Source organism: Stutzerimonas stutzeri, from assembly GCF_038561965.1.
Classification (GTDB): domain Bacteria; phylum Pseudomonadota; class Gammaproteobacteria; order Pseudomonadales; family Pseudomonadaceae; genus Stutzerimonas; species Stutzerimonas stutzeri_AA.
The window spans coordinates 4,509,881-4,622,069 of record NZ_CP139348.1 but is presented as its reverse complement, the minus strand read 5'-3'; the positions used below and the strand labels follow the sequence as shown (position 1 = coordinate 4,622,069).

General features: G+C 63.8%; 107 protein-coding genes, 1 tRNA gene and 1 pseudogene (2 of these 109 cut by a window edge). 63 read left to right on the top strand and 46 right to left on the bottom strand.

All coding sequences use genetic code 11. From position 1 onward, the window contains the following. Both SM130_RS21385 and SM130_RS21380 read right to left on the bottom strand, forming a co-directional pair. Positions 1-139: the 5' portion of a DUF1127 domain-containing protein gene (locus SM130_RS21385; protein ID WP_102826558.1), read on the bottom strand. 62 nt of this gene lie to the left of the window's left edge; the window shows 139 of its 201 coding nt (coding positions 1-139); its start codon is at positions 137-139; the stop codon falls past the left edge of the window. A gap of 163 nt (positions 140-302) precedes the next feature. After that, on the bottom strand, positions 303-1,103 hold the full coding sequence (locus SM130_RS21380; protein ID WP_181019295.1) for an AraC family transcriptional regulator: 801 nt from the start codon (positions 1,101-1,103) through the stop codon (positions 303-305). An 87-nt stretch (positions 1,104-1,190) separates the two neighbouring features. Here SM130_RS21380 and SM130_RS21375 point away from each other — a divergent pair, with 87 nt between their 5' ends. Both SM130_RS21375 and SM130_RS21370 read left to right on the top strand, forming a co-directional pair. Then, positions 1,191-2,180, top strand: coding sequence for a bile acid:sodium symporter family protein (locus SM130_RS21375; protein WP_102826560.1), 990 nt, complete (start codon positions 1,191-1,193; stop codon positions 2,178-2,180). A 119-nt stretch (positions 2,181-2,299) separates the two neighbouring features. Beyond that, entirely contained in the window at positions 2,300-2,890 is a 591-nt protein-coding gene (locus SM130_RS21370) for an NAD(P)H-dependent oxidoreductase (protein WP_102826561.1), read from the top strand. 151 nt (positions 2,891-3,041) lie between these two features. Here SM130_RS21370 and SM130_RS21365 read toward each other — a convergent pair whose 3' ends face one another. From SM130_RS21365 to SM130_RS21355, 3 genes are read right to left on the bottom strand one after another with little or no spacing between them, the layout of a single operon-like run. Further along, positions 3,042-4,478 (bottom strand): NAD(P)(+) transhydrogenase (Re/Si-specific) subunit beta, encoded by a 1,437-nt coding sequence (locus SM130_RS21365; protein ID WP_102826562.1) that lies wholly within the window; start codon positions 4,476-4,478, stop codon positions 3,042-3,044. A 3-nt stretch (positions 4,479-4,481) separates the two neighbouring features. Then, positions 4,482-4,799 (bottom strand): NAD(P) transhydrogenase subunit alpha, encoded by a 318-nt coding sequence (locus SM130_RS21360; protein ID WP_003284152.1) that lies wholly within the window; start codon positions 4,797-4,799, stop codon positions 4,482-4,484. 13 nt (positions 4,800-4,812) lie between these two features. Then, a complete protein-coding gene (locus SM130_RS21355; RefSeq protein ID WP_102826563.1) occupies positions 4,813-5,934 on the bottom strand; it encodes a Re/Si-specific NAD(P)(+) transhydrogenase subunit alpha in 1,122 nt (373 codons plus the stop codon). 522 nt (positions 5,935-6,456) lie between these two features. On the opposite strand from SM130_RS21355, the gene gspE reads away from it, so the two are divergent. From gspE to SM130_RS21310, 9 genes are all read left to right on the top strand, one after another. Further along, positions 6,457-7,971, top strand: a complete 1,515-nt coding sequence (gspE, locus tag SM130_RS21350) for a type II secretion system ATPase GspE (RefSeq protein ID WP_102826564.1) — start codon at positions 6,457-6,459, stop codon at positions 7,969-7,971. 168 nt (positions 7,972-8,139) lie between these two features. Then, positions 8,140-9,354 (top strand): GspF family T2SS innner membrane protein variant XcpS, encoded by a 1,215-nt coding sequence (xcpS, locus tag SM130_RS21345; protein WP_102826565.1) that lies wholly within the window; start codon positions 8,140-8,142, stop codon positions 9,352-9,354. Positions 9,355-9,359: 5 nt separating this feature from the next. Then, positions 9,360-9,794: a type II secretion system major pseudopilin GspG gene (gspG, locus tag SM130_RS21340; protein ID WP_038664842.1), complete on the top strand. Its 435-nt coding sequence runs from the start codon at positions 9,360-9,362 to the stop codon at positions 9,792-9,794. Between the two features lie 3 nt (positions 9,795-9,797). After that, positions 9,798-10,367 carry a type II secretion system minor pseudopilin GspH gene (gene gspH / locus SM130_RS21335; protein WP_102826566.1) on the top strand — a complete coding sequence of 190 codons (570 nt, stop codon included), beginning with the start codon at positions 9,798-9,800 and terminating at the stop codon, positions 10,365-10,367. Next, complete coding sequence (gene gspI, locus SM130_RS21330) at positions 10,364-10,780, top strand: type II secretion system minor pseudopilin GspI (protein WP_102826567.1); 417 nt, start codon at positions 10,364-10,366, stop codon at positions 10,778-10,780. The genes gspH and gspI overlap by 4 nt, the downstream gene beginning before the upstream one ends. After that, positions 10,780-11,493: a type II secretion system minor pseudopilin GspJ gene (gspJ, locus tag SM130_RS21325; protein ID WP_102826568.1), complete on the top strand. Its 714-nt coding sequence runs from the start codon at positions 10,780-10,782 to the stop codon at positions 11,491-11,493. The genes gspI and gspJ overlap by 1 nt, the downstream gene beginning before the upstream one ends. Next, entirely contained in the window at positions 11,490-12,482 is a 993-nt protein-coding gene (gene gspK / locus SM130_RS21320; RefSeq protein ID WP_102826569.1) for a type II secretion system minor pseudopilin GspK, read from the top strand. The genes gspJ and gspK overlap by 4 nt, the downstream gene beginning before the upstream one ends. A gap of 3 nt (positions 12,483-12,485) precedes the next feature. Then, the gene (gspL, locus tag SM130_RS21315) at positions 12,486-13,619 is read left to right on the top strand and encodes a type II secretion system protein GspL (RefSeq protein WP_102826570.1); all 1,134 of its coding nucleotides are present in this window, start codon (positions 12,486-12,488) and stop codon (positions 13,617-13,619) included. Next, positions 13,619-14,134 carry a type II secretion system protein M gene (locus tag SM130_RS21310; protein WP_102826571.1) on the top strand — a complete coding sequence of 172 codons (516 nt, stop codon included), beginning with the start codon at positions 13,619-13,621 and terminating at the stop codon, positions 14,132-14,134. The genes gspL and SM130_RS21310 overlap by 1 nt, the downstream gene beginning before the upstream one ends. 67 nt (positions 14,135-14,201) lie before the next feature. On the opposite strand, the gene SM130_RS21305 is transcribed toward SM130_RS21310, so the two are convergent. The 3 genes from SM130_RS21305 to SM130_RS21295 form a co-directional block, all read right to left on the bottom strand. Next, positions 14,202-15,605 carry an aminoacyl-tRNA deacylase and HDOD domain-containing protein gene (locus SM130_RS21305; RefSeq protein ID WP_102826572.1) on the bottom strand — a complete coding sequence of 468 codons (1,404 nt, stop codon included), beginning with the start codon at positions 15,603-15,605 and terminating at the stop codon, positions 14,202-14,204. Between the two features lie 74 nt (positions 15,606-15,679). After that, complete coding sequence (gene recG / locus SM130_RS21300) at positions 15,680-17,752, bottom strand: ATP-dependent DNA helicase RecG (RefSeq protein ID WP_102826573.1); 2,073 nt, start codon at positions 17,750-17,752, stop codon at positions 15,680-15,682. A gap of 4 nt (positions 17,753-17,756) precedes the next feature. Further along, positions 17,757-18,677 (bottom strand): hydrogen peroxide-inducible genes activator, encoded by a 921-nt coding sequence (locus tag SM130_RS21295; RefSeq protein WP_102826574.1) that lies wholly within the window; start codon positions 18,675-18,677, stop codon positions 17,757-17,759. Between the two features lie 134 nt (positions 18,678-18,811). Between SM130_RS21295 and SM130_RS21290 the strand changes: the two genes are divergently transcribed. The 4 genes from SM130_RS21290 to SM130_RS21275 all read left to right on the top strand — a co-directional run bounded on the left by SM130_RS21290 (position 18,812) and on the right by SM130_RS21275 (position 22,798). Continuing rightward, positions 18,812-19,672 carry an NAD(P)-dependent oxidoreductase gene (locus tag SM130_RS21290; RefSeq protein ID WP_102826575.1) on the top strand — a complete coding sequence of 287 codons (861 nt, stop codon included), beginning with the start codon at positions 18,812-18,814 and terminating at the stop codon, positions 19,670-19,672. A 311-nt stretch (positions 19,673-19,983) separates the two neighbouring features. After that, positions 19,984-21,156 carry a zinc-dependent alcohol dehydrogenase gene (locus SM130_RS21285; RefSeq protein WP_102826576.1) on the top strand — a complete coding sequence of 391 codons (1,173 nt, stop codon included), beginning with the start codon at positions 19,984-19,986 and terminating at the stop codon, positions 21,154-21,156. Positions 21,157-21,217: 61 nt separating this feature from the next. Continuing rightward, positions 21,218-21,736 (top strand): transcriptional regulator, encoded by a 519-nt coding sequence (locus tag SM130_RS21280; protein WP_102826577.1) that lies wholly within the window; start codon positions 21,218-21,220, stop codon positions 21,734-21,736. 129 nt (positions 21,737-21,865) lie between these two features. Then, positions 21,866-22,798 carry an AEC family transporter gene (locus SM130_RS21275; protein WP_102826578.1) on the top strand — a complete coding sequence of 311 codons (933 nt, stop codon included), beginning with the start codon at positions 21,866-21,868 and terminating at the stop codon, positions 22,796-22,798. 100 nt (positions 22,799-22,898) lie between these two features. Here SM130_RS21275 and SM130_RS21270 read toward each other — a convergent pair whose 3' ends face one another. Both SM130_RS21270 and SM130_RS21265 read right to left on the bottom strand, forming a co-directional pair. Continuing rightward, a complete protein-coding gene (locus SM130_RS21270) occupies positions 22,899-23,846 on the bottom strand; it encodes a methyltransferase (RefSeq protein ID WP_102826579.1) in 948 nt (315 codons plus the stop codon). 23 nt (positions 23,847-23,869) lie between these two features. Then, the gene (locus tag SM130_RS21265; protein ID WP_102826580.1) at positions 23,870-25,291 is read right to left on the bottom strand and encodes an iron-containing redox enzyme family protein; all 1,422 of its coding nucleotides are present in this window, start codon (positions 25,289-25,291) and stop codon (positions 23,870-23,872) included. Between the two features lie 186 nt (positions 25,292-25,477). On the opposite strand from SM130_RS21265, the gene SM130_RS21260 reads away from it, so the two are divergent. Further along, positions 25,478-25,684 (top strand): hypothetical protein, encoded by a 207-nt coding sequence (locus tag SM130_RS21260; protein ID WP_102826581.1) that lies wholly within the window; start codon positions 25,478-25,480, stop codon positions 25,682-25,684. Positions 25,685-25,850: 166 nt separating this feature from the next. Next, positions 25,851-26,192, top strand: a complete 342-nt coding sequence (locus SM130_RS21255; protein WP_102826582.1) for a PilZ domain-containing protein — start codon at positions 25,851-25,853, stop codon at positions 26,190-26,192. A gap of 25 nt (positions 26,193-26,217) precedes the next feature. On the opposite strand, the gene flhA is transcribed toward SM130_RS21255, so the two are convergent. From flhA to SM130_RS21220, 7 genes are all read right to left on the bottom strand, one after another. Further along, the gene (gene flhA / locus SM130_RS21250; protein ID WP_102826583.1) at positions 26,218-28,314 is read right to left on the bottom strand and encodes a flagellar biosynthesis protein FlhA; all 2,097 of its coding nucleotides are present in this window, start codon (positions 28,312-28,314) and stop codon (positions 26,218-26,220) included. Continuing rightward, positions 28,311-29,453 carry a flagellar type III secretion system protein FlhB gene (gene flhB / locus SM130_RS21245; RefSeq protein WP_102826584.1) on the bottom strand — a complete coding sequence of 381 codons (1,143 nt, stop codon included), beginning with the start codon at positions 29,451-29,453 and terminating at the stop codon, positions 28,311-28,313. Before flhB ends, flhA begins: the two co-directional genes overlap by 4 nt. After that, the gene (gene fliR / locus SM130_RS21240) at positions 29,446-30,225 is read right to left on the bottom strand and encodes a flagellar biosynthetic protein FliR (protein ID WP_038664790.1); all 780 of its coding nucleotides are present in this window, start codon (positions 30,223-30,225) and stop codon (positions 29,446-29,448) included. Before fliR ends, flhB begins: the two co-directional genes overlap by 8 nt. A 21-nt stretch (positions 30,226-30,246) precedes the next feature. After that, positions 30,247-30,519 carry a flagellar biosynthetic protein FliQ gene (locus tag SM130_RS21235; protein WP_014595416.1) on the bottom strand — a complete coding sequence of 91 codons (273 nt, stop codon included), beginning with the start codon at positions 30,517-30,519 and terminating at the stop codon, positions 30,247-30,249. Positions 30,520-31,451: 932 nt separating this feature from the next. Beyond that, entirely contained in the window at positions 31,452-32,207 is a 756-nt protein-coding gene (gene fliP, locus SM130_RS21230; RefSeq protein WP_102826585.1) for a flagellar type III secretion system pore protein FliP, read from the bottom strand. Next, entirely contained in the window at positions 32,204-32,575 is a 372-nt protein-coding gene (gene fliN, locus SM130_RS21225) for a flagellar motor switch protein FliN (RefSeq protein WP_102826586.1), read from the bottom strand. Before fliN ends, fliP begins: the two co-directional genes overlap by 4 nt. Beyond that, positions 32,572-33,411 carry a FliM/FliN family flagellar motor C-terminal domain-containing protein gene (locus SM130_RS21220; RefSeq protein ID WP_102826587.1) on the bottom strand — a complete coding sequence of 280 codons (840 nt, stop codon included), beginning with the start codon at positions 33,409-33,411 and terminating at the stop codon, positions 32,572-32,574. The genes fliN and SM130_RS21220 overlap by 4 nt, the downstream gene beginning before the upstream one ends. 436 nt (positions 33,412-33,847) lie before the next feature. On the opposite strand from SM130_RS21220, the gene SM130_RS21215 reads away from it, so the two are divergent. The 17 genes from SM130_RS21215 to SM130_RS21135 all read left to right on the top strand — a co-directional run bounded on the left by SM130_RS21215 (position 33,848) and on the right by SM130_RS21135 (position 48,258). After that, positions 33,848-35,230, top strand: coding sequence for a sigma-54-dependent transcriptional regulator (locus SM130_RS21215; RefSeq protein WP_102826723.1), 1,383 nt, complete (start codon positions 33,848-33,850; stop codon positions 35,228-35,230). A 20-nt stretch (positions 35,231-35,250) separates the two neighbouring features. Then, on the top strand, positions 35,251-35,571 hold the full coding sequence (locus SM130_RS21210; RefSeq protein ID WP_102826588.1) for a flagellar hook-basal body complex protein FliE: 321 nt from the start codon (positions 35,251-35,253) through the stop codon (positions 35,569-35,571). A 20-nt stretch (positions 35,572-35,591) separates the two neighbouring features. Further along, on the top strand, positions 35,592-37,268 hold the full coding sequence (fliF, locus tag SM130_RS21205; protein ID WP_102826589.1) for a flagellar basal-body MS-ring/collar protein FliF: 1,677 nt from the start codon (positions 35,592-35,594) through the stop codon (positions 37,266-37,268). Then, the gene (locus tag SM130_RS21200) at positions 37,240-38,307 is read left to right on the top strand and encodes a FliG C-terminal domain-containing protein (RefSeq protein WP_102826590.1); all 1,068 of its coding nucleotides are present in this window, start codon (positions 37,240-37,242) and stop codon (positions 38,305-38,307) included. The genes fliF and SM130_RS21200 overlap by 29 nt, the downstream gene beginning before the upstream one ends. A 1-nt stretch (position 38,308) precedes the next feature. Next, positions 38,309-39,007, top strand: a complete 699-nt coding sequence (fliH, locus tag SM130_RS21195) for a flagellar assembly protein FliH (protein ID WP_102826591.1) — start codon at positions 38,309-38,311, stop codon at positions 39,005-39,007. 3 nt (positions 39,008-39,010) lie between these two features. Beyond that, the gene (fliI, locus tag SM130_RS21190; protein ID WP_102826592.1) at positions 39,011-40,345 is read left to right on the top strand and encodes a flagellar protein export ATPase FliI; all 1,335 of its coding nucleotides are present in this window, start codon (positions 39,011-39,013) and stop codon (positions 40,343-40,345) included. Next, positions 40,342-40,767, top strand: coding sequence for a flagellar FliJ family protein (locus tag SM130_RS21185; protein ID WP_058063377.1), 426 nt, complete (start codon positions 40,342-40,344; stop codon positions 40,765-40,767). Before fliI ends, SM130_RS21185 begins: the two co-directional genes overlap by 4 nt. A gap of 147 nt (positions 40,768-40,914) precedes the next feature. Continuing rightward, a complete protein-coding gene (gene flgM / locus SM130_RS21180) occupies positions 40,915-41,190 on the top strand; it encodes a flagellar biosynthesis anti-sigma factor FlgM (RefSeq protein WP_015278798.1) in 276 nt (91 codons plus the stop codon). Continuing rightward, complete coding sequence (gene flgN / locus SM130_RS21175; protein ID WP_102826593.1) at positions 41,187-41,627, top strand: flagellar protein FlgN; 441 nt, start codon at positions 41,187-41,189, stop codon at positions 41,625-41,627. The genes flgM and flgN overlap by 4 nt, the downstream gene beginning before the upstream one ends. A 465-nt stretch (positions 41,628-42,092) precedes the next feature. Continuing rightward, positions 42,093-43,367: a flagellar filament capping protein FliD gene (gene fliD, locus SM130_RS21170; RefSeq protein ID WP_102826594.1), complete on the top strand. Its 1,275-nt coding sequence runs from the start codon at positions 42,093-42,095 to the stop codon at positions 43,365-43,367. Continuing rightward, positions 43,367-43,762: a flagellar export chaperone FliS gene (fliS, locus tag SM130_RS21165; protein ID WP_102826595.1), complete on the top strand. Its 396-nt coding sequence runs from the start codon at positions 43,367-43,369 to the stop codon at positions 43,760-43,762. The genes fliD and fliS overlap by 1 nt, the downstream gene beginning before the upstream one ends. Then, positions 43,746-44,066: a hypothetical protein gene (locus SM130_RS21160; RefSeq protein WP_102826596.1), complete on the top strand. Its 321-nt coding sequence runs from the start codon at positions 43,746-43,748 to the stop codon at positions 44,064-44,066. The genes fliS and SM130_RS21160 overlap by 17 nt, the downstream gene beginning before the upstream one ends. Next, the gene (locus SM130_RS21155) at positions 44,066-45,208 is read left to right on the top strand and encodes a flagellar hook-length control protein FliK (RefSeq protein ID WP_102826597.1); all 1,143 of its coding nucleotides are present in this window, start codon (positions 44,066-44,068) and stop codon (positions 45,206-45,208) included. Before SM130_RS21160 ends, SM130_RS21155 begins: the two co-directional genes overlap by 1 nt. A gap of 36 nt (positions 45,209-45,244) precedes the next feature. Next, entirely contained in the window at positions 45,245-45,694 is a 450-nt protein-coding gene (locus SM130_RS21150) for a flagellar basal body-associated FliL family protein (protein WP_102826598.1), read from the top strand. Positions 45,695-45,705: 11 nt separating this feature from the next. Continuing rightward, entirely contained in the window at positions 45,706-46,440 is a 735-nt protein-coding gene (locus tag SM130_RS21145; protein WP_102826599.1) for a FliA/WhiG family RNA polymerase sigma factor, read from the top strand. Between the two features lie 4 nt (positions 46,441-46,444). Beyond that, on the top strand, positions 46,445-47,317 hold the full coding sequence (gene motA, locus SM130_RS21140) for a flagellar motor stator protein MotA (RefSeq protein WP_102826600.1): 873 nt from the start codon (positions 46,445-46,447) through the stop codon (positions 47,315-47,317). Continuing rightward, positions 47,314-48,258 carry an OmpA family protein gene (locus SM130_RS21135; RefSeq protein ID WP_102826601.1) on the top strand — a complete coding sequence of 315 codons (945 nt, stop codon included), beginning with the start codon at positions 47,314-47,316 and terminating at the stop codon, positions 48,256-48,258. The genes motA and SM130_RS21135 overlap by 4 nt, the downstream gene beginning before the upstream one ends. Positions 48,259-48,299: 41 nt before the next feature. Here the strand turns inward: SM130_RS21135 and SM130_RS21130 are convergent, their stop codons facing one another. The 4 genes from SM130_RS21130 to flgA form a co-directional block, all read right to left on the bottom strand. After that, the gene (locus tag SM130_RS21130; protein ID WP_102826602.1) at positions 48,300-48,782 is read right to left on the bottom strand and encodes a hypothetical protein; all 483 of its coding nucleotides are present in this window, start codon (positions 48,780-48,782) and stop codon (positions 48,300-48,302) included. Then, positions 48,779-49,606 (bottom strand): transcriptional regulator, encoded by an 828-nt coding sequence (locus SM130_RS21125; protein WP_102826603.1) that lies wholly within the window; start codon positions 49,604-49,606, stop codon positions 48,779-48,781. The genes SM130_RS21130 and SM130_RS21125 overlap by 4 nt, the downstream gene beginning before the upstream one ends. A 372-nt stretch (positions 49,607-49,978) precedes the next feature. Beyond that, on the bottom strand, positions 49,979-50,818 hold the full coding sequence (gene lafA / locus SM130_RS21120) for a lateral flagellin LafA (RefSeq protein ID WP_102826604.1): 840 nt from the start codon (positions 50,816-50,818) through the stop codon (positions 49,979-49,981). Positions 50,819-51,028: 210 nt separating this feature from the next. Beyond that, positions 51,029-51,802, bottom strand: coding sequence for a flagellar basal body P-ring formation chaperone FlgA (flgA, locus tag SM130_RS21115; protein WP_102826605.1), 774 nt, complete (start codon positions 51,800-51,802; stop codon positions 51,029-51,031). Positions 51,803-51,915: 113 nt separating this feature from the next. Here flgA and flgB point away from each other — a divergent pair, with 113 nt between their 5' ends. Genes flgB through SM130_RS21055 form a run of 12 tightly spaced genes read left to right on the top strand, consistent with a single transcriptional unit; the run spans position 51,916 to position 62,435 of the window. After that, positions 51,916-52,281, top strand: coding sequence for a flagellar basal body rod protein FlgB (gene flgB, locus SM130_RS21110; RefSeq protein WP_102826606.1), 366 nt, complete (start codon positions 51,916-51,918; stop codon positions 52,279-52,281). Beyond that, positions 52,281-52,709: a flagellar basal body rod protein FlgC gene (gene flgC, locus SM130_RS21105; RefSeq protein WP_015278783.1), complete on the top strand. Its 429-nt coding sequence runs from the start codon at positions 52,281-52,283 to the stop codon at positions 52,707-52,709. The genes flgB and flgC overlap by 1 nt, the downstream gene beginning before the upstream one ends. Beyond that, positions 52,709-53,374 (top strand): flagellar hook capping FlgD N-terminal domain-containing protein, encoded by a 666-nt coding sequence (locus tag SM130_RS21100; RefSeq protein ID WP_102826607.1) that lies wholly within the window; start codon positions 52,709-52,711, stop codon positions 53,372-53,374. Before flgC ends, SM130_RS21100 begins: the two co-directional genes overlap by 1 nt. Before the next feature lie 50 nt (positions 53,375-53,424). Further along, on the top strand, positions 53,425-54,615 hold the full coding sequence (gene flgE / locus SM130_RS21095; protein WP_102826608.1) for a flagellar hook protein FlgE: 1,191 nt from the start codon (positions 53,425-53,427) through the stop codon (positions 54,613-54,615). 9 nt (positions 54,616-54,624) lie between these two features. Then, positions 54,625-55,353, top strand: a complete 729-nt coding sequence (gene flgF, locus SM130_RS21090) for a flagellar basal-body rod protein FlgF (RefSeq protein WP_102826609.1) — start codon at positions 54,625-54,627, stop codon at positions 55,351-55,353. Between the two features lie 14 nt (positions 55,354-55,367). Further along, complete coding sequence (flgG, locus tag SM130_RS21085) at positions 55,368-56,153, top strand: flagellar basal-body rod protein FlgG (protein ID WP_058063393.1); 786 nt, start codon at positions 55,368-55,370, stop codon at positions 56,151-56,153. After that, positions 56,153-56,821, top strand: a complete 669-nt coding sequence (flgH, locus tag SM130_RS21080; protein ID WP_102826610.1) for a flagellar basal body L-ring protein FlgH — start codon at positions 56,153-56,155, stop codon at positions 56,819-56,821. Before flgG ends, flgH begins: the two co-directional genes overlap by 1 nt. A gap of 12 nt (positions 56,822-56,833) precedes the next feature. Continuing rightward, positions 56,834-57,934, top strand: coding sequence for a flagellar basal body P-ring protein FlgI (locus SM130_RS21075; protein ID WP_102826611.1), 1,101 nt, complete (start codon positions 56,834-56,836; stop codon positions 57,932-57,934). A gap of 8 nt (positions 57,935-57,942) precedes the next feature. Then, positions 57,943-59,061, top strand: a complete 1,119-nt coding sequence (locus SM130_RS21070) for a transglycosylase SLT domain-containing protein (RefSeq protein ID WP_102826612.1) — start codon at positions 57,943-57,945, stop codon at positions 59,059-59,061. Beyond that, on the top strand, positions 59,058-60,437 hold the full coding sequence (flgK, locus tag SM130_RS21065) for a flagellar hook-associated protein FlgK (RefSeq protein ID WP_102826613.1): 1,380 nt from the start codon (positions 59,058-59,060) through the stop codon (positions 60,435-60,437). The genes SM130_RS21070 and flgK overlap by 4 nt, the downstream gene beginning before the upstream one ends. A gap of 36 nt (positions 60,438-60,473) precedes the next feature. Then, positions 60,474-61,382: a flagellar hook-associated protein FlgL gene (flgL, locus tag SM130_RS21060; RefSeq protein WP_102826614.1), complete on the top strand. Its 909-nt coding sequence runs from the start codon at positions 60,474-60,476 to the stop codon at positions 61,380-61,382. A gap of 15 nt (positions 61,383-61,397) precedes the next feature. Continuing rightward, positions 61,398-62,435: a hypothetical protein gene (locus SM130_RS21055; RefSeq protein WP_102826615.1), complete on the top strand. Its 1,038-nt coding sequence runs from the start codon at positions 61,398-61,400 to the stop codon at positions 62,433-62,435. Here SM130_RS21055 and SM130_RS21050 read toward each other — a convergent pair. After that, positions 62,424-63,639, bottom strand: a pseudogene (locus tag SM130_RS21050) (lactonase family protein). The gene SM130_RS21055 and the pseudogene SM130_RS21050 sit on opposite strands and share 12 nt — an antisense overlap. Before the next feature lie 122 nt (positions 63,640-63,761). Between SM130_RS21050 and SM130_RS21045 the strand changes: the two are divergent. Both SM130_RS21045 and SM130_RS21040 read left to right on the top strand, forming a co-directional pair. Further along, complete coding sequence (locus tag SM130_RS21045; RefSeq protein WP_102826616.1) at positions 63,762-64,919, top strand: acyl-CoA dehydrogenase family protein; 1,158 nt, start codon at positions 63,762-63,764, stop codon at positions 64,917-64,919. Further along, the gene (locus SM130_RS21040) at positions 64,916-67,705 is read left to right on the top strand and encodes a response regulator (protein WP_102826617.1); all 2,790 of its coding nucleotides are present in this window, start codon (positions 64,916-64,918) and stop codon (positions 67,703-67,705) included. Before SM130_RS21045 ends, SM130_RS21040 begins: the two co-directional genes overlap by 4 nt. Here the strand turns inward: SM130_RS21040 and SM130_RS21035 are convergent. Genes SM130_RS21035 through SM130_RS21025 form a run of 3 tightly spaced genes read right to left on the bottom strand, consistent with a single transcriptional unit; the run spans position 67,668 to position 71,214 of the window. Then, the gene (locus SM130_RS21035) at positions 67,668-67,886 is read right to left on the bottom strand and encodes a hypothetical protein (RefSeq protein ID WP_102826618.1); all 219 of its coding nucleotides are present in this window, start codon (positions 67,884-67,886) and stop codon (positions 67,668-67,670) included. The genes SM130_RS21040 and SM130_RS21035 overlap by 38 nt on opposite strands. Then, a complete protein-coding gene (locus SM130_RS21030) occupies positions 67,883-69,010 on the bottom strand; it encodes a PepSY-associated TM helix domain-containing protein (protein WP_102826619.1) in 1,128 nt (375 codons plus the stop codon). The genes SM130_RS21035 and SM130_RS21030 overlap by 4 nt, the downstream gene beginning before the upstream one ends. Beyond that, on the bottom strand, positions 69,010-71,214 hold the full coding sequence (locus tag SM130_RS21025) for a TonB-dependent receptor (RefSeq protein ID WP_102826620.1): 2,205 nt from the start codon (positions 71,212-71,214) through the stop codon (positions 69,010-69,012). Before SM130_RS21025 ends, SM130_RS21030 begins: the two co-directional genes overlap by 1 nt. 288 nt (positions 71,215-71,502) lie before the next feature. Between SM130_RS21025 and SM130_RS21020 the strand changes: the two genes are divergently transcribed. The 3 genes from SM130_RS21020 (at position 71,503) to SM130_RS21010 (ending at position 73,656) form a co-directional block, all read left to right on the top strand. Next, the gene (locus tag SM130_RS21020; RefSeq protein ID WP_102826621.1) at positions 71,503-71,967 is read left to right on the top strand and encodes a YybH family protein; all 465 of its coding nucleotides are present in this window, start codon (positions 71,503-71,505) and stop codon (positions 71,965-71,967) included. 88 nt (positions 71,968-72,055) lie between these two features. Continuing rightward, a complete protein-coding gene (locus tag SM130_RS21015; RefSeq protein WP_102826622.1) occupies positions 72,056-72,412 on the top strand; it encodes a YciI family protein in 357 nt (118 codons plus the stop codon). A 2-nt stretch (positions 72,413-72,414) separates the two neighbouring features. Further along, entirely contained in the window at positions 72,415-73,656 is a 1,242-nt protein-coding gene (locus SM130_RS21010; protein ID WP_102826623.1) for an RNA polymerase sigma factor, read from the top strand. Between the two features lie 205 nt (positions 73,657-73,861). On the opposite strand, the gene SM130_RS21005 is transcribed toward SM130_RS21010, so the two are convergent. Together SM130_RS21005 and SM130_RS21000 are read right to left on the bottom strand one after the other, a co-directional pair. Continuing rightward, on the bottom strand, positions 73,862-75,214 hold the full coding sequence (locus SM130_RS21005; RefSeq protein ID WP_102826624.1) for a sigma-54-dependent transcriptional regulator: 1,353 nt from the start codon (positions 75,212-75,214) through the stop codon (positions 73,862-73,864). Between the two features lie 271 nt (positions 75,215-75,485). Then, positions 75,486-77,243 (bottom strand): sensor histidine kinase, encoded by a 1,758-nt coding sequence (locus SM130_RS21000; RefSeq protein ID WP_102826625.1) that lies wholly within the window; start codon positions 77,241-77,243, stop codon positions 75,486-75,488. 200 nt (positions 77,244-77,443) lie between these two features. Between SM130_RS21000 and SM130_RS20995 the strand changes: the two genes are divergently transcribed. The 4 genes from SM130_RS20995 (at position 77,444) to SM130_RS20980 (ending at position 81,599) form a co-directional block, all read left to right on the top strand. After that, a complete protein-coding gene (locus SM130_RS20995) occupies positions 77,444-78,664 on the top strand; it encodes an HD-GYP domain-containing protein (RefSeq protein ID WP_102826626.1) in 1,221 nt (406 codons plus the stop codon). 291 nt (positions 78,665-78,955) lie between these two features. Continuing rightward, the gene (locus SM130_RS20990) at positions 78,956-80,443 is read left to right on the top strand and encodes a SulP family inorganic anion transporter (protein WP_102826627.1); all 1,488 of its coding nucleotides are present in this window, start codon (positions 78,956-78,958) and stop codon (positions 80,441-80,443) included. A gap of 14 nt (positions 80,444-80,457) precedes the next feature. Then, entirely contained in the window at positions 80,458-81,309 is an 852-nt protein-coding gene (locus tag SM130_RS20985; protein WP_102826628.1) for a universal stress protein, read from the top strand. Positions 81,310-81,410: 101 nt separating this feature from the next. Further along, positions 81,411-81,599 (top strand): TraR/DksA family transcriptional regulator, encoded by a 189-nt coding sequence (locus SM130_RS20980; RefSeq protein WP_425473494.1) that lies wholly within the window; start codon positions 81,411-81,413, stop codon positions 81,597-81,599. A 36-nt stretch (positions 81,600-81,635) separates the two neighbouring features. On the opposite strand, the gene cfaB is transcribed toward SM130_RS20980, so the two are convergent. Next, a complete protein-coding gene (cfaB, locus tag SM130_RS20975) occupies positions 81,636-82,817 on the bottom strand; it encodes a C17 cyclopropane fatty acid synthase CfaB (RefSeq protein ID WP_102826629.1) in 1,182 nt (393 codons plus the stop codon). 150 nt (positions 82,818-82,967) lie between these two features. Here cfaB and SM130_RS20970 point away from each other — a divergent pair, with 150 nt between their 5' ends. Continuing rightward, on the top strand, positions 82,968-83,342 hold the full coding sequence (locus tag SM130_RS20970; protein WP_102826630.1) for a DsrE family protein: 375 nt from the start codon (positions 82,968-82,970) through the stop codon (positions 83,340-83,342). Beyond that, positions 83,339-83,803, top strand: a complete 465-nt coding sequence (locus tag SM130_RS20965; protein ID WP_102826631.1) for a glycine cleavage system protein H — start codon at positions 83,339-83,341, stop codon at positions 83,801-83,803. The genes SM130_RS20970 and SM130_RS20965 overlap by 4 nt, the downstream gene beginning before the upstream one ends. A 237-nt stretch (positions 83,804-84,040) precedes the next feature. Here SM130_RS20965 and SM130_RS20960 read toward each other — a convergent pair whose 3' ends face one another. Then, positions 84,041-84,358: a hypothetical protein gene (locus SM130_RS20960; RefSeq protein WP_102826632.1), complete on the bottom strand. Its 318-nt coding sequence runs from the start codon at positions 84,356-84,358 to the stop codon at positions 84,041-84,043. 571 nt (positions 84,359-84,929) lie between these two features. Here SM130_RS20960 and SM130_RS20955 point away from each other — a divergent pair. The 3 genes from SM130_RS20955 (at position 84,930) to SM130_RS20945 (ending at position 86,405) form a co-directional block, all read left to right on the top strand. Next, entirely contained in the window at positions 84,930-85,730 is an 801-nt protein-coding gene (locus SM130_RS20955) for a hypothetical protein (RefSeq protein WP_146029756.1), read from the top strand. Positions 85,731-85,825: 95 nt separating this feature from the next. Next, positions 85,826-86,134, top strand: coding sequence for a hypothetical protein (locus SM130_RS20950; protein WP_146029757.1), 309 nt, complete (start codon positions 85,826-85,828; stop codon positions 86,132-86,134). Further along, positions 86,121-86,405, top strand: coding sequence for a hypothetical protein (locus tag SM130_RS20945; protein WP_146029758.1), 285 nt, complete (start codon positions 86,121-86,123; stop codon positions 86,403-86,405). The genes SM130_RS20950 and SM130_RS20945 overlap by 14 nt, the downstream gene beginning before the upstream one ends. A 262-nt stretch (positions 86,406-86,667) precedes the next feature. On the opposite strand, the gene SM130_RS20940 is transcribed toward SM130_RS20945, so the two are convergent. The 8 genes from SM130_RS20940 to SM130_RS20905 all read right to left on the bottom strand — a co-directional run bounded on the left by SM130_RS20940 (position 86,668) and on the right by SM130_RS20905 (position 96,861). Then, positions 86,668-86,763, bottom strand: a tRNA-Sec gene (locus tag SM130_RS20940). A 39-nt stretch (positions 86,764-86,802) separates the two neighbouring features. After that, entirely contained in the window at positions 86,803-88,719 is a 1,917-nt protein-coding gene (gene selB, locus SM130_RS20935) for a selenocysteine-specific translation elongation factor (protein WP_102826634.1), read from the bottom strand. Further along, positions 88,716-90,125, bottom strand: a complete 1,410-nt coding sequence (gene selA, locus SM130_RS20930; RefSeq protein ID WP_102826635.1) for an L-seryl-tRNA(Sec) selenium transferase — start codon at positions 90,123-90,125, stop codon at positions 88,716-88,718. Before selA ends, selB begins: the two co-directional genes overlap by 4 nt. After that, entirely contained in the window at positions 90,122-91,039 is a 918-nt protein-coding gene (fdhE, locus tag SM130_RS20925; protein WP_102826636.1) for a formate dehydrogenase accessory protein FdhE, read from the bottom strand. The genes selA and fdhE overlap by 4 nt, the downstream gene beginning before the upstream one ends. Positions 91,040-91,171: 132 nt before the next feature. Then, the gene (locus SM130_RS20920; RefSeq protein WP_102826637.1) at positions 91,172-91,795 is read right to left on the bottom strand and encodes a formate dehydrogenase subunit gamma; all 624 of its coding nucleotides are present in this window, start codon (positions 91,793-91,795) and stop codon (positions 91,172-91,174) included. A 57-nt stretch (positions 91,796-91,852) separates the two neighbouring features. Then, complete coding sequence (fdxH, locus tag SM130_RS20915) at positions 91,853-92,791, bottom strand: formate dehydrogenase subunit beta (protein WP_102826638.1); 939 nt, start codon at positions 92,789-92,791, stop codon at positions 91,853-91,855. Then, complete coding sequence (gene fdnG / locus SM130_RS20910) at positions 92,791-95,865, bottom strand: formate dehydrogenase-N subunit alpha (protein ID WP_102826639.1); 3,075 nt, start codon at positions 95,863-95,865, stop codon at positions 92,791-92,793. The genes fdxH and fdnG overlap by 1 nt, the downstream gene beginning before the upstream one ends. 159 nt (positions 95,866-96,024) lie before the next feature. Continuing rightward, the gene (locus tag SM130_RS20905; RefSeq protein ID WP_102826640.1) at positions 96,025-96,861 is read right to left on the bottom strand and encodes an AraC family transcriptional regulator; all 837 of its coding nucleotides are present in this window, start codon (positions 96,859-96,861) and stop codon (positions 96,025-96,027) included. 119 nt (positions 96,862-96,980) lie between these two features. Here SM130_RS20905 and SM130_RS20900 point away from each other — a divergent pair, with 119 nt between their 5' ends. Next, positions 96,981-97,409 (top strand): organic hydroperoxide resistance protein, encoded by a 429-nt coding sequence (locus tag SM130_RS20900; RefSeq protein ID WP_102826641.1) that lies wholly within the window; start codon positions 96,981-96,983, stop codon positions 97,407-97,409. A 39-nt stretch (positions 97,410-97,448) separates the two neighbouring features. Then, on the top strand, positions 97,449-98,399 hold the full coding sequence (locus tag SM130_RS20895) for an alpha/beta fold hydrolase (protein WP_102826642.1): 951 nt from the start codon (positions 97,449-97,451) through the stop codon (positions 98,397-98,399). A 158-nt stretch (positions 98,400-98,557) separates the two neighbouring features. Here SM130_RS20895 and SM130_RS20890 read toward each other — a convergent pair whose 3' ends face one another. The 3 genes from SM130_RS20890 to uvrD form a co-directional block, all read right to left on the bottom strand. Beyond that, the gene (locus SM130_RS20890) at positions 98,558-99,400 is read right to left on the bottom strand and encodes a Tim44 domain-containing protein (RefSeq protein WP_102826643.1); all 843 of its coding nucleotides are present in this window, start codon (positions 99,398-99,400) and stop codon (positions 98,558-98,560) included. A gap of 186 nt (positions 99,401-99,586) precedes the next feature. Continuing rightward, the gene (locus tag SM130_RS20885) at positions 99,587-100,690 is read right to left on the bottom strand and encodes a TRAP transporter substrate-binding protein (protein ID WP_102826644.1); all 1,104 of its coding nucleotides are present in this window, start codon (positions 100,688-100,690) and stop codon (positions 99,587-99,589) included. 56 nt (positions 100,691-100,746) lie between these two features. After that, positions 100,747-102,936 (bottom strand): DNA helicase II, encoded by a 2,190-nt coding sequence (uvrD, locus tag SM130_RS20880; protein WP_102826645.1) that lies wholly within the window; start codon positions 102,934-102,936, stop codon positions 100,747-100,749. A 254-nt stretch (positions 102,937-103,190) separates the two neighbouring features. On the opposite strand from uvrD, the gene SM130_RS20875 reads away from it, so the two are divergent. Continuing rightward, positions 103,191-106,043, top strand: a complete 2,853-nt coding sequence (locus tag SM130_RS20875) for a putative bifunctional diguanylate cyclase/phosphodiesterase (protein WP_102826646.1) — start codon at positions 103,191-103,193, stop codon at positions 106,041-106,043. Positions 106,044-106,077: 34 nt separating this feature from the next. On the opposite strand, the gene yegQ is transcribed toward SM130_RS20875, so the two are convergent. The 6 genes from yegQ to ectB form a co-directional block, all read right to left on the bottom strand. Beyond that, positions 106,078-107,451: a tRNA 5-hydroxyuridine modification protein YegQ gene (gene yegQ, locus SM130_RS20870; protein WP_102826647.1), complete on the bottom strand. Its 1,374-nt coding sequence runs from the start codon at positions 107,449-107,451 to the stop codon at positions 106,078-106,080. A gap of 127 nt (positions 107,452-107,578) precedes the next feature. Then, positions 107,579-107,797 (bottom strand): YdcH family protein, encoded by a 219-nt coding sequence (locus SM130_RS20865; protein ID WP_102826648.1) that lies wholly within the window; start codon positions 107,795-107,797, stop codon positions 107,579-107,581. Between the two features lie 171 nt (positions 107,798-107,968). Continuing rightward, positions 107,969-109,399, bottom strand: coding sequence for an aspartate kinase (locus SM130_RS20860; RefSeq protein WP_102826649.1), 1,431 nt, complete (start codon positions 109,397-109,399; stop codon positions 107,969-107,971). Between the two features lie 154 nt (positions 109,400-109,553). After that, a complete protein-coding gene (gene thpD, locus SM130_RS20855; protein ID WP_102826650.1) occupies positions 109,554-110,462 on the bottom strand; it encodes an ectoine hydroxylase in 909 nt (302 codons plus the stop codon). 69 nt (positions 110,463-110,531) lie between these two features. Continuing rightward, the gene (locus SM130_RS20850; protein ID WP_102826651.1) at positions 110,532-110,933 is read right to left on the bottom strand and encodes an ectoine synthase; all 402 of its coding nucleotides are present in this window, start codon (positions 110,931-110,933) and stop codon (positions 110,532-110,534) included. Between the two features lie 10 nt (positions 110,934-110,943). Further along, positions 110,944-112,189: the 3' portion of a diaminobutyrate--2-oxoglutarate transaminase gene (ectB, locus tag SM130_RS20845; RefSeq protein WP_102826652.1), read on the bottom strand. 32 nt of this gene lie beyond the right edge of the window; only the last 1,246 of its 1,278 coding nucleotides appear in the window; its start codon lies off the right edge, out of view — the gene reads right to left on this strand; its stop codon occupies positions 110,944-110,946.

Genomic DNA, 112,189 nt, shown 5'->3' with positions numbered 1-112,189 from the left:
CCAGCTGACGCTCGTCGAGCTGCGCCAACTGCTGGCGGGTACGGCTGTTGCGATGCCAGCGGAGCAGCGTTTGCAGTATCTGCTGCCAATTGCGCCTGGCGCGGTCGACTACATAGAGACGGGGCAGTGTGCGGTCCATGGCGCGTTCCTTCCCGGCGTGGCCGGGTGCGGGTGATGGGTACACAGGATCGCGCGCGCCGCCAGAGCTCAACAGCCACAGGGGTTCTCGATTGTGCCGGTGCAGTTTTGCGCTGCGTGCAACTGTGTCGGTCGCAGGTGCGCCAACTGTTTCGGCCCTGCGTCTACTGGCGCGGTAGGCGCGAAAGAGCACCCGGGGTGGACCCGAACTGCTGGCTGAAGGCGGCGATAAATGCCGAGGTGGATTCGTAGCCACAGGCCAGCGCGACATCGGTGACCGGCTGGCCCTGTTCCAGCAGGGGAAGAGCGCTGAGCAGGCGCAAACGCTGGCGCCAGGCGCGGAAGCTGAGACCGGTGTCGCGCTGGAACTGGCGCGTCAGTGTTTTCTCCGACACCTGCAGGCGTTCGCTCCATTGCTTCAGGCTGAGCGACAGGTCGGGTTGCTCGTAGAGCGCTTCACAGACTTTGCGCAGCCGATCATCGCTGGGCCAGGGCAAGGAATAGCCGATTGCCGGCGCCGCACGCAGCTGGTCCAGCAGCACCGCAGCCAGACGGCCGTCGGCACCTTGCTCGTCGTACTCTGCCGGCAGGACGCCAAAGGCGCGGATCAGCTCTCGCAGCAATGGGCTGACCGCGAGCACCTGGCAATGCGCGGACGCCCAGGCCACGACGCGGTAATCGACGTATAGGCTGCGCATCTCGGTGTGCGGCGAGCTTATGACTTCGTGCAGCAGACCCGGCGGAATCAGGATGGCGCGCTGCGGTGGCGCAAGGAAACGGCCGCGGTCGGTGTGCACCCGCAGCACGCCGCTGATGGCGTACGACAGCTGCGCCCAGGGATGGCTGTGCCGCGGCGTGGTGGTGCGCTCGGCCAGAGACTCGCTGCGTGCAAACAGCGGCCGCGGCAGCGCGTCCATGGTTGGAATGCTGCGCTGCAGGAGGTTGCCTTGTCCTTTTCTCGACATTTGTCTTGCCAGTGGCGTTAGTCGGATATTCCAGGCGACAGTAGACTCGCTGGCAACTCGCTGCAAGCCACGCAATCAGGAGCGCACATGGCCAGACCTCGCCTGTTACCGGACAACTTCACCCTCGCTCTGCTTGGTGCAGTGGCCATTGCCACGCTGCTGCCAGCACGTGGGCAAGGCGTGGTGGTGTTCGAGTGGATCACCAACCTGGCCATCGCCCTGCTGTTCTTCATGCACGGTGCCAAGCTTTCTGGCAGCGCGATCCTCGCCGGGATGGGCCACTGGCGCCTGCACCTGTTGGTGTTCAGCTGCACCTTCGTGTTGTTCCCGCTGCTCGGCCTGGCCTTGCGCCCGGTATTGACGCCGATGATAGGACCCGAGCTGTACCTCGGCATGCTCTACCTCTGCGCCTTGCCGGCCACCGTACAGTCAGCCATCGCCTTCACCTCGCTGGCGCGCGGCAATATCCCGGCGGCGGTCTGCAGCGCGGCGGCGTCCAGCCTGATCGGCATCTTCCTCACGCCACTGCTGGTGCTGCTGCTGATGGGCGCGCAGGGCGAAGGCGGCTCGACGTTGGATGCCATCGGCAAGATCGTCGTGCAGCTGCTGCTGCCGTTCATTGCCGGGCAGATCGCGCGACGCTGGATCGGTGACTGGGTAGCGCGCAACAAAGGCTGGCTGAAGAACGTCGATCAGAGCTCGATCCTGCTGGTGGTCTACACCGCATTCAGCCACGCGGTGGTCGAGGGCATCTGGCATGAGGTGCCACTGCCGCAATTGCTCGGCCTGGTGCTGGCCTGCTGCCTGCTGCTGGCACTGGCATTAATCATCACCTGGTTGATCGCGCGCTGGCTGGGCTTCGATCTGGAGGATCGAATCACTATTCTCTTCGCCGGCTCGAAGAAGAGCCTGGCCACCGGCATTCCCATGGCGCAGGTGCTGTTCGCCGGTGGGGCGCTGGGCACGCTGATCCTGCCGCTGATGTTGTTTCACCAGATCCAGTTGATGGTCTGCGCGGTGCTGGCGCAGCGTTATGCGTCGAGGCCGGAATCGGCACCGGCGGTGAAAGCGGGCTGATAGAACGCCAGTTGGCGACGGATTCGTGACCGCAGCGCAAAGATGATTTGCCCGCCCCGGCCTGGGTACTTCGCCCGGTCGTGGGTAAGCTGCGCGCCATTCTGTCTCTGAGGCATTCCATGAAGAAGATTCTGCTACTCAACGGCGGCAAGGCGTTCGCGCATTCGGCCGGCCAGTACAACGCCACGCTGCATCAGGCGGCAATTGAAACCCTCGCCGCAGCGGGCTTTGAGATCAAGACCACCGAGATCGATGCTGGCTACGATGCGCAGGAAGAAGTCGAGAAAATCCTCTGGGCTGACGCACTGATCTACCAGATGCCCGGCTGGTGGATGGGCGCGCCCTGGACCGTGAAGAAATACCTCGACGAAGTGTTCACCGTTGGCCACGGCAGCCTCTACGCCAACGACGGACGTACCCGTTCCGATGCATCGCAGAAGTACGGCAGCGGCGGCCTGCTGCACGGCAAACGCTACATGATTTCCGCCACCTGGAATGCCCCGCAGCAGGCCTTCGACGACCCCGGCGACTTCTTCGGCGGCAAGGGCGTGGACGCCGTGTATCTGCCATTTCACAAGGCCCACGAGTTTCTCGGCATGCAGGGTCTGCCTACCTTTCTCAGCGTCGACGTGATGAAGCGCCCGCAAGTCGAAGCGGATGTCGCGCGTTACCGACGGCACCTGGGCGAGGTGTTTGGTTTCAGCGCTTGAGCCAGCCGAACTGGCGTGAGCCGGTGTTGATTGGTTTGGGTCAGCGTTGGTGAGCTGAAGCCCTCGGCAGGATGACCGACGGCGCCGGCGAGCAAAGAAAAACCCCTCGCGGCGAAGGCCGGGAGGGGTTTTTCGGTTCAACGGTTGCGGCTTAGTCGACAGCCTTGACCATGTCCTCGACCACCTTCTTGGCGTCGCCGAAGACCATCATGGTCTTGTCCATGTAGAACAGCTCATTATCCAGGCCCGCATAACCGCTGGCCATGGAGCGCTTGTTGACGATGACCGTCTTGGCCTTGTAGGCCTCAAGGATCGGCATGCCGGCGATCGCCGATTTCGGATCGGTCTTCGCCGCTGGGTTGACCACGTCATTGGCACCGAGCACCAGCACCACGTCGGCCTGGCCGAACTCGGAGTTGATGTCATCCATCTCGAACACCTGCTCGTAAGGCACTTCGGCCTCGGCCAGCAGCACGTTCATGTGACCGGGCATACGCCCGGCGACCGGGTGGATCGCGTACTTCACGGTCACGCCCATGTGCGTCAGCTTCTCGGCCAGCTCCATCAGCGCGTGCTGGGCGCGGGCCACCGCCAAGCCGTAGCCCGGGACGATAATCACGGTGTCGGCGTTGCTCAGCAGGAAGGCGGCATCGTCGGCCGAGCCGGACTTCACGTTGCGCTCCAGCTGGGCGCCCGCCGGGCCACCCGCATCGACGTCGGCACCGAAGCCGCCGAGGATCACGTTGAAGAACGAACGGTTCATCGCCTTGCACATGATGTACGAGAGGATCGCGCCGGAAGAGCCGACCAGGGAACCGGCGATGATCAGCATCGAGTTGTTCAGCGAGAAACCGATACCGGCCGCCGCCCAGCCCGAGTAGCTGTTGAGCATCGACACCACCACCGGCATGTCGGCGCCGCCGATGGGGATGATGATCAGCACGCCGATGACGAAGGCCAGCGCCACCAGAAGGGCGAAGGCGGTCAGGTTGCCGGTGAAGGTATAGACCAGGCCGAGCGCGAGGATCGCCAGGCCCACGGCCAGGTTGACCATGTGCTGGCCCTTGAACACCACCGGCGCGCCCTGGAACAGGCGGAACTTGTACTTGCCCGATAGCTTGCCGAAGGCGATCACCGAACCGGAGAAGGTGATGGCACCGATGGCTGCACCGAGGAACAGCTCCAGACGGTTGCCCACCGGAATCGCGTAACCGATCTGCTCGACGATGCCCAGCGACTGCGGCTCGACCACTGCGGCGATGGCGATGAACACCGCGGCCAGGCCGATCATGCTGTGCATGAAGGCGACCAGTTCGGGCATCTTGGTCATCTCGACGCGCTTGGCCATGATGGTGCCGACACTGCCACCGATCAGCAGGCCGACGATCACGTAGCCGATGCCGGCCGTAGCCAGCTCGCTGCCGAGTTTGAAGATCAGGCCGACCGTGGTGAGCATGGCCAGACCCATGCCGAGCATGCCGAACAGGTTGCCGCGGCGCGACGTGGTGGGGTGGGAAAGGCCCTTCAGTGCCTGGATGAAGCACACCGAGGCGACCAGATAGAGCAGGGTGATCAGGTTCATGCTCATGGCTTACTTGCCCTCTGCCTTGGCCGCGCTGCGGTCCTTCTTCTTGAACATTTCCAGCATGCGCCGGGTGACCAGGAAGCCACCGAACACATTGACCGCCGCCAGCGCCACGGCCAGGGTGCCCATGGCCTTGCCCAGCGGGGTGACGGTGAGCGCGGCGGCCAACATGGCGCCGACGATGACGATTGCCGAAATCGCGTTGGTAACCGCCATCAGTGGGGTATGCAGAGCCGGGGTGACGTTCCAGACCACGTGGTAGCCGACGTAGATCGCCAGCACGAAGATGATCAGGTTGTAGATGCCGTCTGAAATCAGATCCATGTTCGCGTCTCCCTTAACCGTTGGTCCGCACGACCTGGCCGTCGCGGCACATCAGGCACGCGGCGACGATGTCGTCTTCGAGGTTGAGCTGGAACTGGCTGTCCTTGTCGATGACCAGCTTGAGGAAATCCAGCAGGTTGCGGGCGTACAGCGCCGAGGCGTCCGCCGCGACCAGCGTGGCCAGGTTGGCGTGGCCGACGATGGTCACGCCGTGGCGCACGACCACTTGGTCGATCTCGGTGAGCGGGCAGTTGCCGCCGTGGCCGGCCGCCAGATCGACGATCACCGAGCCGGGCTTCATCTGCTCGACAGTGGCTTCCTGCAGCAGCGTTGGCGCGTTGCGGCCAGGGATCAGCGCGGTGGTGATGACGATGTCCGACTGCAGCGCACGCTCGTGCACCGCCTGGGCCTGGCGTGCCATCCACGAAGCGGGCATCGGCCGCGCATAGCCTCCGACGCCTTCGGCGCATTCGCGCTCTTCGTCGGTCTCCAGCGGCACATCGACGAACTTCGCGCCGAGCGACTCGATCTGTTCCTTCACCGCTGGACGCACGTCCGACGCCTCGACCACCGCGCCGAGGCGCTTGGCTGTGGCGATGGCCTGCAGACCGGCAACACCGGCACCGAGGATCAGCACGCGGGCGGCCTTCACCGTGCCGGCGGCAGTCATCAGCATCGGCATGAAGCGCGGGTAGTGGTGGGCGCCGACCAGCACCGCCTTGTAGCCGGCGATGTTGGCTTGCGACGACAGCACGTCCAGGCTCTGCGCACGGGAAGTACGCGGTGCGGCCTCCAGCGCGAACGCAGTGATGCCGCGGGCGGCCATGCGCGCGATACAGGCATTGTCGAACGGGTTGAGCATGCCCAGCAGCACGCTGCCGGACTGCATCTGCGCCAGTTCGGCATCGTCCGGCGCATTGACCTTCAGCACCAGCTCGGCGGCGAACGCCGCGGCCGCGTCGCCGATGGCTGCGCCGGCCGCTTCATAGGCGCTGTCCGGCACGCTGGAAAGCAACCCGGCGCCGCTTTGCAGCGTCACCCGGTGCCCTTGGCCGATCAGTTTCTTGACGGTTTCCGGGGTGGCGGCGACGCGCGTCTCCCCGGAGTGGGTTTCGAGAGGAACACCGATGTGCATTGTTGTTGTTCTCCTGCGTGATCATGACCAGTGCTGCGGCAAGCCGCGCACCGACGTGCTTTTCACCCGCCCGCTGCTCTGGCGGACGGGGTTTGGAACAGGTGAAACCTACCGGGCGACGCGTAAAAACGGATCGCCCGGCGGGGCATTCTGCAAGCCCTGAAAAAATCAAACAACTGTTTCAATCAAACGATTGTATTTGACGCATCGGTCGCAGGATGACTGCCTGTTTTCCGCGCTTCGCTGCAGATTGCGTCCTGTTTGGCTCCGCGTACGACCAAATCGTCCGCGCCAGGCACACGACGCGGCCGCATCATGAATGACGCGCCATTGATGGGATATTCGTCAGCGGTGCCAAGCGTCTCCGACCTTGGTGCCGGGTTAAGTCGGGCGTGCAGGAAAAACGCGTGCACGTTGAAATGTCATCCAATCCTTGTAGTCCAACTAGATTGGTTAGACCCGTCTGGAGTGTTTCGAACGTGGTGACGTCGGGTCGCTGCGTATCGCTGGTGGAGCTGCACGATGCCCGAACTCGATGTAAACGAAGTCACCGCGCTGCTCGAGCAGCCGGCCCAACGCCGTCTGCCATTCGCCTTTGCGCGGCGGCATGGGGTGATCCTGCTGGAGCGTGGCGGCGAGTTGCGCCTGGGCCTGCGCGAGGGCGCCGCGCTGACCGCGGTGCAGGAGGCGCAGCGGGTGGTCGGCATGCGTTTGCCGATGCAGTGGTTGCCGCAGGCCGATTTCGATCAGGCGCTCGGCGTGGCCTATCAGCACGATTCTTCCGCGGCGATGCTGATGGTCGAGGGGCTGGGCAATGATCTCGATCTGGCCAGCTTGGCCGATCAGATTCAGGAAACCGAAGATCTGCTGGAGCAGGAGGACGACGCGCCGATCATCCGCCTGATCAACGCCATTCTCGGCGAAGCGATCAACGAGAATGCCTCGGATATCCATATCGAAACCTTCGAGAAGCGCCTGGTGATCCGCTTTCGCGTCGACGGCATCCTGCGCGAGGTGGTGCAGCCCAAGCGTGAGCTGGCGGCCCTGCTGGTATCGCGGATCAAGGTCATGGCCAAGCTGGACATCGCCGAGAAGCGCATCCCTCAGGACGGGCGCATCTCACTGCGGGTCGGTGGGCGCGAGGTCGATATTCGTGTTTCCACGCTGCCCTCGGCCAACGGCGAGCGGGTGGTGCTGCGTCTGCTCGACAAGCAGGCAGGGCGGCTGACTCTGAAGCATCTGGGCATGAACGAGCATGACCGCGAGCAGCTGGAGCAGGCGGTAAGGAAGCCCCACGGCATCATCCTGGTCACCGGCCCCACCGGCTCGGGCAAGACCACCACGCTCTACGCCGCCCTGACCACGCTCAATGACCGCACGCGCAACATCCTCACCGTCGAGGACCCCATCGAATACCACCTCGAGGGCATCGGCCAGACGCAGGTCAACACCAAGGTCGACATGACCTTCGCTCGCGGCTTGCGCGCGATCCTGCGCCAGGACCCGGACGTGGTGATGGTTGGCGAGATCCGCGACCAGGAGACCGCGGACATGGCGGTACAGGCCTCGCTGACCGGCCACCTGGTGCTTTCGACGTTGCACACCAACAGCGCTATCGGTGCGGTCACGCGCCTGGTGGACATGGGCGTCGAGCCGTTCCTGATTTCTTCTTCGCTACTCGGCGTACTGGCCCAGCGCCTCGTGCGGGTGTTGTGCAATGACTGCAAGCGCGCCTATGTCGCCGATACCGCCGAGTGTGCGCTGCTGGGTGTGAGTCCCGACGATGCGCCGACGCTGTATCACGCCGAAGGCTGCGAGCAGTGCCGCGGGCTGGGGTACCGCGGGCGTACCGGCATCTACGAACTGGTGCTGTTCGACGATGCCCTGCGCACCATGGTGCACACCCGCGCCAGTGAACAGGACATGCTGCGCCACGCGCGGGTATTGGGCCCGAGCATCCGTGACGACGGCCTGCGCAAGGTGCGCGAGGGCGTGACCACCATCGAGGAAGTGCTGCGGGTGACGCGTGAGGAATAAGGGGATGAGCGGCTTGCAGCGATCAGTCGGGAAGTTACTGGTTAGCAGTTCGATATATGGGTTTGACCGTTTCGCGGGTTTGTTCGCGGTCAAGACCACTCCCATCGCCGTGCGCTGCCTTTGCAGGAGCGGTATTGACCGCGAAGCGTCAGCGCTGGAGCTAGCCTGATGGCCGCTTTCGAATACCTTGCCCTCGACCCGCGCGGCCGCGAGCAGAAAGGGCTGATAGAAGCCGACAGCCCGCGCCAGGCGCGCCAGCTGCTGCGCGAGAAGCAGTGGGCGCCACTGGAAGTAAAGCAGGCCAAGTCCAAGGAAGATGTCAGTCGCGGCGGCCTGAGTTTCGGTCGTGGCCTGTCGGCACGCGATCTGGCGCTGGTCACGCGGCAACTGGCGACGCTGGTGCAGGCCGCGCTGCCCATCGAGGAAGCCCTGCGCGCCGCGGCGGCGCAATCAACCTCGGCGAAGATCAAGTCGATGCTGCTGGCGGTGCGCGCGCGGGTGATGGAAGGCCACAGCCTGGCTGCTGCGCTGCGCGAATATCCGTCGGCCTTTCCCGAGCTGTACCGCGCCACGGTGGCGGCGGGGGAGCATGCCGGGCATCTCGGCCTGGTGCTCGACCAGCTCGCCGACTACACCGACCAGCGCCAGCAGTCGCGGCAGAAAATCCAGCTGGCGCTGCTCTACCCGGTGATCCTGATGGTCGCCTCGCTGGCCATCGTCGTGCTGCTGCTCGGCTACGTGGTGCCGGACGTGGTGAAGGTGTTCGTCAACACCGGGCAGGAGTTGCCGGCGCTGACTCGCGGGCTGATCGCTACCAGCGACGTGGTGAAGAACTGGGGCTGGCTGATCGTGCTCGGCATCATCGGCGCCTTGCTGGCCATGCGTGCGGCATTGCGCGATCCGGCTGTGCGCCTGCGTTGGCACGCGTTCATCCTGCGAGTGCCGCTGATCGGACGCCTGAGCCGGGCGACCAACACCGCGCGCTTCGCCTCGACCCTGGCGATTCTCACCAAGAGCGGCGTGCCGCTGGTGGAGGCGCTGTCCATTGCCGCCGCGGTGATCGCCAACCTGCGCATTCGCGAACGGGTGGTCGAGGCGGCGCAGAAGGTGCGCGAAGGCAGCAGCCTGACCCGCGCGCTGGATGCCACCGGCGAATTTCCGCCGATGATGCTGCACATGATCGCCAGCGGCGAGAAATCCGGTGAACTGGATCAGATGCTGGCGCGAACCGCGCGCAATCAGGAGAACGACCTCGCTGCCCAGGTGTCTTTGCTGGTCGGTCTGTTCGAACCGTTCATGCTGGTGTTCATGGGGGCTGTGGTGCTGGTCATCGTGCTGGCGATCCTGATGCCGATCCTCTCTCTCAACCAACTGGTGGGGTAACAACAATGAAGTTGCAACGACGCACGCAAGGGGGCTTCACCCTCATCGAAATCATGGTGGTGGTGGTCATCCTCGGCATCCTTGCCGCGCTGGTGGTGCCGCAGGTGATGAGTCGCCCGGATCAGGCCAAGGTCACCGTGGCCAAAGGCGACATCAAAGCCATTGGCGCTGCGCTGGATATGTACAAGCTGGACAACTTCACCTACCCCAGCACCCAGCAGGGCCTGGATGCGCTGGTGAAAAAGCCTTCCGGCAATCCGCAACCGAAGAACTGGAACCGCGACGGCTACCTCAAGCGCCTGCCCAAGGACCCATGGGGCAACGACTACCAGTACCTGTCGCCGGGTACCCAGGGCCAGTTCGACCTGTACTCCTTCGGCGCCGACGGCAAGCCCGGCGGCAGCGACCTCAATGCCGACATCGGCAACTGGGACCTGTAAACGATGCGGCGCCATGCCCGCGCCTTCACGCTGATCGAGCTGCTGGTGGTCATCGTCCTGCTGGGCATTCTGGTCAGCGTGGCGGTACTCAGTGTCGGTGGCTCCAGCACCTCGCGCGAGTTGCGTGACGAGGCGCGGCGCCTGGCTGCGCTGATTGGCGTGCTCAGCGATGAGGCGGTGCTCGACAGTCGCGAATACGGCCTGCTGGTAACCAGCGAAGGCTACCGGGTGCTGCGCTACGACGAGGCGGCGACGCGCTGGCTGGAGGTCGAGCGGCGCAAGGTGCACAAGGTGCCGGAGTGGATGCGCCTGGACCTGGAGCTGGACGGCACGCCGCTGGAGCTGCTGGCACCGCAGAAGCGTGAGGACGACCGCGCCGGGCTGTCCCGCGACGACGAGCGCACGGCGCGGGGGGCACCGCGGCTGGAACCGCAGCTGCTGATCCTTTCCAGCGGCGAGCTATCGCCGTTCAGCCTGCGCCTGTCCGAACGCAAACCGCGCGGCGGTGCCTGGCTGGTCGCCAGCGACGGCTTTCGTCTGCCAGAGGCGCAAGTCATCGAGGACAGGCGATGAGCAGACGCTTGGCCAGGGTCGGCCGTGGCTTCACCCTGCTCGAAGTGCTGGTGGCACTGGCCATCTTCGCCAGCGTGTCGGCGGTGGTGCTCACCGCGGCCGGACGCAGCCTGACCAACGCCGGGCGCCTGGAAGAACTGACCCTGGCTGGCTGGATCGCCGACAACCGCATCAGCGAACTGCAACTGCAGCAGATTTCCCCGGCGATCGGCCGCGAAACCCAGGAGCTGGATTACGGCGGCCGCCAGTGGCAGGCCCTCAGCGAGATCGAGGCCAGCGCCGACCCCGGCCTGCTGCGCGTCACGGTCTGGGTCGCGCTGAAAACGCCACGCGCAACCAGCGGCACACTGCCTGAGCGTGCGGTGACCAGTCTCACCGGCTTCATTGCGGTCGGTCGGGGAGCAGCGCGCTAATGGACGCACGCATGCGCGCCTGCGCTGGTTTCACCCTGCTCGAACTGCTTATCGCGATCGCCCTGTTCGCGCTGCTGGGGCTGGGCACCTATCGCATGCTCGAAGCGGTGCTGCAGAGCGACGAAGCCGTGCGTGCCCAGGAACTGCAACTGCGCGAGCTGAGCCGTGCCGTATGGGCCTTCGAACGCGACCTGCAGCAGGTGATCGGCCGACCTATCCGTGATGGCTTCGGCGACGAGCGCAACGCCTTTATCGGGCAGCTTGGTGGCGAGGATGGCGCGCCTGTGCTGGAGCTGACCCGCGCTGGCTGGCGCAACCCCACGGGGCTGCGCCGTTCGAACCTGCAACGGGTGCGCTGGCGGCTGGCCGGACAGAACCTCGAGCGCGTCTACTGGGTGGTGTTGGACCGCGACCTCGACAGCGAGCCGCGCGTGCAGCGGGTGCTGGAAAAGGTGCAGGGGCTACAGTTGCGTTATCTGGACGAAGAGGCCGTGTGGCACGAGGAGTGGCCACCATTCGATTTCGGCCGCGGCAGCCCGGAAGACGCCGCCGAACGCTTGCCGGTCGGGCTGGAGCTGAGCATCGAGCACGCGCGCTACGGCCGGGTGACGCGCCTGTTGCGGCTACCGGATGCCGCCGAGCAGGCGATGCAGCAGGCCTTGCCCGGCGCTGAAGGCGTGCCCGAGCCATTCGAAGGGGAGCTGACCCAATGAGGCGCCAGCAAGGGGTGGCGCTGATCACCGTGCTGCTGGTGGTGGCCATCGTTACCGTCGTCAGCGCGGCGATGGTGGCGCGTCAGCAGCTCAGCATTCGCGCCAGCAGCAACCAGCTGCAGGCGCGCCAGGCCTGGCACTACGCGCTCGGCGGCGAGGCGTTGGCGCAGGCCATGCTCGCACGGGACCTGCAGGCTGGCGCCAATGGCGAGCCGGGTGCGAATGGCGAGGCAGCGGCCGCTGTCGATCATCTGCTCGAACCTTGGGCCCAACCGCTACCGGCCTTCGAGATCGATCAGGGCGAAATCGTGGTGCGTATCGAGGATCTGGCCGGGCGCTTCAACCTCAACGACCTGCTGCGTGATCAGCAGCCCAACACCGCCGCAGTCGGGCAGTTCCGCCGTCTGCTACTGCGCCTGCAGATCAGCGCGCCGTACGCCGAGCGCCTGCTGGACTGGCTCGATCCGGACCAGCAACCGAGCGGCGAATATGGCGCCGAAGACAACGCCTATCTCGGCCTTGATCCGCCGTATCGCAACGCCGGGCGCCGGTTGCATGACCTGTCCGAACTGCGTCTGCTGCTGGACATGCGCGAGGAAGACTTTCAACGTCTGGCGCCCTATGTCGCCGCGCTGCCGCCCAACGTGCCACTCAACGTCAACACGGCAAGCCCGCTGGTGCTCTCCAGCCTCAGCGACAACCTCAGCCTTGGCGCTGCCGAATCGCTGGTGGAATTGCGCCGCGTCGCACCGTTTCGCAACAGCGCGGCCTTCCTCGCGCAGCCGGCCATGGCCGGGACTACGCTGCAGGGCACTGCGCTGGCGGTTGGCAGTCAATTCTTCCAGGCCACCAGCGAAGTGCGCCTGGGCGATCGCCGTCTGGCGCTGGTCAGCCTGTTGCAACGCGAGCAGGACGGCAGTGTGCGCGTGCTCGCGCGAAATCTTGGTCAGCCTGCTCGGCTGGCACGCTCATCCGATGGAGAACGCTAGATCATGGATTGCCTGTTTCTGCCCGCCGACAGTCCTGCCAGGCTCGATGGCGATACGCACGTCTATTGGCTGCCCAAGGACGGCCCAGGGCGCTGGCAGCCATTGGCCGATTGCAGCGGTAGCGGCGGCGCGGTCAGCCTGATCCTGCCGGCCGAAGTCTGCAGCTTCTTCGCCGTCACTCTGCCGACGCGCAAGGCGCGCTGGATGCAGCAGGCGCTGGCGTACGCCGCCGAGGAGCTGCTCGCCGAGAATGTTGATGATTTGCACCTGGCACTTGGCGAGACGCTGCTCGATGGCCGTCAGCGCGTCGTGGCGATCCGCCGCCAGCTGCTGTCCGGTTGGCTCGGACAACTGCGCGAGAAGGGTCTGCTGATCGTGGCGATTCACGTCGATGCTGACCTGCTGCCCCGTGAGGAGACGCAGCTTTTGTTCATCGGCGAGCGGGGCCTGCTCGGTGGCGTCGGCGAAACGCGGTTGGCCTTCGCCAGCCAAGATTGGCCACAGTTATCTACCCTCTGTCCGGCACCCTGGCATGCGCAGGGTGATGTCGCCGACCCGCCGGTAGCGCTGGATGACTATCGGAAGGTCGACGATCCCTACGCCTTTCTCGTCGCTCAGCGTGCGGCGGCGATCAATCTCGCCCAAGGCGACTTCGCCGTGGAGGTCGGCAATACCGGCCTCGGCTACTGGAAGCCGCTGTTTGCGGTCGTCGGGCTGATTCTGCTGGTGCAGCTGGGCTTCAACCTGAGCCAGGCCTGGTATTTCCAGCGTCAGGGCGATGCCTATGCCGATGCCAGCCTGGCCCTGTATCGCGAGCTGTTCCCTGAGGACGTTCGCATCGTCAACATGCGTGCGCAGTTCGATGATCATCTGGCGCGCGGCAGCGGCGGGCAGGCAGGCTTCCTGCGCCTGCTCGACCATGCTGCCGCGGCGCTGGAGGACGGTATCCCGGTGACCATCGGCCAGCTCGATTACAACCAGGATCGTGGCGATCTGGCGCTGCAGGTGCAGGCGATGGATTTCGCCACCCTGGAAACCCTGCGCCGACGCCTGGGTGAGGCCGGTCAGAACGTGCAGCTGGGCTCGGCCAGTCGCGAAGGCGACGGCGTCAGCGCCCGCGTGGTCATCGGAGGCTGATGATGAATCTCAAACAACAACTGGCCGTGCGCCTCGCCGATTCACCACTGTGGCAACGCTGGCAACGTCTGGCCCCCCGCGAGCGCACCTCGCTGAGCCTGCTCGGCGCCTTTCTGCTTGCGGTGCTGTTCTACCTCTGGCTGTGGCTACCGGCGCAGCGCCAGGCTGCCGATGCGCGTGAGTACTACCAGGCGCAGCGTGAGCTGCACGCCTACATGGAGCAGAACACCGAACTGGCGCGGCAGATGGAACGCAGCAACCAGGTCGAGTTGGTGCCGGAGCAGCTGCAAGGGGTTATTACCGAAAGCGCGCAGCAGGGCAATTTGCTGATCGAGAGCTTCGACAACGGCAGCGACGGCAGCCTGCAGGTAAGCCTGCCCGGCGCCTCTTATGCGCTGCTGCTGCGCTGGTTCGACACGCTGCAGGGCCAGGGGGTGAGTGTTACGGAAGTCAGCCTGGAGCGCGCCGGCGAAGGGCTGGTGAATGCGCGAGTGAGCTTTCGCGCAAGCAGCTGATGGTTCCGGGGATCCTGATACGCCACCGGGCCTGCAGCTTTTGCCGCAGGCCCGATGGCATCTGCCATCAATGTGGCGGATTGAACTGCATTGCCAGCGCACGTAGCGCAGCCTCGGCGGCGAGCACCTTGCCCACGGCGTCGTTGGCTTTCTCGCGGGTAATGCCCAGACGATCGAAAAGATGCTGCGGCACCTCGGCGTCCGGCCCGCTGCCGATACCGCGATTACGCAGCATGCGCACCGCCAGGCAGACCAGATTCGGATAGGCCGCATCGTCGCCGTCGTAGCCCGGGTCGTTCTGGAAGCGCAGCGCAGCGGCCAGTTCTTCGGGCATGCCCCACAGACGCATCAACCAGGCACCGATCTGCTCGCGGGTGATGCCCAGTAGGTGTTGCTCGATGTGGCAGTGCGAAAGGTGCGGGTTGGCTTCCAGATGCCGGCAGATCAGCGAGAAATGCGGCGGGAAGACGTGCGCCAGTACCAGATAGCCGAAGCTGTGCAGCAGCCCGGCGAGGTAGCTCAGGCCGGGTTCCGGGCGCTGTTCGCGGGGAATTGCGCGGGTCAGGCCTTCGATCACCGCAGCGGTATAGATCGCCTGCTGCCAGTAGGGCGTGGCGTCCTGCGGCTTGTCGTTGGGCAGGCTGATGGTCTTGCCCAGCGCCAGACCAAGGGCGAGGTTGATGACCAGGTCGAAACCCAGCACGCGGACGATGGCGTCCTCGACCGAACGAATGCGTCCCGGCGCTGCGTAGTAGGGCGAGGCGGCCCAGCTGATCACCTGTGCGGCCAGGGCAGGGTCGGTTTCCACCACGCCGGTGATGTCGTCCACCGTGGCGTCGGGATTGACCCGCAGCTTGATGATCTTCTGCGCCGTATGCGGCAGCGGCGGGATCTCGATGGTTTCTTCCAGGCGTTTCTGGATACGTCGCGCAGTAAAGCTCTGCACTGCCTGAGTGATCTCCGCGCGGTCGTCGTCCGGGCGGTTCAGGTTGGGTCGAATACTGCTCAACGGCACGGCGAAGCTGCCGGCTGTAGCCTTGCTCAGCAGGCGCTTGAACTCGCCACTGGCCACCTCCACCAACAGGCCCGGCTGACCGGACTCCACCAGCAGGCGCGGTTGTTGAAGCAGTTGCTCCTCGTACAGACAGGGTGAACTGGTCAACGGCGGCAGGCCGGGTAGACGCGTCAGCTCATGTTTGGCGAGCATGCGCGCCAGCCGCTCCGGCTTAACCGCAGCCAGCTCGCGCCCGGTGAGTTCGGCCAAGCGCGCCAGGTCGAGCAGATGGTCCTGCGGGAAGAGCACCAGCATGGCGCCAATGCTGTCGTCCAGCAGCACGGCCTGAACCCGCTGGGTGGCGGGAAAATTGGGGCGGTCGCGCTGAATCTGGTAACTCACACCGAGGTCTTTCAACAGCTTGGTGATCAGCAGGGGCAGTTCGGAGCAGCTTTCGGTGTCGACAGCAGTATTCATGAGCGGACCCGTTGTGGTGACTGCCGGAGTATAGCGAAGCCGTCAGACACAGGCGCTGTGGCGACGGATGGTTGTCATACCTGGCCGTATTCCTGGCCATGACGCAGCCAGCGTTCGAGCAGCGGGCTGACATGCTGCGGCCAGCGTGCCAGTAATTCCTGCGCGGCGTCGCGCACCGCCGGCAGCAGTTCGGCGTCGCGCATCAGGTCGGCGACTTTGAACTGCAGCAGGCCGGTTTGGCGGGTGCCGAGCATCTCGCCGGGGCCGCGCAGTTCCAGATCCTTCTCGGCGATCAAAAAGCCGTCGCAGGTTTCGCGCATGATCGCCAGCCGCTCGCGGCCCAGTTGCGACAGCGGCGGGTGGTAAAGCAGTACGCAATGGCTCGCCGCACTGCCACGCCCGACCCGCCCGCGCAGCTGGTGCAGCTGCGCCAGGCCCAGGCGCTCCGGGTTCTCGATGATCATCAGGCTGGCGTTGGGCACGTCGACGCCCACTTCGATCACCGTGGTGGCGACCAGCAGTTGCAATTCTCCACGCTTGAACTGATCCATCACCGCCGCCTTCTCCGTCGGCTTCATCCGTCCGTGGATCAGCCCGACGCGTAAGCCAACGAGCGCCGCCGAAAGATCCTCGAAGGTGGTTTCGGCAGCCTGGCAGGTGAGTTCCTCGGACTCCTCGATCAGCGTGCACACCCAGTAGGCCTGGCGGCCTTCGTTGCAGGCGATGCGCACCCGTTCGATCACTTCCAGACGACGACTGTCGGCGATTACCAGCGTGTTCACCGGGGTGCGACCCGGCGGCAGCTCGTCGAGGATCGAGGTGTCGAGATCGGCGTAGGCGCTCATCGCCAGGGTCCGCGGGATCGGTGTGGCGGTCATGATCAGCTGGTGCGGGCAGAGCCGCCCGTCGATGCCTTTCTGCCGCAGAGCCAGCCGCTGTTGCACGCCGAAGCGGTGTTGCTCGTCGATGATCACCAGCGCCAGGCGCTTGAATACCACTTCGTCCTGAAACAGTGCGTGGGTGCCGACCACCATCGGGCAGCCGGCGGCTATCTGTTCCAGCGCGCTGGCGCGGGTTTTGCCCTTGAGCTTGCCGGCCAGCCAGGCAACCTCGATGCCGAGCGGTTCGAGCCACCTGGTGAAGTTGATGAAGTGCTGCTCGGCGAGGATCTCGGTCGGCGCCATCAGCGCGACCTGATAGCCGGCCTCGAGCGCCTGCAGCGCGGCGAGCGCGGCGACCACGGTCTTGCCGGCACCGACGTCACCCTGCACCAGACGCAGCATGGGCTCGTCCTGGGCCAGGTCATAGGCGATCTCGGCGCCGACGCGCTGCTGAGCGCCGGTGGGGGCGAAGCCGAGGTTGGCCAGAAATCGCTTCGGCAAGCGCTGCGCCGGCGGCAGCGCTGGTGCCTGCTGGGCGCGAACCCGTTCGCGCAGGCGCTGCAACGACAGCTGGTGGGTCAGCAATTCCTCGAATGCCAGGCGATGTTGCGCCCAGTGCCGGCCTTCGGCGAGTTCTTCCAGATTGGCGTCGGTCGGTGGCCGGTGCAGGTAGCGCAACGCCTGATCCAGTGGGCCGAGGTGATAATCACGGGCCAGCTCCGCGGGCAACCAGTCCGGCAGACTGTGCGGGCCGAGACGGCTCAGTGCCTGCTCGCTGAGATTGCGCAGGCGCTGCTGGGTCAGGCCTTCGGTGGTCGGGTAGATCGGCGTCAGGGTCTGTTCGACTGGCGGCGGTTCGCCGGTCAGTGCGCGGTATTCGGGATGGTAGATCTCCAGTCCCGAAGCACCGGGGCGGGCTTCGCCGTAGCAGCGCAGCTGGGTGCCGCGCTTCATGGCTTCCTTCTGCGCCTGGCTGAAATGGTAGAAGCGCAGGCTGAGGGTGCCGCTGCCGTCCTGCAGGCGTACCAACAGGCTGCGACGGCGACCCATGACGATATCGGCGCCGGATACGATGCCTTCGATCACCGCGTCTTGCCCCGGTCGCAGTGCGCCGATCGGCACCACGCGAGTGCGGTCCTGGTAGCGCAGCGGCAGGTGGAAGAGCACGTCCTGCAGGGTTTCCAGGCCGACCCTGGCGAGCTTTTCGGCCAGAGCGGCGCCGACGCCCTTGAGTGCGGTGACCGGAACGGTCGCCAGTTCGCTCATGGCCTCAGGATTTCGCCGCCGTCGGTTTGCCTACGGAGCACAGGCGAATCGAGTCAGCGAGGATTTCGATGGCCTTGGGCCGTGGAAAGCTGGCGCGCCAGGCGATCGCCACGGTGCGGAACGGTACGGGCGGCGTCAGCGGGCGGATTTCCAGCACGCCGGGGGCGTAGTGGTGGCTCTCCACCGCCGACAGCGGCAGGATCGACACGCCCAGACCCGAGGCGACCATGTGGCGGATGGTTTCCAGCGAGCTGGATTCGACCGTGGTGTGGCTCGGCGCCTCGCCTTTGCGCGTGGTCGGGCAGGCTTCGAGCACCTGATCGCGGAAGCAGTGACCTTCGCCGAGCAGCAGCAGGCTCTTGTCGTTGAGCATCTCGGCGTTGATGGTTTCCTTGGCCGTCCACGGATGGTCGGCCGGCATCAGTACGTAGAAGGGCTCGTCGTAGAGCGGCTTGGTCAGCACGTCGGCTTCCTGGAACGGTAGCGCGACGATGATCGCGTCCAGCTCGCCGGTGCGCAGCTTGTCGCGCAGGATGTGAGTGAAGTTCTCTTCGATGTACAGCGGCATGTCTGGCGCCACGCGGTGCAGCTGCGGAATCAGATGCGGGAACATGTACGGGCCGACGGTGTAGATGGCACCGACCTTGAGCGGCGCGGCCAGCTGATTCTTGCCGACCTGGGCCAGTTCGCGAATGCTCTGCGCCTGCTCCAGCACCTTCTGCGCCTGGGTCACGATGCCTTCACCGACCGGGGTCAGGCGCACCGCGCTTTTGGTGCGCTCGAAGATCAGTACGCCCAGCTCGTCCTCGAGCTTCTTGACGCCGACCGAGAGGGTCGGCTGGCTGACGTGGCAGCGTTCGGCGGCACGGCCGAAATGCTGTTCCTGGGCAAGCGTGACGATATAGCGCAGTTCGGTCAGGGTCATAGTCAGTATCCATCAAAGTGCCTGCAAGCATAGCCTTTTGCGCAGCGCAGAACCAACCAGTCGGCCATGCCGTGAAAGTCGGTACACTCCATTGCATACGGCCCGTATAGCGGGTGCAACTAAGGGAGCAGAACATGGGCAAGCGCCTGAGCGTATTGATCGCAGGTTGCGGCGACCTTGGCAGTCGTCTCGGCCTGCAAATGAGCCGTGCCGGCTGGACCGTCTACGGCGTTCGGCGCAACGCCGCCGCGCTGCCGGTGCCGATCCTGCCGATCAAGGGCGACCTCGCCGAGACGGCCTGCCCACGCAGCTGGCCCAACGGCGGGCTGGATTATCTGGTCTACGCTGCCTCCGCCACCGAGCATGACGAGCCGGGCTACCGCCAGGCCTATGTCGAGGGGCTGCGCAATGTGCTCGGTTGGCTGCAGCAGCGCGGTCAGCAGCCACGGCGCGTGTTGTTCGTCTCCAGCACGGGCGTTTACGCCCAGCGCGACGGCGAATGGATCGATGAAGCCTCGCCGACGGAGCCTGGCGGGTTCACCGGGCAGGTGATGCTCGAGGCCGAACAGCTCGCTTTGGGTTGTGGCGTGCCGGCCACTTGCGTGCGCATGGGCGGCCTGTATGACCCGTCGCGGCCCTGGTTGCAGAATCAGGTACGCGCCGGCTTGCGCGTCGAGCGTGATCCGCCCCAGTTCAGCAATCGCATCCATCGTGACGATGCCGCCGGACTGCTGGCCTTTCTGCTGCAGGCCGACGCCAGCGGTGTTGCGCTCGAGTCGTGCTACCTCGGTGTCGATGACGACCCGGCGCCGCTGCATGAGGTGGTCGACTGGCTGCGCGAGCAGCTGGGTATCACCCATTGGGCCGAGCAGAGCATGACCCGCCGTGCCGGCAGCAAGCGCTGCAGCAATGCCCGCGCGCGTGCATTGGGCTGGAAAGCCAGATTTCCCAGCTATCGCGACGGCTACGCCTCGCTCGGACGCAATCGGCACTAGTGACCTGTTTGGTAAGTCCAGTTGGTCAATTTCGACGCCCATGGCCCCGATACTGTGTGCTGCTCCTTGCCATAGCCCCGCTATGACGCGTCGCAGCGCCTTGTCTCGGAGCCATGTTCATCCAAACTTGCCTCAACCCACTCACCGCACGGGCCACTAGGCATGCAGCCCGTCGGCAATCGGGCAACTCTCGCGCGGCGCTGCTTACTAAAACCCTGACAGCACGCCGCACCGGCCACAGAGGAGTTACAGCGAGGCAGCAGGAGAATCACCGAGACGGCGTTTCCAAACACCCGACCAGGAGATTGTCCATGAGAGCCCTCCGCTGGCACGGCAAGCACGACATCCGCTGCGACAACCACGTCCCCGATCCCTCTATCGAAGATCCGCGCGACGCCATCATCAAGGTGTCGTCCTGCGCCATCTGCGGCTCCGACCTGCACCTCTACGACGGCTTCATGCCCGGCATGCAGCACGGCGACATCATGGGCCACGAGTTCATGGGCGAAGTGATGGAGGTCGGCTCGGCGAACAAGAAGCTCAAGGTCGGCGACCGCGTGGTGGTGCCCTTCACCATCGTCTGCGGCGAGTGCGACCAGTGTCGGCGCGGCAATTTCTCGGTGTGTGAACGCACCAACCGCAACAAGGACATTGCCGACAAGGTGTTCGGCCACACCACTGCCGGGCTTTACGGCTATACCCATCTGACTGGCGGCTATGCCGGCGGCCAGGCTGAGTACGTTCGTGTGCCCTATGCCGATGTCGGCCCGGTGGTGATTCCCGAGGGGCTGACCGACGAGCAGGTGCTGTTTCTCGGCGACATCCTGCCCACCGGCTGGCAGGCCGCGGCGCAATGCGACATCCAGCCCACCGACACCGTCGCGGTGTGGGGTGCCGGGCCGGTCGGCCAGTTCGCCATCCGCAGTGCGGTGATGATGGGCGCCGAGCAGGTCATCTGTATCGACAATGTGCCCGAGCGCCTGTCCATGGCCCGCGCCGGTGGTGCCATCACCATCAACTTCGACGAAGAGAGCGTGCTCGAACGCCTCAAGGAGTTGACCCGCGGCAAAGGCCCGGAGAAGTGCATCGACTCGGTGGGCATGGAGGCGCATGCGGCGCGCTCGATCGACTCGATGTACGACCGCGCCAAGCAGGCAATGATGCTCGAGAGCGACCGGCCGCACGTGTTGCGCGAGATGATCTACGTCTGCCGTCCGGCTGGCATCATCTCCATTCCCGGCGTCTACGGCGGGCTGATCGACAAGATTCCGTTCGGCGCGGCGATGAACAAGGGCCTGACCTTTCGCATGGGCCAGACCCACGTCAATCGCTGGACCGATGACCTGCTCAAGCGCATCCAGGAAGGCCAGATCGACCCGAGCTTCGTCATCACCCACAGCGTCAGCCTCGAGCAGGGTCCGGAGATGTACAAGACCTTCCGCGACAAGCATGACGGTTGTATCAAGGTGGTCCTCAAGCCATGAGCCTGTCGCTGATCCCTGAAATAGGGCGCGGCCGAGCCAATACATCGAACGAGGAGTCTTCATGAGCATTCCACGTCAAGTTACCCGGCCCAACCATTCCGCGCGCTCGCTGGCGCGCGGGCTGGGCTGGTTCAGCATCGGTCTGGGCGTCGTCCAGCTGGTTGCGCCACGCCAGGTGGCACGCTTCATCGGCATGTCCGGCAGCGAAGGCGTGATCCGCGCCTGCGGCCTGCGCGAGATCGCTACCGGGGTCGGCATCCTGCTGACCGATGATCCGAAACCCTGGATCTATGGTCGTGTCGGCGGCGATGCGCTGGATCTGGCCGGTCTCGGCTGGAGCATCGAGCATGGCGACCGGCCGGCCAATGCAGCCATCGCCGCCGGTGCGGTGGCCGGCATCACTGCGCTGGACCTGCGCTGCGCCAAGGCTCTGGATGCCGAGCGCATGCCGGTCACCGAATGGGACTACAGCGACCGCAGCGGCTTTCCGGGCGGTACGCAGCAGATCCGAGGCAGCGTCGCAGCCGAGTTCGCCGCCGCGCGAGCCGAGCCCAACGGTTATTCGCCGTCGGTGCACTGAGCTGAAGTTCGGGGTCGACCGGGCGCCGCATGGTCGACTCTGAGCGCGACGATCCGTCGCATTTGCTATGGTGGCCGGCCGTTTCGGTCGCAGCCGAGTGCCGCGTCGCCAGTTTGCAGATGAGAGTTCATGTCCTCGGTCGTCAATGTCGTTCTGCCCGTCTTTGCGCTGATCCTGCTCGGTTACCTGTGCCGCCGCAGCGGGCGGATGGGGCCGACCGGCGCCTCCGAACTCAACCGTTTCGTCGTCTGGCTGGGCCTGCCGGCGCTGCTGTTCAGCGTCGTCGCCACCTCGACCTGGGAGCAGCTCTGGCAGCCTGGCTTTATCGCCGCGTTCGCCATCGGCTGCTTGGGCGTATTCGCCTTTACCCTTGCGTATCGCATGTTGCAGAAGCAGCCGCTGGTCGATGCCAGTCTGGATGCGCTGGGGGCGTCCTATGCCAATACCGGCTATGTCGGGATTCCGCTGTGCATGCTGGTGCTCGGCGATGAGGCGCTGCAGCCGGCGATGGTCGCCTCGATCGTGGTGGTCTGCGTGCTGTTCGCCATTGCCCTGGCCTGCGTTGAGACCGGCCTGCATGCCGGGCAGGGCGTCGTGCGTACGCTGGGCAAGGTCAGCCGTGCACTGGTACGCAACCCGCTGGTGATTGCTCCCGTGCTTGGCGCGCTGTGGGCAGCCAGCGGCCTGCAATTGCCGGTGCCGCTGGCGACACTGCTCAAGCTGCTGGGTGCGGCGGCGGCGCCCTGTGCGCTGGTTTCGCTGGGGCTGTTCCTTGCCCAGCCACAGCCGGGAGGTCAGGTGCAGGGGGTGTGGCCGCTGGTGGCGCTGAAGCTGGTGGTGCAGCCGCTGATCACTTGGTATCTGGCTTTTCAGGTGTTCGAGCTGCCGACGCTGTGGGCCTACTCCGCACTGCTGCTCAGCGCGCTGCCCACCGGCACCGGGCCGTACATGCTTGCCGAATTTTACGGCCGGGAAGGCTCGCGGGTGTCGCGGGTGGTGCTGCTCTCGACGCTGGGCTCGCTGATCACCCTGTCGCTCATTCTGGTGCTGTTGCCAGTCTGATGCGCGCTCACTTGCGCGTGGCTAAGCCTGCAGCGTTATCCACCCTACGCCTGGCCCGATCGTAGGGTGGAAGACCGCGAAGCGTTCCACGCGGGAACGATCAGCCCGTCGCCCGCGTTACTTGCAGCACTACGGCGGCGATGCGATCGCACTTGACGTAGGCGCCGCCCAGCAGCTCTTCGCCAAACACGTCTGGGTCGACTTCACGATAACTCCACTGCAGGTCGGTGCGTTCCAGGCGCTGGCGCACTTCCGCGAGGAAGGGGTCCTGGTTGCCGATCATGGCGACGCCGGTGTACAGCAGCAGCGTGCCACCAGGTGCCAGGCGACCGAGTGCTGCATCCAGAATCGCCAGCGACAGGCCGGCGCCGAGTGGTCCGCCGCCGTGGCGGTAGGCGCGCTGATCGGCATCGACCAGATAGGGTGGGTTGGCCAGGACCAGATCGAACTCGCCCTCGGCGGCGCTCAGCAGGTCGCTGTGTTCGGCACGCAGGTTGTCTGCGCCGGCCAGCGCCGCGTTGATGCGTGTCAGACGCAGCGCCTGCGGGTTGATATCCACTGCCAGCACTTCGGCTTGCGGTCGCGCCAGGGCGGTGAGAATCGCCCCGGCGCCCGAGCCGCAGCCGATGTCCACCACGCGGCGGATCTCGCCGGCATGCTGGTTCAAATGGCTGCAGATGGCGCTGGCGAAACGGTAAGTGTCCGGGCCGAAGAACACTGCATCGCTGGCTTCGGTGGGAAAGGCCGAATGCAGGAACAGCTGGCCGTCGAGGCTGGACAGGCGCACCTTGGCGCGCCAGCGCGAGCCGCAGGCTTCCAGCATCTGGGCCTGATCCATCAGGCTGAACAGCGGCGGCGGCAACAACTCGTGCTGGAACGGTCGGCTCCAGCCGAACACCCCCGGGAGGTCATCGGCGAGTGCGTTTTCCGGGCGCTGGTTGACCCGTTCATGGGTCAACGGCGTGGGGGTGATGAAGTGATAGCCGCGATCACGCAAAGCCTGGCCGAGATGCAGCAGCGCGCGGTCCTGCGCATTTTCCATGGTCATCGTCGCTTTCCTTGGTGGTGCCGTCAGTTGAAGAGTCCGTTGAACAGCCGCGTGGCCAGCAGGCCGGCGGCGCTGTGGTGCCGCTGCGGGGCGAGCAGGGGCAGCAGCAGGCGCATGCGGGCGGCGCGATCTGGCAGACGCGCCACCTGCTGCTCGAGCAGCTGCAGCTCTTCGTCGAAATCGTTGCTGGCGGCTTTCTCGGCAAGTTGTGGCATGGCCGGCCCCGGCGCTGCGCGACGGGCGTTGAACAACGCCTGACGCTGCAGCAACGCACCACGCGGGCTGCGCTTGCCATCGGCCTGCCAGTCGTCGGCAATCCAGTCGTGGATCATCTGCTGCTCGTAGGCGCTGAAAACCCCGAACATGGGTGCCTGGTCACCAACGATCAGCTGCCAGAAGCGGCTTTCCTGCGGATCGTGGCCCCGCTTGATCCAGCCGCGCTTGTCCAGCACGTCGAGGAACTGCTCGACGTCCTCGGCCAGCCACTGGTTGACCGTGCGGCCTTCGAAGCGGCAGTAGTCGGAATGCACGAACTGGCCGACCGCGGCCTTCTTCTCGAAGATGCGCTGTACCTCGCGGGACAGGTCGAAGTCGCCGATCACCGAGACGGTGCTGGCGCCGAGGTCGTTGAGCCTGTAGCCGTCGCGTACCCGTCGATAGAACTCCGCGCTGTCGCCGACCTGCGGCAGGGCGTCCAGCAGGCCCTGCACGGCCTTCTTCGCGTGGCCGTTGTCAGCGTTGTCGACAGTGACGTGCAGGGTGAAGTAGTAGGGGTCGATGCCCAGTTCGGTCAGCTCGTAGGAGGTGATCAGCAGGTGCAGCGGCAGCTGTTCGTAACCCAGATTGAAACCGATCACTTCCGGCAGGAACTGCTCGGCGTGCTCGGCCAGGGCCAGCTGGATGGCGCCCTGGACGAAGTGCTCATCGTCCAGCTCCTGCCAGTCATCGCAGCCCTGATTGGCCAGCAGCTTGCGGTAGAGCACCACATGATTCTTTTCCGGCAGGCCCTCGCCGAGTTCTTCCAGATAGGTCTGGATCAGCGCAGTGAAACGCGCATCGTCCCAGCGCTGCAGCAGGCCGTAGAGCCAGGCGCCATCGACCAGCTTGGTCGGCGCCACCCCGCGCAGAAAATGCAGCGCGTGCGCCTTGCTCGAGAAATAACGGCGTGCTCCACCGGCCCGGCGCTGATCGAGATAGGCCTGGTACTGGCGGCCAACGGTTTCGGTGCGTTGCATGACCCAGGCGTGCAGGTCCGCCGGGTCTTCCGGCAGGTCGCAAGGCAAGGCGGCAGCGGCGTCGAGCTGCAGGCGCAGGTAATCCACAGCACGGTCGCGCGCGTGCTCGTCAACCTCGCGCACGAGGGCGAAGTACAGCGCGCGGGACGACTGGTCTGGCTCCGGACTGATGGCAGGGGTGATCGGCAGGCTGCGAGAATTCAGTTGCATGATTCTGTTCTGTGGCAGTTCTAGTGAAGTTTTGGCTGCCCGGCCGCGGGTTTAGTTCAGCTGCTCCGCCGAGCGGCCATTGGTCCAGAAAGCCAGCCAGACCCTGCAACTTCCGCCGGCCCGACCCTTCCTAAGCGAGAGGCGCCGCGGATCGGCCGAGGCGCTGCGACGAACGAGGAGTGTGTGATGAGCGAGAACGAACAGGGCCGCGAAAGCATCGAGTCGATCGACCAGACGGGCGCCGCCCACGAGCAGAATCCGGAAACCACCTCGACCCAGGGCGAGGTCGCCGGCGGTGACGAGAGCGACGTGCCAGGCGGTGCCTACAACGTGCCGCCAGGATTGGCCGATGAGGTAAGCGAAGAGCCAGCCCAGGGCGAGTCGAAGCGCTAGGCGCAGTGGGCGACGGTGTGATGGATATCACGAGGATGATCGGGATGGCGGGTTGCGTTTAACTGCAGCGGCGATTGGGTCGCCTGCTGGCTCTATACATTGCCAGCGACCGCGGCAGCGGAGCCTTCCGTGCCGCGGTACCGATCCATCTGCCCGAGCAACGGACATGCGCCAGCACAGTCGCTTCAGCTTCCGCCACATCAGCGGCATCCAGGTCACCAACCGGCTGAACGGCGAGCCGATGGGCTACGTTGCTGATCTGTCGCTCGGCGGGCTGCGCCTGGTCGCCAAACAGCCGCTGGCGGTCGGCGGCTGTTACGAGATGGTGTTGCATGTGCCGGAACAGGGGGAGCGGGTGCGCCAGATCGAGGCTGTGGTGATTTGCCAGTGGTCGCGCAAGGATTCACGCAGAGACAGCTTTGAAATGGGCTTCGCCCTGGATCGGCCGTCGGCGGACTTCGCTGCCATGGTGGCCAATCAGCTGCCGCGCCGCCGCAGGATCTACTGACACTCCCTGCGGCGACGGCTGGGACTTAACCCAGCGTACCGAGGATGTTCACACCGACGCGGTCGGGAATCTCGTTCTGCGACAGCACGTGCAGGCCCGGGCTGAAGACCCGTGCGTAGCGCGACAGCAATGGGCGCAGCTGGGGCATCACGGTAAGGATCGGCGGATGGCCGTCCTTGCGCAGCTTTTCCTTCACCACCGGCATGCTGTTCTGCAGCTGGTTGAGCAGGCTCGGCTCCACCGGGATATTGTCCAGGCTGACCTGGCCGGCTTGCTGGGCGATGGCGAGCGCATTGAGCAGGGTGTTCTCCAGCGCGTTTTCCAGCACGAATACCGCCAGCTCGCGACGATCTCCGGCAATCATCGATACGATGCTTCGACGCAGCGCATAGCGCACGTCGGCGGCCAGTAGCACGGGGTCCTTGGTGGTCTCGCTGCATTCGAGCAAGGTGCTGGCAATGGTTTCGATGTCGCGCAGCGGCACCTCTTCCTGCAGCAGCTGACGGTACACGCGCATCTGCTGGGTGTAGCTCAGGGCGTTCTTCAGGCTTTCGGCGAGTTTCGGCGCCTGCACGGTCAGGCGCTGCATCAGGTGCTCGACGTCGTCGTGCTTGAACAGATCGGGCAAATGCTCGCGGATCACCTTGTTCAGGTGCGTAGCAATGACGCTGGCGCAATCGATCACCTGATAGCCGAGGTTCAGCGCGCGGGACTTGTCCGTAGGCTGAATCCACACCACCTGCATGCGATACGCCGGATCGGTACCAAGGATGCCGTCGATCTCGCCATAGAGTTCCGGTGAGGGAATCGCCATCAGCCGATCGGCGTGCAGCTCGGCGCCGTCGATTTTCTCGCCGTTGATGTAGATGTCGTACTGCGAGGCCTTGAGTCGCAGGCTGTCGCGGATCTGCACTTCCGGCAGCAGGAAGCCGAGGTGCTCGGAAAGGGTCTGGCGCACGCCGCGTACCCGCGCCGGCAAGGGCGCCCCGGACGCTTCGTTAACCAGGCCGACCAGCTTGTAGCCAAGCGATACCGACAGCCGCTCGACCAGCGGAATGTCTTCCCAGGCCAGGCTCTGCGCCTTTTCCTTGTCCATTGCCTGGCCGAGCTGCTGAATCTCCTTGAGATCGGCGCCGGCCGCTGGCGGCTCGTGCAGCGAGACGCGCCAGGCGATGAAGGCGATCAGCGCGGCGAAGCCGAGGAATGCCAGGTGCGGCATGCCCGGGACCATGCCGAGCACGAAGAGAATGCCCGCCACGGTGTACAGCGAGGCCGGGTTGGCCAGCAGCTGGCGCTGCACCTGGCTGGTGATATCGCTGGATTCATTGATGCGGGTGACGATGATCGCCGCCGCGGTAGACAACAGCAGCGCCGGAATCTGCGCCACCAGGCCGTCACCGATGGTGAGCAGGGCGTATTGCTTGAAGGCTTCGCCGGCGGCCAGGTCGTGGACGAACACGCCGATGGCGAAACCGCCGAAGAGGTTGATCAGCAGGATCAGGATGCCGGCGATGGCATCGCCGCGGACGAACTTCGAGGCTCCGTCCATGGCGCCATAGAAGTCGGCTTCCTTGGCCACTTCCTGGCGCCGCGCCTTGGCATCTTCCTGGGTCAGCAGGCCCGCGTTGAGGTCGGCGTCGATGGCCATCTGCTTGCCCGGCAGGGCGTCCAGGGTGAAACGTGCGGTGACTTCGGAGATGCGCTCGCCGCCCTTGGTGATGACGATGAAGTTGATGATCATCAGGATCACGAACACCACCAGGCCGACGATGAAGTTGCCGCCAATCACCACCTCGCCGAAGGCCTCGATCACCTTGCCCGCGGCGCCCGTGCCCGAGTGGCCTTCGAGCAGCACCACGCGGGTCGAGGCGACGTTGAGCGTCAGGCGCATCAGCGTGGTGACCAGGATCACCGTGGGGAACAGTGAGAAATCCAGCGGACTCTTGGACGACACGCTGACCAGCAGCACCAGCACCGCCATGGCGATGTTGAAGGTGAACAGGATGTCCAGCAGCTGCGGCGGCAGCGGCAGGATGATCATCGCCAGGATCGACAGGATGATCAGCGGAATGCCGATCCGGCCACTGCGGAAGGTGGGCGTCAGTTTCTGAATCAGGCTCATGAGCGCGCTCGGTTGAACAGTTCTTCGGGGATGTGGATGTTGCTGGCCAGCGCCGGTTTGCCCTGGCGCCGACCCTGCTTCCAGGCCTTGAGCTGGAGGATGTAGGTCAGTACATGGGCCACGGCGGTGTAGAGCGGTGCGGGGATCTGCTGATTGACCTGGGTGCTGTAGTAGATCGCGCGGGCCAGCGGCGGTAGTTCGATCACTTCCAGCGCGTTGGCCTGGGCCATCTTGCGGATGTACAGCGCCATCTCATCGACGCCACGGGCGATGACGAAGGGTGTTTCGGCCTTCTTCGGGTCGTACTTGAGTGCCACGGCATAGTGGGTCGGGTTGACGATCACCACGTCGGCCTCCTTGATCACCTTGGTGATCTGCCGCTGCGCCAGCTGGCGCTGCAGTTGCTTGATGCGTGCCTTCACCTCGGGTCGACCTTCCTGGTTCTTGTGCTCTTCCTTGCGCTCCTGCTTGGTCATGCGCATTTTCTTCAGGAAGAAGAAGCGCTGCAGCGGGATGTCGATGAAGGAGAACAGCACGAATACCAGCAGCAACGAAATCGCCAGGTCGAAGGTCAGCGAGAAGGCACCGCCGATGGCGTTGAAGATATCGGTGCGCTGCAATGCGATCAGCCGCGGCGCCGCGTAGTGAAGCTGCCAGGCAGCGATGCCGAGCAGCGCGGTGATCTTCAGCAGCGACTTGGCCAGTTCGCTCCAGTTCTGCGCGCCGACCATCCGTCCCAGTCCGGTAATGGGGTTGAGCTTGCTGAACTTCGGCGCGAAGTTCTTCGAGGCGAACACCCATCCGCCGGGCACCAGGGCAAAAACGATGACCAGGATCGGCGTCAGCAGCAGCGGCAGCAGCACGCTGATGAACACCAACAGGTTGTGCAGCAGGATCACCTGCACATCGTCGATGCCGATTTCGCTCTGATGGAAGTTGATATAGGAGTAGCTGAAGCTCTGCTGCATGCCGTCGAGAAACAGCCCGGCGCTGAGCTTGAGCAGCAACAGCGTGGCGAGCAGCGAAACGGTGGTAGCGACGTCCTTGGAGCGGGTGACCTGGCCGTCGTCGCGACTCTTCTTGAGTTTCTGCTCGGAGGCCTCTTCGGTCTTTTCCTGGCTGCTGTTCTGCTCAGACATGGCCGCTGCTCCTGAGCAGTACGCCGATCTTGTCCAGCAGGTCGCGGGTCAGATGCAGGTAGGCCTCGGCGAGGTTCGGCAGGGTCAGGTAGATCAGCGACAACCCGGCCAGGATCGCCATGGGAAAGCCCAGCGAGAACAGGTTCATCGCCGGCGAGATGCGATTGAGCAGGCCGAAGCAGAACTGCACCAGCGTCATGCAGAAGACGATCGGCAGAGCGATCAGCAGCGCCGCCGAAATCACCCAGGCCATCGACCAGGCAATGGTCTGCAAGCCGTCGTAGAACAGCCCGCTGCCGATCGGCCAGTAGACGAAGCTCTGGTAGATGATGCTCACCGTGACCAGATGGCCGTCGATGGCGAAGAACAGCAGCGCCAGCAGGATGAAATACAGCTGGTAGATGATCGAGGCCGAGGAGACGCCGTTCATGGGGTCGTTGAACACCGCCATGGACAGACCGAGCTGGGTCGAGACCACGTCACCGATCAGGGTGAACACGGTGAAGACCAGGAGCAGCGCCAGGCCCAGCAGCAAACCCATGGCGATCTGCTCGATGGCCGCCAGCATGCCAGCCAGCGACAGCGGGTCGAGATTGGGCGGCGTCGGCAACGCGGCGCCCAGCACCAGGGTCAGCGCCAGCGCCAGGAGGATGCGCACACGCACGCTGATCGCCTTGTGGCTGAACATCGGAGCCAGGCTGAACACGGCCATGATCCGGCAGAACGGCCACCAGTAGGCGAGCAGCGATTGCAGGTATTGGCCAGCGTGCATGAGGGGATCGTTGGGCATGATTCAGCCGACCAAGCGACCCGCCTGCTGGAAGGTTTCGATGAACAGGTCGCTCAGCGTGCGCAGGATCCAGTGCCCGGCGAACACCAGCATGCCGAGGGTGATCAACAGACGTGGGAGGAAGCTCAGCATCTGTTCGTTGATCTGCGTGGCGGCCTGGAAAATGCTGATCAAGAGGCCGCCGAGCAGACTCGGGACGATCAGCACGCAGACCACCAGGACGATCACGTGGATGGCGTTGGAGACGATATGGACGGCGGTGTCGGGGGTTAGCATTGGGGCACCTTTGAGGTGACGGTGAATGCACCGCTTGGCCAGGCGGCGAACTGCAGCTTTGGCTTTGCTTGTTGTGGGAGCGGGCTTGGCCACGAAGCGTTTCGGCTTGGGCTTCTGGGGTTAATGCCTATTGGCCGGGATGGCCGACGCATTGGTTTCGCCCTGCTGGGCGACTCACTTTTTTCAGTCGCGAAAAAAGTAAGCAAAAACGCTTGCCCCTCCATCCGGGTCTCGCTGCGCTCGACTTCCCTCATTCCATCGCTGCTCCGAGGGTCGCCGCGCAAGGGCCATCCATGGCCCTTCACGGCTCTCGCGGCATCCATGCCGCTCGCCCCTCTGCGCAGCGATTCCATTCGGCCTTCTGAAAGGGGCGTTTGGTGTCGCCTGTCAGGTCGTGCGATGCAAAAGCAGCTTTGGCCGCAGGCAGGCTCCGTAGGGTGGAAAACTGCGAAGCATTTTCCACCGCAATCGACGCGGCAATCGGTATCGAAATTTGCCTTTGAATATCGGTGGGTAAGCTTCGCGTTACCCACCCTACATTCTCTTGAACCCCGCACATCCACTTCGCTGCATGGCCTTTCAGGCGCGACCGAATCGCCCCTTTCAGAAGGCCGAGCGTAGGTGGCGTGGAAGGGGTTGAGCGGCATGGATGCCGCGAGAGCCGCGATGGGCCAGGGATGGCCCTTCGCGGCGGGCCCCTGGAACGTCACCGGAGCGAGGGAACCCCGGCGCAGCCGGGGCCGTATGGAGGGGCAAGCGTTTTTGCTTACTTTTTTCGCGTTTGAAAAAAGTGAGTCGCCCAGCAGGGCGAAACCGATGTATCGGCCAACGCCGCTAACAGGCCATGCCTCCAGAAACCCAAGCCCAAACGCTTCGCGAGCAAGCTCGCTCCTACAGGTAAGGCGCACGGCAAAGGCATCCATTCTCACCACCTAAAACGGCTGAATACTGGTGGTCAACGTCCCCATCAACAGCGCCCAGCCGTCGACCAGCACGAACACCATCAATTTGAACGGCAACGAAATCATCATCGGCGAGAGCATCATCATGCCCATCGCCATCAGCACGCTGGCCACCACCAGGTCGATCACCAGAAACGGCACAAAGATCATGAAGCCCAGCTGAAATGCAGTCTTCAGCTCGCTCAGCACGAACGCCGGCAGCAGTAGCGAGAAGTCCAGGTCGTCGAGGTTTTCCGGCAGTTCCTCACCGGCCAGCGCGACCATGGTTTCCAGGGAATTCTTGTTGGTCTGCGCCAGCATGAAGCCCGCCAGGCTGCCCTTGGCCGAGTCCAGCGCCTGTTCGAGCGTGATCTCGTCGTTCTGGAACGGCTCGTAGGCCTGGCTGTGGATGTCCTGCCAGACCGGACGCATCACCAGCAGGGTGACGATCAGGGCGATGCCGATCAGCACCTGGTTCGGCGGGCTCTGCTGCAGGCCGATGGCCTGGCGCAGGATGGCCAGCACGATGATGAAACGGGTGAAGCAGGTCATCATCATCAGCATCGCCGGCAGGAAGCCGAGCAGGGTCATGATGATGAGGATCTGCAACTTCACCGAGAACTCCTGGCCGTTCTCGGTATCGTTCAGGTTGAACAGGGTGATCTCACCACCGGCGGCCTGGGCTGCCAGTGGCATCAGGCCGAGCAGCAAGAGGCCGAGCAGGCTCAACCCGCGACGCAGGTTCATGGGGCGAAGGCGTCCAGGCTGGTGCCGGACAGCTCGACAATGCGCAGGCCGTAGCTGCCATTCATCACCACCACCTCGGCTTTGGCGAAGAGGGTGCCGTTGACCTTCACGTCCAGTGGTTCGCCGGCCAGCTTGTCGAGCACGATGACACTGCTGGTGTCGCACTCCATCAATTCCTTGAGGGAAATTTCCGCCGAGGCGACCTCGAGGGTGACGTTCACCGGAATCTTGCCGAAGAAGCTCAGGTCCTGGCGCGGTGCAGGTGCCGCGGCAGGGGCTTCGAGCGCTGGAGCCTCGGCGCTATCCAGGCTGAGGTCGCCTTCGTTGATGAGGTTTTCGAATTCGTTGTCGGAAAGATGACCGTTCATTGGGTGTTCACGCTTTCAAGTGAAGTAAGGAACAGGGCTCCGTCCTCTTCGAAGATGGTGCCGCGATAGAGCTTCTGCTGGTTGATGCGCACTTCGTAGCGGTCCAGCGGGCGCAGCATCAGGATGTCGTCGAGCTGCAGCGCGAGCACCTGCGCCAGCGGCATCTGCGCCGACGCGACCACGCAGTCGAGGCGCACCGGCAGATGCTTGATGTGATCGATGGGATTGCCCGGCAGGCGTGGCGGAGGTGGGCCGGCCAGGCGACTGGTCAGTTCATCGACCAGCTCGGTATCCAGATAGATGTAGATCGAGGAGCGGCTACCGGTGATATGGCTGATGTACTCGTACTCCGCCACATACTCCCAGCTGGTTTCCTCGTAGTCGTTGCGATAGCTGTCGAGCTTGCCGAACGTATCGCCGGACAATATCGAGCGAGCAAATATGTCGGTGATGTCCATGCCCAGACGATTGCGCATGCGCTGTTCTGAGGTACTGATCGGCGGCGTGTCCTGGCTGGCCACTACGGTGCCGCCGTAATAACACTCCAGCGCTTCGGTAAGCAGTGCGCGATCGATGGAGAAACCAACTTTCCCCATGGCCGAACGATAGATGCAGTCCGGCTCTTCACTGCGCTCTTCCTGAACATTGATCTTGTTCAGTTCGAGGTTGATCCGATAGTTGCGCAGGAAATAGTCGCCAATCAGGCGCGGGTTCTTGTTGGTGCTTTCCTTGATGTACTGCGGAATCTTGTGGTGATGCCGTCCCAGCTTCTGCGGTTTCAATACAGTCAGGCTTTGGGCGGGCACGCCATGGTGGACTTTTGAATTGCCAGTCATGTTGTGAACTGTATTTCCTGGGGTCGGTTAACACGGCGGCGTTGCCGCTGGCCGTGCATGCAGATGATTGGCTGGCAGGCACGGGTGTTTTCCCGGGCACGGCTCTAGCGTGCCGCCATCCTAGGCCTGGGCGCGTGAGGGAGTTAAATCAAGAGATATCAAATGAGCTTTTTTGAGCGCATCAGGCATCCGTTGATTTCAATTAAGCAGAACTGATTGGGGAATTGATCCGACGTCCTGATAGCGTGCGCGCACTTGTCCGGGAAGTGCCGTTGGGGAAATCGCCCGGATGGCGAAGTTGCCATGCAGAAGGCGGCCAGTAGTTCCGGAAAATTAAATCGTTTTTTTCTTTCGCTTTTTTTGGCGTCGCGCCGTGCCTCGGCAAGGCAACTACCAGAAGGGCAAGGTGGTCACATTGAAAAGTGTCAGTCAGGCAATGAATTACTCATGCGACGAGCTATTCGATGAATTGCCGGCGAAGAAGGTCGCGATCATCGGAAGTGCGCATGAGGCCGCTTGCGATTTTCTCCAGGCGGGGTTGCGTCGGCAGGGCTGCAAAGTTAGCCGTTACGATGTTCTGGATGGTCTGGGTAGATCCGAGATCGACCAGTTTTCCCTGATGTTTGTTGTTGTCGGTAGTTTGCCGGCGCGCTCCTTATATGCGCAGGTAGAAACACTGACGCGACGGGCACGCAATCTCAGTGTCATTCCGGTGGTTGAATACGCCGATCAGGAAAAGGCGGCAGCGCTGCTCGAGATCGGTTGTGTCGATTACCTGCTGTCGCCGTTCAGTGAAGCTCAATTGGCTGCGCTGCTGCGCCGACAGGTCTGTGCCGAGGCCGCCCAGGAAAGCTTCGTCTCCTGCTCACAAGCTGGCCGCCGGCTGCTGGCCATGGCCCAGCGCGTTTCGCTGACCCGCGCGCCGATCCTGATCACCGGCGAGACCGGCACCGGCAAGGAGCTGATGGCGCGCTACATCCATCGCTTCTCCGCCAGCGCGGACGCGCCGTTCATCGCGGTCAACTGCGCGGCGATTCCCGAGCAGATGCTTGAATCCATTCTCTTCGGCCATGAAAAAGGCGCCTTCACCGGTGCGGTGAATGCCCAGCCCGGCAAGTTCGAGCTGGCCAACGGCGGCACCCTGCTGCTCGACGAGATCGGCGAGCTGCCATTGGGGCTGCAGGCCAAGCTGCTGCGCGTGTTGCAGGAACAGCGCGTGGAGCGTCTGGGTGGGCGGCGCGAGATCGAACTCAACGTGCGCATCATCGCGGCGACCAACCGCGACCTGCAGCAGGAAGTCGCCGAGGGCCGCTTCCGTGCCGACCTGATGTTCCGCCTCGACGTGCTGCCGCTGCACATCAGCCCGCTGCGCGAACGCAAGGAAGACGTGCTGCCGCTGGCTCGCCGCTTCATCAGCAAATACGCCCCGCAGGAAGCCCATGACGAGCTGCTCACCGAGGACGCCTGCCGCGCGCTGTTGCAGCACGACTGGCCCGGCAATGCCCGTGAGCTGGAAAACACCGTGCAGCGTGCGCTGGTGCTGCGCAACGGGCTGTTCATTCAGCCGCAGGATCTCGGCCTGGCGGCACCTGTCGCCGCCTCGGTCCGGGTCGAGAAGCCGCTGGCGCTCGCGGCCGAGAACGGCAAGGCAGCCCTGCGTGCCAGCGGCAAGTGGGCCGAGTACCAGCATGTCATCGACACCATCCGCCGCTTCGACGGCCACAAGACCAAGGCTGCGGCGAGCCTGGGCATGACCTCACGCGCCTTGCGCTACCGCCTCAATGCGATGCGCGAGCAGGGCATCGAGCTGAATTTCTGAATGATCGGGGGAGAGCAACCATGAGTTCCATTACTCAGGTGCAGCAGGATCTGCTGGGCCGCATGCAACAACTGGCCGGTGCCGCGGAAGGGCAACCGATCCGCCCGTCGAGCATGGCGGCCAATGCCATCAGCGGTTCGTTCGAGGCGGCGCTGCGTTCGGTGGATGCCGAGCAGCACAAGGCCGGTGCGGCGATGGCGGCCGTCGATAGCGGCAAGAGCGATGACCTGGTCGGCGCAATGATCGACAGCCAGAAGGCCAGCGTGTCGTTCTCCGCCCTGCTGCAGGTGCGCAACAAACTGACGACGGCGTTCGACGACGTCATGCGAATGCCGCTGTAACCGGCCCAGAGAGCTAAGACGTGCTGCAGAAACTCAAATCCAGGTTGCCCGCAGGTGGGCTGCAACTCGATCCGCGTGTGACGCTGGCCGGCATGGCGGTCATCGCCGCGGCGCTGGCTGTGGCCGTGGCCTTCTATCTGTGGCGCGACAACGGTTCGTTCCGCCCGCTGCATGGTGCCGGCGAATCGTTCCCCGCCGCCGAGGTGATGCAGGTGCTCGACGGCGAAGCGCTGCAGTACCGCATCCATCCGCAAAGCGGCCAGATCCTGGTCCGCGAGGATCAGTTGGCACAGGCACGGCTGCTGCTCAACGCCAAGGGCGTGAAGGTCGCGCAGCCGGCCGGCTACGAGCTGTTCGACAAGGAAGAGCCGCTGGGCACCAGCCAGTTCGTTCAGGACGTACGCCTCAAGCGCAGCCTGGAAGGCGAGCTGGCGCGCACGGTGATGGCGCTCAAGGGCGTGCAGCATGCGCGGGTGCATCTGGCGCAGGAGGAGAACAGTTCCTTCGTGGTCAGCAAGCGCGCCCCGAGCAAGGCGTCGGTGATGCTGCAGCTGGAACCGGGCTACAAGCTCACCCACGATCAGGTCGGCGCCATCATCAATCTGGTCGCCAACAGCGTGCCCAACCTCAAGCCGGAAGATGTCGGCGTGGTCGACCAGTACGGCGCGCTGCTCTCGCGTGGCTTGAGTGTCGGCGGCGGACCGGCGCAGAACTGGCAGGCGGTTGATGACTATCAGCAGAAGGCGGCCGCCAACATCGAACAGGTGCTGGCGCCGGTGCTGGGCCTGGGCAACTACCGCATCAGCGTCGCCGCCGATATCGACTTCAGCCAGAAGGAAGAAACCTTCCAGTCCTATGGCGAGACGCCGCGGCTGCGCAGTGAGGTACTGCGCAACGAGAGCGCGCTCGATCAGCTGGCCCTGGGCATTCCCGGTTCGCTGGCCAACCGCCCCGTGGCGCCGCCGAAAGAGGGCGAGGAGCCCGCGGCGGGCATAGGCGAAACCAAGGGCGCAACCTCGCTGCGCGAGGAGTCGACTCGCCAGATGGATTACGACCAGAGCGTGGTGCACGTCAAGCACGCCGGCTTCGCGCTGCGTCAGCAGAGCGTTGCGGTAGTGCTCAACTCCGCGGCGGCGCCCGAGGGCGGCTGGACCGACGAGGCACGTGCCGAGATGGAAGCGATGGTGCGCAACGCCGTCGGCTTCAAGCAGGACCGCGGCGATCTGCTGAGCCTCAGCGTGTTGCCCTTCGCCGCCGTGGAGTCGATCGAACAGGTCGTGCCCTGGTGGGAGAACAGCCAGATTCATGCGCTGGCCAAGATCGGCGTTGCCGGGCTGGTCGCCCTGTTGTTGCTGCTGATCGTGGTGCGCCCGGCGGTACGCAACCTGACCCAGCGCAGCGTCGCGGCATTGCCGCAGGCCGAAGGGCTGGAGGGCAGCCTGGTCGAGCCGGGCATACCGGCCGCGCTGGAAGGCGATAGCCGGCCGGCCCTGTCCAGTCCGCGTGAGGCCGGTGGCCCGCACATTTTCGGCGAACTTAACCCGCTCTCGGAAATCCGCCTGCCGGCGCCGGGGTCGGGGCTGGAACTGCAGATCGAGCATTTGCAGATGCTCGCCAAGAACGATCCCGAGCGTGTCTCGGAAGTCATCAAGCATTGGATAGGGCGCAATGAAAGAGACCTCAACCCAGCCGGCTGAAGAAAGCCAGGCGTCGTCCCGCGAGATCAAACCGCGGCCGGTGCAGCTGCGCTCGGTCAGCTCGCTGGACCAGGCGGCAATCCTCATGCTGAGCATGGGTGACGAGATTTCCGCCGGGATCCTGCGCAATTTCTCCCGCGAGGAAATCATCAGCATCAGCCAGGCGATGGCGCGACTGTCCAACGTCAAGCAGCCGATGGTTTCCGATGTGATCAGCCGTTTCTTCGACGATTACAAGGAGCAGAGCAGCATCAAGGGCGCCTCACGTGCCTACCTGTCCGGGATGCTCGGCAAGGCGCTGGGCGGTGACATCACCCGCTCGCTGCTGGACTCGATCTACGGCGAGGAAATCCGCGCCAAGATGGCCAAGATGGAATGGCTCGACCCCAAGCAGTTCGCTGCGCTGATCGCCAAGGAGCACGCGCAGATGCAGGCGGTGTTCCTCGCCTTCCTGCCGCCGGGCATGGCCACCGAGGTACTCGAATGCATGCCGGCCGAGCGTCAGGACGAGCTGCTGTATCGCATCGCCAACCTCTCGGAGGTCAACAGCGACGTGATCGCCGAGCTGGAGCAGCTGATCGACCGCAGCCTCAAGGTGCTCAGCACCCAGGGTTCGCAGGTACGTGGCGTCAAGCAGGCGGCGGACATCATGAACCGCTTCAAGGGCAATCGCGACCAGATGTTCGAGCTGCTACGCGCGCACAACGAAGAGCTGGTCGGCAAGATCGAGGATGAAATGTACGACTTCTTCATCCTCTCGCGGCAGAACCAGGACGTGCTGCAGACCCTGCTGGAAGTGATTCCGCTGGACGAGTGGGTGGTCGCGCTGAAAGGCGCCGAACCGGAGCTGGTCAAGGCCATTCAGGGCGCCATGCCCAAGCGCCAGGCGCAGCAGATGGAATCGATCAACCGGCGTCAGGGCCCGGTGCCGCTGAGCCGTGTCGAGCAGGTGCGCAAGGACATCATGGCCGTGGTGCGCGAGATGTCCGCCGATGGCGAGCTGCAGGTGCAGCTGTTCCGCGAACAGACGGTGGAATGACATGACGGTCAAGGTGATCAAGGGTGCCGACCGCAGCTGGCGGCCGTTCCGCTTTCCGCCAAGGGTGAAGACCCCGGCACAGGCCGCGGCTGGTTTCGCCGGCGACCCGGCAGCACTGCAGCGCGCGGTGGCCGATGGCTTTCAGGAAGGCATCGACAAGGGCTACCGCGAAGGCCTGGAGCAGGGCCGCGAAGCGGGGCATCGCGAAGGCTTCCAGCGTGGCGTCGAAGATGGCAAGGCGCTGGGCCTGGAAGAGGGCCGCCAGCAGGGCCGCCGCGCGTTCGACGAGGCCGGTCGCCCGCTGGACCGCCTGATCGAGGCATTCGAAGGCTTTCGTCAGGAATACGAGCAGGCGCGCCGCGAGGAGCTGCTGGAGCTGGTGCAGAAGGTCGCACGGCAGGTGATTCGCTGTGAGCTGACCCTGCATCCGACCCAGTTGCTGACCCTGGCCGAGGAGGCGCTCAACGCCATGCCGGGAGACCAAGAAGAGGTGCGTATCCACCTCAATCCGGAAGAGTGCGCGCGTATTCGCGAGCTGGCGCCCGAGCGGGCCGGCGCCTGGCGCCTGGTGCCGGACGACAAGCTGGCGCTCGGCGAGTGCCGCGTGCTGACGGCGCAGGCCGAAGCTGATATCGGCTGCCAGCAACGCCTGGACTCGTGCATGGAAACCCTCGCCGAACACATCACGGCGCAGGGCTGACCGATGGCCCTGCGCGACAGCTTCCGCCTCGACGAGGCCCTGCGCTCGCTGGACAACGTGCAGTTGGCCAAGGTCAGCGGGCGGTTGGTGCGTGTCTCCGGCATGCTGCTGGAAAGCCTCGGCTGCCAGCGCATGACCGGTCAACGCTGCTATGTCGAGCAGGGCGACGGCAGCATGCTGGAAGCGCAGGTGGTGGGCTTCAATCGCGATATCACCTACCTGATGCCGTTCAAGAAACCGGTCGGTCTGACGGCCGGTTCGCGGGTATTCCCGGCGCCGGATGACGCCAAGCTGCACATCGATGAGTCCTGGCTGGGGCGTGTGGTCAACGGCCTCGGCGAACCGCTGGACGAACTGGGCAAGCTCGGCGGGCGCGACCCGTTGCCGACCGAGCTGCCCTCGGTCAATCCGCTCAAGCGCAAGCCGGTCAGCGAAGCGCTGGATGTCGGCGTGCGCGCGATCAATGCCACCCTGACCCTGGGCAAGGGCCAGCGCGTCGGCCTGTTCGCCGGCTCCGGCGTCGGCAAGAGCGTGCTGCTGGGCATGATTACCCGGCAGACCAAGGCCGATGTGGTGGTGGTCGGGCTGATCGGCGAGCGTGGCCGCGAGGTGCAGGAATTCCTCCTGCATTCGCTCGGCGAGGAGGGCCTGAAGAAGGCCGTGGTGGTGGTCGCGCCGGCCAACGAATCGCCGCTGATGCGCCTGAAGGCCACCGAACTCTGTCACAGCATCGCCGCCTACTTCCGCGACCAGGGCCACGACGTGCTGCTGCTGGTCGATTCGCTGACCCGCTATGCCATGGCCCAGCGCGAAATCGCCCTGGCCCTCGGCGAGCCGCCGGCGACCAAGGGCTACCCGCCATCGGTGTTCGGCATGCTGCCGGAGCTGGTGGAGAGTGCCGGCAATGGTGCCAGCGACAACGGCAGTCTCAGCGCCATCTATACGGTACTGGCTGAAGGCGACGACCAGCAGGATCCCATCGTCGACTGCGCGCGGGCGATTCTCGACGGCCACATCGTGCTCTCGCGGCGCCTGGCCGAAGCCGGACATTACCCGGCCATCGACGTGTGCGCCTCGGTCAGCCGCTGCATGAGCCAGGTCGGACAGCCGGCGCACCTGGGCGCGGCGCGCCAGCTCAAGGAGTGCTACAGCACCTTCGAGAAGATCAAGGAGCTTATCCCGCTCGGTGGCTACACGCCGGGCGCCGACATCAAGACCGATCGCGCGGTGCAGCTGGCGCCGACCATCGAGCGCTTCCTGCGTCAGGACGTCGGCGAGGCCGCCGAGCTGGAAGCCAGCGTTGCCACCTTGCAGAACATCCTCGGGAAACCGCGATGAAACAGCAGATCGAGACCCTCGGCCGCCTGGCCAGCCTGCGCAGCCACCGTGTGCGGCAGATGCTCGGCCGCGTGCAGTACCAGCAGAACCTTTGCCAGCGCTACCGCAACAACATCACCGGCCTGAGCCGCCTGTGCGGCTTTTCCGTGCCGATGAGCACACCACTGCAGCGCGACAACCAGCAGCGTTACAAGGCCACCCTGTACAAGATGGTGGAGCTGCAGCGCCGTGAGTTGGCGGTTGCCGAGCAGGCGCTGGAGCGTATTCAGCGCGAGCTGCTGCAGGCCATGCGCAGCGAGAAAGTGGTCGAGCACATGATCGATGACAAGATGCAGCAATGGCAGCAGCTGCTTGCGCAGCAGGAGCAGAAGATCCAGGACGGCCTGGCCGCGCAGAGCTGGTGGCGTAATCGAATGGCCTGAGTTTTTGCGATGGGGCTGGGTAAGGGGCAGAATCGACCGGCGCAGCAACGTCGGACGCACCGTCCATCCGTGCCCTGCAGAATAGATTTAAGGTTTTCGCCCAAGCGGTCGCCTCTTTGGCTGTAACCACCGAGTTGGAACGCAATCATGGAAATCAGCCGGCATTTCAAGCCCGCCCTGACACCGGCCGCCGAGGCCAGCACCAATCGCCAGCCCGCTGCACGCCCTGCGGCTGAAGCGCTGGTGCGCCAACCTGCCAGCCTTCCGCTGGAGCAGATGCATGACGCCCTGCGCGCTATGCCGGAAATCGACCTCGACCGGGTTGCGGCGATCAAGCAGGCCCTGCAGCGCGGTGAGATCTCCAGCGATCCCGCCGAGCTGGCCGGCAGCATGCTCGCCTACCACCGCGGAAGCGATGCGTGAACCAGCGCGACAAGCTGCTTGCGGTCGTCGCCAGCGACCTTGTGCAGGATTGCGAGGATTACCTGGCCCTGCGCGATCTGATGCAGGCGCTCTACGCATTCCTGCTCGAGCGTGACAGTGTAGAGATTGATCGACTCAATCTGCAGATCACCACGCGCGTCGAAACCATCGGCATGCGGGCCCAGCGCCGGGCCAAGGTGCTGAGTGCCTTCCGTCTGCAGGCCGATGCCGAGGGCATGCAGCGTCTGCTCGGTTCCTACCCTGCCGAGCAGGCCATGCGCCTTACCCAGTCCTGGCAGCAACTCGGGGCACTGGCCTGTCAGTGCCAGCAGATCAACGAGCGCAACGGCAAGCTGCTGGCCATGCATCACGAGATCCTCGGCCAGCTGCTGGCGGGTAGTCATGATGCGCGGCTCTATCAGCCACAGATGTACTAAGCCCATAGGGCGTAATACGTGATTTGTTCCAACTCTCGTATCCATCACCCGGAGCTGCTGTAGCCCGCTTGCTCCTGAATGCTTGTGGGAGCCGTGCGCGGCCGCCGGTTGGCATGCTGTCCGGCACCTGCCGGCGCCACAGTTGCTGAACGCAACAGACTCCGGATGCTGTTCGCCGAGCGCCCGGGTTGGGCTCCGCACGAGCGCCCGAGGACCATCGGCGAGAGTCTCTCAACCTTCCCGCCGATATTTTGCAATGCGCCTTAAGCGCTCCCCCTCAAACCGTCGCCTTTACCCAGAGATGTTGCGCCGCATAGCCAGGCGGAAACGGCATTTCCCCGTTTCCCCATAAGGCTGCCAGGCGGAAGCGTTTCTTCTGCGTCATGTGGATTAAAACGCTTATAAATCAACCATTTGTGAATTGGCACTCAACTTGCTCTACAGAGCACAGGAAGGGGATCGGTAATGGCGATAGATTCGAATTACATAAAGCAGATGTCGACGCAGCTGGCGACCTACGAAGTTCAGTCTTCGCTGGACCGGCTCAATCGCAACGAAAGCAACTACAAGACTCAGCGTGATGCGCTGAGCAAGTTGCGCACCTCCCTGACGACCTTCAAGTCCGCCGTCTCCGGGTTGAAGACCGGCAAGGCGACCATGCTGGTCAACAGCGCCACCACCAGCCAGGAGGGCTACGTCAGTGCCACGGTCGGTGCCAAGGCGCAGGCCGGCAGCTATCAGTTCTATGTCGAGCAGCTGGCCAGCAAACAGCAGGTGGCGGTGCAGGGGCTAGTCGACGGCAGCCTGAGCGGCACGTTGACGCTCAAGGGGCAGGATTTCGATCTGAGCGGCTACGCCACTCTCGACGACGCGGCCAAGGCCATCAACGCCACTGCCTACCTCGGCGTGCAGGCCACGCTGGTGCGCAGCAATGGCCAGGTCAACCTGGTGCTGACCAGTGCCGAAAGCGGCGCCGCCAATGCGTTCGCTGTTTCATTGAGCCCCGATTCGAGCGGCACGACCACCGATCTGTCAGGCGCGGCCGATGCGCGCATTCGTATGGGTGGCAGCTTCAATGGTGCAGACGGGATCGAGCTGACCAGCTCGAGCAACACCTTCGACAACGTCATCGAGGGCGTCAGCCTGTCGGTCAGCAAGGTGCACAAGGACGGTGATGCGGCTCTGACACTCAACATCGACCAGGACAAGAGTGCCACCAAAGGCAAGGCGCAGAGCTTCGTCGATGCCTTCAACGCCCTGATGACCAGTTTCGATTCACTGACCGCCAGCGGCAGCGACAGCAGCGCCCGCGGTGTGTTGGCGGGCGACTCCAGCGTGCGCGCCATCGAAGGTCGCCTGAATACGCTGCTGCGTACCGATTTCGGCGGCAACAGCCTGATCAATTTTGGTATCAGCGCCGATCGCAACGGCAAGTTGACCATCGACACCGCTCGCTTCGAAGCCGCCGTAGCGAAGGATCCAGCCGGTTTCGAAGCGCTGTTCACCGGCAAGGACAACCTGCTCGACAGCATCGACAAGACCGTCGCCAGCTACACCTCCAGTACCAACGGCATGTTGAAGAACCGCATGGACACCCTGGACATGAACCTGCGGCGCGCCAACGAGCAGTTCGACAAGCTGCAGCAGCAGTACGACAGCCATTACTCCCGCTACCTCAAGCAGTTCACCTCCATGATGCAGACCATGCAGAACATGGAGCAGACCTTCGGAATGTTCTGATGACCTACCTCCCCAACGACAGTTACGACAGCTACCGCGCGGTGGATCTCGAGGCGCGTGCCGCTTCGGCGTCGCCCTATGAGCTGGTGCTGGTGCTGATGGATGGCCTGCTCGACGAGCTGGCCCGCGCGCGCGGCCACATCGAGCACAAGCGCTACCAGCAGAAGGGCGCCTCGCTTGAAAAGTGCATGAACATCCTCAACGGTCTCAATGGCGCGCTGGATGAGGAAGGCGGTGGCGAAGTCGTGCAGGGACTGGCGCGGCTCTACGAGTACTGCATCTACCGCCTGTCCGACGTCAGCGTGACGCTGTCGCTGGAAGGGCTGGACGAGGTGGTGAACCTGCTTGGCACCCTGCGTGAAGGTTGGGAGGGTGTCAGTGCCGCACGCAAGTGATGAGCAGCGCTTGCGGGCGTTGCACGGACGGCTGGCCGCGGCAGTGCAGGCCCAGGACTGGCGCGCTGTTGGCGAGGTCGACCAGGCGATCCGCCAATGCCTCGAACAGCTCCCGCGCGTGCCGCAGGATGAGTCTGTAAAGGCCGCCAGGCAGCAGCTCAAGCGCTTGCACGGGCAGGCGTTAAAGGCGTGTGGCGAGGAGTGCGAGCGCTTGCGCCTGCTGCTGGTGAATCACCTGGAGTACGCCGAAGGGCGTTCGGCCTATCAACGAATCGACATGTACCAGGCGGGAGACGGCAGGTGATGCAGTTGATCTCGGCTTCGGCCCCAGCCGCAGTGGCGGAAGCGTTGACGCAACCGCCGCGTCCGGCCTCGCTAAGCGGTCATGCGGCTGCGCGAGCGGCAGACGGCCAAACCGGCTTCGCCATAGATTTTCGTGCGCGCATGCTGGGTGCAGCCGCGGATCTGGACATGGATACGCTGCCACAGCTCCCGGCGGAGCAGGACCCGCTGTTGCCGTCCGCGCTTGTGGAAATGGTTGCCGAGGCGGGTATCGACGAAGCTGCCGAGCAAGGTCCGGCCGAGCAGTGGCTGCTGGGTATGCTCGATCAGCAGCAGGTGCAGGTTCAGGCACGTGAGGCGGCGGTTCAACTGGGCTGGCCAGTGGCGCCCCAACCATCAGACGCCGCGCCAGATGGCCAGGCCGCCGAGGTCATCGAAGCACAATCGCAGGGCCGGGTGACCCCGTTGCCCGCTGGCCTGCCGGGCCAGCAAGCGACCGAGCAGCTCGCCGACCGGCTGATGCCCGCTGCACCGGTCGTGCGTCCGGCCATCGAGCCCGGTGCAGCGTTGAGCCTGCTGGCCGTCGGTGCAGCAGGAAGCGATCTCGGCGCAGACCTGCCGGTCGAGCAACTGCGGGAACTCGCCAGCATTGATGATGGCAGCCAGTCAGTGCCGCTGTTGTCTGATCGCCCGGCTAGCAGCGTAGCTCAGGGCGCCGAACGCCTGCTCAAGCTGCAAGCACCGGAGGCCAAGTGGGGCGAGCAGATGCTCCACGCGCTGCGCGAACACGTCGAAATCCAACTGCAGCAACGTCAGCAGAGCGCGACCATTCGCCTCGACCCGCCCGAGCTGGGCAGCATGGAGATCCATCTCAGCCATGAGTCCGGTCGCCTCACCGTGCAGCTCAGTGCAGCCCATGCAGATGTGGCGCGCCTGCTGCAGCAGACCAGTGACCGTCTGCGCCAGGAGCTGGTGGCGCAGCACTTCGTACAGGTCAACGTGCAGGTTGGTGCCGACGGCCAGTCGGGCCGTCAGGGTCAGTCGCAGCCAGGGCATCAAGGCGATGCGGTACTCGCCGCAACCACACCGGCGAGCGCAGCCGTGCCAGGGGCTGGAACCGGGCGTTCGGCCGGTCGCGGCAACGATGTACTGGTCACGGTCTGACCGGCTCAACTTCAACTACAGGATTGTGAATTGGTTATGTCGACGCCCCGTCTGGTTCTTCTGATGCTGCTCCTCAATGTCATCACCGTTGCCGGTGGGGTGGGTGCCGCCTACTGGCTGCTCAAGCCCGGCATGGCTGGCGGCGAGGTAGTCGCCGAAACCATCGAGCCGGTGGAGTACCAGTTCTATCCGGTATCCAAGGTCATCGTCAGCCTGCGAGGGGATGGCCGCGAGCGTTATTTCGTGCTCGACCTGGCGTTGCAGGCGCAGGCATCGGACGAGCCGAAGAAGTTCGAGCAAGTCGAGCCGCTGGTGCGCAACTCGGTGGTCAGCTACCTCTCTGGGCTGAAGTTCGCCGACCTGCGCGCCATGCCGATTGGCGAACTGCAGACACGTCTGGAGGAAGCATTGTTCGCCGACTTTGCCAGCAAGAATGCCGTGGTGCCGTTCCGCCATGTCCTGGTCAACAAGATGATCGTTCAATAAAGGCCCGCGCCATGAACGCCACCTGTTCCGTCGACTACTACGCCGCCAGCCCGGCGAGCCCCGCTCTATTCGCTCCGGGCGCCGAACAGCGCTGGCTGATGCAGTATCTGCCACTGGTCAAGCGCATCGTGCGCCAGCTTTCGCTGCAGGCGAATCAGGTGCTCGACCGCGAGGACATGGAGCAGATCGGCATGATCGGGCTGCTTGAAGGCCTGCGCCGCTACGGCGAACCGGACGAGCAGTTCGGCCGCTTCGCCGCCTTGCGCATCCGCGGCGCCATTCTCGATGAGCTGCGCCGTCAGGACTGGCGGCCACGTCAGGTCAGACAGCAGGCGCACAAGGTGCGCGACGCAATTCGCGAGCTCACCCGTCAGCTCGGCCACAGCCCCAGCGACGAGGAGATCAAGGCATTCACCGGGCTGAATGAAAAGGATTACCAGGCCTTCCTCTGGGCCGACTCGTCCGAAGCCATCGAGAGCCTCGATGAGCTGTTGCAGAGCGGCCATGAACATTTCCCCGACACTGCCGAGCTGTTCGAGGAGCGTTTGATCAAGGAGCGCCTGCTTGCACAGGCGCTGGCGCGGCTGGACGAGCGCGAACGGCTGGTGCTCACGCTGTACTACCAGCACGAACTGAGCCTGAAAGAAATTGCCCTGGTGCTGGAAGTCAGCGATGCCCGGGTCTGTCAGTTGAGCAAACAGGCAATCGGCAAGGCCTGCCGATTCCTAACCGAGAGAAGTCAGTAACGTCATGCAGAAAGTAATAGGTGCGTTCATCATCATCGGTTGCGTGCTGGGCGGCTACGCCATGGCCAACGGCGACATGCGCATGCTCTGGCAGCCGGCCGAGGTCGTCATCATTGTCGGCGCGGCACTCGGTAGCCTGGTCGTGGGTAACCCGAAAGAAGTGCTGATCGAGATGCTGCATCAGATCAAGGGCGTTTTCGCCTACCAGCGCCGCGGCGAGGAATTCCAGCGCCAGTTGCTGATGCTGCTTTATGAACTGCTGGAGATGGTCGACGTGGGCGGCCTCAAGGTGCTCGATTCGCACATCGAGGAGCCTGACCAGAGCGACCTGTTCCTGCGCTATCCGCTGATCCTTCAGGAAAAGAACCTGATGGCCTTCATCGCCGACAACTTCCGCCTGATGGCCATGGGCAAGATCACGGCCCATGAGCTGGAAGGCTTCCTCGAGCAGGAACTCGAAGCCATGGAACACGCCCTGCTGCAGCCGGCGCGTTCGCTGCACAAGATCGGTGAAGCGATGCCGGGTTTCGGGATTCTCGCGGCGATCATGGGCATCATCATCACCATGGGCAGCATCGGCGGCAGCGTCGCGGAAATTGGCGCTCATGTGGCTGCGGCGCTGGTCGGCACCTTTCTCGGCATCTTCTTCTGCTACTGCCTGATGGAGCCTCTCTCCAATGCCATGAGCCAGCGCATCAAGACCGAGCTGTCGGCGCTCGAATGCGTACGCACCACGCTGGTCGCCCATGTTGCCGGCAAGCCCACGCTGCTGGCGGTGGACGCCGGCCGCAAGCTGATCGAGCAGGACGTCAAGCCCGCTTTCCGCCAGCTGGAAAAATGGGTCACCCAGTATGAGGAAGAAAGGGACGCCGCATGAGAAGCAGAGGCAAGGGCGGCGCAGGCGGCGAGCACGAGATCATCATCAAGCGTCGCGGCAAGAAGGGCCACGACGACGAACATGGCGGTGCCTGGAAGGTGGCCTTCGCCGACTTCACCCTGGCGATGATGGCGTTGTTCATGGTGCTGTGGATCATTCAGCCGCAGATGAACCTGACCAATCCGGCTTTCGGTGAGCAGGAGAGCAATCCGCTGGTCGATGGCGGTGCCGGGATCTTCGATGGCACCAGCACCTCGCCGCTGGAACTCGATGGCGTGCCGGTGCGACAGGCGCGGGATGAGGATGAGCCAGAGCGTCAGCGTGTCGAGACTGCGGGAAGGGAGGGCGAAACATCCGAGGTCGGCAGCCGCCGCTATGCTTCGACGGCCGAGCTGCAGGCGTTGGCGGCACTGATGCAGGAGGTTGCCGGGCAGGTTGATGCCTTGGCGAACCTGGAAGTCGACGTGGTGCCGCAGGGGCTGCGTATCCTGATCAAGGATGACCAGCAACGCTTCATGTTCCAGCGCGGCAGCGCCGTGCTCAATCCGCATTTCGCGCGGCTGCTCGGTGTGCTGGCTGGCGTGCTGGCCAAGGTCGAGAACAAGTTGATCATCAGCGGCCACACCGATGCCACGCCGTACCGGCTGCAATCAGGCTATGACAACTGGAATCTGTCCGGTGACCGCGCCTTGCGTGCGCGCAACGTGCTGGTGGGTGCCGGCTTGCCGAGTCGGTCGGTATTGCAGGTTACCGCGCAGGCGGACGTCATGCCCCTGCGCCCTGATACGCCGGAAGACGGTGCCAACAGACGGGTGGAAATCCTTTTGCTGACCGATTCGGCGGAGTCGCTATACAAGGAGCTGTTCGGCGACAGCTACGGCAAGGTGCGTTTCTCCGAGAAGGGCGCCAGCTACAGCGGCCCGGATGGCGCCGGGATTTGATCATCGCACGCGGCGCACGGCTGCCCGTGCGCTGCTTGGTGTCAGCGATGAGCAACCAGATGATCGGCGCAGTAGACCTGTTGTGTTTCGATGCCATAGAGGCAGGCGCCCACCTGCTCCAGGGTGATGCGTGCACCTTTGTGTTTGCCATAGAACAGATTGAAGATCAGCTCGTCATCCAGTTCGCTGGCAGCGCTTAAGCCGCTGATCTCGCCTTGCTCAACGATCAGTCGCGCACGACCGAGAAAATCGGTTTCGACCCGGCCGGACGCTTCGGCGATGGCTTCGCTGTTGCGTGTCATGGAATAGAAGCGACCGTCGGTGAACACCACGCTCTGGCTGACCGGAGACAGCTGACCATTGCTAAGCAGTACCTGGCCAGTCGAGGAATATCGTCCGTCGAGGTTGGCGCTGTAGTTGGTGGTCGTGCCCATCGCAACGAAGGCCCATAGCGCCAATGCAGTCGGCACCATCACGCGCAGCATGCGTTTGCTCGCCGTGCCGGTCTCGAAAGAGGAATTCATCGCAGACACCCTTGCAGTGTTTCGTTCGGAATCGCGTTCACTTGGCTACGGTGAACCTTCAGCCAGTTGATCCGGCCATCGTTTTGCAGGCAGCGCAGCTCGTAGAAGCCTGGGGACATGTTCACGATCAGGCGACCCGGACGCGAACTCATGCCGGCAACGCTGGCCACCAGCAGGCGGGTCTCCTGCATCATCTTGTCCAGCATCTGCTGGCTCTTTTCCACGTACAGCACTTCGAGCTGGCCGATGGAATGGGTGTAGGTCAGCGAACCCTTGGGCGCATGCATGAAGCGATACCCCAAAGCGACGATCCCCAGCAGTAGCGCTACAGCAGTCCCGAGCATCGTCGGCGCGAGCCAAGTAGAGCGCCGCGGTGCCTGATGTGGGAGCGGCAGTGCCGTCGTAGGCTGTTCGGCGTGTATCGGAGCAGGTTGCAGCGGGGCATTCTCGACGCTGACGAGGTAGTTCGGGTTGAACAGGTAGCCCCGGCGCGGCAGGGTCTGGATGATCTGGCTGTCAGCATCGCCCAGCACCTGGCGCAGGGTGTAGATCTGCTGGTTCAGGCTGCCCTGACCAACCACACGTTCCTGCCACGCGTAGCTCAGCAGTTCCTCGCGCGAAACGACCTCGCCGGGCACTTGCAGCAGGCGTTCCAGAACCCGACTACCGGAAAATCCAAGGTCTACTTTTTCTACCGCATCGCCGGTGGAAAGCGACAGCTGATAGAGGGAGCGATCGAAGCGAACCAGGCAGCCTTCGCGACCACTCTTCAGGAGCGGACAGACAGTGCCATCGGTGGCCTTCATGGTCAGAGATGAAGTCATGGTGCCCTGAGAAGCGGATGGTATTAGTGTGATAGCGAGCAATAGTAAAACGCGAACCAGTAGGCAGTATGTTGACGCCGTTTTTTTGAACTTACAAGAGAACTAATCAGGCTCATAGCTGTCGTCTATGATGGCCATGTGACATCTTTAGGTGCTTTTTCGACCTGGTAGTCACTATTGAAAGTCGCTGGAGGTCGCGTCGTGCGCGGCTTTGGAGGGGAGCGCTAGTGCGTTTTTTGGGGTTTTGATCGGTAATAGCCATTAGTCGGATGGCGGTGTTTCTAACGCACGAACAAAAACGCCCCGAACCAGTCGGGGCGTTTTTCATTGCAGCGAGTCAGGTCGGCCATGTGCTGGCCGACCCAGCGATCATCAGCCCAGGAGGCCCATGACCATGCCTGGCATCTGGCCGGCTTGCTTGAGCATGGAGATGCCCGACTGCATGAGCATGGAATTCTTGCTCATGTTGGCGCTTTCTACTGCGAAGTCAGCATCCATGATCCGGCCCTTGGCCATCTCGGTGTTGTCCTTCATGTTGGCCAGGTTGTTGTTGGTGTGGTTCAGGCGGTTGATGTTGGCACCGAGGGTGGCGCGCATGCTGCCGACCGCATCGAGAGCAGTTTCCAGCTCATCTATGGCGCTGCCGGCATTAGTGGCGTCGTCGAGGGCTTCTGCCTTGACGGTGGTGATGGCGGTGGTGACGGCTGTCAGGCTAGTGCTGGCGTTGAGCTCCATAGTTTCGGCACTGCTGGCACCGATCTGGAATGTGATGGCCGCGGTGAATTTGCCACCTGCGGCGAACAGGGCCTCGCCAGCGTACTTGGTGTTGTCGACAATGTTCGTTAGTTCTTTGCCCAGCTCGTCGAATTCGGCCTTCAGGGAGGTACGGTCGTCGTCGCTGTTAGTGTCGTTCGCAGCCTGAGTGGCCAGATCCTTCATGCGCTGCATGATGTCAGTCATCTCGCTGAACGCGCCTTCGGCAGTCTGCAGCATGGAGATGGCGTCGCCAGTGTTGCGCATGGCAACACCCATGCCACGGCTCTGTGCGTTCAGGCGAGTGGCAATCTGCAGGCCGGCAGCGTCGTCGGCGGCGCTGTTGATGCGCAGACCAGTGCCCAGGCGCTGCTGGTTGGTGGCCAGTGCGTTGTTGGACTTGTTCAGTGCGGTGTTGGTGGTCAGGGCGGAGTAGTTAGTGTGAATGGACAGAGCCATGGTGATCATCCTTCGTGCGATTGGGCTGTTAGGAGCTGGCTTGACTGCCTGCTGAAAGGGTAAGGCGACAGCACCTGGCGAAGGATTAAATCCTGACGTCAAAATTTTTCGATGTGGCGTTTGCATTTGGAATGCGTAGGGCCGGGCCTGCTCACGTCGGGCCTGTGCGATCAGGAAGAGTTCGCCGATGGGGCGCATACAGCGTCACGGCTAGAACGTACTGGTCACCACGCCATCTTCCACCACCTGCGCATCGATCACCTTGCCGCTGCGTACGTTGCGTACCCGGATCACCTCACCCGGCTGGCCATCGCTCAGTGCCTCGCCACTGGTGGATGCCTCGATGCCGTCCTGGCTGGCGACGATCTTTACCGGCTGGCCGCGCTTGACGGCCAGTGGCTGCGCCAGCAGCGATGGGGTAAGTGTCTGGCCGGCGCGGATGCGTCGTTTCGCGGCCATGCCCTGCACCTCTTCCAGGCGATTGAAATAACCGCGCTGGGCCTTGCCGATATTGATCGGCTCGAGCTTGAGGTCGTCCCGCCCGATCGTCTGCCCGCGTTCGATGATGCCCTGGGCATGCACCGCCGGCAGCCACACGCTGGTTTGACTGGTGACTTCCAGCGTCCAGCCATTCGCTTGCGCACAACGGATGGTCAGGCGCTGACGATCGAGCAGCGACTGGCTGCCGCCTGTTTCGCGAATCTGGAGCGGCTCGCCGCATTCGGGCAGTCGCGCGGCGCTGGCCGGCAGGCTGGTGTCGTGGGTCAGGCGGGCGCCCTGCCAGTCCTGCCGCTTCGCTTCGCGCTGCAGCGCAGCGTGCAGGTGCTGGTCCACGGCCTGACGGATCTGTAGATCGGCACCGCCTTGTGCGCAGGCCAGCCCTGGCAACAACAGCAGGATCGCCCAGGCGGAAGTGCGTTTTCCGCTTCCGTCGTCACGCTGCGCTCGATGCGGAAGCAGGGTGTTGAGGATGCGCCGTTGCATTGCGTTTTTATTGATTGAAAACAACGAGTTACCTATGCGTTAGCGGGCCGGCACGAATGCTGCAAAAGCGATGGTCGGTTATCACACCGCTCATGCTTCAAGGGTATCGGCGAATGAGTATACGGATTGACGACGCCATCGGCGTTCACGAGCGCGCGCTGGGTTTGCGCATGCAGCGCAGCGAGATCCTCGCGGCGAACCTGGCCAACGAGGACACCCCGGGCTTTCAGGCCCGCGACATCGACTTTGGCGTCGAAATGCAGCGCCTGGACGATGGCGCCTCGTCGCGCCTGAGCATCGCTGGCAGCGACCCGCGCATGCTCTATCGCGTACCGACCCAGGCCTCGCAGGACGGCAACACCGTCGAGCTGTCGGTCGAGCAGGCGCAGTTTTCGCGCAATTCCATGGATTTCCAGACCAGCCTGACCTTCCTGACCATGAAATTTCGTGGCCTTAAGCAAGCCATCGAGGGCCGCTGATGTCATTCGATTCCATTTACCGCATCGCCGGTTCGTCGATGAACGCGCAGACCGTGCGGCTGAATACCGTGGCAAGCAACCTGGCCAATACGGACTCAGCGGCCAACAACCCTGCCGACGTCTACCAGGCGCGCAAGCCGATGTTCGCCGCGGTGTACGAGAACAACTCGCTGACCCGCGGCGTCGGCCTGGGCGGCGCCCATGTGCAGGTGCTCGACGTGGTTACCTCGGGCGCCGAACCCAAGCGTCGCTATGAGCCGGGCAATCCGCTGGCCGACGGCGAAGGCTACGTCTATTACCCCGATATCAACGAAATCGAGGAGATGACCGACATGATGTCGGCCACTCGCAGCTTCGAAACCGGTGTCGAGGTGCTCAACCGTGTGAAGAGCATGCAGCAGAGCCTGCTGCGCCTGGGAGAAGTCTGATGAGTAGCGTCAACTCCGCGCTGGACGCCAGCCTGGCCGGCAACACGATCGATCAGGTCAAGCGCGCCGTGAACGTCAGCGACGCCACCACGATGGAGAACAACTTCATCAGCCTGATGGTCGCCCAGATTAAGTATCAGGACCCGACAAAGCCGGTCGACAGCACCGAGTTCCTCAACCAGTTCTCGGCGATGTCCCAGGTCAAGAGCATGGAGAACATGACCAGCCTGGCGCAGAACAATCTGGTGCTGATGGACAACCTGCAGACCCTGACCGCTGCCGGCCTGGTCGGTCAGCAGGTGCGGGTGGCGGTGGATAGCCTGCAGCTGGCCGGCCAGCCAGTGCAGGGGCAATTCACCCTGGCGCATGCCTCCAACCGTACAGCGGTGGTGCTGACCGATTCCAACGGCCTGAAGACCACCATCGAACTGGGCGCCCGCTCTCCCGGACAGGTGCCGTTCGATATCGATCCGCAGCGCCTCGGCCTGCCGGCCGGCCAGTACAGCGTGGTGATCGAGTCGGACAACGGCGAGTTCCCGCAGGTGGAAGTCGCCGGCACGGTCGGCAACGTGCGTGTCAGCGCCGAGGGTCCTGTGCTGCAGATCCAAGGGGTCGGCTCGGTGCCGTTCTACAACATTCTCGAGTTCGGTACCGGCAGCGCCTGAGCGCGGCGGCCAGCCACCGAACCTCCATCCAGCAGAGTCGAGACGCAACCATGAGCTTCAATATCGCCCTGACCGGCCTGTCCGCCGTCAACGAGCAACTCAACACCATCGGCAACAACATCGCCAACTCCGGCACCGTGGGCTTCAAGTCCTCGCGCACCAACTTCGGCAGCCTGTATGCCGAAACCCAGGCCATGGGCGTGGAAGTGATCGGCACCACCCAGAGCATCAGCCAGGGCGGCGCCCTGACCTCGACCAACCGCACCCTCGATCTGGCCATTTCCGGTGGCGGCTTCTTCGTCACCCGCGCCAGCAACGGTGACGTCGGCTACACCCGTGCCGGCATCTTCGGCACCGACAAGGACAGCTACATCACCAACAGCCTCGGCCAGCGCCTGCAGGGCTATCCCGCCGACGCCACCGGCAACCTGCAGACCGGTACCGTCGGTGACCTGCAGCTGCGCTCCGGCGGCATCCCGGCCCGCGCCACCGATGCGCTGAGCTTCGTCGCCAACCTGGACGCGAACCAGCAGGTGCCGACCGTGGCCTTCGACCCGCTGGCGGCGGACAGCTACAACTCCACCTACACCACCAAGCTGTTCGACTCCCAGGGCAAGGAACACACCCTGACGCAGTACTTCGTCAAGACTGGCGACAACAGCTGGAATGCCCACTACTACGTCGACGGCGCAGCCCTGGCGGGCGCCCCGCAGGCGCTGACCTTCGACACCGCCGGCGTGCTGGCCACCCCGATCGGTACGGTGCCACTGGCTGCTCCGCTGACCGGTGGCGTGGCCCCGCTGGCCATCCAGCTCGACTACAGCGGCACCAGCCAGTACGGCTCGGAGTTCAGCGTCACCAACAACCGCGCCACCGGCTATGCGGCCGGCGAGCAGACCGGCATGACCGTGGAGAAGGACGGCAAGGTCTACGCCAGCTACTCCAATGGCGAGCGCATGCTGCAGGGCCAGGTGGTACTGGCCAGCTTCGTCAACGCCGAAGGCCTGAAGAACATCAGCGGCACCGCCTGGACCGAAACCGCTGCCTCCGGCGCGGCGATGCTCGGCGCCCCGGGTGTCGGTCAGTACGGCACTCTAGCGTCCGGTGCGCTGGAAAGCTCCAACGTCGATCTGACGCAGCAGCTGGTAGGCCTGATGGAAGGCCAGCGTAACTACCAGGCCAACACTCAGGTCATTTCCACCAACAAGGAACTGACCCAGGTCCTGTTCAACGCAATCTGAGGCTGACCCATGGATCGCTTGGGATACACCGCGATGACGGCCGCCAGCCGCACGATGATGTCGCTGCAGGTGCGCTCCAACAACCTGGCCAACGTCAATACGCCCGGCTTTCGCGCCGATCTGGAACGCGCTCAGGCCGTGGCGGTGGAAGGCTACGGCTATGACAGCCGGCACATGGCGCTGATCGAGAACAACGGCGTCAGTCTGGCCGCCGGCCCGCTGATGGCCACCGGTCGCGAGCTGGACTTCGCGGTCAAGGGCACCGGCCTGATCGTGCTGCAGGACGGCGAAGGCGAGGCCTACACCCGCCAGGGCAGCATGCAGGTGGATGCCGAAGGGCGCCTGACGCTTAACGGTCGCGCGGTACTCGGCGAGGGCGGCCCGATTGTGCTGCCGGAGTACGACCGCATGGAAATCGGCAATGACGGCACCGTTTCGGTGATGGCTCCCGGCGACTGGATGATGGCCGAGGTCGACCGCATCCGCCTGGTCGACGTGCCGGCAGCCAACCTGACGAAGAACCAGGCCGGCCTGCTGGTGACCCGCGACGGTGAGCCGGCGCAGCCGAGCGAGGACGTGCGGCTGGTCAGCGGCTTCCTCGAGTCGAGCAACGTCTCGGCGATCGACGAGCTGGCCTCGACCATGAGCCTGAACCGCCTGTTCGAAACCCAGGTGAAGATGATGAAAGCCGCCGAGGACCTTTCCGACGCTGGCAACCGAATGATCCGCGGCAGCTGATCGGGAGATAACGCATGAATTCCGCACTTTGGGTCAGCAAGACCGGCCTGGCCGCTCAGGACAAGGCCATGGCCACCGTCGCCAACAACCTGGCCAACGTCAACACCAACGGCTTCAAGAGTGATCGCGCAGTCTTCGAAGACCTGTTCTACGTCATCGAGAAGCAGCCGGGCGCCCAGGCCGACGAAATCAACACCGTGCCCTCCGGCATCCAGCTGGGCAGCGGCGTGCGCGTCGCCGGCACGCAGAAGGTGTTCACCGAAGGCAGCATCCAGACCACCGGGCAGCCGATGGATCTGGCCATCGTCGGGCGCGGCTTCTTTCAGGTCGAGTCGCCCAACGGCGACATCTTCTACACCGAGAACGGCCAGTTCCAGCTCAACGCCGAAGGCATGATGGTCAACGCCCAGGGCCTGCCGCTGAACCCGGCGATCGAAGTGCCCGAAGGCAGCACCGGCTTCACCGTCGGCAGCGATGGCATCGTTACTGCGGTGCTGGCCGGCGACAACCTGCCATCCGAGCTGGGGCAGATCACCCTGGTCAACTTCACCAACCCGGGTGGACTGGAAGCGCTGGGCGGCAACCTCTATCGCGAAACCGTCGCCAGTGGCGAGCCGGTGGAGGGCGTGCCGGGCGAGGAAGGCCTTGGCCAGCTCAAGCAAGGCGTGCTGGAAGGCTCCAACGTGCAGGTGGTGGAAGCAATGGTGGCGATGATCGCCATCCAGCGTGCCTACGAGGCCAATGCCAAGGTCCTCGACGCTGCCAGCGGCATGCAGCAGTTCCTCAACCAGACCGTGTGATGCCGATGAAGCCGATCGCCCTCCTGTTCGCCCTTCTGCTGCTCGGCGGCTGCGCCAGTTTCGACGAGCTGCTGCCCGACGAGGATTCCAGCGAATACGAGCCGCTGGAACTCGACTACAGCCTGCCACCGACCACCGGCGGCGGCCTGTTCCGCTCCGGCTACGGCGGCTCGCTGGTCAGCGACAGGCGTGCGGTGCGGGTCGGCGACATCCTCACCGTGGTGCTGGACGAGTCCACCCAGTCGAGCAAGAGCGCCGGTACCAGCTTCGGCAAGGAATCGAGCGTCGGCATCGGCGTGCCCACCGTTCTGGGCAAGACCTACCCGAACGTGGAAACCTCGGCCTCTGGCGAGCGCGACTTCAAGGGCTCGGCCAAGAGTTCACAGCAGAACACCCTGCGCGGCTCCATCGCCGTCAGCGTGCACCGCGTGCTGCCGAACGGGACGCTGCTGATCAAGGGCGAAAAGGCCCTGCGCCTGAATCAGGGCGACGAGTACATCCGCCTGACCGGCCTGGTGCGCATCGACGACATCAACCGCTACAACCAGGTGTCCTCGCAAAGCGTGGCCAATGCCAAGATTTCCTACGCGGGCCGCGGTGTGCTCAACGACAGCAACTCGGCTGGCTGGCTGACGCGATTCTTCGCGTCGCCGCTGTTCCCTCTTTAAGCGAGCTGACCCATGCAATCCGTGAAGCTGTTTTTCGCCGCCGTTGCGCTGTGCTGGCAATTGCCGGCACAGGCCGTACCGCTGATGGACCTGGTGGATATCGAGGGTATCCGCGGCAACCAGCTGATCGGCTACGGTCTGGTGGTCGGCCTTGATGGCACCGGTGACAAGAATCAGGTGAAGTTCACCAGCCACTCGGTGACCAACATGATCAAGCAGTTCGGCATCAACCTGCCGGCCAACGTCGACCCGAAGCTGAAGAACGTCGCCGCGGTGACCGTAACCGCAACGGTGCCGCCGTCCTACAGCCCGGGGCAGAGCGTCGATGTCACCGTGTCCTCGCTGGGCGACGCCAAGAGCCTGCGCGGCGGCCAGCTGCTGATGACCCCGCTGCAGGGTGTCGACGGCGAGGTCTATGCCGTGGCCCAGGGCGCGCTGGTGGTCGGCGGGGTGAATGCCGAGGGTGCCAGTGGTTCCAAGGTGGCGATCAATACCTCCAACAGCGGGCTGATCCCCAACGGCGCGACGGTGGAGCGGATGATTCCCACCGATTTCACCGAGCGCCCGGACGTGATGCTCAATGTGCGCCAGCCGAGCTTCCAGACCGTCACCCGCGTGGTCGATGCGGTCGATGCCTACTTCGGCAAGGGCACCGCCACCGCGCTCAATGCCACCAAGATCTCGATTCGTGCACCGGTCACCAGCACCCAGCGCATGAGTTTCATGGCCATGCTCGAACGCCTGGACGTTGAAGAAGGCCGCGTGCGGCCGAAGGTGGTGTTCAACAGCCGCACCGGCACCGTGGTGGTCGGCGAGGGCGTGCGAGTGAAGGCCGCCGCGGTCGCCCATGGTTCGCTCACCGTCACCATCAGCGAGCGGCCCCAGGTCAGCCAGCCGGGGCCCTTCTCCCAGGGTCAGACCGCGGTGGTGCCGCAATCGGACGTCGCCGTCGAGCAGGAGCGCAACGCCATGTTCAAGTGGCCCGAAGGCGCCAGCCTGGAAAGCATCATCAGCACCATCAACAGCCTGGGCGCGACCCCGGATGATGTGATGAGCATCCTCCAGTCGCTGGAACGCGCCGGCGCGCTGAACGCCGAACTGATCGTGATGTAAGGCCGACCATGAGCATCGTTTCCCTACCGCAACACCTCAATGCCATGCGCGCGCGCCACGACGGTCCGAGCGCCGCGCGCAGGCAGCAGCTGGAGATGGTTTCCGAGCAGTTCGAGGCCATGTTCCTGCAGCAGATCCTCAAGCAGATGCGCAAGGCCGGCGACGTGCTTTCAGCCGGCAACCCGATGCGCAGTCGCGAGCTGGACACCATGCGCGACTTCTACGACGAGGTGCTCGCCGAGACCCTGGCCGGCAAGCGTCAAACCGGGATTGCCGACATGCTGGTGCAGCAGCTCTCCGGTGGGCTGGGCGGCACCGCGCCGGCGCCTGCCGCGCTCGGTCTGGCCAGTGCCGGGCAGGGCGGCCAGCATGCGCTGCGTGGTACCTGGCAGCGCGGCGTCGATGCGCTGGACAACGCCTGGGCGGCGGGCAAGGCGGGCTTCCGCGCGCTGGTGGATAGCGTCATCAAGCACGAATCCAGCGGCAACGTCGCCGCCGTTTCGCCCAAGGGCGCGCGCGGGCTGATGCAGTTGATGCCTGGCACCGCCCGCGACATGGCTGCCGAACTCGGCCTGCCGTTCGACGAAGCGCGCCTGACCAGCGATGCCGAGTACAACAAGCGCCTCGGCAGCGCGTACCTGAACAAGATGCTCGATCGCTACGACGGCCACCAGGCACTGGCGCTGGCGGCCTACAACGCCGGCCCTGGCAAGGTCGACGAGTGGCTGAAGAGCCATGGCGATCCGCGCCGTGGCGAAATCGATGCGGCCAGCTGGATACAGAAGATTCCGTACCAGGAAACCCGCAACTACACGCGCAACATCCTCAAGGATCTGCAGGCTGCCAACAGCCAGGAGCGCGCGCCACAGGCCGCGCTGCCGTCACAACAGGCGCGCTGGCCGCAGGTCGTGCAGGTCAGTCTGGCGGCATCTGAGCGCCTGAATCAGGCGCAAACGCTGGCGATGACTCAGGGCACGAGCGTCAGCGCCGAGCAGCTGACATCCGCGTCGCTTAATAACACGCCCGCTGCAGTCGCCTTGGATAGGCAGCAGCCGGTTGTCGCCCGCCATCTATCGGTGGCGTTCGCGCAACCGATCCGGATCGAGTCGAAGGAAGTCCTGTCGTGAGCATCTTGAGTCAGATTGGCTACAGCGGTGTACGTGCCTCCCAGATCGCCCTTACCGCGACCGGGCAGAACATCGCCAACGTCAACACGCCCGGTTTCAGCCGCCTGGCGCCGGAGATGCACTCGGTCGGTGGCCAGACTGCCACCAGCATCGGCGGCGGCGTGCAGGTCAGCAGCATCCGCCGGCTGTCCAACGATTTCCAGAATCAGCAGCTCTGGCGCGCCAGCACCGACAAAAACTACTACGGCACCAGCCAGCAGTACCTGTCGGCGCTGGAAGGCCTGATCCATAGCGAAGGGTCCAGTGTCAGCGTTGGCCTGGACAACTTCTTCGCCGCGCTCAGCGAAGCCAGCTCGACGCCCGAATCCATCGCCCTGCGTCAGCAGATCATCGGCGAGGCCAAGCAACTGGCGCAGCGCTTCAACGGCCTGAACGGCAACATCGGCACGCAGCTCAATGCGCTGCAGGGCCAGCGCGTGGCAATGGTCAGCGAGATCAACGGGCTGTCTGGCAACATTGCCGAACTGAATGCCGAGATCCTCAAGATGGAGTCGGCCGGGCGGGATACCGCCACGCTGCGCGACTACCGCGAGAACCTGATCAAGGACCTCAGCCAGTACGCCGGAATCCGCGTGCAGGAAGTCGCCGATGGCACGCTGACGGTTTCCCTGGCCAACGGCCAGCCTCTGGTTGCGGGCTCCACGGCCGGTCAGCTGCGGGTGGAGCAAAACTTGGCCGGCGAGCAGGAACTGACCCTGGTATTCGCCAAGACCACCTTCCCGCTGGTGCAGCAGGGCCTTGGCGGCTCGCTCGGTGCGCTCTACGACATGGAGTACGGCGCGCTACGCCCGGCCCAGGCGGACCTGCACGATATGGCTGCTGCCCTGGCGCAGAGCGTCAACGACACCCTGGCCGGCGGCTTCGACCTGGCCGGCAACCCGGGCCAGCCGCTGTTCGTCTACACACCTGGCAGCACCAGCGGCATGCTCGCGGTGACCGCTCTGACCCCGGAACAGCTGGCGTTTTCCTCCGCTGGCCAGACTGGCACCGGCGAAGTCGGCAACAACGAGAATCTGCTGGCGCTGCTGGAGCTAAAGTCGGCCAAGGTTAACGTGGCCGGCAGCGATGTTCCGCTCAACGACGCCTATGCCGGGCTGGTCGGCCGCGTCGGCAGCGCCAGCCGGCAGAACAAGGCCGACCTGGCAGCCGCCGCGGTCGTCGCCGAGCAGGCGCAGGCCCAGCGCGACAGCGTCAGTGCGGTCAATCTGGATGAAGAGGCGGTCAACCTCATGGCCTATGAGCAGGCCTACCAGGCCAATATGAAAGTCATCAGTACTTCCAACGATTTGTTCAGGGCCGTGCTGGCCATGTTCTGAGCGGCACCCGCTCGACCCGACTGACGAGAAAGACACATGCGCATTTCCAATGCCCAGATCACCGCAATGATGCACGGCTCGCTGAACAACAGTTCGGAGAAGCTCGGCAAGCTGATGCAGCAGATGGCCAGCGGCGAGCGCATGCTGGTGCCGTCCGATGACCCGATCTCCGCGGTCCGTGTGCTGCGTATCCAGCGCGAGGAAGCCAGCCTGACGCAGTACCGCACCAACATCGCCAACGTTTCCGGCAACCTGTCCAAGCAGGAGGCGAACCTCAAGGCAGCCTCGGACAGCATGCTGAGCATCCGCGATCTGCTGCTGTGGGCGGCCAATGGCAGCAACACCGATGCAGACCTGTCGGCCATCGCCAATGAGCTGGAGTCGCTGGAAGGCACCGTGCTGAGCTTCGCCAACGTGCGTGACGAGGAAGGCCGCTACCTGTTCGCCGGCACCCGTTCCAATCAGCCGGCCGTCGCTCTGGTCGGCGGTGCCTACGTACTACAGGGCAACGACCAGCATCGCCAGGCGGCAGTGGCCAACGGCGTGCTGGTGGAGGAGAACGTCACCGCTGCGCAGATCTTCGGCGCTGACGTCGGCATGCTCAACGAGCTGCGCGCCCTGGTGCAGGTTCTCAAGGATCCGGCGCTGGATTCCACCGACCCGGCCGTGCGTGCGCAGATCACAGCGGCCATGGACAACCTGGACGCCACCCATGTCCGGCTGCTCGGTGCAGTGACTGACCTCGGCGGGCGGCAGAACACTCTGACGCTGCTCAGCAGCAGCAATGAGGACGTCTCGTTGGTGAATCAGAAGATCGACGGCGAGCTGTCGCGTCTGGACTATGCCGGCGCCAGTATCGACCTGAACAACTACCAGCTGTCCCTGCAGGCCACCCAGAAGACCTATCTGAAGATCAATGGCCTATCGCTGTTCGGCATGCTCTAAGCGAGGAACGCTTGAATGAAGATTGGCAAGCCGCTTCCCGCCGTTTCCGCCATCAACCCCCATGAGCGGCGGCAAGCTCTGCTTCCGGACGTACCCACGCCGCCGCGACGGCTGCCGGTGCAGGGTGATGCCGCGCATGCGGAAACCGCCAACAAGAAGAGCACCAGCTTCAGCCTGCAGCTCAATCAGCAGCTGTCTTCCATGCAGTCGGCGGAAAGCTACCTGAATGACCTGCACGGCAAGCTTTCCCAGCTCAAGCTCAGCCTCAGTCGTGAAATCAGCTCGCCGACCTCGAATACCGGGCCGGATGCGATTCGGCATGCCATGCAGGAAGTGGAGCAGCTGTTGCGTGAGCGCAGCAAGCGTTCGGCCAACTCGCTGGATGCGACGCTGAAGCTGCGCCTGAGCGAGCCGGTGCGCAGCCGCTTCAGCCTGCAGGGCCTGGAATCGCTCGAGGCCATCCGCCAGTCCGGGCGCGAGACGTTGCTGTTCAGCGGCGGCCGCCAGCTGGCCGAGCCGGTGGCGGTGGTGTTCGACGATGACATGAACGATGAACAGATCCTGCGCCGCTTCAATGGCAGCCTCGGACAGTCCGGTATCCGCGCCGAACTTGATGACAGTGGCCGGCTCAGGTTCTCGGCGCGGGAAAGCGATTGGCAGCAGCTAAAGGGCCAGCTGGCGGTGCAGGGCGAGGACAAACTCTTCGCCAAGGGCCGCTTCCAGCGTGTACAGAGCAATGAAGAGCAGTTGCTGAAGCTCCCCGAAGAACCGGCGCTGGATTCGCTGCGTGAACTGCGGCGCATGCTCGATACCGTGGTGGCCGGGCTGGAGAAGGTCGGCGCGCTGCGTGAGCAGCTTGGTCAGCGTCAGCGCGAGATCCGCGAATTCCTGGCGCAACAGGCCGATGTCGATGAGCAGCAATGGGCGAAGGATTTTTCACACTCAGTCTTCAACCTGATGCAACGCAGCCCGTCCAGCTACGCCGCGGTCACCCAGACGGTAGTCGCTCAGGCCAACATCAGCCGTTTCGCGGTGGTCAGCCTATTGTCCTGACTTGCTCCGCTCAGTTCGGGGCAGAAACTTGATATCCGAGGGTCGCCCCACCGGCAGCGTCTGCAGGGTCTTGCCGAGTTTTCCGCTGTCCGGGTCACGGCGGAGCACCACCAGGCTATCGCTCAGCTGATTGGCGATCAGCATGAAGCGCCCGTCCGGGGGTGATGGCGAACTCCCGAGGCTCGCGGCCTTCGCTCGGGCGGCGCTGGATTTCTCGCAGCGCGCCATCGTTGTCGATGGTGAAGACGATGATGTGGTTGTAGTCGCCGCGGTCGCTGACATAGAGGAAACGACCGTCGGCAGAGGTATGGATCGCACCTGGCGAATGGCGCACATCGCTGCCGGTTTCTTTCAGGTCCAGCAGTTGCCGGCGGGTCAGCTTGCCATCGGTGTAGTCGAAGCTGGCAACCTGCGCGCTCAGTTCGAGGGCGAGGTAGGCGTGCTTGCCGCTCGGGTGGAATACCAGGTGGCGTGGGCCGCTGCCGGCTGGCAGCTCGACACTGGCGGGCTCGTCGGGCTGCAGCGGGCGTTCGGCATTGCTCGGGTCGTAGCGGTAGATGAACACCCGGTCGGCGCCCAGGTCACTGACCAGCAGGCGCTGGCCGTCCGGGCTCGGCACGGCGGAATGCACATGGGCCGACTGCTGGCGTTCGGGATGCACGCCGCTCGATGGATGTGCAGCGATCTGTGTGACCGGCAAGGGGCGGCCATCCTCGGCCAGTGGCATCACGGCCAGGCTGCCGCCCGGGTTTGGTCGCGAGCCGTAGTTGCTGATGAACAGGTAGCGACCGTCATGGCTCAGGCTGGCATGGGTCGGCTCGTCGCCTAGACTGATGCTCTGCCCGATTGGCTTATGTTCGCTGGCAGCATCGAGTTGCCAGGCGCTGACGCGGCCGACCGGGTCATCGTGGGCCGGGCCGTTCTCGTTGGTGGCATAGAGGCGCCCACGTTCTTTATCCAGCACCAGCCAGGACGGGTTGTCACTGGCGAGTGTCTGTAGAGGTGTTGGGTCGATCTGCCCGGTCGCGGCATCGAAGCGCAGGCGCAGCACGCCCGGGCTGTCACTGTCGTGCGTGTAGCTGCCGATGAGGATGTGCATATTGTCTGTCTCGGCTCGCGCACCAGCCGTCAGCATCGCACCGACCAGCAGGGCGAAACCGAGGCGAAGCAGTGTGGGCCGATTGCCCCTGGTCATTGAAGTCATGCGAGTATGACCACCGTTATTGCACAACGCTCCCGCGAGATGCAGGTCAGAACAATACCTGACCTCTACGGTCTGATATCCACCCTGGCGGATGCCGGCCTCCCTTGATTCGAGGAAGTTTCATGGACCATTTGCTTCCCGTTCAGCTCGTAGAATTGCAGCGCGTCGCCACCGATCTGGCCGAAACCGTCATCGCGCCGCTGGCTGCCGAGGTTGACGCTGAATGCCGCTGGCCCGCCCATTCGATGCGAGCCTTCGCCGACGCCGGTCTGCTTGGTCTGCAGGTGCCGAGCGAATTGGGTGGCTTTGGACAGGGGCTGCTGGGCTTGTGCGTACTCACCGAGACGATCGCTCGCGCCTGCCCATCGTCGGCGTTGTGCTACGGCATGCATTGCGTGGCCACCGCGGTGATCGCCGCCAAGGCCACCGATCATCAGCGCGAACACTACCTGCGGGAGATCGCTCAGGGTCGTCATATCACCACCCTGGCATTGTCCGAGCAGGGCACCGGCGCGCATTTCTACCTGCCGGAAACTCGTCTGGATGCCGATGGTGAAGATTTCGTGGTCGACGGCACCAAGCAGTTCGTCACCAATGGCGGGTACGCCGACTCCTACGTTGTTTCTACCGTGGCCGCGGGCGCCGAAGCCGGGGATTTCAGCTGCCTGATCGTCGACAAGGGCAGCGACGGCATGCAATGGCTCGATGCCTGGGCCGGCTTCGGCATGCGCGGCAACTCCTCGCGACCGCTACGCCTGGATCAGGTCCGGGTGCCTGCGCGCAACCTGCTCGGCGAGCCGGGTGATCAGGTCTGGTATGTATTCGAGGTGGTCGCGCCGTTCTTCCTCATGGCCATGGCCGGCACTTACCTTGGGGTCGCTCAGGCGGCGCTGGACGAAGCCAGCCTGCAGCTGCGCTCGCGGCGCTACAGCCATTCCGGCGAGGCCTTGCGGGATGTGGAAAGCCTGCAGATTCGCTACGGCGAACTCTGGACCGATCTGGTCAAGACCCGCGCGCTGGTGCGTGAAGCCGCACGCCGCGGCGATGCCGCGCATCCCGAGGCGTTGCCCTTCATTCTGGCCTGCAAGGCGGATGCGGCAGAAACCGCGGTGCGCTTGGCAAACGAGGCGATGACCCTTTGCGGCGGCGCGGCGTATCGCGAGAACAGCCGCGCGGCGCGGTTGCTGCGCGACGCCCGTGCCAGCCATGTGATGACCCCTACTACCGGCCTGCTCAAACTCTGGACAGGTCGCAGCCTGCTGGGGTTGCCGCTGCTATGAGTGAACTGCTGCTCGATCGCATCGCCCTGCTGGAGGCGGGCGACGACACCTCTTTGCGCGAGCGAATAAGCAGTTGGGCTGTGGCGCAAGGGCTGCACTTGCGCTGCCTCGATATGAGCGCGTTGCCGCCCGAAGACGACCAACCCGCGCTGGCACTATTGGCGCCGGGGCTGCCGCGTCCGGTGGCGCTGGCGCGGCAGTTGCGCAGCCGTTGGAAGGCCACGCAGCTGCTGTTTCTCTGCCAAGAGGCGGATGTCGACGCGCTGCATCGTGAACTGGGCCCGGCACCTTTGCTGGGGCCTTACTGGTCCATCGTCACCCTCGGTGCCAAGCCGCTGCAGCAACTCGACGAGGCGCTGGCGAGCGTACGCCGGCGGATGCGCCTGCGCACGACCCTGGCGCGGGCCAACGTTACGGTCGATGGCACGCACACGAGCAGACGGCCACTGCCGGCGGCCGAACTCTATCTGCATCACTTCATCGACGCGGCTCGCGACGCCATTGTCGGCCTCGACCACGCGGGCGCGGTGCTCTACTGGAGTGCCGGCGCCGCCGAACTGTTCGGCCTGCCGCGCGGCGAGGTACTGGGGCGTCCCGCGAGTGCTCTGCCGTTCTGGAGTGCCGAACTGGCCCAGGCCTTGGCACGCGTGCAGGACTGCGATGAGACGCTGACCCTGCAGCACGACGACGCAGCCGGTGCGCGAACGCTGGAGATCGTCGTGGCGGCCGTCTGCGCGGCGGATCGCGCGGTGGTGGGAGCGGCGCTGACGGTGCGTGATGTGTCGGCCCTGGTTGCCGAGCGCCGCGCCAGCGAGTTGCAGGGGCATCAGCTCAGCGAGGAGCGCGCGCACCTGCAGCGGCTGTTCGACCAGGCGCCCGGCTTCATCGCCATCACCGAAGGCCCGCAACATCAGCTGAAGATCGCCAACCGCGCATTCCACCAGCTGGTCGGTGCCCGCGAATTGCTCGGCCGGCCGGCCTTCAAGGCGTTCCCGCAGTTGGAGAGCCGTGCCCTTTCCGAACTGCTGCAACAGGTCTACGTCACCGGTCGGCCCTATATCGGCCGCGACATCGCGGTACGCGTCAGGCCCCAGGCTGGTGGCAAGGCCGAGCGCCGCTATGTGAACTTCATCTTCCAGCCGGTCTTCAGCGAGGACGAACAGATCAGCGGCATCTTCTGCCAGGGTCATGACGTCACCGCCCAGGTGTTGGCGCAGCAGGCACTGCAACGCTCCAGCGAGCGCCTGCAGGAGCTGGTCGAGGAGCGCACCCAGGAACTGGAACTGAGCCGTCAGGCGCTGTATCAGTCGCAGAAGCTCGAAGCCATCGGCAAGCTCACCGGTGGCGTGGCCCACGACTTCAACAACGTACTGCAGGTGATTGCCGGCAACCTGCAATTGCTGCAGCCGCTGGTGGAAGACAACCGCACCGCGGCCAAACGGGTCGATGCTGCCGGTTCGGCCGTCGAACGCGGCGCCAAGTTGGCGCGCCAGCTGCTGGCCTTCGCGCGGCGGCAACCGCTGCGCCCGCAGCCAACCAATCTAGGGCGACTGCTGCGTGATCTCGACGAGTTGCTGCGGCAGGCCTTGGGCGAGCGTATCGAGATCGAAACCGTGGTGGCGGGCGGGTTATGGACGACGATGGTCGATCCAAACCAGCTCGAACAGGTGGTATTGAACCTGGCCATCAATGCCCGCGATGCCATGCCTGGAGGCGGCAAGCTGACCCTGGAACTCGGCAACTCCATGCTCGACGAGCATTACGCCGAGACCCAGGCCGACGTCGCGCCCGGTCAATACGTGCTGCTGGCCGTGTCCGACACCGGCGTCGGCATGCCTGCCGAGATCGTCGAGCAGGCCTTCGAGCCGTTCTTCACCACCAAGCCCGAGGGTCACGGTACCGGGCTGGGGCTGAGCATGGCCTATGGCTTCGCCAAGCAAAGCAGCGGGCATATACGCCTGTACAGCGAGTTGGGCGCCGGCACCACGGTGAAGCTCTATCTGCCACGCACCGAGCAGCCCGAGGTACAGGCCCAGCCATCCACTGTCGGGCCGGTGGTCGGCGGCAGCGAAACCATTCTGGTAGTGGAAGACGACCTGCCGGTGCAGGCCACGGTGATCGAACTGCTGACCGGTCTCGGCTATTCGGTGCTGCGCGCCAATGATGCGCAAAGTGCCTTGAGCATTCTGCACAGTGGCCTATCCATCGACCTGCTGTTCACCGACGTGGTCATGCCCGGGTCGTTGAGCAGCACCGAACTGGCGCGCCAGGCGCGCCTGTTGCTGCCGAACATCGCGGTACTGTTCACCTCGGGCTACACGCGCAACGCCGTCGTCCATGGCGGGCGCCTCGATCCGGGCGTGGAATTACTGAGCAAGCCCTATCGCCAGGAAGACCTGGCGCGCAAGGTTCGTCAGCTACTGGGCGCGCAGCACAGTGAGGAGCCGGTGGCGGCGCAACCATGGGTGATGGTGGTGGAGGATCAGCCCCAGCTGCTTGCCCTGACCTGCGAAATGGTCGAGGAGCTGGGCTACCGCGCCTGCGGCTATCCGAATGCGGAACTGGCCGCGCAGGCGCTGCATGAGCAGCGTTTCGATCAGCTGCTGCTCGACGTCAACCTGCCAGGCCGCTCGGGCCCCGATTTCGCCGCTGAAGCCCTGACAATACAGCCGTGGCTGCGGCTGGTATTCGTCTCTGGTGAAGGCCGTATCGACAGCAATCTGCCGGCATGCTCGCTACCCAAGCCGTTCAGCTTCGACCAGCTCGCCGAGATACTGCAGTCCTGAGTTCACCACGCGCCTGAGGACGGGCGCCGCTGCGTGACAAGCCGTGCAGGCCAATGGCGACGGGCGCCGCCAGGGCCAGCCAGCTCAACCAGTCGCCGGCGCCTTCGGAGACAAGCCCGGCAATCAGGCCGAAAGTGGATACCACGCCAATCAGTATCGGCCACAACCAGATGCGCATCATGAGCGCACCTCTGTCGCGCCGCGCTTGAGCCACAGGTACAGGCCGCTGCCCAGCACGACGATGGTGAGGATATCCAGCAGCCCCCAGAGGATCTTCAGCGGCAGTCCACCGTAGTCGCCGAAGTGCAGCGGTTCGGACAGCTGCAGTGCGGTCACGTACCAGGGGCGGGCGCCGGCTTCGAGTACTTCGCCATCGGCCGGGTCGACCAGCAGTGCCTGGGTCAGGCGTGAGGTCAGCGGCGTGTCGCCGCGCAGGATTACTGCGACATGCTCCGGCGTGGCGCGTAGCGTCCCTGGGTAGGCGATCATCGCCACTGCCATGCCCGGTACAGCGGCGAGCACGCGGTCGACGGCGACCTGCAGCGAGCCGTCTGCGGCGGGTGCATTGCTGGCATCAGCGGCTAACAGTACCCGCGTTTCGCCGGCCTGCAGCGCGCTGACCTGTTCAGCCTGCCAGGCCTGAAAGATCAGATCTGCCCAGGTATTGATCACGCCGGTGAAGCCGACCGCCAAAGCCCATACCAGCGTGACGATGCCGAGCAGGTTGTGCAGATCCAGCCAACGCGTGCGCGGCGTGCGTTCCTGGCGCACTTCGCCAAAGCGCAGCTTGCGCATGAAGGGTGCATAGAGCACCACGCCGGAGATGATCGCGACCATCAGCAGCAGCCCCATGAAACCGAGAAACAGCTTGCCCGCCAGCCCCGCATAGAGGTCGACGTGCAAGCGGTACATCACACTCATGAAGCCTTCGTCGAACTTTGGCGCGCCGAGTACCTCCGCCGTGCGCGCATCGGAGAGGATCAAGGTGGACTGGCTTTCATCGGTGTCGACGCGGGTGTCGAGCTTGACGTACCAGACATCCGGATCGTCCTCCTCGGCGAAGAAGTACAGCGGCACCAGGCCCGGGTAGGCCTTCACCGCCTGTGCTGCAACCCGGTCGACCGGAGCGCGCGGCGTGCCGTCGGGCATCGCCGGGGCTTCGATTTCGCTACCGGTGAGGTGCTCGATCTCGTGAGAAAAAACCAGCGGCAAGCCGGTCAGGCAAAGCATCAAGATGAACAGCGTGCAGATGAGGCTGGACCACTTGTGGACCCAGCCCCACCGACGTAGAGCGACTGCCTGCATCAGAAGTCGACCGTGGCGCTGACCGAGAGCGTGCGTGGGGCGCCGAGGACCATGTAATTGGCGTTCGGATAGCCACCCACTGAGGCCCAGTAATCACGGCCGGTGGCGTTGTCCAGGCGAGCACGCAGGGTTACGTCGCGTTCGTCGATGACCATGCGGTAGCGCGCGCCGAGGTCCAGACGGGTCCAGGATGGCGCCTCCATATCGTTGGCCGTATCGGCGTACTGGCCGCTGGTGTAGACGACACGGCTGGTCAGGGTCAGACCATTGGTGCCGGGTACGTCCCACTCGCCGCCAATATTTGCCTGGGTGCGTGGCACGCCGATGGCACGGTTGCCTTCGTTGAGACCGTCCTGGGTGCTTGTCAGCTCCGCATCGAGCAGGGTCACACCGCCCAATAGGCGCACGCCATAGGTCGGCTCGCCGAACACGGACAGTTCGATGCCGCGATTGCGCTGCTCGCCGCCGTCAGTGAACACGCCGTTCTCTACTGTGCTGAATGGCCGCTCAGTGGTGAACAGCGCCAGGCTGCCACCCAGATTGCCGCCGTCGTACTTGATACCTACCTCGGTCTGCTCCGAAACGTAAGGCTCGAGCGCTTCGCCGGCATTGATGATGCTGACGCTCCCGCTAGTTGCCGGTGCGATATCGCCCTTGACCAGTCCTTCGATGTAGTTGGCGTAGACAGAAATCTCGTCGGTCAGCTGATAAACCACGCCGGCAACCGGGCTGGTTTTGTACCGATTGTAGGAGGACAGGCGATTACCGCTGTCGTAGTCGTAGCTCTTGGCCTCGATGCCCTGACGACGCGCGCCGAGGGTGACGAGGAGACGGTCATCCATAAATCCCAAGGTATCGGCGATGGCCAGACTCTGGGTGTGGGTACGCTCGGTGACGTTCGGGTCTGACATCGAGCCGCCAACCCAGACGGTGTCCGGCATGGTGGCCGCGAACGGCTGATATATATCCGCCGCGTAGCTGCCCGACATGCCGTAGGCGTTGCGGGCCTCCAGATCGAACATTGCCGCTGAAACCACCCACTCGTGTGAAACGTCGCCAGTCCGACCGCGGGCGCGCAGGCCCACTTCGCTGGTGAATACCTCTTCCTCACGAATGTTGTCGAAGCGGTAAAAAGTCCCAGCGCCCGAACTGCCTGCGGTCATGCTGGCCAACCGGTTCTTCTCCTCGCCCTCACGCACGCCGGCGGCGAGCCAGCCGGTCACCGCGTCTGAGAAGTCGTATTCGGCGCGGAAGGTGCCGAAGGTCTGCTTTTCCTTGGAATACGTCCACGGCTGGGCAAAGTTGTCGTCGGCGTCCGGCGCGCTGGGAATGCCGCCGCTCGGGGTGACGCTCGGACGCGGATTGTCGATGAAGTGGTACTGGTGGCCGATGTCCCCGGAGAGGCGGAAATTGTCGCCCTGGTAGTCGAGCCCTAAGGCGAACATGTCTAGAGTACGATCCTCATCCTCGACCGTGGTCTCGCCAGCGCGCTTGGCGGCGTTCAGACGCACGCCGAAGCGCTCCTCTTCGCCGAAGCGGCGGGCGATATCCGCATGGGTCATTGCCTGACCACCATTTTCGGCACCGAGCGTCAGGCGGGTCAGCGGCTCGTTCGGCGCGCGCTTGGGCAGAATATTGATAGCCCCACCGATGCCACTGCCGCCCGGCGCTGCGCCGTTGAGGAACGTGTTGGCACCGCGGAATACTTCCACACGCTCGATGAATTCAGCGGCCACATACTGGCGCGGCAGCAGGCCGTAGAGGCCGTTGTAGGAAATATCGTCGGAGTACACCGGGAAGCCGCGTACCACGTACAGCTCCTGGAAGTTGCCGAAGCCGCGCGCCACCCGCACCGATGGGTCATTCTGCAGTACGTCGGACACGCTGCGCGCTTGCTGGTCGTGAATCAGCTGCGAGGTGTAGGAGGTCGAGGTGAACGGCGTTTCCATGTAGTCGCGATTGCCCAGAATCCCTACACGCCCACCGCGTGCGACCTGCTCACCGGCATAGGGCTGGGTCAGGCCTTCGGCGGAGGCGTCGGCGCTGGCCGTGATTTCCACCGATTGCAACTCGACCGGCTCGGCTGCCCCCCCTTGAGATTGGCTTTCGAGTTGTTCCTGGGCCATGAGCGGCGAGCCAGCGAAGCTGGCGGCAAGGCAAACGGGCAGCAATGCGGATTTACGCGGGAAGCGAAGAGTGGACATGGTGACCTGACCGGACGTTGAGCTGTGAGGGCGGCGGATGACGGCGAGGCGGGCTATATGAGAGCCAGTGCCATCTGAGAGCCACTATCGTATCTAAAAGATAACAGTTCGCAACCGTATTTCGTCTGGCGGTACCGCGGCGCAGTGGCGCGCCTACCGTTCAGGCTGTCTGGCCCGCGGCCCGTCGCGTTCCGATCATCTGCAAAAAAACCTTCTGATTTGTCGATTCAGGGATGTGCCAGACGACTAGCTGGTGAACCCCGTTCAATCAGATGACAGGAGACGGACATGAATACCGAAACCCGCGAGAACGAAATCACCATTCGGCAACTACACGAAACCTTCGAGCAGGCCACCGTGGCCAAGGATCTCGACCGGATCATGGCGCAGTACGCGCAGGACGTGGTCGCGTTCGATGCAGTCGGCGTGCTGCAATTCAAAGGCGTAAGCGCCTACCGCGAGCATTGGCAGCGCTGCTTCGAATTTTGCCAGGGCGAAGGTTTTTTCGAGACCCACGAGCTGCACGTGGATGTCAGCGGTGACATGGCCTGCAGCCGCATGCTTACCCATTGCGGCGGGCCCAACGCCGAAGGCGAGATGCAGACCGCCTGGATGCGGGGCACACGTGTCTGGGCTCGACGTGACGGCGAGTGGAAGGTCATCCATGAGCATTTCTCGATGCCGTTCGACATGCAGACCGGCCAGGTGTGCATGGATCAGGCACCGTCGCCTGCGCACCAGCAGGCGGGCTGAGACTGGCCTGCGAACTTCGTCGCTCGATCAGGCGCGCTTCGCCACCGGGTGCTAGCTTTGCTGCGTTGCCGGCAGACGAAGCCCCGCCATGAACTACCTGTGCCTGATCTATTACGACGAGCAGCGTGTGGATGCGATGACCGATGAGCAGTGGCATGCGCTGGTCGCGCGTTGTTTGAGTTGCGCCGAGGAGCTGCGCGCCAGCGGCCATATGCTTGCTGGCGAACCGTTGCAGTCGGTGCGTACCGCGCGCACGGTGCGCGTGCGGGACGGCGTCACCTCGGTGGTCGACGGCCCCTTCGCCGAAACCCGCGAGCAGCTGGCGGGCTTCTACCTGATCGAGGCGGCTGACCAAGCAGAGGCCGAAGCCATCGCGGCGAAGATTCCGCCGGCCAGCCTCGGCTGCGTCGAGGTCCGGCCGTTGCGCCAGCTGCCGCAGCGCTGAACATGCCGCTGACCGGGGCATTAATGGTGGCGCGGGTCGAGGCGGTCTACCGCAGCGAATCGCGGCGCGTGCTGGCCACGCTGATCCGTCTGCTGGGCGACTTCGATCGCGCCGAAGAAGCCTTGCACGATGCCTTCGCCGCGGCCTTGCAGCAGTGGCCGCGCGATGGTGTTCCGGACAACCCGCGCGCCTGGCTGGTTTCCGCTGGCCGCTTCAAGGCTATCGACGCCCTGCGCCGCGGTGCGCGCTTCGATGCCTCGTTGCGGCTGCTGGCTGAACAGCTGGAAGACGCGGCGCAGACGGTGGAGGTCGACGAGATGGAAGATGATCGTCTGCGGCTGATCTTCACCTGCTGCCACCCGGCATTGCCGGCCGATGCCCGTGTTGCGCTGACGCTGCGCGAGGTCTGTGACCTGACCACCGAGGAAATCGCCCGCGCATTTCTTGCTCCGCCAGCCACCATCGCCCAGCGCATCGTGCGCGCCAAGGCGAAGATCCGTGATGCCCAGCTGCCCTATCGGGTGCCGGAACGCGATGAGCTGCCGGCGCGTCTGGAGAGCGTGCTGCGGGTGGTTTACCTGGTGTTCAACGAGGGCTACACCGCGTCGGCTGGCGCCGAGCTGACCCGCGCCGACTTATGCGCCGAGGCGATCCGGCTGGGTCGATTGTTGCTCGAGCTGCTGCCCAACGCCGAAGCGATGGGTCTGCTGGCGCTGATGCTGTTGCACGACTCCCGCCGCGCCGCGCGTACCGATGATGCCGGTGAACTGGTTCGACTCGACGAACAGGATCGCAGCCGCTGGAACCGGCAGCAGATCGCCGAAGGGGTGCAGTTGGTGCAGCTGGCGCTGACCCGCCGTGCATTTGGGCCCTACGCGCTGCAGGCGGCCATCGTCGCTGTGCATGCCGAGGCGCCGAGTGCTGAGGCGACCGACTGGGCGCAGATCGTCCGGCTTTACGATGTGCTGCTGCAGTTGAGCCCGTCGCCGGTGGTGGAGCTGAACCGCGCGGTGGCCGTGGCCATGCGTGATGGTCCCGAGGCGGGTCTGTTGCTGGTGGATAAACTGCTGGAGCGTGGTGATCTGCGGGACTATCACCTCAGCCATGCCACCCGAGCCGATCTGCTGAGCCGGCTGGCACGTAAAGATGAAGCGCGGGAGGCTTATGACAGAGCGCTGCATCTGGTTCGGCTGGAGCCGGAACGGCGTTTTCTACAGCGCCAGCTGGATGAGCTGGACAGTTGATTCAACAGTTCCACGCTCCCGCCGCAGTGCTCCCACGTGTCAGCACGTAGGGTGGGCTTCAGCCCACCAATTGCGCTTCGGCAGCGTGCTTGTTGGCGCTTCGTCGTGCCGCGTCACCGGGTGTTGGTGGGCTAAAGCCCACCCTACAAGATGGCGGCGAGCTACGGTGGGGGCTGGCAGTGAAGCGGTGCGAGCGACGCTGTGATCAGGTGTCGCCACTACCGGCCGGCAAATAATCACTGCGGCTCAGCCCGTGGCGCTGCATTTTCTCGTTGAGGGTGCGGCGGGGCAGCTGCAGCTGGGTCATGACCTCGGTGATGTTGCCTTTGCACTGCTGCAGCGCGCTGTGCAGGCATTGTGCTTCGAAGGCTTCCATTTGGTCAGCCAGGGAGCTGCCGGCTGTGTTGGATGGATTGTTGGCAGTGGGTGGCGTCAGGCCAAGTGCATGGCGTTCGGCGGCGTTGATCAGTTCGCGCACGTTGCCCGGCCAGTCGTGGGCGAGCAGTTGCGTCAGCTCGCCCGGCGTCATCGGTGGCGCGGCGCGTCCGTGGCGCTGGGCGGCCTGGCTGGAAAAGTGTTCGAACAGTAGCGGAATGTCTTCGCGGCGTTCGCGTAGCGGCGGGATGTGCAGCTCGGCGACGTTCAGCCGGTACAGCAAGTCCTCGCGGAAGCGTCCGCCACGCACTTCTTCCAGCAGGTCCGGCTTGGCCGCGCTGATTACCCGCAGGTCGACTTCGATACTGCGGTTCGAGCCCAGCCGTTCCAGGGTCTTTTCCTGCAACACGCGCAGCAGCTTGACCTGCTGGGCCAGCGGCATGCTCTCGATCTCATCGAGGAACAGCGTGCCGCCGGCGGCGTGTTCGATGCGCCCGATGCGCTTGCCCTGGGCGCCGGTGAAGGCGCCGCTCTCATGGCCAAACAGCTCGCTCTCGAAGATGGTTTCCGGGATCGCCGCGCAGTTCAGCGCCACGAAGGGCCCGGCGGAACGCGGGCTAAAGTCGTGCAGGCAACGCGCGACCTGCTCTTTGCCGCTGCCGGTCTCGCCGCGGATCAGCACGTTGACGTCGGTGCCGGCCAGTTCCAGCACCTGCCGGCGTAGATTGTCCATGGCGCGGGAGACGCCGAGCAGCTGCGACTCGATGCGTCCTTTGCGGGCGAACTGCTCGCGCAGCTGACGGTTCTCGCAGACCAGCCGGCGCTTGTCCATGGCGCGGCGCACACTGTCGAGCAGGCGCTCGGGGGTGAAGGGTTTTTCGATGAAGTCGTAGGCGCCCTGGCGCAGCGCCTGCACCGCCATGGGCACGTCGCCATGGCCGGTGACCATGATCACCGGCAGGTCGGCGTCCAGCTCCACCAGCTGTTCGAGCAGGCCGAGGCCGTCGAGGTCGGGCATGCGCACATCGCTGATCAGCACGCCGGGAAAGTCGCGATCCAGTGCCGTCAGCGCTTCGCGAGCGCGGGAAAAGGTGCGCACCTTAAAGCCGGACAGCTCCAGCCACTGTTGCACGGCCTGGCGGATCGCCGCCTCGTCATCGATGAAGATTACCTGCCCGCTCATTACCTGTTTCCTCGCGGTCGCGTCGCCGCAGTTTACTCGGCGGTTGGCGCTTCGGGGCGCCTGTAAAAATCAGTCAGCCGATATCAGCGGCAGCCCGGAAGCAACGGGTGGAAAACGCTCGGAGTTGCGCTCGACTCTACGAGCGGTAAATGAGTATTTTCTTGGAGGTGCCTAGCCAGTACCGCTAGCCGGGAGCGCCGAGTTGAGCGCCCCAAGTTGGGACTTGCACCTAAGCCTGTTTCTAACTCGGCAATAACCACGCGAATAGTTTTTAAAGATGCCCTTCGGCAGCCGGCAGCGTAAGGGTGAACACCGCGCCCTGCTCGTCGTTGCACACGTCTAGAACTCCACCCATGTCACGCACGATGCCGTAGGACACCGCCAACCCGAGGCCCAGCCCCTGCCCGACCGGCTTGGTGGTAAAGAAGGGCTCGAACACCTGGTCCAGATGCTCGCTGGCGATACCGCCGCCGTTATCGCCGACACTGAGTTGCCAGCTGTCACCTGTAAGTTGGCAGAGGATGCGCAGGCGTCGCTGCGGGCGTTCGGCCATGGCATCCAGCGCGTTGTGCAGCAGGTTGATCAGCACCTGCTCAAGGCGAATGGCATCGCCACTGACCATGGCCTCGGTCGGCACCTGGCGGAACACCTCGACCTGCTCGCTGCGAATGCGCGGCGAGAGCAATTGCAGTGCCTGTTCCAGCACCTCGGCCAGGCTCAGGCGCTGGCGCAGCCCGGCCGGGCTCTTGCGGGCAAAGGTCTTCAGATGCCCGGTCAGCGCCGCCATGCGTTCGAGCAGGCCTTCGACATGGCCGAGGCCTTCGCGCACCTCGCCATCACGGCCACTGTCGAGCAACAGGCGCAGGCTGGCCAGCTGCATGCGTAATGCGGTCAGCGGTTGGTTGATCTCGTGGGCGAGGGCAGCGGACATCTGCCCCAGAGCGGCCATGCGCGCGGCATGCACCAGTTCGTCCTGGGCGGTGTGCAGTTCGCGGGTGCGCTCGTGTACCAGTCGCTCCAGCTCGCTGCGGCTGCGCATCTCCACGCGCCGCGTCTTGCGTCGCTGCGCCAGGTAAAGCAGCAGAAAGGCCAGCGTCATCCATACACCCGCTGCGGCGAGGCGATAGCTGCGCACACTGGCGACCACCATCTGCGGGTCGTGCAGCAGGTGCAAGGTCCAGTCGTCTTCCGGCAGCGCCAGCCGCTGCCAGAGGTACTCGCGGCGACCATCCGGGCCGTCTACCAGGCGCCGCTCGCTGCCCTCGGCGAGTTGCTGCACACGGCTGCTCTGCAGCGGCTGCAGGGTTTGTTCGGCGTAGCGTCGGGCGTCGACCAGGCGGCTGCGCACCTCATCGCTGAGCGGACGCAGGTAGCGGAAGCGCCAGGCCGGGCGGTTGGTGAGGATGACGATATCCAGCGAATCGGCGATCAGCAGGATGCCCGGCTGGCCAACCCAGTCGCGCTGCATGTCTTCCAGCTCCAGCTTGACCACCAGCACGCCGAGCACTTCGCCGGCCGCATTCTTCACCGAGCTGGAGAGGAAGTAACCGGGAATGCCGGTGGTGACGCCGACTGCGAAATAGCGACCGCTGTCGTGGCTCACCGCATCACGAAAGTAGGGGCGGAAGGCATAGTTGTTGCCGACGAAGCTGCTCCAGTCGCGCCAGTTGCTGGCGGCGATGGTTTCGCCGTTGCGGTCGAGCAGGTACAGCACCGACGACCCCGCGGCGTGATTCTGCTGTTCCAGGCGCTGGTTGAGCTCCCGGCGCAGGCCGCGGTTGGTCGGCTCGGCGAGTAAAGCCTGGATGTCGCTGTCCAGTGCCAGCAGCGCCGGCACCGAGCGGAAGCGCTCGACCTGGGTATGGATCGCCTGGGCATAGAGCTCCAGCTGACCCTGGGATTCCTGACTGCGCTCGGCCCAGGCGCGCTGTTCGGCCAGCCGTCCGGCCCAGTACATGCTCAGGAGCAGGCCGGCGAGAATCAGCGCGACGATCAGGGTTACACGCAAACGATTGGACAGTGCAGACATGACAGCGCTCGCGACGGGACGCGACGATGGTAAGCGAAAGCGCACCGGGCCGGCAGGATCGCCATGCGTACGGTTACAAAGTGCTATATGACGCCGCGCTGGCCAAAGGGCATCATGGGTGTGCTACGAAAGTTCGTATCAGCTCTAGCAGGGATCGCTTGCACGGAACGGCCAGCTCGCTCCATCAGTCGAGGTCCGCTTTGCTTAGAAAAATCCTTGTCAGCCAACTCCGCTTCGGGATGTACGTCCATGCGCTGGATGGCAGCTGGTTCGATCACTCATTCTGGCGCAGCAAGTTCCTGCTGACCGACCCGGCCGATCTGCAGGCGTTGCGCGGCAGCGGCATTACCGCGGTATGGATCGACGTAGGCAAAGGCGTCGACGTCGAAACGGCGACACCACCAACTGCCGAGGCCCCGCCGTTGCTCGCCGAAGCACTTGCCGCGGTGGTTCGTCCGGTTGCGCCACCCCAGGCGCAGCAGCAGTGCAGTGTGCAGGACGAGCTGCAGCGCGCCACGCAGCTGCTCAAGCGCTCCAAGCAACAGGTGACTTCGCTGTTCAATGAGGCGCGTCTGGGCAAAGCCGTCGACCCGCAGCAGTGCCTGCCGCTGGTGGAGCAGATCTCCGCGTCGCTGGCGCGCAACAGCTCGGCACTGCTGAGCCTGGCGCGGCTGAAGACCAAAGACGAATACACCTATATGCATTCCGTGGCCGTTTGCGCGCTGATGGTCGCGCTGGGCCGCCAGCTGGGGTTGAGTGAGCACGCGGTGCAGGAAGCGGGCATGGCCGGGCTGCTGCACGACATCGGCAAGATGGCGATGCCGCTGGATGTGCTGAACAAACCGGGCAAGCTCAGCGACGGCGAATTCGCGGTCATGCGCAGCCATCCCGAACGTGGCCACGCCATGCTGCTCGGTGCCAGCACGGCGTTTTCCGACGCAGTGCTGGATGTTTGCCTGCATCACCACGAAAAGATGGACGGGACCGGTTATCCCTATGGCCTGGCGGGCGAGCAGATCAGCCAGCTGGCACGCATGGGAGCGATCTGCGACGTTTATGACGCCATCACCTCGGATCGCCCGTACAAGACGGCCTGGGATGCCTCGGGGTCGCTGGCGCGCATGGCGCAATGGAATGGGCACTTCGATACCCAGATACTGCACGCCTTCGTGCGCACGGTGGGCATTTACCCGCTGGGCTCGCTGGTGCGCCTGCAATCGGGGCGGCTCGGCGTCGTCATCGAGCACAACGCACAACAGCTGACGGCGCCACGCTTGAAGTTGTTCTACTCCACCCGCTCGCGCGCAACGATCCCACCGCAGGACCTGGACCTGTCCAATCCACAGTGCAACGACCGTATCGTCGGCCGCGAAGACCCCGCCGCCTGGGGCTTCAGCAATCTCGATGATCTCTGGACCTAGATTGGCGGTCGTAAAACGGGGGGCATGCAACTAGAATGTCGCCCCCCGAATGCGACTCGCCCGGCGAGTCCCTCAGAAAAGAGCTCGTAATGCCCATGACCTGGCTGCCTAGTCCGCCATAGCGCTCCGCCCCCTCGCTTCACTTTGCGACTGCCTGTCATGGGGCGGTCGTACGCTGCTGCCCGTGCGTTCGCCCACCGACAGCTGAATCACTCAAACTAAAAAACTAGCCTTGTATCCCTGCCGGCCGCTCGTGGTCTGCATGGTGGTGCTTTTGCTCTGGATAGCCCGATGCTGCAATCGATCAAACAAAACTGGTTCTCCAACGTCCGTGGCGACGTACTGTCCGGCCTCGTTGTCGCCCTGGCGCTGATTCCCGAAGCCATCGCCTTTTCCATCATCGCCGGGGTTGATCCGCGGGTCGGCTTGTATGCCTCGTTCTGTATCGCCGTGGTGATCGCCTTCACCGGCGGCCGGCCGGGGATGATCTCCGCCGCTACCGGCGCCATGGCGCTGCTGATGGTGACGCTGGTGCGCGAGCACGGACTGCAATACCTGCTGGCGGCGACGCTGCTCTGTGGTGTGCTGCAGATCGGCGCCGGCTACCTGCGCCTCGGCTCGCTGATGCGCTTCGTCTCGCGCTCGGTGGTCACCGGCTTCGTCAATGCGCTGGCCATCCTCATCTTCATGGCCCAGCTGCCGGAGCTGACGGACGTCACTTGGCACGTCTACGCGATGACCGCTGCGGGCCTCGGCATCATCTACCTGTTCCCCTACGTGCCGAAGATCGGCAAGGTCATACCCTCGCCGCTGGTGTGCATCCTGGTGCTGACCGGCATTGCAATGTACCTCGGTCTGGATATCCGCACCGTGGCCGACATGGGCGACCTGCCCGACACCCTGCCGGTCTTCCTCTGGCCGGAAGTGCCGCTGACCTTCGAAACCCTGGCAATCATCCTCCCGTATTCCGCCGCGCTGGCCGTGGTCGGCCTGCTGGAGTCGCTGATGACCGCGACCATCGTCGACGACCTGACCGATACCGGCAGCGACAAGAACCGCGAGTGCAAGGGGCAGGGCATTTCCAACATCGTCTCCGGCCTGTTTGGTGGCATGGCCGGTTGCGCGATGATCGGCCAGTCGGTGATCAACGTGAAATCCGGCGGCCGCACCCGCCTGTCGACCCTGATCGCCGGCGTCGTGCTGTTGCTGATGGTGGTGTTCCTCAGCGATTGGGTCGGGCAGATCCCCATGGCCGCGTTGGTCGCGGTAATGATCATGGTGTCCATCGGCACCTTCAGCTGGGATTCGGTGCGCAACCTCAAACGCTATCCGCTTTCCACCAACATCGTCATGGTCGTCACCGTGGTGGTGGTGGTCTTCACCCACAACCTGGCCTACGGTGTTCTGGCAGGCGTGTTGTTGGCGGCGATGTTCTTCGCCAACAAGATTGGCCACTACCTGCACATCGGTTCGGAGCTGGATGCCGCCGGCAATCAGCGCACCTACAAGGTGGTCGGGCAGGTATTCTTCAGCTCATCGGACAAATTCACCGGTGCGTTCGACTTCAAGGAAGCCCTCGGCAAGGTCACCATCGACCTGTCCCGTGCACATTTCTGGGACATCACCGCCGTGGCGGCGCTGGACAAGGTGGTCATCAAGTTCCGCCGCGAAGGCACCGAGGTCGAAGTGCTGGGTCTGAACGAAGCCAGCGCCACCATCGTCGACCGCTTCGGTGTGCATGACAAACCCGAGGCCATCGACAAGCTCATGAGCCACTGATCAGGAGAACAACAATGACCCACGTAATGGCTTGTATCGACGGATCACCGCAGGCCGCGGCGGTTTGCGACTATTCGGCCTGGGCCAGCAAGCGCCTGGACGCGCCCCTGACGCTGCTGCATGTGCTGGACCGTCAGCAGTACCCGGCGTCGGGTGATCTGAGCGGCATCATCGGCCTGGGCAGTCGCGAGTTTCTCCTGCAGGAACTCGCCACGCTGGATGAGAAGCGCGCCAAGCTGGCGCTCGAAGAGGGCCGCATGATGCTCGATGCCGCGCGTCAACGCGCCACTTCCGCCGGTGTCGCTCAGCTCGAGTGCCGCCAGCGCCACGGTGATCTGGTGGAGTCGCTGCGTGATCTGCAGGATGAGACGCGCCTGCTGGTCATCGGTCGGCAAGGCGAGGACAGCGGCGATGCCATTCAGCACATCGGCAGCCAGCTGGAGAACGTCATCCGCACCATGCAGCGGCCGATTCTGGTTGCCCCAGGCGACTTCAGCGCGCCGCAAAGCGTGATGCTGGCTTTCGACGGCAGCGCCACCAGCCGCAAGGGCTTGGAAATGCTGGCCGGCAGCCCGCTGTTTAAAGGCATGCCGATCCATCTGGTGATGGTCACAGCCGACACCGCTGACAACCATGCCCAGCTGGAAAGCGCCCGTGATGTGCTGATAGCTGCTGGTTTCGCCGTGGAAATCGCCATCCGCGCCGGTGAGGTCGAGCCGACTCTGCATGCCTATCAGACCGAGCACGGTATCGATCTGCTGGTGATGGGGGCCTACGGCCACTCGCGCATTCGCCAGTTCTTCGTCGGTAGCACCACCACCAACATGATCCGCACCACCCGCACACCACTGCTGTTGCTGCGCTGAGCCATCGGCGTCGTGCCGGACGTCGGGCGCTACACGGATGGGCCGCGGGGGGGCAGAGCGTCGACTCGATCAGAGCAGCGTCGGCCGCCTGTCGCGCATGGATGCGCTGCAGCAGCAGGCCGCGCCGGACGCAACGTGATCTGGTGCGGGTACGGCTGGTGCTCAAGCGAATCGAGGAAGGTGACTACGGTTACTGCGCCGAGTGCGGTGAAGCGATCGCCACAGGGCGGCTGGATTTCGACCCGGCCAATCCGCTGTGCATCGGCTGCGCCAACCAGGCATCAACCTAGCGAAACACCCGGCCTGCGCTGGCCGGGTTCGCGTCCTTACTGATAGATATCGGCCCGGGTCCAGGGCAACTCGTGAGAGCCATCCGGCAGTGGTTTGCTGGCCAGGATCTGATGCAGATCGATCCAGTCGCGGCGAAAGCCATAGGCGCAACCGGCCAGATATACCCGCCAGATCCGCAACGCACGCTCCGGCACCAGCTGCTCGGCTTCGCGCATGTGTGTTTCCAGGCGTTCGCTCCACAGCTGCAGCGTACGTGCGTAGTGCAGGCGCAGGCTTTCCACGTCGACAATTTCCAATCCCGTCTCACTGATGCAACTGCTGATGTTCACCAGATGCGGCAGCTCACCGTGGGGGAACACGTAGCGGTCGATGAATGCCCCCGCGCCATGGCTCACCGGCCGGCCATCGAGGTGGCGCGAGGTAATGCCGTGATTGAGCACCAGCCCGCCCGGGCGAACCGCGCCGAACAGCTGCCGGCAATACAGCGGCAGATTGGCGTGGCCGACATGCTCGAACATGCCGACGCTCACCACCTTATCGAAGCTGCCATCGGCCGGCAGGTCGCGGTAATCCAGCAGCTCAAGCCGCACCTGGTCCTGCAAGCCCTCGGCGGCGACGCGCTCGCGGGCCAGTGCCAGCTGCTCTCGGCTCAGGGTGATGCCCAACACCTGCGCGCCGAATTCCCGCGCCGCAAAACGCGCCAGCCCACCCCAGCCGCAGCCCACATCCAGCAACCGCTCGCCTGGCTTGAGCCGCAGCTTGCGGCAAATCAGCCGTAGCTTGGCCTGCTGCGCCTGGTCGATATCCTCCTCGCCGGTCTCGAAATAGGCGCAGGAATAGACCATCTCCCGGTCCAGCCACAGCCGGTAAAAGTCGTTGGAGAGGTCATAGTGATAGGAAATCGCCTCGGCATCGGTAGCCTTGTCGTGTGCCTCGCGCTCGGGTGCTGCGAAATGGTCCTTGCCCAACGCCCGGCTGAGCACATCGCCTATGCGAATGACTTCGTCCAGCGGACCGAGCAGGTCGATCTGCCCTTCGACGTAGGCGGCGCCGAGCATATCCAGACTCGGGCGCGCTAGCCGAGTGACCAGGTTCGGGTCTTTGATGACCAGCGTGACGCTGGGCGCGGGGCCGATGTCGATCTCGTTGCCGTCCCATAGTTGAAGCTTCAGCGGCAGCGCGAGTTCTTTAAGGGCCGGTAGCAATGTTGCCAACATGCTCCATCTCCTCTCAGTGCATCCGTGAAAATCCTAGACCAAGGTTTTCAAACTGTAGGCTATGGTGATGATAGTTTCATGCTATGGGCCGAACAGCGGCGAACGTGCGGTTGGCGGCTTAAACCCACATAGCGGCATCCGCGAGGATTTATGGAACAAGACGGTTCACAACGCGTACTGATTCTGGTCGCCAGCGGCCCCAGCACCCCGGCGCGCTGCGCCGCGCCGTTCCATATCGCCACATTGCTCGCCTGCATGGATGCAGAGGTCACCCTTTACCTGACAGGCGAGGGCGCACAGCTGGCGCGCCGTGAAACAGCCGAAACACTGCGCGCGGTAGATGGCGGTGAGCCGTTGCTGCATTTCATCCGCAACGCCAAACAGGCCGGCGCGCGGCTGCTGATGTGTCGCCAGCCGGGGGTACCGGTAGACCCGGCGATGCTGATCGCCGAGCTGGACGAGATATCCAGCGGCGGCGAACTCGCACAAATGATCCTTGAATACGACCGGGTGCTGAGCCTATGAACGTACACGGCCTGGAATTCCCCGACTCGCTGCGCTACGCGCCAGAGCACAGCCTGTGGCTGCGTGAAGAACCGGACGGCAGCATCACCATTGGCCTGACCGCCTACGGCTGCGCGCTGTACGGCCAGATATTCGCCTTCACGCCCAAACGCGTCGGCGCGCGCATCGAGCGCGAACGCAGTTTCGGTGTAGTGGAGTTCGCCAAGGCTGCCTCGTCAGCGCGCAGCCCGGTCGCCGGTGAGCTATTGGCTGTGAACGAAGCACTGCTGAAGCGCCCAGCGCTGATCAATCAGGATTGTTACGGAGAGGGTTGGATGGTCCGCCTGCAGCCCACAGACTGGGCCGCCGTGCGCGACCAATTCCCGCTGGGCGAAGCCGCAGCGGCAGCCATCGCCGAACGTATGCGGCTCGACAACTTCGACCCCGCCAACGCGCATGTGCAGGCGTTGCAGTGGAAATAGGCGCGGCGCCTACGTAGGGCGGGCTTCAGCCCACCAAGCCGACACCAATCGATTGCCTGGGGATTGCCCCGCGCCGCGCGCTCAAGACTTATCCGGCGTCGAACCCTCGAGAGCCTTGTCGCAACTCGCCCTGATCGCATGCGATGCAACGTAGGGTGGGCTTCAGCCCACCACCTGCCAACATCAATCGATCAAATCCTGACGATTGCGCCGCACCCCGCACCCCGCACCCCGCACTTAGGACTTGTCGGGCGTCGAGCTGCCCCGCACCGTGACGCAACTCGCCCTGATCGCATGGTCCAGCTGCCGAATGCAGATATCGATGGCCAGGTCGCGCGTGCGCTTGTTCGTCCACTCCAGCTCGGCCAGTGTCTCGATCAGGTCCTGATGGCCGTTCTCGTTGACCAGCATCCCGTGCCGCACCGTCAGCGTCCGCCCCTCCAGACTCAGCTGCACCGGATCACGCCCGATCAGCGAGGCACCCGCGGCCAGCAGACAATCAATATGGTCCCGCAGTGCATGAAACGCTCGACGCTCGTCGGCCCGATCACTCACGTAGCCTCTCCTATCCCTGGAAAGAAAAGCGCCGATTGTGACGTGCTTCGCCCTATAGCGCGATGGCTTTTTGATATTACGAAGTGGGGCAGGCTGTCGCAGGGTGGTGCGAGGACGGAGGACGGAGGCGTGGAGCAGATGGCGGAAGGCAGTGAGAGTCGAACTCGTTTTTTTGGCTTGCAGTGGTCGGCTGTCTTCGGCTTTGCTGGGCCTGCGGCATGTAGGGGCTAGCTTTGTTCCGCTCTGGACCGCATTGATTTCGACACTTTATCGACACGGCAAGTCTGCAAAGGGTGCTCAAGGTCGCGCGCGGTGCAATCTATGGATTGGGATCAATTTCAGGCTTCTTGCAGCTGGTGTATAAACATCCTGCCTCCCTGAGAAGGCCGGATCTAGGGCCTCGGAAGAGAGTCGGACGGAATTTTATACGCCAAGCCCGTTCGGCGTTTTATACGCCAATTGGTGTCTAATTATAGTTAACGCAAATATAGTATGAGGAAATAAATTGACTTTGTGCTTACTGTCGGGGCCAGGGACGATCGTCCCTCCTAGAAGTATCGGTCTATTAGATTTGGCCCCCTCAAAAGATGATGATCTCTATGTTCACCAAGTTAATGAAGATCATAGGTTGTTCTTTTACGGTAATTTTACTGGATTTCATACATACTTAATTGTCACGCATACAAAATTTAAAGTTATACCAGAGAGCGTAAGGCAAACAGGGTATGACAAGTTCGAGGCTAAAATAGCCTACGAGGCTGAAGATGGAAAGAAGCAGGCTCAACTCATTAAGTTCAATTCTCCCTTGCTTCCGATTCGCTCTGTGAAGCCATGTAAATATGGAAGAGATTACGATAGCTTCGAATTAGAGCCATTAAATGGCTATGCGAGCCAGAAATTCAATTGCAATCTATCATTTATCACAGCCTACGGTACGAACCTTGACGCTCCTGTGCCTCTAAAGATCGAATATATTGGGATGGCAGCAAAGAATGGTCGAACAGCTCAAGAGAGGCTGGGAGAAGGGCATGACAAATTACAGCTTGTCCTCGGTGAGCTAAACGATAGAGATTTGTTTAGAAGCGTCTCCCTGGTTCTTTATAAGCCGGGCGAATTGGAATGTGATGGAATTACATTCCCACAAGTTGTGGAAACATTTGAAGCAAGTTTGATTCAATATTTTAAGCCAAAGCCTCTCAATACAGAACACTTAAATTTCCCGAATAACAAGACGAAGCTGACGAGTGTTCTGGCTAGCATTGGTGCCAGCCATATCCTGACAAAGTTGGATAGCCCGCGCAACACGTGCCTATACTCAATACATAAACCTCAGCCACGAAGCGAGCATATGTTTGATGTTCGTTTGCGGTAAATCGTTAACAAGCGCGTCAACGGGACCGCTTTGTTCCGCTGCCGCTCCACAAACTGGCCCGTTACGCCAGCGTTATAGCCATAAGGAGTACGCCAATGAGCTCAACAAAAAGCTATAAAAAGGCAAAAAAGCCACCGAAAGAGCTTGTGCTTATGGCAATGAAAAATAACAAGTGGGATTATCGAACAGTTCATGGCCTTGCAGTTGAAACAAAACTCCCTGAAGCGGTCATTATGGGCGTTCTTAATGAGTCAAAGTCCGAAATAAGATCATCAATCATCAGAACCAAATCAGGAAAAAATCTCTACGCTCTAAGAAAGCGTAAATCCGCAATAGCGGATGCTTGGTGGGCGATAAGAAAAATGAGCAAAGACAAATATGAGGCTTCAGATGACGATATTTGAAACCTTCATGTTTGGTGTGGCGGGAGGAGTCCTTCCAGAGGTATATGCACTGTACAATCTTCGTCATAGCTGGCTTAGCGAACAGCCATCGTGGGTAAAATCAAAGTTCTACTGGATTATGACCTTGGCAATGATTGCTTTAGGCGGCGGTACAGCCGCTCTATATGCGTACATAGGTATAAAACTTAATGCACTAATGGCAATTCACCTTGGCCTAGCAACTCCAGTTTTGATTCAGACCGCGCTAAAAGAAAAACCGAAGGTGAACTAGCTATAACAATTAGTCAAATCGCTCGCTTCGCTCACTGGGACCGGCTAAAGCCGGCCCCTTAACCAGACGTTAGCACGTCACTTCCGCTTAGCTCCCTGCGCTCGGGCATACCATCGCCTAGCTACTTTCCGTGTGATTGCTATCCCGCGCTGGGTTGGCTCAAGTTTCGGTTGGCCTCGTCGTAGGCCGGACTGGTCTGTCCGACCTCTGGGAAAAGGGGACAGATTTATTTTCCTAGCGCCGAGCCATCCGTTCGGGATATTGGCGGAAGGCAGTGAGAGTCGAACTCACCCGGGCACGGCTGCCGTCCCCAACCGGGTTTGAAGCCCGGCCGCACCACCGGGTGCGATTGCCTTCCTTATCTGGTCGTGATTGGAGAAAGGAAGCGGCGTCCAGCCTACCCCAGGCCTGACTGGATCGCCAAGGCGCTGTCTTGGCGGACTTTGCGTTCGTTGCCGAAGCGGCGGGTGAGGCCGATGCGGTCGAAGTGTTCGAGCAGTTGGATGCTGCGTTTGCGGCCGAGCTGGATGCGGTCGCGGAAGGCGGCGGCGCGGATTACGCCGCTTTGTGCTTCCAGTTGCAGTACATGCCCCGCGAGTTGGCGAATGGTGAACTCGGGGTAGAACAAATCTTTCACCACCTGTTGCAGCAGGCCGAGGCGGGCGAGCTTGCGGAGCAGGTTGCGCATCTGCATTTCGTCGACGCCGAGGTCGCGGGCCAGGTCGCGGACCCAGGGCGGGTCGAACTGGCCGGCTTCCAGCAACGGCCACAGGCGTTCCTTCAAACCTTCTTCCGTATCGCTCAGGCGCACCCGGTGATCGGGGCGGTGCAGCCAGGGACCGCTCGTTTCGATGCTGCCGGCGGCCAGTGCCTGTTCCAGCAGGGCGATGAATACTGGTCGTTCCAGCTGCGGTAGGGCATAGCGGCGCAGGCGGTCGCGGTCGGGGCCGAGTTCGTCGGGTTGTTCTTCGTGAAAACGCTGCAGGGCGGCGAGCAGGGTGGCTTCGAGTTCATGCCAGCGGGCCTGATCAAAAAGCCGTGGCCCTAGTCGGGTGCCAATCTCCAGTATCCCTTGCGGCAGCTGCCAGCCTTCGCGCGGGCGGTTGAATTGGCGTTCCAGGCTTTGCGGATCGATGCCGTTGGTGGCGCTGGCGAGCAGCGGCGGCAATGCCTGCTCCAGACTCGGCTGGTCGAGGGCACGAAGCTGTTCCAGCCGTGCGGCGCGGCGGCGATTGCGCGGTGGTGCGTACGGGTCGAGCACTCGGCCGCCACCAAGGGTGCGCTGGGCGGACTGATCGCGCAGGACGATACGGTCGCCATGCACGGCGTGGCTCGGTGCGTTCAGCAGCAGTTGGGCGAAGGCGCGTTCGCCCGGGGCCAGGCTCGCATCTTCGAGCAGGGCGATACGCGCGGTGACGTCCTGGGCGCCGAGGTGCACGTGCACCGGCGTCCAGTGCTTGAGTTCGTGGGCTTCGCCGGGCAGCAGTTGGAAGTCGATATCGATGCGTTGGGTGGGTGCATGCAGCAAGGGGTGCAGTAGCCAGTCGCCGCGATGGATCTGCTCGACGGCCAAACGCTCGCCGGCAAGATTCAGCGCCACCCGCTGGCCGGCATGGGCTTCGCCGGCTTCACGGTTCTGCGCATGCAGACCTCGGACGCGAACGCGTTTTCCGGTGGGGCCGAGGAGCAGTTCGTCGCCGATTCGCACGCGCCCGGCAAAGGCGGTGCCGGTGACCACCACGCCAGCGCCGGTCACGCTGAAGGCGCGGTCGATGGCCAGGCGGAAATGACCGCTGTCGCTGCGTGCGGCGGTGCGGGCGGCTTCGTCGATCAGCGCGGTGCGCAGGGCGTCGATGCCATCGCCGCGGATGCTGGAAGCCGGAAAGATCGGCGAACCGGCAAGCGGCCCGGCGGCCAGCAGGTTGGCGATCTGCTGCTCAGCTTCGGCGATGCGCGCCCGCTCGACGCGGTCGATCTTGGTCAGCGCTACCAGTGCGCGGCGGATGCCGAGCAGCTCGACGATGGCCAGGTGCTCGCGGGTCTGCGGCATGACGCCGTCATCGGCCGCAACGACCAGCAGCACGCAATCGATGCCGCTGGCGCCGGCCAGCATGTTGTGCACGAAACGCTCATGGCCCGGCACGTCGATAAAGCCGGTGAGCGCGCCTTCACCGAGGTCGGCATAGACGCAGCCAAGGTCGATGGTGATGCCGCGCTCGCGCTCTTCGCGGCGGCGGTCACCCTGTTGCCCGGTGAGCGCTTGCAGCAGTGCGGTCTTGCCATGGTCGATATGGCCGGCGGTACCGACGATCAACGGGCGAGCTCCTCTTGCAGTTGCGGTAATTGCTGAAGGAATGCCGGCTCGTCGTCGAGCTGGCGCAGGTCGAGCCAGAGGGCGTCGTCATCGATGCGCCCGAGCACGGGAATCGGCAGGCAGCGCAGGGCTTCTTCCAGCTGGCGCAAGCTGCGGCCGCGCAGGCGCTTGGGCTGTTGCGGGCGGATGCACAATGCGGCGCTGGGCAGGCGTGCCACCGGTTGTGCACCGCTGCCGATCATGCCGAGGGCGTCGGCCACGGCGAGGTTCCAGGTTTCACCCAGCACGGCGGCAAACGCCGGGGCGATGCGTTCAGCCTGGATGCGGATCTCGGCCTGCGGACGGCTGAGCAGACGCAGGCTGGTGAGGCGCTCGGCCAGGCGGTCGGGGTCGCGATAAAGGTTGAGCACCGCTCCCAGCGCGGCAAGGGTCAGCTTGTCGACGCGCAGGGCGCGCTTGAGCGGGTTCGTCTTGATCTTCTGGATCAGTGCCTTGCTGCCGACGATCAACCCGGCCTGCGGGCCGCCGAGCAGCTTGTCGCCGCTGAAGGTGACGATGTCGGCGCCGTCGCGCAGGGCTTCCTGCACGGTGGGCTCCTTCGGCAGGCCCCAGCGCGAAAGGTCGAGCAGGCTGCCGCTGCCGAGGTCTTCCAGCAGCGGCAGGTCGTGGGCATGGGCGATGCGCGCCAGTTCGGCGGTAGCGACGCTGGCGGTGAAGCCCTGCACGCTGTAGTTGCTGGTGTGCACGCGCATCAACAGGCCCGAGCGCGGGTTGATCGCCGCTTCGTAATCCTTGGCGTGGGTGCGGTTGGTGGTGCCGACTTCATGCAGCTTCACGCCGGCGCGGGCCATGATGTCGGGGATGCGAAAGGCACCGCCGATCTCGATCAGCTCGCCGCGGGAAATGATGCCTTCCTTGCGTGCGCCGAGGCTGTTCAGCGCCAGCAGCACGGCGGCGGCGTTGTTGTTGACCACGGTGACGGCCTCGGCGCCGGTCAGCTCGCGGATCAGCCCTTCGATGAGATCGTCGCGATCGCCGCGCTTGCCGGTGGCCAGGTCGAATTCCAGGTTGAGCGGATAACGCGCGGCCAGGGTGATCGCCTCGATGGCTTCCTCCGGCAGCAGCGCGCGGCCAAGGTTGGTGTGCAGCACCGTGCCGGTGAGGTTGAACACGCGGCGCACGCGGCTGCGGTGCTGGTTGGCCAGGCGTTCGCCGGCGCGCCCGGCGAGCACCGCATCGGACAGTTCCAGTGCAGCCAGCTGGCCATGGCGCGCGGGCTCACGGAGTTCATCGAGCAGGTCGCGCAAAGTGCTCAGCAATGCCTGGCGACCGTAGCGCTGTTGCAGCGGTTGGCAGGCCGGGTCGCGCAGCAGCTTGTCGACCGAGGGCAGGTGGCTGCTGCTCATGCATCGCCCCCCGGTGCCAGCAGCAGGTTGGGCGCCTGGCGCTGGAAGCCTTGCTCGGCCAGCAGCAGGTCCAGCTCCAGGGTGGCGAGGTCGGCGGACAGGCTTTCGCCATCCGGCGCCAGTTCCAGGTAGAGCTGCTTGAGGTAGCCGTTGCACTCGGGGCAGACCTCCGCCTTGACGCCCTGAGGCGCGCCCTCCAGATGCAGGTAGTCGAGTTTCTTGGTGCTGCGGCAGAGGCTGCATTTGACGCGCACGTAATGCCACTCGCAGGCACACAGCGAGCAGACCAGGTAGCGCAGGCCGTTGAGCTGGCCGCGATGGCGGATGATGCCGGCCATGGGCGGCGCACCGCAGCAAGGGCATAGGGTCTGGTCTTCGCGCTCGCGCAGGTCGGAGAGGTCGAGCTGCAGCAGCCAGTGGCTCCAGGCGACCTGCAGCGCAGCGCCGAGAAAGGGCACCAGCGCCGGCGGCACGATGTCGTACTGGCCGCTGACGAGCCCCACGGCCCAGGCTTTGCGCTGGCCGCTGTCAGCCTCGCGCAGTTGCTCGATCGCGCCGACTACTGCGGGGTTGTCGGGCACCACGAAGGCATCCAGCCAGGCATCCAGCAGCGCTAGCCAGCCGTCTTCACGCACCAAGGTATCGGCGGCCAGCGGCGGCAGGTCGTGCTTGAAGCATTCGCGGGTGCGGTGGGCATCCACCGGCAACTCGGCGAGGTGAATGTCCAGCACCTGCTGTTGCGCCTGGCAGACGGCTGCCAGCAGGCGCAGGTAGTCGGCGAATGGATGGCCGTCGGCGAGCTTTGCCAGGCGCTCGCTGCGCAGGGCGAAGAGGTCGCGTGGCGGCAGGTTGAGGAAGGGTGGTTTGCTGGCAGCGGCTTCGATCTGCCCGGGCTCGAGAATGGTGCCTGCCACGCAGGACTCCTTTTCTTGTGGTTATGCCGAACAGCATAGTCCGTCCGCGGTTGTCGCTCGGCTTTCGATGGTGCGCGGCGCCGAAGATTCCCGCGCGGGTGCGCGGAAATCCCGGTGCCACCGCGGGAACGCCTACTTGCGCTCGTTGAGCTCCCGGTACCAGGCCGGATGGTGCTTGCGCGCCCAGGCACGACTGACCGTGCCGTAGACCATCGAACCCATCGAGCCCTTGATCCAGATGGCGGCATAGATGTGCACGATGATGCTGATGATCATCACGAAGGCTGCAATCGCGTGCAGCAGGCTAGCCCAGCGCAGCGAGACGATGCCGAAGAAGCTGCTGAAGTACTCGCGCCAGATGACGATGCCGCTGAGCAGCAACACCAGCATGCTGAGGATCAGCACCCAGAACAGCACCTTTTGCCCGGCGTTGTAGCGACCGACTTCCGGCAGTTTGTCTTCGCGGTTGTGCACCACGTCGTTGATCTGCCTGAGCCACTGGCGATCGCGCGCTTCGATGCGGTTGTGTCCGGCGAAGCGGATCGCCAGCCAGAGGAAGAAGACGAACATCGCGACCCCGATGAAGGGATGCAGGATGCGCGTCCAGGTGCCGCCGCCGAACAGCCCGGAAAGGCCGAACAATGCCGGATGGAACAGCGCCAGGCCGGACAGCGCGGCGAGGACGAAGAGGATGGCAACGATCCAGTGATTGGTCCGCTGCGAGGGGTTGTAGCGTTCGATGTCATTGTTGTTCATCGTTGGCTCCTTGAGCGATCGACTCCGAGGATGGCCCCGCGAACGGGGCCGCCGGATTCAGGGTCGCGGCTCCTTGGGGTCGACCACATGCACCGAAGGATCGACCTGGTGCACCACGGGCTCGCTGAGTTCGGCCTTGTCGTCCTCTTCCTCGACACGAATCGGACCGACTCGCGTGTAGTGGAAGAAGCCGGCCAGCACCGCCGCGCCCATGCCCAGCAGGGCCAGGGGCTTGGTCACGCCTTTCCACAGGCCGACCAGCGGGCTGATGGTTGGCTCGTTCGGCAGGTCGTTGTACAGCGAGGGCTGGTCGGCATGGTGCAGCACGTACATCACGTGCGTACCGCCAACGCCATCGGGGTCATACAGGCCGGCCTGGTCGAAACCGCGTTCCTTCAGATCGGCAATGCGCCCGGCGGCATGCTCCTTCATGTCGTCCTTGCTGCCGAAGACGATGGCCCCGGTGGGGCAGGTCTTCACGCAGGCCGGCTCCAGGCCGACCGATACGCGGTCGGAACAGAGCGTGCACTTGTAGGCCTTCTTGTCCTTCTCGGAGATGCGCGGGACGTCGAACGGGCAACCGGTGATGCAGTAGCCGCAGCCGATGCAGTGGTCCTGGTTGAAGTCGACGATGCCGTTGGCGTACTTCACGATCGCCCCCGGCGCCGGGCAGGCCTTGAGGCAGCCCGGGTCGGCGCAGTGCATGCAGCCGTCCTTGCGAATCAGCCACTCCAGGTTGCCGCTGCCGGGGTTCTCGTACTCGGCGAACTTCATCACCGTCCAGGATTCGGCGGTGAGGTCGATCGGGTTGTCGTAGGTCCCGTTGCTGGTGCCGACTTCGTCACGCAGGTCGTTCCATTCCGAACACGCCACCTGGCAGGCCTTGCAGCCGATGCACTTGGAGACATCGATGAGTTTCGCCACTTCGCCGATCTCGCGGATCGACGGCCGCTCGGTGGTCGTGGCGGAGCGGGCAATCACGTCTTGAGTAGCCATCATGCCTTCTCCACGTTGACCAGGAACGACTTGAACTCCGGCGTCTGGGTGTTGGCGTCACCCACGAACGGCGTCAGCGTGTTGGTCAGGTAGCCGTTGCGGGCCACCCCGGCGAAGCCCCAGTGCAGCGGAATGCCGATCTGGTGCACGGTCTGCCCGTCCACCGTCAGCGGCTTGATGCGCTTGGTCACCACCGCCACCGCCTTGATGTAGCCGCGGTTGGACGACACCTTGACCCGCTCGCCGGCGGTGATGCCCAGCTCGTTGGCCAGTACCTCGCCGATCTCGACGAACTGCTCTGGCTGGGTGATCGCGTTGAGCCGGCAATGCTTGGTCCAGAAGTGGAAGTGCTCCGTCAGCCGGTAGGTGGTGGCCGCGTAGGGGAAGTCCTCCGCGGTGCCGAACAGCTCCATGTCGTTCTTGAATACCCGCGCGGCCGGGTTGCTGATGGCCTGGGGGTTGCCCGGATGCAACGGGTTGCGCCCGATGGGCGTCTCGAACGGTTCGTAGTGCTCGGGGAATGGGCCGTCGTTCATCTTGTCCACGGCGAACAACCGCGCCACCCCTTCGGGGTTCATGATGAACGGGTTCATGCCGTCCTCGGGTCGCGAGTCGACCTTGAAGTCGGGCACGTCGGTGCCGCCCCACTTGCCGCCGTCCCACCAGACCAGGCGTTTCTTCTGCGCGTCCCACGGGTTGCCCGCAGGGTCGGCCGAGGCGCGGTTGTAGAGGATGCGGCGGTTGGCCGGCCAGGCCCAGGCCCAGCCCAGCGTCTGGCCCATGCCGTAGGGGTCGGCATTGTCGCGCCGGGCCATCTGGTTGCCGGCCTGGGTCCAGGAACCGCAGAAGATCCAGCAGCCGCTCGAGGTACTGCCATCGGCACGCAGCAGGCCGAAGCCCGGCAGCAGCTCGCCAGCCTTGGCCACCTGCGCTCCGGTCTGCAGGTCGAACACATCGCTCAGGGCCTTGCCGTTGTACTCCTGGGCGATCTCCTCGGCGCTCGGTTCCTCCGGCTGGCGATAGGCCCAGTCGATGTTGAGCAGCGGTTCGGCGTAGGCGCCGCCTTCCTTGCGATACAGCTCGCGCAGACGATGGAACAGTCCGCCCATGATCACCACGTCGGTCTGCGCCTGCCCGGGCGGCTCGGCGGCCTTCCAGTGCCATTGCAGCCAGCGCCCGCTGTTGACCAGCGAGCCATCCTCCTCGGCGAAGCAGGTGGTCGGCAGGCGGAACACCGTGGTCTGGATGCTGGCCGTGTCGACGTCGTTGTACTCGCCGGCATTGCGCCAGAACTCCGAGGTCTCGGTGGCCAGCGGGTCCATGATCACCAGGTACTTGAGCTTGGCCAGCGCAGCGCTGACCTTGGCCTTGTTGGGGAACGAGGCGATGGGGTTGAAGCCCTGGCAGAAATAACCGTTCACCTGCCCCTGGTACATCATGTCGAAGACCTTGAGCACGTCGTAGCCGGGGATATCCAGCTTCGGCAGCCAGTCGTAGCCCCAGTTGTTCTCCGCCGTGGCGTTCTTGCCGTACCAGGCCTTCATCAGACTGACGTGGAATTTCTCGTAGTGCTGCCAGTACGACAACTGCCCGGGGCGCAGCGGCTTGGCAGTGCGCTTGGTGATATAGGCCGTGTAGTCCTGTTCGGCGTCCAGCGGCAGGGTCATGTAGCCGGGCAGCAGGTTGGAGAGCAGGCCCAGATCGGTCAGGCCCTGGATGTTGGAATGACCGCGCAGGGCATTCATGCCGCCGCCGGGCATGCCGATGTTGCCGAGCAGCAGTTGCACCATGGCACCGGTGCGGATCATCTGCGAGCCGACCGAATGCTGCGTCCAGCCTAGGGCATACATGATGGTCATGACCTTGCCCGGCGCCGAGGTTTCGGCGATGGTCTCCCAGACCTGGAGCATCTTGTCCTGCGGTGTACCGCAGATGTTGCTGACCACCTCCGGCGTGTAGCGACTGTAGTGTTGCTTGAGCAGGTTATAGACGCAGCGCGGGTGGGTGAGGCTCTTGTCGACGCGGGCGAAGCCGTCCTCATCCAGCTCATAACTCCAGCTGGACTTGTCCGGGTAGGCGCGTTTCTCGGCGTCGTAACCGTTGAACAGGCCGTTCTCGAAGCCAAAGCCCTCTTTGACGATGAACGAGACGTCGGTGTAGTTGACCACGTACTCATGCTGGATCTTGTCGTTTTCCAGCAGGTAGTTGATCAATCCGCCGAGGAAGGCGATGTCGGTGCCGGTGCGGATAGGCGCATACATGTCGGCCACGGAGGCCGAGCGGGTGAAGCGCGGATCGACCACCACCAGGCGCGCCTTGTTGCGCGCCTTGGCCTCGGTGACCCACTTGAAGCCGCACGGATGCGCTTCGGCGGCGTTGCCACCCATGATCAGGACCAAGTCAGCGTTCTGGATATCACTCCAGTGATTGGTCATGGCTCCACGGCCAAACGTCGGGGCAAGACTTGCCACCGTCGGGCCGTGTCAGACACGTGCTTGGTTATCGAACGCCAATATGCCGAGTGAACGAACCACTTTGTGGGTGATGTAGCCGGCCTCGTTGGAGGATGCCGAGGCGGCGAGGAAACCTGTGCTCAGCCAACGGTTGACCGTCTGCCCTTTGTCGTTGCGCTCGATGAAGTTGGCATCGCGGTCGTCCTTCATCAGCCGGGCGATGCGGTCGAGGGCGTCGCTCCACTCGATGCGCTTCCACTCGTTGCTGCCAGCTTCGCGGACTTCCGGATGGGGCAGGCGGTTGGGGCTGTGGACGAAGTCGAGCAGGCCCGCGCCTTTCGGGCAAAGGGTGCCGCGATTGACCGGGTGATCGGAGTCGCCTTCGATGTGGATGATGTTCTGCGCGACGTTCTTGCCGCCGCTGCCCTGGCTGTAGAGGATCAGCCCGCAACCGACGGAGCAGTAGGGGCAGGTGTTGCGGGTTTCGCGCGTGTTGGTCAGTTTGAAATGCCGGATCGACTCGGCATATGCCGTTGGTGGGGCCATGCCCAATGCCGCCATGCTCGACGCCCCAAGGCCTACACCGCAGACCTTGAAGAACTGTCGACGGTTCATATCCATCGGAGGTTCTCCTTTCTTATCAGGCTGGAACGCCGATGCTTTGCCGGCGTCTGCCAAGGAGCTTAGTCAAGGCTGCAAAAAGCGACGGGTTAATTCCGCGTTTCGCTTGTGGGTACCCTGTGCGGTTCGACGGAGCGGAAAGAGAAGCGCCTGCTGCGCTCAGGGATTGGCTGGCATGGACAGTTGGTTCTTCCATTCACGCGGCGACAGCCCGGAGTTCGCCTTGAAGGCTCTGGAGAACGCGGCTTCGCTGCCGTAACCCACTTCGATTGCGACCATCTTCAGCGGCCGTCCACGGCGCAGGGCCTTTTGTGCCAGCCGGACGCGCCAGCCCTGTAGATAGTGTCCCGGCGTGGTGCCGACCGTTTCGCGGAATGCCGTGGCGAATACGCTGCGCGACATCCCGGCGACGCCAGCAAGCTCTTCGAGCGTCCAGTCCTGCGCCGGCGCCTCGTGCATCGCCACCAGCGCATTGCGCAGGCGTGGATGTGCCAGGCCGGACAGCAGCCCGCCATTGACCGCGTCGCTTTCCATCAACTGACGCAACACCTGGATCATCACCACTTCGAGCAGGCGCTCGACCATTGCCACGCGCCCGCAGCGCTGCTCGAAGGCCTCCTCGAACAGCAGCGTGAGCACCGGCTCGGCGCCCCATACTTCGTCCAGCGGCATGCAGACGACATCGGCCAAGCCCGACGCGATGGGGTTGCTGGCGCCACCCTCGAACGACAGGTTCGCGCAGACCATATCGGCCTGCTGCCCAGGTGCGACGAAGAAGCGATGCGTCAGCGGCCGCGGGAACAGCAGCAGGCTGGGGCGTTCGACCTGCAGTGTTTCCTGGCCGTAGTGCACTTCAACGACACCGCTACGCACCAGATGCAGCTGCCCGTGCACGCCATCGCTTTGCAGCGTGTTGATGCCGCACAGCGGCCCGGTATTGAACACCTGTGCACTCATCGGGAATTGCGTCATCAGCGCGGCGAGCCTGTCGGCCATTTTCGTACTCCTGATCATGTTTTACGGATTCTACGTCACCAATAGTTTTCTCTGGTGAGCAGAATAGCGCTCACCGGGCAACAACGCCCTGGCCTACCAACAGAACAGGAACCGTAGCCATGACCATCGAAAAAATCCTCTACACCGCCACTGCAACCGCCACCGGCGGACGCGAAGGCCGCGCCAGCTCCTCCGACCAGGCGCTCGACGTGCAGCTGTCCACCCCGCGTGAACTGGGTGGCGCTGGCGGCTCCGGCACCAATCCTGAGCAGCTGTTCGCCGCCGGTTACTCGGCCTGCTTTCTCGGTGCACTGAAGTTCGTCGCCGGCAAGCAGAAGGTCGCATTGCCCGCCGACACCCGCATCACCGGCAAGGTCGGCATCGGCCAGATCCCTACCGGTTTCGGCATCGAGGCCGAGCTGACCATCGCTGCTCCCGGCATTGCCCGCGACGTGTTGCAAGGGTTGGTCGAGCAAGCCCACGTGGTCTGCCCGTACTCCAACGCCACCCGCGGCAATATCGACGTAACGCTGATCATCGCTGACTGATCCCGACCGCCCCCAAACTAAGAACAGGAGCCACACGCCATGAATGCAATCATCCGTACCTTCACCCTCCCGCTGCTGGCCATCGCGATGCAGCCGGTTTTCGCCGCACAGCCCGAGCAGGCCACGCAACCGACGTCCAGCATCACCAGTGCTCGCACTGCCAGCACCATCACTACCGCTGACGGCGTGCAGCTCTACTACAAGGACTGGGGCCCGAAGGACGGCCCGGTAGTTACCTTCAGCCACGGCTGGCCGCTGAACTCGGACAGCTGGGAATCGCAGATGCTGTTTCTTGCATCCGAGGGCTATCGTGTAATTGCCCACGACCGCCGCGGCCACGGCCGCTCCAGTCAACCGTGGGAAGGCAACGACATGGATCATTACGCCGACGACCTGGCCGCGGTGATCGAAGCGCTCGACCTGAAGGACGTCACCCTGGTGGGCTTCTCCACCGGTGGCGGTGAGGTGGCACGCTACATCGGTCGCCACGGCACCAAACGGGTGAAGAAGGCCGTGCTGGTCAGCGCCGTGCCGCCGATGATGCTGAAAACGGCGGATAACCCGGGCGGCCTGCCGCTGGAAGTCTTCGACGGCATTCGCAAGGCCTCGCTGGAGGATCGCTCGCAGCTGTACCTCGACCTCGCCTCCGGTCCGTTCTACGGCTACAACCGTCCGGGTGCCAAGGTGTCCCAGGGGCTGATCGACAACTGGCGTGCCCAGGGCCTGCAGGCGGGGCACAAGAACACCTACGACTCGATCGCCGCGTTCTCGGCCACGGACTTTCGCGGCGACCTGAAGAAGTTCGACGTGCCGACGCTGGTAATCCACGGCGACGATGATCAGATCGTGCCGCTGGACAGCTCTGGCAAGGCGTCCGCTGCACTGGTCAAGGGCGCGAAGCTGATCGTCTATCCCGGCGCGCCACACGGCCTGACCGACACTCACAAGGATCGCTTCAATAACGATCTGCTGGCCTTCCTCAAGGAGTGAAGGGCGCTTGGTTGATCCGACCGTGGGAGCCCCCGCGGTCGGCTCCTTGCATTGGGTGCTACGACCGTGATCACCGTCGCCAAACGACAAACCCCGCCAAGTGGCGGGGTTTGTCTGTGGTCTGCCCTGCGGCAGACCAGATTTCTTCACTGCATTGATCAGCTGTTCTGGCGGATACCGGCAACGACCCATGGCTGGTTCTCGCCCTGGGCACGCTCCATGCGCCAGCTTTCGCTGAACGGCTCGCCCTGGTCGAAGCGCGAAGTCTTCGATACACCGTTGAAGGTCAGGGTCGCGGTGGTTTTCTCGGCATCGTCGTCGACGCCATCGAGCTGGATCTGCAGATCGTCGATGTAGGTTGCCTGGTAGGCATCACCGATTTCGGCGCGCTCCTGCTTGAGGAAGCCCAGCAGTTGCGGGGTGACGAACTCGGCAATCTTGTCCATCTCGTTGGCATCCCAGTGCTGCTGCAGCGAGAGGAAATGCTCGCGGGCGGCAGCGACGAAGCTCTGCTCGTTGAACCAGGACGGGGCATTGATCACCGGAGCGGCAGCTACCGGGGCGGCGCTGCCACCGAAGATCGAAGTGGCCGGCTGCTGCGGCATTTCACGCTGCATCGGCGCGTGGCCGGCCATGGCCGGCTGCTGCTGGCGACGACGGGCGGCGAGGAAGCGGAACAGCAGGAACGCGATCCCGCCGAAGATCAGGATATCCATGAACTGGATGCCTTCGAAGCCGTCGCCCATGAACATGGAAGCGAGCAGGCCACCGGCGGCCAGACCGGCCAATGGGCCGAGCCAGCGGGAAGCACCGCTGGCGGCGGCGGGCGTCTGACGACCTGCCTGATTCGGCGCAGCCTGGGTCTGCTGGGGCGCCTGGCGGGTTTGGTGGCTCGGTGCCGAGCCGAAGCTCTTGCCGCCGCCGAAGCGCTTGGCGTGGGCGTCGAGCGCGAAGGTCAGGCTGATACACAGCGCCATGAAAATGCTAAGCACACGTTGCATTGAGTGTTCCCGCTATAAAGAAGTGGAGTACGCGCGCCATCCTGCCGAGCCGGGCAGGCGTTGGCCAGGGGCAGTATGTTACTGGCTTTTGCTTGCGACCGTTGGTCGCGGCGGGGTGGCGGTCATAGGTGCGCTAGGCGGATGCGAAAACGGAGCCTTGGCGGCTCCGTCTTGCTGGAGGCTGGCTCAGCGCCAGTTATACAGTTCCTTCTCGGAGATCTCGTGCATCGGCTTGACCTGCTCCTGGAAGGCCTTCATCGACGCCCAGATGCGACCGTTCAACTCGCTTTGTGCGGCCAGTTCGCCGAGTACCAGTTCCGATTGCTCCTGCATGGCGTCGAGCACTTCGTCGGGGAAGCGCTTGAGCTGCACGCCCTGCTGCTTGAGCTGGTCGAGTGCCAGGGCGTTGTTGTAGACGTAGTCGTCCATCATGTCGCGGCTGGCTGCGCGGGTCGCCTCGGTGAGGATCGCCTGCAGATCCTCAGGCAGGGTATCCATCGCCTTCTGGTTGACCAGCAGCTCCAGCACCGCCTGCGGTTCCTGCCAGCCCGGGTAGTAGTAGTACTTGGCTGCCTTGTGCAGGCCGAAAGCCAGGTCGTTGTACGGGCTGACCCAATCGGTGGCGTCGATGGCGCCGGTCTGCAGCGCGGTGAACACCTCACCGCCAGGCAGGTTGACGGTGGTGGCACCGAGACGCGCTAGCACTTCGCCGCCCAGACCCGGCATGCGGATCTTCAACCCGCGCAGGTCGCCCAGCGCATTGATTTCTTTGTTGTACCAGCCGCCCATCTGCATGCCGGTATTGCCGACCACCATGGGTTTCACGCCGAAAGGTGCATAGGCCTCTTCCCAGAACTTCTGGCCGTCGCCTCTGCTCAGCCAGGCATTCATTTCGATGGCGGACAGGCCGAACGGAACCGAGGTGAAGAACTGCGCGGTGGGCACCTTGCCTTTCCAGTAATAGGCAGCGCCGTGACCGAGTTCGGCGGTGCCGCGGGACACGGCGTCGAACACTTCCAGCGCCGGGACCAGCTCGCCAGCGGCATAGACCTTGATGGTCAGGCGGCCGTCGCTCATCACCTTGACGCGATCAGCCAGGCGTTCGGCGGCGGTGCCGAGGCCGGGATAGTTCTTCGGCCAGGCCGTGACCATCTTCCAGGTGTAGGTCTTGGCGGGTTCGCTGGCGGCTTGTTGGCTTGCGGTTTCGACTTTCTTGTCGTCATTGCAGCCGGCAAGGCCGAGGGTCGCAAGCAAGGCAGCGGCAGCACCGAACAGATGGCGGCGTTTCATGGGTCGGTTTCCTTGGTCTTTCTTGTTGGTATGAGGCCTTGACGTTAGCGTCAACCTCAAAGGGCTTCAAGTTTTGCGTAACTGAGCATCAGCCACTTGCTGCCCTCATCCTCGAAGTTAACCTGCACCCGCGCCTGCGCACCGGAGCCTTCGAAGTTGAGGATGGTGCCTTCGCCGAACAGCGAATGGCGCACGCGCTGGCCAAGGTTGAACGGCGTTTCCGGCACGCCGGCGCCATCGAACAGTGACGAGCCGCTCATGCTCTTGCCGCTGAACGAGCGCGTCACGGTATTGCTCAGGCGAACTTCCTGGATCAGCGCTGGCGGCACTTCACGGACGAAGCGCGAGATCTTGTTGTAGGTCTCGCTGCCGTAGAGCCGGCGGGTTTCGGCGTAGGTGATCACCAGCTGCTGCATGGCGCGGGTGATGCCGACGTAGGCCAGGCGGCGTTCCTCTTCCAGACGGCCGGATTCCTCCAGGCTCATCTTGTGCGGGAACAGGCCTTCTTCCATGCCGACCAGGAACACCAGCGGGAACTCCAGACCCTTGGCGCTGTGCAGGGTCATCAGCTGCACGCTGTCCTCGTGGTCGCCGGCCTGCTGTTCGCCGGCCTCCAGCGAGGCGTGGTCGAGGAAGGCGGCCAGCGGAGACTGGATGTCGTCATCCTCTTCGCTGTAGCTGTCGAAAGCACGTGCGGCGGAGACCAGTTCCTCGAGGTTTTCCACCCGCGCCTGGGCCTTCTCGCCTTTCTCGTCGCGGTGATAGGCCAGCAGCCCGGATTGCTCAATGACCAGCTGCGCCATGTTGTGCAGCTGCATGCCCTCGACCTTCAGCGCCAGGGTGTCGACCAGTTCGACGAAGCCGTTCAGCGCGCTGGCTGCGCGGCCCGAGACCGCCTTGGTACCGACCGCCTGATGCAGCGCCGCCCACATCGACAGGCCCAGCTCACGCGCCATTTGGCGCAGGGCTTCGACGGTCTTCTCACCGATGCCGCGCGCTGGCACGTTGATTACCCGTTCCAGCGCCGCGTCGTTGTCGCGGGTCTGGATCAGGCGCAGGTAGGCCATGGCATTCTTGATCTCGGCACGCTCGAAGAAGCGCTGGCCGCCATAGATGCGGTAGGGAATCTTCTCGCGCAACAGCGCCTCTTCCAGCACCCGCGACTGGGCGTTGGAGCGATAAAGGATGGCGATCTCGCTGCGGCTCATGCCGTCACGGATGGCCTTCTCGATGCTTTCGACCACGTAGCGCGCTTCGTCGTGCTCGTTGAAGGCGGCGTACAGGCTGATCGGCTCGCCCTCGCAACCGGAAGTCCAGAGTTCCTTGCCGAGACGGCCCTGGTTGTTGGCGATCAGCGCGTTGGCGGCCTTGAGGATGCAGGCGGTGGAGCGGTAGTTCTGTTCCAGGCGGATGGTTTCGGCGTCCGGGAAATCGGCGCTGAACTGGTGCAGGTTTTCGATGCGCGCGCCGCGCCAGCCATAGATCGACTGGTCGTCGTCGCCGACCACCATCAGGCTTTCGCCGCCCTTGGCCAAGTGCCGCAGCCAGGCGTACTGCACCGCGTTGGTGTCCTGGAACTCGTCGACCAGCACATGGCGGAAGCGCCGCTGATAGTGCTCGAGCAGGCCCGGATGATCGCGCCACAGATCCAGCGCACGCAGCAGCAGTTCGGAGAAGTCGATCACGCCGGCGCGAGCGCAGGCTTCTTCGTAGGCTTCGTAGATATTCAGCTGAGTGGCGAGGAACAGGTCGCCGCCGGCCTGGATGTTCTTGGGGCGCAGGCCTTCGTCCTTCTGCCCATTGATCCACCACTGCGCCTGGCGTGCCGGCCAGCGCTGCTCGTCGAGGCCGAGTTCGCGGATCACCCGCTTGACCAGGCGCTGCTGGTCGTCGGAATCGAGAATCTGGAAGTTCTGCGCCAGCTTGGCTTCCTGCCAGTGCGCCCGCAGCAGGCGGTGGGCCAGGCCGTGGAAGGTGCCGACCCACATGCCCTGCGGGTTGACGTGCAACAGCTGCTCAATGCGCTGACGCATTTCGGCGGCAGCCTTGTTGGTGAAGGTCACCGACAGGATCGAGTGCAGCGAGGCGCGTTCGACCTGATGCAGCCAGGCGATGCGGTGTACCAGTACGCGGGTCTTGCCCGAGCCGGCGCCAGCCAATACCAGTTGACGTCCCAGCGGCGCGGCCACGGCCTGGCGCTGAGCATCGTTGAGGGAATTCAGGAGGAGAGAGAGATCGTCATGCATCGCGGCATTCTATTGGAAATGCCTGCGCTGCGCTCGCCCGGTAGTCCAATCGGCGGCGCCGAACTTGGCAATCCCACGTAGCTGGCATGGGCCCGAAGTGCGCTTCGCGAACACTTCCACTGGTCGGTTGGCGTACCTGTCGCCGTTTTTCCGACGCACCATGGTATGACGCGGCGCTAGCAACGTGCCATTATCGACCGCGGTTTGGTTCCGTCGAGCCTCATTCGGGTGCAGCTATTACTAGAACAATATTCATGACCGATTCCATTCGAACTGCCTGCCCGGCATCAGTACAGCAAAGCCCAGATGGGGTCCCAGTGATCGACCAGGCTGCCGAACGCACCCGGTTGCTTTATCGGGGCGCGCGCATGCCCGCCCTGCTGTTATTGCTTGCCACGCTGGTCTGCGGCGTGGTGCTGTGGGACGAGCAGGGCGGCATCGGGCTTGGAATCTGGCTGGCGTGGATGGCCGCTCTTGGGCTGGTGCGTTTGCAACAGGTCTTCGCTTTCAACCGGGCCAGCCCCGAGGCGCAAGCGGCGCGGTGCTGGCGCTGGCGCTTTCTGCTCGGCAGTGGCGTGTCTGCGGTGAGCCTGGCCTATGCGATGGTGGTTCTGGTGCCCGCCGATGCCTTTGCCACTCAGGCGTTGCTGTACGGGCTGATCGGTTCGGTCGTCGTCGCAGCCAGCGTCGCCTATGGCGTCAGTCTTCCCGCATTTTTCAGTTTCGCTTTGCCCAGCCTGCTTCCAGCAGGGCTGTTACTGCTGACCAGTGGCCATCCGCTGCAACAGGGTTGGGGCTTGTTGGCGATGATCGTGCTGGCGACACTGAGCCTGGTCGCCTGGCAGATCAATCGCTTGGTCAGTGACGGGCTAGAGCAGCGCTCGCACCGGCAACAGCTGATCGAACGGCTGGAAGCAGCAGGCCGCGATGCCGATTCGCTCAATCGCCGCCTGGCTTCGGAAATCGAGCAGCGATGCCATGCCGAGCAGCAACTGCGCAGCGCCTACGATGGCCTCGAGCAACGGGTTGCCGAGCGTACCGCTGAGCTCGCGCATGTCGCCGATGAGCTCGGGCAAAGCGAGGCGCGGCTCAATCTGGCGCTGGATGCCAGCGGTCTCGGTCTGTGGGACTGGGATCTGAAGAACAACCATGTCCATCATTCCCGCCTGGAAGTCGTGTTTGGCGTCGGGCTGCAGCGTGGCAGTGATGAAAACGGCTCGCCGCTACCGGATGTGCACCCGAAGGATCTGGATGGTGTGCGCGCCACGCTGATCGCGCACTTGAAGGGTGAAACCGACCTCTTCACCGTTGAATACCGGGCACTGCGCGCCGACGGCAGCGAAATCTGCCTCGAAGATCGCGGCCGCGTGATCCAGCGCGACGCCGCTGGCCGTGCGCTGCGGATGATCGGCACCCGCCGTGACATCAGCGAGCTGCGCAGCCAGGCCGAGCAGCAGCGTCTGGCTGCGACGGTATTCGAGGCGGCCAGCGAAGGCATGGTGATCATGAACGACAGCTACCGTGTGCTGGCGGTCAATGACGCCTGCTGCACCCTGTCGGGCTATGGGCGCGAGGAGCTGCTGGGGCGCAGCATTGCGCGCATCGCCGGTTCGCCGGAAACCCAGCGACAGTATGAAACGATGCGCGAAGCGCTGGAGCGACAAGGTCATTGGCAGGGCGAGCTGATCGAGACGCGCAAGAGTGGCGAGGTCTATCCGCAGTGGGTGCAGCTGCGTGAGGTGCGTAACGCCAACAACAGCGTCACCCATGTGGTCGCCTTCATTTCCGATCTCAGCGTGCGCCGCAAGGTCGAGGAACGTCTGCGTTACCTGACCCACTACGACGACCTCACCGGGCTGGCCAACCGTGGCTTGCTCAAGGAGCGCCTGCATGACGCCTGCCAGCGCGTGCGCCGCAATGGGCGCAACATCGCCGTGCTGTACATCGATCTGGATCGCTTCAAGCTGCTTAACGAAAGCCTCGGGCACGAGGCCGCCGATGCCCTGCTGCGCGAGGTCTCGCGCCGACTGTCGCAGACCCTGGCCGAGGCCGACACCATTGCACGCCTGTCCGGCGACGAATTCGTCGTGCTGATAGACGCCTACGGCAGCCTCAGCGGCCTGGCGCACCTGGGCAGCCGGCTGCTGCAGCGAATCCGCAAGCCGATGGTCATCGACGAGCAGGAACTGGTGATCAGCGCCTCCATCGGTGTCAGCCTGATGCCGGACAACAGCCGTGACGCGGAGGTGTTGCTGCGCCAGGCCAGCACGGCCATGCAGCATGCCAAGCACCTGGGCGGCAACACGCTGCAGTTCTTCACCGATCGGCCGCAGGCTTCTGGCATGCAATACCTGCAGCTGGAAAATCAGCTGCGCAAGGCGATCGACGTCGGCCAGCTGGAGGTGTTCTACCAGCCGCGCCTGAGCCTTGCCGACGACGCCCTCGAAGCCGCAGAAGCGCTGGTGCGCTGGCGTCACCCGCAGCGGGGGCTGGTCGCGCCGGCCCACTTCATTCCGCTGGCCGAAGAGACCGGCCTGATCATTCCGCTCGGTGAGTTCGTCCTGCGCGAGGCCTGCCGCCAGGCGCGTCAGTGGCAGCTGGACGGGTTGGCCGAGATCCGCGTTTCGGTGAACCTCTCGGTCAAGCAGTTACGCCAGGGCAACTTCGTCAGCCTGGTACGCCAGGTGCTGGAGGAAACCGGCCTGCCGGCGACGATGCTGGAGCTGGAATTGACCGAAAGCCAGTTGCTCGATGATATCGACAACGCCATCAGCATCAGCGAACAGCTGCGTGCGCTGGGCGTGAAGTTGGCCATCGACGATTTCGGCACCGGTTTCTCGTCGCTGAGCTACCTCAAGCGCTTTCCGGTGGACTACGTGAAGATCGACCGTTCGTTTATCAGCGAGCTGGAGCATTCCAGTCAGGACGCGGCGATTACCCGGGCGATCATCGCCATGGTTCACAGCCTGGAGCGCAAGGTGGTGGCAGAGGGCGTGGAAACCCAGGCGCAGATGGATTTCCTCAAGGCCAACCTGTGTGACGAGATTCAGGGCTACCTGCTCAGCCCACCGGTGCCGGCCCTGCAGTTCGCCGAACTGCTGCGCTAGGCGCTGGCGTCGCAACGCGACGCCAGCCCTCACCTCAACCGCGAGTAGTCGTGCCTTCCAGTTCGCGCATCAGCAGCGCGTAGCGCAGGTCGACGTCGTCCGGCACCGGCAGGTAGACGGTATGGCCATCGCCCGGCGCCACTTCCATCGCTTCGCCGCGCTTGTTCTCCAGCTGCTCCAGCCGCAGGTTGAGGTTGCCTTGCGGCGTCATCAGCTCCAGCTTGTCGCCAACGGCGAAGCGGTTCTTCACCTTCACCTCGGCCAAACCGTTGCGGCGCTCGCCGGTCAGCTCGCCGACGAACTGCTGGCGCTCGGAGACCGAGAATCCGCGTTCGTAGTTCTGGTATTCGTCATGCACGTGACGACGCAGGAAGCCCTCGGTGTAGCCGCGGTGGGCCAGCGATTCCAGGGTGTCCATCAGCGATTTGTCGAACGGCCGGCCGGCGAGGGCATCGTCGATGGCCTTGCGATAGACCTGCGCGGTGCGCGCCACGTAGTAATGGCTCTTGGTGCGGCCCTCGATCTTCAGCGAGTGCACGCCCATCTGCACCAGGCGCTCTACATGCTGCACGGCACGCAAGTCCTTGGAGTTCATGATGTAGGTGCCGTGCTCGTCCTCGAACGCGGACATGAATTCGCCCGGGCGGCTGCTGTCCTCGAGCAGGAATACTTCATCGGTCGGTGCACCGGCGCCCAGCGTCGGCTCAGGGCTGGCAGGATCGGCTCGTTGCACGGCGATCGGCTCGTACTTGTGGACGATGTCGCCGATCTCGTTTTCCTTCGCCTCGTGGGTCTTGTACTCCCAGCGGCAGGCGTTGGTGCAGCTGCCCTGGTTGGGGTCGCGCTTGTTGATGTAGCCCGACAGCAGGCAGCGGCCGGAGTAAGCCATGCACAGGGCGCCGTGGACGAAGACTTCCAGCTCCATGCCCGGCACCTGCTTGCGGATCTCGTCGATCTCCTCCAGCGACAGCTCGCGGGAAAGAATCACCCGGCTCACGCCCTGGCTTTCCCAGAACTTGACCGTGGCCCAGTTCACCGCGTTGGCCTGCACCGAGAGGTGGATGGTTTGCTCGGGGAAATGCTGGCGCACCAGCATGATCAGGCCGGGATCGGACATGATCAGCGCGTCTGGCCCCATCGCCACCACCGGCTCAAGGTCCTTGATGAAGGTCTTCAGCTTGGCGTTGTGCGGGGCGATGTTGACCACCACGTAGAACTGCTTGCCCAGGGCATGCGCTTCGTCGATGCCGAGCTTGAGATTGGCGTGATCGAACTCATTGTTGCGCACACGCAGGCTGTAGCGCGGCTGCCCGGCGTATACCGCATCGGCACCGTAGGCGAAGGCGTAGCGCATGGATTTCAGCGTGCCGGCAGGCGACAGCAGCTCGGTGCGGTAGGGGGTGCTCATGGCGCGGGACTCGCAGGAGGGCATCGAAGAAGCGCGGCATTTTACTGCGCTTGCCGACCGATTGCGCGTCGTCTGCAATATTCCCGGATGAAGGAAGGGCGCCCCGCCTGAGCAGGGCGCCGAAGGATCACGCGGCGGATGCTTCCTTGAGCATCTGGTAGAGCCGGTCCTTGAGCTGCAGCTTCTCCTTTTTCAGGTTCTCCACTTCGCTGTCGGTGCCGGGCACGATGTGCGCTTCGATGTTTTTGACCCGTTGATCCAGCTCGTTGTGTTCGTCGAACAGGTGAGCAAAGGTCTTGTTTTCTGCCTTGAGGCGGGTGATCAGATCGCGGTACTCGGGAAACATGGCAACTCCTGCATGGTGGGTAAGCCGGCGAGCAGGTCAGGCATTAGCGGGTAAGGCGTGACGTGCTTCTTGTCTCCATAGTCATCCTGCGCGGTGCTGGCAGTATTGATCGGCGTCAGCGTCCAGACAGCAAAACGCCGGGCGAGCCCGGCGTTTTGAGTGATGCTGCGATCAGGCCGCGGCGATCACGTCGCCATGGTTTTCCGGCTCGATCAACGCGCGGTGCAGCGCTGCGATCGCGGCGTCGTAGTCCTCTTCGTTGACCACGCACTGCATTTCCACCTGGCGGATCGACTGGTGGATCGCCTGGATGCTGATGCCCGCTTCGGCCAGTGCCGCCACGGTCTTGGCGAGAATGCCTTTGACCTTGAGGTCCGAACCGATCGCCGAAACGATGGCCAGGTTGTGCACCGTGACCTCAGCGGCCGGGTACTTCTCCTCGATCAGCCGCGCGGCGCGGTTGATCAGCTTGCGCGAGCCGGAGGCGTAGTAGGTGATGCTGTTGGCGTCGGAGTCCTTGTTCACCACATAGAGCTTGAGCTGCTTGAGCAGCTTGCTGATTTCCATGTCGTGGCTAATGTCGCCGAGCATGTCCTGATCGAACACCTCGATGCCGAACACGTCCTTGCGCCCCGCGATGATCTCTACGCAAGGCCTCTCGCTCTTGTAGTCCTGGCTGATCAGGGTGCCGCCGTGATCCGGTTCGAAGGCATTCTTGATGCGCAGCTCGACACCGGCGCGGCGCAGGGTCTTGGCCGCACGCGGGTGGATTGCCTCCATGCCGAGGTTCGACAGCTGGTCGGCGACGTCGTAGTTGGTGCGGCCGATGGTGACCACCTTGTCGGCTCCGACCAGGTTCGGGTCGGCGCTGGAGAGGTGGAATTCCTTGTGGATGATCGCTTCATGCGCGCCGGTGGCGGCAGCGATCTGGGCAAAGGTGATCTCGCTGTAGCCGCGGTCGAAGGTGTTCATCAGGCCTTCGGCACAATGCGTATAGCCGGTGGCGACCACCAGTTCGCGGGCGAAGTCGAAACCGGCGAAGTGGCTGGCGATCATCTCCTCGAACGGCAGCGGTGCTTCCTGCTGCCAGCCGGTGAGGTCGGCCAGGCGCGCATTGACACCACGTTGCTTGAGCGCCAGCACCGAGTTGAAGGCGCTGTGCGCTTCGCCAAGGGAGGCGAGCATCTCGCGCACCTTCATCAGGTGTTCGGAGAGCTGGAAATGGCCGTAGGCGCAGAGCTTCTGCAGGCTGTGCATGCACTCGCTGGCATCGTCGATGCGCGAATTGATGAACTGGTTGGCGGCGTGCAGCTCGTACTCGGAACTGAACAGTTCGGCGTTCTTTTCCAGCATGCGCTGGCGCACATGTTCCAGTGCTTCGCGCCAGGCGCCTTCGCTCTGGGCGTCGGCGAAGCGCTGGTAAACACCCGGCTCGCCGGTCTTCTTGTGTTCCAGCAGCAGATTGGTCATGCCGCTGTAGGCCGAGACGACGAAGATGCGCTGGTACAGCGCGGGGCCTTCCCGGCGGCCGATGAAGATGTTGTCGAGGACTTCCTCGAAGCGGCTCATCGACGTGCCGCCGATCTTTTCTACGGTATGCATCTTTATATTGCGTCCGAATCTGGCAGGCCGTTGACGGGCCCGGCGCGGCTGGCGCACCTGTCGATCAACGAGCTGGAAGTGAGTTCATCCCTGGGCCAATAAGCGATCGGCCAAACCAAGGGATCGGGCCCGTCATCAGACGCGCCCGATCGCCTCAGAGATACTGTTGCGGCTGAATGTCCAGCGGCTTGAAATCTTCGCGCTCGGCAACGAAGGCCGGGCGGGGCTTCTGCTCGCAGAACGGCGGCTGCACGGCATTATCCACATGGTTGTAGACGTAGAACAGATTGCTCCGCGCGCTGGGTGTGATGTTGCCGTTGGAGCCGTGCATGGTGTTGCAGTCGAAGAACACCACGCTGCCAGCCGGGCCGGTGGCGCAGTCGATACCGGAGCGGCTCGCCAGCTCACTCAGGCTGTTCTGGTCGGGGATGCCGATCTCCTGCTTGCGCAGGGATTTCTCGTAGTGGTTTTCCGGCGTGGCACCGACGCAGCGCACGTAGTGCTTGTGCGAACCGGGCATCAGCATCAGCGGGCCGTTGTGCGGCTCGTTGTCGGTCAGCAGTATCGAGCAGGACAGGCAACGCATGCGCGGCATGCCGTCCTCGACGTGCCAGGTCTCGAAGTCCGAGTGCCAGTAGAACTCCTTGCCGGTGAAGCCTGGCTTGAAGTTCATCCGCGACTGATGCACGTACAGATCACCGCCGAGAATGAAGCGCGCGATGCCGGCGGTGCGCTCGTCTGCCGCCACTCGGGCGAACAGTTCGTTGTCACTGTGGATGTCGAACACCGAGCGGACCGCGCCGCTGTCAGGTTCCTTGATGGTCTTGCCGGAGCCGGCGACGGCCGGGTCCTGGCGCATGCGCTCGAGTTCGGCGCGAAACAGCGCGACTTCGTCGGCGCTGAACAAATTGGGGATGACCAGGTAGCCGTCGCGCTCGAAACGCTCGATCAGCTCCGCCGCTATCGGCGCATTCTCCAGGTCGCTGCGGTAGACGACCGGATCCAGGCGTTCTTGCCAGCTGGGCTGGTCTTCCTGGCGCGAGGGATACAGGTCGGCTTGCATAGGGTTCACGCATACCTCCTTTCTCTTGTGATGGCGGGGCGGCTCGGCGGCCGCCCCGGTAAACCGGTATCAGACGGTTTCGGCCTCCAGCGGGTAAACACCGCTTTCGTCGTGTACTTCCTTGCCGTTGAGCGGCGGATTGAAGACGCAAGCCATCTTCATGTCCTCGCTGCCGCCACGCAGCAGGTGCTCGTCGTGCTTGTCGAGGATGTACAGCGTGCCGGGTTCGATCTTGTAGATCTTGCCGTCGGCGATGGTCTCGATCTCGCCATTGCCGCTCATGCAGTACACCGACTCCAGGTGGTTCTGGTAGTGGATGTGCGTCTCGGTGCCAGCGTAGATGGTGGTGATGTGGAACGAGAAACCCATGTTGTCGTCTTTGAGCAACAGGCGGGTGCTGTCCCAGGTGCCGGTCTTGCTGTGGACCTTACGGTCGCTCTGCTCGCACTCGGCGAGGGTTCTAACGATCATTGCAAATACCTCAGGAAGCCTGGTTCGCGGCTTGCTCGCTCATCACGGCGGCAAAAGCCTTGTCGAGAATGGCGAGCGCCTTGTCGATCTGCTCGTCGCTGATGATCAGCGGGCAGAGGCACTTGACCACTTCACTGTGAGCGCCGCTGGTTTCAATCACCAGGCCGTTTTCGAAGGCGTGGCGGCAGATGGCGGAGGCGATGTCGCCATCCGGGCAGCTGATGCCGATCATCATTCCGCGGCCCTTGAGGAACAACGAATCCGGACCATGGCGGCGGATAATGCGCTGCATACCGTCGCCGATACGCTTGCCCTTGGCCTTCACGCTGTTGGCGAATTCGTCGTTCTGCCAGAAGTGTTCGACGGCGGCAGTGGCGGTGACGAAGGCGTGGTTGTTTCCGCGGAAGGTGCCGTTGTGCTCGCCCGGCTTCCACTGGTCCAGCTCCGGACGCAGCAGCACCATGGCGAACGGCAGGCCATAACCGGACAGCGACTTGGACAGGGTCACGATATCCGGATGGATGCCCATTTCCTCGAAGCTGAAGAAGGTACCGGTGCGGCCGCAACCGGCCTGGATATCGTCGACGATCAGCAGCATTTCGTGCTTGCGGCAAAGCTTGTCCAGCTTGCGCATCCACTCGCTGGACGCGATGTTCAGGCCGCCTTCACCTTGCACCACCTCGACGATCACCGCAGCCGGCTTGTCGATGCCGCTGGAAGGATCCGAGAGCAGCTTGTCCATCATGCCGATGGTGTTGGTCTTGTCGCCGAAGTAGTTGGCGTACGGCATGCGGCTGACATCGGTGAGGCTGATGCCTGAGCCGCCACGGTGATGCTGATTGCCGGTCGCGGCCAGCGCGCCGATGCTGCAGCCGTGGAAACCGTTGGTGAAGCTGATGATGTTGTTGCGTCCGGTGACCTTGCGCGCCAGCTTCATCGCCGCCTCGACCGCGTTGGTGCCGGTCGGGCCGGTGAACTGCATGCGGTAGTCACCCATGCCACGCGGTTCGAGGATCAGCCGGTTGAAGGTCTCGAGGAAACGCTCCTTGGCCGCGGTGTACATGTCCAGGCCATGGGTGATGCCGTCGTTCTGGATGTACTCGAGCAGCGCCTGCTTGAGTACCGGGTGGTTGTGCCCGTAGTTGAGCGTGCCGGCACCGGCGAGGAAGTCGATGTAGCGCTTGCCGTCCTGGGTAACCAGTTCGGCGCCCTGGGCCTGGTTGAAGACCACGGGGAAGGAACGGCAGTAGCTACGA

What these genes read in the sequence shown, in the direction of transcription:
- SM130_RS21075 (WP_102826611.1), top strand. Translation starts at nt 56,834, where the DNA reads ATGCAATCCGTGAAGCTGTTTTTCGCCGCCGTTGCGCTGTGCTGGCAA.
- fliH (WP_102826591.1), top strand. Translation starts at nt 38,309, where the DNA reads ATGACGGTCAAGGTGATCAAGGGTGCCGACCGCAGCTGGCGGCCGTTC.
- SM130_RS20850 (WP_102826651.1), bottom strand. Translation starts at nt 110,933, where the DNA reads ATGATCGTTAGAACCCTCGCCGAGTGCGAGCAGAGCGACCGTAAGGTC.
- SM130_RS21360 (WP_003284152.1), bottom strand. Translation starts at nt 4,799, where the DNA reads ATGGATCTGATTTCAGACGGCATCTACAACCTGATCATCTTCGTGCTG.
- SM130_RS21135 (WP_102826601.1), top strand. Translation starts at nt 47,314, where the DNA reads ATGAGAAGCAGAGGCAAGGGCGGCGCAGGCGGCGAGCACGAGATCATC.
- SM130_RS21025 (WP_102826620.1), bottom strand. Translation starts at nt 71,214, where the DNA reads ATGTCCACTCTTCGCTTCCCGCGTAAATCCGCATTGCTGCCCGTTTGC.
- SM130_RS21305 (WP_102826572.1), bottom strand. Translation starts at nt 15,605, where the DNA reads ATGAATACTGCTGTCGACACCGAAAGCTGCTCCGAACTGCCCCTGCTG.
- SM130_RS21365 (WP_102826562.1), bottom strand. Translation starts at nt 4,478, where the DNA reads ATGAGCATGAACCTGATCACCCTGCTCTATCTGGTCGCCTCGGTGTGC.
- flgE (WP_102826608.1), top strand. Translation starts at nt 53,425, where the DNA reads ATGAGCTTCAATATCGCCCTGACCGGCCTGTCCGCCGTCAACGAGCAA.
- flgG (WP_058063393.1), top strand. Translation starts at nt 55,368, where the DNA reads ATGAATTCCGCACTTTGGGTCAGCAAGACCGGCCTGGCCGCTCAGGAC.
- recG (WP_102826573.1), bottom strand. Translation starts at nt 17,752, where the DNA reads ATGAGCGAACTGGCGACCGTTCCGGTCACCGCACTCAAGGGCGTCGGC.
- motA (WP_102826600.1), top strand. Translation starts at nt 46,445, where the DNA reads ATGCAGAAAGTAATAGGTGCGTTCATCATCATCGGTTGCGTGCTGGGC.
- SM130_RS20860 (WP_102826649.1), bottom strand. Translation starts at nt 109,399, where the DNA reads ATGCATACCGTAGAAAAGATCGGCGGCACGTCGATGAGCCGCTTCGAG.
- SM130_RS20890 (WP_102826643.1), bottom strand. Translation starts at nt 99,400, where the DNA reads ATGCAACGTGTGCTTAGCATTTTCATGGCGCTGTGTATCAGCCTGACC.
- flgF (WP_102826609.1), top strand. Translation starts at nt 54,625, where the DNA reads ATGGATCGCTTGGGATACACCGCGATGACGGCCGCCAGCCGCACGATG.
- SM130_RS21055 (WP_102826615.1), top strand. Translation starts at nt 61,398, where the DNA reads ATGAAGATTGGCAAGCCGCTTCCCGCCGTTTCCGCCATCAACCCCCAT.
- SM130_RS21015 (WP_102826622.1), top strand. Translation starts at nt 72,056, where the DNA reads ATGAACTACCTGTGCCTGATCTATTACGACGAGCAGCGTGTGGATGCG.
- SM130_RS20895 (WP_102826642.1), top strand. Translation starts at nt 97,449, where the DNA reads ATGAATGCAATCATCCGTACCTTCACCCTCCCGCTGCTGGCCATCGCG.
- SM130_RS20970 (WP_102826630.1), top strand. Translation starts at nt 82,968, where the DNA reads ATGGAACAAGACGGTTCACAACGCGTACTGATTCTGGTCGCCAGCGGC.
- fliR (WP_038664790.1), bottom strand. Translation starts at nt 30,225, where the DNA reads ATGCACGCTGGCCAATACCTGCAATCGCTGCTCGCCTACTGGTGGCCG.
- yegQ (WP_102826647.1), bottom strand. Translation starts at nt 107,451, where the DNA reads ATGAGCACCCCCTACCGCACCGAGCTGCTGTCGCCTGCCGGCACGCTG.
- SM130_RS21200 (WP_102826590.1), top strand. Translation starts at nt 37,240, where the DNA reads ATGAAAGAGACCTCAACCCAGCCGGCTGAAGAAAGCCAGGCGTCGTCC.
- SM130_RS21220 (WP_102826587.1), bottom strand. Translation starts at nt 33,411, where the DNA reads ATGACTGGCAATTCAAAAGTCCACCATGGCGTGCCCGCCCAAAGCCTG.
- fliI (WP_102826592.1), top strand. Translation starts at nt 39,011, where the DNA reads ATGGCCCTGCGCGACAGCTTCCGCCTCGACGAGGCCCTGCGCTCGCTG.
- flgC (WP_015278783.1), top strand. Translation starts at nt 52,281, where the DNA reads ATGTCATTCGATTCCATTTACCGCATCGCCGGTTCGTCGATGAACGCG.
- SM130_RS21290 (WP_102826575.1), top strand. Translation starts at nt 18,812, where the DNA reads ATGGGCAAGCGCCTGAGCGTATTGATCGCAGGTTGCGGCGACCTTGGC.
- SM130_RS21285 (WP_102826576.1), top strand. Translation starts at nt 19,984, where the DNA reads ATGAGAGCCCTCCGCTGGCACGGCAAGCACGACATCCGCTGCGACAAC.
- fliP (WP_102826585.1), bottom strand. Translation starts at nt 32,207, where the DNA reads ATGAACCTGCGTCGCGGGTTGAGCCTGCTCGGCCTCTTGCTGCTCGGC.
- SM130_RS21270 (WP_102826579.1), bottom strand. Translation starts at nt 23,846, where the DNA reads ATGACCATGGAAAATGCGCAGGACCGCGCGCTGCTGCATCTCGGCCAG.
- selA (WP_102826635.1), bottom strand. Translation starts at nt 90,125, where the DNA reads ATGAGCAGCAGCCACCTGCCCTCGGTCGACAAGCTGCTGCGCGACCCG.
- gspL (WP_102826570.1), top strand. Translation starts at nt 12,486, where the DNA reads ATGGATTGCCTGTTTCTGCCCGCCGACAGTCCTGCCAGGCTCGATGGC.
- gspJ (WP_102826568.1), top strand. Translation starts at nt 10,780, where the DNA reads ATGGACGCACGCATGCGCGCCTGCGCTGGTTTCACCCTGCTCGAACTG.
- SM130_RS20990 (WP_102826627.1), top strand. Translation starts at nt 78,956, where the DNA reads ATGCTGCAATCGATCAAACAAAACTGGTTCTCCAACGTCCGTGGCGAC.
- SM130_RS20950 (WP_146029757.1), top strand. Translation starts at nt 85,826, where the DNA reads ATGAGCTCAACAAAAAGCTATAAAAAGGCAAAAAAGCCACCGAAAGAG.
- SM130_RS21235 (WP_014595416.1), bottom strand. Translation starts at nt 30,519, where the DNA reads ATGCTAACCCCCGACACCGCCGTCCATATCGTCTCCAACGCCATCCAC.
- SM130_RS21150 (WP_102826598.1), top strand. Translation starts at nt 45,245, where the DNA reads ATGTCGACGCCCCGTCTGGTTCTTCTGATGCTGCTCCTCAATGTCATC.
- SM130_RS21040 (WP_102826617.1), top strand. Translation starts at nt 64,916, where the DNA reads ATGAGTGAACTGCTGCTCGATCGCATCGCCCTGCTGGAGGCGGGCGAC.
- SM130_RS21045 (WP_102826616.1), top strand. Translation starts at nt 63,762, where the DNA reads ATGGACCATTTGCTTCCCGTTCAGCTCGTAGAATTGCAGCGCGTCGCC.
- SM130_RS20965 (WP_102826631.1), top strand. Translation starts at nt 83,339, where the DNA reads ATGAACGTACACGGCCTGGAATTCCCCGACTCGCTGCGCTACGCGCCA.
- SM130_RS21145 (WP_102826599.1), top strand. Translation starts at nt 45,706, where the DNA reads ATGAACGCCACCTGTTCCGTCGACTACTACGCCGCCAGCCCGGCGAGC.
- gspE (WP_102826564.1), top strand. Translation starts at nt 6,457, where the DNA reads ATGCCCGAACTCGATGTAAACGAAGTCACCGCGCTGCTCGAGCAGCCG.
- SM130_RS21355 (WP_102826563.1), bottom strand. Translation starts at nt 5,934, where the DNA reads ATGCACATCGGTGTTCCTCTCGAAACCCACTCCGGGGAGACGCGCGTC.
- SM130_RS20985 (WP_102826628.1), top strand. Translation starts at nt 80,458, where the DNA reads ATGACCCACGTAATGGCTTGTATCGACGGATCACCGCAGGCCGCGGCG.
- SM130_RS21000 (WP_102826625.1), bottom strand. Translation starts at nt 77,243, where the DNA reads ATGTCTGCACTGTCCAATCGTTTGCGTGTAACCCTGATCGTCGCGCTG.
- SM130_RS21280 (WP_102826577.1), top strand. Translation starts at nt 21,218, where the DNA reads ATGAGCATTCCACGTCAAGTTACCCGGCCCAACCATTCCGCGCGCTCG.
- fliN (WP_102826586.1), bottom strand. Translation starts at nt 32,575, where the DNA reads ATGAACGGTCATCTTTCCGACAACGAATTCGAAAACCTCATCAACGAA.
- gspK (WP_102826569.1), top strand. Translation starts at nt 11,490, where the DNA reads ATGAGGCGCCAGCAAGGGGTGGCGCTGATCACCGTGCTGCTGGTGGTG.
- SM130_RS21100 (WP_102826607.1), top strand. Translation starts at nt 52,709, where the DNA reads ATGAGTAGCGTCAACTCCGCGCTGGACGCCAGCCTGGCCGGCAACACG.
- gspH (WP_102826566.1), top strand. Translation starts at nt 9,798, where the DNA reads ATGCGGCGCCATGCCCGCGCCTTCACGCTGATCGAGCTGCTGGTGGTC.
- cfaB (WP_102826629.1), bottom strand. Translation starts at nt 82,817, where the DNA reads ATGTTGGCAACATTGCTACCGGCCCTTAAAGAACTCGCGCTGCCGCTG.
- flgA (WP_102826605.1), bottom strand. Translation starts at nt 51,802, where the DNA reads ATGCAACGGCGCATCCTCAACACCCTGCTTCCGCATCGAGCGCAGCGT.
- thpD (WP_102826650.1), bottom strand. Translation starts at nt 110,462, where the DNA reads ATGCAAGCCGACCTGTATCCCTCGCGCCAGGAAGACCAGCCCAGCTGG.
- lafA (WP_102826604.1), bottom strand. Translation starts at nt 50,818, where the DNA reads ATGGCTCTGTCCATTCACACTAACTACTCCGCCCTGACCACCAACACC.
- SM130_RS21155 (WP_102826597.1), top strand. Translation starts at nt 44,066, where the DNA reads ATGCAGTTGATCTCGGCTTCGGCCCCAGCCGCAGTGGCGGAAGCGTTG.
- SM130_RS21265 (WP_102826580.1), bottom strand. Translation starts at nt 25,291, where the DNA reads ATGCAACTGAATTCTCGCAGCCTGCCGATCACCCCTGCCATCAGTCCG.
- SM130_RS21035 (WP_102826618.1), bottom strand. Translation starts at nt 67,886, where the DNA reads ATGATGCGCATCTGGTTGTGGCCGATACTGATTGGCGTGGTATCCACT.
- SM130_RS21375 (WP_102826560.1), top strand. Translation starts at nt 1,191, where the DNA reads ATGGCCAGACCTCGCCTGTTACCGGACAACTTCACCCTCGCTCTGCTT.
- SM130_RS21255 (WP_102826582.1), top strand. Translation starts at nt 25,851, where the DNA reads ATGCGCCAGCACAGTCGCTTCAGCTTCCGCCACATCAGCGGCATCCAG.
- SM130_RS20945 (WP_146029758.1), top strand. Translation starts at nt 86,121, where the DNA reads ATGACGATATTTGAAACCTTCATGTTTGGTGTGGCGGGAGGAGTCCTT.
- flgB (WP_102826606.1), top strand. Translation starts at nt 51,916, where the DNA reads ATGAGTATACGGATTGACGACGCCATCGGCGTTCACGAGCGCGCGCTG.
- xcpS (WP_102826565.1), top strand. Translation starts at nt 8,140, where the DNA reads ATGGCCGCTTTCGAATACCTTGCCCTCGACCCGCGCGGCCGCGAGCAG.
- SM130_RS20875 (WP_102826646.1), top strand. Translation starts at nt 103,191, where the DNA reads ATGACCGATTCCATTCGAACTGCCTGCCCGGCATCAGTACAGCAAAGC.
- SM130_RS20905 (WP_102826640.1), bottom strand. Translation starts at nt 96,861, where the DNA reads ATGGCCGACAGGCTCGCCGCGCTGATGACGCAATTCCCGATGAGTGCA.
- fliD (WP_102826594.1), top strand. Translation starts at nt 42,093, where the DNA reads ATGGCGATAGATTCGAATTACATAAAGCAGATGTCGACGCAGCTGGCG.
- SM130_RS21370 (WP_102826561.1), top strand. Translation starts at nt 2,300, where the DNA reads ATGAAGAAGATTCTGCTACTCAACGGCGGCAAGGCGTTCGCGCATTCG.
- SM130_RS21380 (WP_181019295.1), bottom strand. Translation starts at nt 1,103, where the DNA reads ATGTCGAGAAAAGGACAAGGCAACCTCCTGCAGCGCAGCATTCCAACC.
- SM130_RS21215 (WP_102826723.1), top strand. Translation starts at nt 33,848, where the DNA reads ATGAATTACTCATGCGACGAGCTATTCGATGAATTGCCGGCGAAGAAG.
- SM130_RS21130 (WP_102826602.1), bottom strand. Translation starts at nt 48,782, where the DNA reads ATGAATTCCTCTTTCGAGACCGGCACGGCGAGCAAACGCATGCTGCGC.
- SM130_RS20980 (WP_425473494.1), top strand. Translation starts at nt 81,411, where the DNA reads ATGCGCTGCAGCAGCAGGCCGCGCCGGACGCAACGTGATCTGGTGCGG.
- flgL (WP_102826614.1), top strand. Translation starts at nt 60,474, where the DNA reads ATGCGCATTTCCAATGCCCAGATCACCGCAATGATGCACGGCTCGCTG.
- SM130_RS21260 (WP_102826581.1), top strand. Translation starts at nt 25,478, where the DNA reads ATGAGCGAGAACGAACAGGGCCGCGAAAGCATCGAGTCGATCGACCAG.
- SM130_RS21210 (WP_102826588.1), top strand. Translation starts at nt 35,251, where the DNA reads ATGAGTTCCATTACTCAGGTGCAGCAGGATCTGCTGGGCCGCATGCAA.
- flgM (WP_015278798.1), top strand. Translation starts at nt 40,915, where the DNA reads ATGGAAATCAGCCGGCATTTCAAGCCCGCCCTGACACCGGCCGCCGAG.
- flhB (WP_102826584.1), bottom strand. Translation starts at nt 29,453, where the DNA reads ATGTCTGAGCAGAACAGCAGCCAGGAAAAGACCGAAGAGGCCTCCGAG.
- SM130_RS20920 (WP_102826637.1), bottom strand. Translation starts at nt 91,795, where the DNA reads ATGAACAACAATGACATCGAACGCTACAACCCCTCGCAGCGGACCAAT.
- gspG (WP_038664842.1), top strand. Translation starts at nt 9,360, where the DNA reads ATGAAGTTGCAACGACGCACGCAAGGGGGCTTCACCCTCATCGAAATC.
- gspI (WP_102826567.1), top strand. Translation starts at nt 10,364, where the DNA reads ATGAGCAGACGCTTGGCCAGGGTCGGCCGTGGCTTCACCCTGCTCGAA.
- SM130_RS21005 (WP_102826624.1), bottom strand. Translation starts at nt 75,214, where the DNA reads ATGAGCGGGCAGGTAATCTTCATCGATGACGAGGCGGCGATCCGCCAG.
- uvrD (WP_102826645.1), bottom strand. Translation starts at nt 102,936, where the DNA reads ATGCATGACGATCTCTCTCTCCTCCTGAATTCCCTCAACGATGCTCAG.
- SM130_RS21185 (WP_058063377.1), top strand. Translation starts at nt 40,342, where the DNA reads ATGAAACAGCAGATCGAGACCCTCGGCCGCCTGGCCAGCCTGCGCAGC.
- SM130_RS21030 (WP_102826619.1), bottom strand. Translation starts at nt 69,010, where the DNA reads ATGCAGGCAGTCGCTCTACGTCGGTGGGGCTGGGTCCACAAGTGGTCC.
- SM130_RS20885 (WP_102826644.1), bottom strand. Translation starts at nt 100,690, where the DNA reads ATGAAACGCCGCCATCTGTTCGGTGCTGCCGCTGCCTTGCTTGCGACC.
- fliS (WP_102826595.1), top strand. Translation starts at nt 43,367, where the DNA reads ATGACCTACCTCCCCAACGACAGTTACGACAGCTACCGCGCGGTGGAT.
- SM130_RS21010 (WP_102826623.1), top strand. Translation starts at nt 72,415, where the DNA reads ATGCCGCTGACCGGGGCATTAATGGTGGCGCGGGTCGAGGCGGTCTAC.
- SM130_RS21295 (WP_102826574.1), bottom strand. Translation starts at nt 18,677, where the DNA reads ATGACCCTGACCGAACTGCGCTATATCGTCACGCTTGCCCAGGAACAG.
- flhA (WP_102826583.1), bottom strand. Translation starts at nt 28,314, where the DNA reads ATGAGCCTGATTCAGAAACTGACGCCCACCTTCCGCAGTGGCCGGATC.
- flgH (WP_102826610.1), top strand. Translation starts at nt 56,153, where the DNA reads ATGCCGATGAAGCCGATCGCCCTCCTGTTCGCCCTTCTGCTGCTCGGC.
- SM130_RS21275 (WP_102826578.1), top strand. Translation starts at nt 21,866, where the DNA reads ATGTCCTCGGTCGTCAATGTCGTTCTGCCCGTCTTTGCGCTGATCCTG.
- fdxH (WP_102826638.1), bottom strand. Translation starts at nt 92,791, where the DNA reads ATGGCTACTCAAGACGTGATTGCCCGCTCCGCCACGACCACCGAGCGG.
- SM130_RS21310 (WP_102826571.1), top strand. Translation starts at nt 13,619, where the DNA reads ATGATGAATCTCAAACAACAACTGGCCGTGCGCCTCGCCGATTCACCA.
- SM130_RS20900 (WP_102826641.1), top strand. Translation starts at nt 96,981, where the DNA reads ATGACCATCGAAAAAATCCTCTACACCGCCACTGCAACCGCCACCGGC.
- SM130_RS21020 (WP_102826621.1), top strand. Translation starts at nt 71,503, where the DNA reads ATGAATACCGAAACCCGCGAGAACGAAATCACCATTCGGCAACTACAC.
- SM130_RS21070 (WP_102826612.1), top strand. Translation starts at nt 57,943, where the DNA reads ATGAGCATCGTTTCCCTACCGCAACACCTCAATGCCATGCGCGCGCGC.
- SM130_RS20865 (WP_102826648.1), bottom strand. Translation starts at nt 107,797, where the DNA reads ATGTTTCCCGAGTACCGCGATCTGATCACCCGCCTCAAGGCAGAAAAC.
- SM130_RS21125 (WP_102826603.1), bottom strand. Translation starts at nt 49,606, where the DNA reads ATGACTTCATCTCTGACCATGAAGGCCACCGATGGCACTGTCTGTCCG.